We start from the raw sequence: 109,209 nt of genomic DNA, 5'->3' as shown, positions 1-109,209 counted from the left end.
ACCGCCCCGAATACAGCAACCCAAAACCGCTGGAGCGAACTCAAAACTCGATAAAACTTGGGGCAACGTCACTCCTCTTATCCAATTCATCAACGCGTTCAGCTTGCACCATTGCAAGTGATTATCAACGGTTGATAAAATGGCAGCAGTCAAAAGCCTCAGTCTCAAGACTTATCGACTTATACAAGGTCTCCTAAACTTTAAGGAGTGGGTCTGCGCAAAATTGAGCATACCCCTTTCGTGCAAGATCGAGTTCTTTCCACAGTTGAAAAAGCCGAGTAACCAAGCGTTCGAATTTCGTCCGGCTGACATGCCCCGCCATGGGGCGCTATCTACAAGGGTGTAATCTCAACTGACACCCGTTCTCGGATATTACCGGAAAAGGGGCAGTTTCGAGACCAATACGCGCACACACGCGAGGCCGTTTGATTTGATATCAAAGTTTATCAAACGGGATAGGATGCCATACCTCAGATCAATAGCAGGCGTTGAAACGTAGCTAAATTGTATTGGGAGAATAGAACAATCGACTGTGATAAAAAATGATTAAATTCAATTACTTAAGAGAATCGTCTGGCGGAGAGAGCGGGATTCGAACCCGCGATACGGTTCCCCGTATACACACTTTCCAGGCGTGCGCCTTCAACCACTCGGCCACCTCTCCGTCTGATTTGCTGTCTTGAAATCCGCCGTTGCGGTAAGAACTCTTGCAAACGCACCACCATTTTTTAAATCTGACATTGGTTAGTTGCCAAAACAGGTGGTGCGGCGCGCAATATAGCCAGAATACGCATATGTTCAACTGCTATTTGCCAGTTTTCGCTTTAATTTATTCTAGCCTGTGTGAAGCTTATGAGAACTTATCTAACTTACTGTTTTTGTTACATATAATGCGGAAGCTGTTTTGGAGGTTTCCGCGCCTTGGGCGTAATAGTCGGTCTGTGCTATAATTTAGTGGCTGATAACACATAGATTGAATGGCAAATGGCGCGCATTTTTGCATGATGCGCACGTGTAAATTCAAAGGCAGAGAATCGTGTTCCGTTTTGTTTTGCGCAGTTTCGCGGTTTTGTTTCTGGCATTAGGCGTCATCTTTGCCATTCTAGATGGTGCGCGCTCTGTTGGGGCGTCGGAGTTGGTGACCAAGCCGCTCCTTGAGATATGGGAACGCGGCGCGCCCGAGATGCTGGGGGATGCAGAAGCATTCGTGACGCACTATATAGGATCAGCAGCGTGGGACATGCTGATGCTTCCCGTGCTTGAACAGCCGGGCTGGCTCGTTTTCGGTGTCCTTGCGCTTCTGTTTTACATAGCTGGTCATCGTCGTGAGAAGCCATTGGGCATCTTCAGTACATGAGCTTGAAGCCGGTTGGCGGGCATGATGACTGGTCGTGGCTTTATCCAAGAGAATTGCGCACATACTCGGTGCGTCTCAGGAGGTGTTGAATGGGTTTCCTAGACAGCTATCGCAAGAAGATTGAAATGCCTTCGCAGGACGACGCGTTGCCGGGCCGTGGAGACGCTATCCCAACGGCTTCGAGGCATTTCGTGTCTGGTCAGCCGCTTAAAGGTCCATGGCCTGAGGGCATGAAGCAGGTCATGTTTGGTATGGGCTGTTTCTGGGGGGCTGAGCGGCTTTTCTGGCAGGTTCCAGGTGTTTACGCAACCGCCGTTGGTTATGCAGGCGGAATCACGCCGAACCCGACCTATGAAGAAACCTGTACCGGTCTGACCGGACATGCCGAGGTGGTTCTGGTGGTTTACGATCCAAAGGTTGTGAGCCTCGGAGAACTGCTGTCGCTGTTCTGGGAAGAGCATGATCCGACGCAAGGAATGCGACAGGGTAATGATATCGGCACGGCCTATCGCTCTGTGATTTATACCTTCGATCAGGCAGATCGTGAAACGGTGGAAAAGAGCAGGGATGCATATCAGGATGCACTCGCTGCGCGCGGTCTTGGACCCGTCACGACGGAAATTGCAGACGCTCCAACATTCTATTACGCCGAAGATTATCATCAGCAGTATCTGGCCAAGAACCCGAACGGCTATTGCGGCCTGCGCGGCACTGGCGTGAGCTGCCCGATACCGGCAGCATCGTAAGAGATGTAAAAGAATCGCGCGGTTAACCCCGCGCGATTTCCTTGTGCATAATCAACATGCCTGCGTCGTCACCCTTAAGTTCTTCAAAGTCGATCCAGGCAATCTTGCGATATAGGTCAGGCTTGTCCGTATAAAGATAGGCTTCGGTATAGCCTAGCTCTTGGGCAGCACTTTCAATTGCAGCCATGAGAGCCTTCGCAATCCCGCGTCCGCGATAATCCGGTGCAACGAGCAAGCCTGCCACCCAGGGCTTGAGGTGAGGGTGGCTATCCAGATCATTGTGGATCAGCAGGACAAATCCGGCGAGCTCGCCATTCCATAGTGCTGCACGGGCCACCTGTCTGTCAGTAGAGTGGATGATATCCTGTAGGCCGGAAGCAATATCGTCTTCGGTTGCGTCTGACAAATATCCCCATTCCTTGTGGTTCCATTTGGCGCAGATTGCGGCAAGGTCGGGCCGGTCAACGAGCGTTATAATCTCAATCATGATCTTACCAGTGCGGGGGCTTGGTGACGGGGATTTCAGGAGCCGTTTGTTCTTCCAGTGTCAGAAAGCGATCTGTCAACGCCGACAGCTTTTTGTTTAGTTGATCAATTGTCTTCCACTGCTCGGCCAGCACGGATGAAAGCTCTTCAATGGTTTTTTCCTGCTCGGCAACCCTTATCTCAAGTTCTGTCAGGCGCGTGTCCGTGGACATGATCAATCTTCCATCTCTTCTGTTCCTGAGAGGATAAAAAATCCGCGCCGACCACTCAATACCAATTATTGAGCAGTCAAAACGCGGATCAATGAGTCGCTTATTGTAAGGTTTGAAACTTACTTCGTGCCGTACATACGGTCACCGGCATCACCAAGACCGGGAACGATATAGCCCTTTTCATCGAGGCGTTCATCGATGGAAGCCGTAAACACTTCGACGTCCGGATGGGCTGCGGTGAAGCGTTCGATGCCTTCGGGTGCTGCGAGCAGGCAGAGGAAGCGGATATTGGTTGCGCCGCGCTCTTTCAGCTTGTCGATCGCTGCAATAGCCGAATGGCCGGTGGCGAGCATCGGATCAACCACGATAATGAGACGATTGACGATATCTTCCGGGGCCTTGAAGTAATATTCGATTGGCTGCAGCGTGTCATGGTCACGATAGAGACCGATATGAGCCACGCGGGCAGCAGGTACGAGATCCAGCATACCTTCGAGAAGACCATTGCCTGCGCGCAGGATGGAGGCGAAGACCAGTTTCTTGCCTTCGAGGATAGGCGCTTCCATTGGCATCATCGGTGTATCGATATGCATGGTGGTCAGTTCGAGATCGCGCGTCACTTCATAGCAAAGCAGCAGCGAAATTTCTTTCAGCAAACGCCGGAAACTGGCGGTCGAGGTTTCGCGCTTGCGCATAATGGTGAGCTTGTGCTGGACAAGCGGATGGCTGACGACATTAACGCCCATGTTGTTTCCACTTTTCTTGTTATCTTTATCGACTGTAACGGCTAATTAAGCCGGAGAAAACGCGTGGCAGGCGCGCACGCACAGTTTTCTATTTCTTTGAACATTTTGCACAGATGCGCAAGTGGAGATCACAAAAGGGGTATCGGCTGGCGGTCTGTGCTTGTATCGTCCGGTACAAGCTTTATATGCATCAAGCAAACGGAAAACGGAGATCGGCTTCGTTTCGCACATGAACCGGCAGGATGAGTTATGAGCCAGCACAACGGCAATGCAGACCGCGTGGGCGCGCAAGGTGGCATGGAGCATTCATTCGGCTTCAAAGCAGTCGATGAAGATGCCAAGCAGGGGCTGGTCAACGACGTTTTCCATAAGGTTGCGAAGCGTTACGATGTGATGAACGATCTCATGTCCGGTGGTCTGCATCGTGTCTGGAAAGATGCAATGATCGGCTGGCTGGCACCATCAAAGCGTCCGGGCTGGACATCACTTGATGTTGCAGGCGGAACGGGCGATATTGCTTTCCGTATTGTCGAAGCTTCCGGTCGGCAGGCACAAGTTACCATTCTGGATATCAATGGTTCAATGCTTGGCGTCGGTCGTGAACGCGCCATCAAGAAGGGGCTGGCCGACAATCTCGAATTTGTTGAAGCCAGTGCGGAAGAGCTGCCATTTGAAGATGCCAGCTTCGATGCTTACACGATTTCATTCGGCATCCGTAACGTGCCGCATATCGATAAGGCGCTTTCTGAAGCCTATCGCGTGTTGAAGCCCGGCGGCCGTTTTTTGTGCCTTGAGTTTTCCGAAGTCGAACTACCGCTTCTCGACAAGGTTTACGACCAGTGGTCGTTTAAGGCTATCCCGCAGATTGGCAAGATGATTACGGGTGACGCTGATTCCTATAGCTATCTTGTTGAATCGATCCGCAAGTTTCCTAAGCAGGAAGACTTTGCGCGCATGATCCGCGAGGCCGGTTTCGAGCGTGTGAGCTATCGCAATTTCACTGGCGGTATCGCAGCACTTCATTCCGGCTGGAAGCTCTGAGACCGATATGAGCAATATTTCTGCGGCCCTACGGTTGATGCGTGCTGGCTGGATCATGGCGCGTGAAGGCGTGTTAAGCTCATTGCCTGTCGATGATGCAGCCGGATTGCCTGCTTTGGGACATAAGGCTGCGAAACTTCTTGCGCGCAAACGCGCAAAAGATGCGCCTCGTTCCGAACGCATTTCGCGTGCGATGAACAAGCTTGGCCCTTCTTATGTGAAGCTTGGCCAGTTTCTGGCAACCCGTCCTGATATTGTCGGCAAGGATGTGGCTGCTGATCTTGAACTTTTGCAGGACCGGCTTGATTTCTTTCCGCAGGCGGAAGCCGTTTCGGCAGTCGAAGGATCGCTTGGCCGCAAGATTGATGATCTTTATGCGGGCTTTGATGCACCGATTGCAGCAGCATCGATGGCGCAGGTGCATCCGGCGCATGTCATGAAGAATGGTGTGCCGCATAAGGTTGCCGTCAAGGTTATCCGTCCCGGCGTGCGTCAGCGTTTTGCGCGCGATCTGGAGAGTTTCTTCATGGTTGCGCGCATGCAGGAGCGTCATGTGCCATTCACGCGGCGCCTGCGCCCGGTTGAGATGGTGAAAACACTGCATCAAACCACGCGCATCGAGATGGATCTGCGGCTTGAAGCGGCAGCTCTTTCCGAGATTGCAGAGAATATCAAGGACGATGCAGGCTTCCGCGTTCCAAATGTGGATTGGGAGCGGACGGGCCGTGATGTCCTGACGCTCGAATGGATCGACGGCATTAAGATGTCGGACATCGATGGATTGAGAGCGGCAGGCCTTGACCTGAAAAAGCTATCCGAAACACTGATCCAATCGTTCCTGCGCCATACGCTGCGTGATGGCTTCTTCCATGCCGACATGCATCCGGGCAATCTTTTTGTTGACCCGCAAGGCATGGTCGTTGCCGTTGATTTTGGCATCACCGGACGGCTCAACAAGCAGCAGCGGCGTTTCCTTGCTGAAATCCTTTATGGCTTCATCACCCGTGATTATATACGCGTGGCGGAGGTGCATTTTGAGGCAGGTTACGTACCGCATACACATGATGTGGCGAGCTTTGCGCAGGCAATCCGTGCCATTGGCGAGCCGATCCATGGTCAGCCTGCCGAAACCATTTCCATGGCGAAGCTTCTCACACTACTGTTTGAAGTGACCGAACTTTTCGACATGGAAACGCGGCCTGAGCTTCTGATGCTTCAGAAGACAATGGTGGTCGTGGAAGGCGTTTCGCGCACGCTCGATCCGCATTTCAACATGTGGAAGGCAGCGGAACCTGTCGTGGGTGACTGGATTCGCAAGAATCTGGGGCCGCAGGGCATGTTGCTCGATGCAAAAGACAGTGCCTATGCACTGCTGCATTTTACCCGCAAAACGCCCGAACTGGTGGCGCGTGTTGAACGTGCATCTGTTGCGCTTGATGATATGGCGGTTAATGGCCTCCGCTTTGATGAAGCGACAGCGGAAGCGATTGGCAAGGCCGAGGCGCGGCATTCACGCTGGGGCCGTATCGCGCAGGTCGTGATTGCAATTTCACTGGCTGCGATTGCGATTAAGCTTTATATTGAGCTTTAGAACACCTGTTTGTTGATTATTCAACAAAAGAGTGATTTCGTTGATTGCACCAGAAATAATCCGGTGCAATCAAATGGCCAGTATTACCATCCGCAATCTTGATGACGCAGCAAAAGAGCGGTTACGTGTTCGAGCAGCTCAAAACGGGCGTTCGATGGAAGAAGAAGCGCGGCTTCTGCTTGGCGGGCTGGACGAAGTGACGGCTGCAGCGCCAGCTTCCGTGCCTGTCACAGGCACATTGCGCGGTAAGCGTATTCTCCTCATTATTGGCGGCGGGATTGCCGCTTATAAGACGCCTGATCTTATCCGTCGCCTGCGGGAGCGTGGTGCCCATGTGCGCCCGCTGATGACGGCAGCCGCACAGCAATTCGTGACGCCGCTGACCATTGGCGCAGTCGCTGCTGATCATGTGTTTACTGATCTTTTCTCGCGCGAAGATGAGCAGGATGTGGGCCATATTCGGCTCGCACGGGATGCCGATTTGATCGTTGTCGCGCCTTTGACTGCTGATCGAATGGCCAAAATCGCAAATGGAATTGCCGATGATCTGGCAAGCGCCGTGTTGCTTGCTCGTAAAATTCCGGTGCTGGTGGCGCCTGCGATGAACCCCGCCATGTGGGATAATCCGGCAACGAAGCGTAACCGCCTGACACTGGAAAAAGATGGCGTGCATTTCATTGGCCCGGAAAAGGGTGAGATGGCGGAAAGCGGAGAGGCGGGCACAGGCCGCATGAGCGAGCCGCTGGCAATTGTCGCGGCAATAGAAAATCTGCTTGCACCACAGCCAAAGCTGCTTGCAGGTAAAGTGATCGTCATGACATCCGGCCCGACGCATGAGCCGATTGATCCGGTACGCTATATCGCCAATCGTTCCTCGGGCAAGCAGGGCCATGCCATTGCTGCGGCCTTAGCACGCCTGGGCGCCACTGTGCATCTGGTCTCGGGCCCAGTGACGATCCCTGATCCTCAGGGTGTCAATGTTATCCATGTTGAAACGGCGCGTGAGATGCAGGCGGCAGTAGAAAGCCATTTACCGGCTGATGCCGCCGTGATGGTGGCAGCGGTTGCCGATTGGCGAACCGCCAGTGCATCTGACCAGAAGATCAAGAAACAGCCCGGCGAAAGCGCACCGACGCTCAGTATGGTCGAGAACCCTGATATTCTCGCCGGTGTCGGGCATAGTGATAAGCGGCCTGGTCTCGTGGTGGGCTTTGCAGCTGAAACACAGGACGTACTCGCCAATGCAGGACGCAAGTTGGAAAAGAAAGGTGCTGACTGGATCGTTGCCAATGATGTTTCCGGTGATGTCATGGGCGGGGATCGTAATCGTGTCCGCATTTTGAGCCGATCTGGCATCGAGGAATGGCCGGAAATGAGCAAAGAACAAGTGGCTGAAAAGCTTGCAGAAAAGATTGCATCGGTACTTCTCGAAATAAAAAACTGAATTTTTTATACGGGGCATGTCACATTCACATACAGCTATCTCGTCCTGATGGTGAACGACCATACATTGGTCAACATCAAGGAGAAGAGATCATGGAACTAAGACTTGCCTCTTACACTTTCGCGCCGCAGATCATGCAGGCAATGGTTGAGCTGGAAAAGCGCGTTGCCGCTTCCGGGCTTGAGTATAGCCTTTATGAGTTGGTGAAAATCCGCGCTTCGCAGATCAATGGCTGTGCCTATTGCATCTATATGCATACGGCTGATGCGCGAAAGGCTGGCGAAACCGAAGAGCGCCTTTATCTGGTTGCTGCATGGCGTGAATCACCGCTTTATACAGCACGCGAACGGGCGGCACTTGGCTGGACCGACGCGTTGACACTCGTGGCCCAGACAGGCGCACCGGATAAGGATTTCGATGCTTTGAAAGCGCATTTCTCAGACGAAGAGATTGTCAATCTGACCATGCTGATTACCACCATCAATGCATGGAACCGCATTGCAGTGGGCCTGCGTCTCGTTCATCCGGTTAAAGCCGATGCAGCTGCCGCTTGAGCCAAATATCAATGATGCGGGTGTGTTCGAGACCTTGCGGCCTCGGCTCATCCGCATTGCCTATCGTATGGTGGGCACCCATGCCGAAGCCGAAGACATTGTGCAGGATGCATGGCTGCGCTGGAGTGCTGCGGATCGTGCAATCATCCGTGAGCCGCAGGGCTGGCTCACGCGTGTGGTCAGCCGTCTTGCGCTCGATCATCTGAAATCCGCACGCGTGCGGCGTGAAACCTATCCCGGCACATGGTTGCCTGAACCGCTTGTCGAGGACGAAGAAGATCGCAGCGATGACATCACATTGACGCTGATGATGGCGCTTGATCGTCTGTCGCCGCTGGAGCGGGCGGCATTTCTTTTGCATGACGTGTTCGATTTGGGCTTTGACGAGGTTGGGCGTGTGCTTGATCGCGATGCTGTGGTCTGTCGCCAGCTGGCAAGCCGTGCGCGCAGTCATGTCCGGCAGGAGAAGACGCGGTTCTCCATGACGGAGGATCGTGGCCGGACAATTGCTGAGGCTTTCTTTCAGGCATCCCGCAGCGGCGATATGACGGCGCTGAAAGGGCTGCTGGCGGAAGACGTCGTGATGTATTCTGACGGTGGTGGTATCCGCAATGCAGCGCTTAACCCGATTTACGGGCGTGAAAAGATCATGCGCTTTTATGAGGGCATCGCACGCAAGACCGAGGGGCTGGTGCCTGCCGTCAATCATTTTGCGCTGTTTGATGGCTTGCCCGGCCATATGAGTCTTGAAGCCGATGGGCTGCCGCAAGTGGCCGCTATAGAGATCGAAGACGGATTGATCCGCGCTGTCTATCTGATCCGCAATCCGCAGAAGCTGACGCATCTGCGGATCGGGTAACTCATTTTTATCAGGCCTTATCGCGGACCTGATAATCCTTGATAGTGGCAAAGCGGATTGCCTTCCAACGCTCGGCTTCATAGTTGAGTGAGAAGCCGTTCTGCGCGAGGAAGACCGGATCATTGTCGAGGTCATGCGCGATGTCGGCGCGGTGTGCGGCAATGAAGCGGTCGAGTTCTGCCGGTTCGTCCGCTGTGATCCAGCGACAAATAGAGAAGCGCGACATTTCAAAGCCGACCGGCAGTGAATACTCGATCTTGAGGCGTTCAGTCAGAACATCGATCTGGAGCGCGCCGACAACGCCGACGATCGCCGGAGAGCCATCGTCTGGAACAAAGAGCTGAACCACGCCTTCTTCCGCCATCTGCTGAAGCGCTTCACGCAGTTTCTTTGCCTTCATCGCATCATCAAGACGCACGCGACGCAAGATTTCCGGTGCGAAATTCGGTACGCCACGGAACAGGATGTCTTCACCCTCGGTCAGCGTGTCGCCAATGCGCAGGGTTCCGTGGTTCGGGATACCGACCACATCGCCCGCGAAGGCTTCGTCAGCAATCTGGCGCGACCGCGCAAAGAAGAATTGCGGTGCCGACAGACTCATAGGCTTTCCGGTACGGACCAGTTTGGCCTTCATACCGCGTGAAAGCGTGCCCGAGCAGACGCGCAGGAACGCAATGCGGTCGCGATGGTTCGGGTCCATATTGGCCTGAATCTTGAACACGAAACCGGTCATTTTTGCTTCGGTTGCTCCAACCATGCGGCTATCCGCCTGCTGGTCACGCGGTGATGGGCCGAAATCGCAGAACGCTTCGATCAGATCGCGTACACCATAATTCTTGAGCGCCGAGCCGAAATAAACTGGCGTCATATGGCCTTCGCGGAAGGATTCCAGATCGAATGGGCGGCAAACGCCCTGCGCCAGTTCCAGACTGTCGATCCACGCTTGACGTTCATTTTCTGGCAGAAGCTTGGCCGCTTCTTCCGGTCCACTGACTTTTGTGGGCTGCTCTTCGGCATCTTTCTGGCGCACGGTGTTGTTGTGCAAATCATAGGTGCCGGCAAAGCTTTTGCCCGAACCAATAGGCCAGGTGATAGGTGCGGTATCAAGCGCCAGCTTTTCTTCGATCTCATCGAGGATTTCGAGTGGATCGCGTGCTTCGCGGTCCATCTTGTTGACGAAAGTCACGATTGGAATATCGCGCATACGGCAGACTTCAAAGAGCTTCAGTGTGCGCGGCTCGATACCCTTTGCCGCATCAATGACCATCACGGCACTATCGACAGCGGTCAGCGTGCGGTAGGTGTCGTCTGCGAAGTCTTCGTGGCCCGGCGTATCAAGCAGGTTGAAGATGCAGTCTTTGTATTCAAAGGTCATCACCGAGGTAACGACCGAGATACCGCGGTCGCGTTCGATGTTCATCCAGTCCGACCGGGTCTGAATGCGGTCCTTCTTGGCCTTGACTTCACCGGCAAGCTGAATAGCTCCGCCGAACAGCAGGAGCTTTTCAGTCAGAGTGGTCTTACCAGCGTCCGGGTGCGCGATGATCGCGAAGGTACGGCGCTTTGAAACAGGATGATCAGCGGACATGAAGAAACTCGTAATGGCGAAGTGTGGGCGGCGCGAAACGCGCGCTGCGAAGATGTTGCGCAGCATCTAGCAGTCATTGGCCAAAATCTCAACAAGCCCTGCGTTTGAAATGAAAAAGCGGCGTGAGACACGCCGCTTTGTTTGTTCAAGTACTTTAGAGCACCGATCTTATAATCAGACTGGCGCTCTCATTGTTTATTTTAACGCGCATCCCGAAAACCGTTTCACACTTTTCGGGATGCGCTCTAATCTCAGCGCTTGATACCGAGGCCAAAGGCAATGAATGACCAGCCTTGGAAAATAAGATCGATCGCCAGGAACAGGCCGAGGATAAACAGGCTGTTGACCGGCCACTGCATGGCAATGACGAGACCAGCCAAAACCGTGATGACGCCTGCTGCAACAATCCAGCCCCAACCGGCTGCGGGTTTGGACTGAAAGCCAAGCCAGATGCGAAATGCGCCTGCACCCAGAAGTGCTGCCGCCAGAAGGAAGGTCAGAACGCCCGCGGCCAAGATCGGGTTAACGAATGCGACAATACCAGCGGCCGCATAAAGCAGGCCGCTTAGCAGCCAGAAGAAGAAGCCACCCCATGTCTTCACACCAAAGGCGTGGATGATTTCGATCACGCCTGCAACCAGCATCATGATGCCGACATAGTAGACTGAAACGACTGTCGCCAGCACGAGATTGCCGAAAGCTATGCCGCCAAGGATTAGAAGCGCGACGCCGAGTGCAACGAACCAACCCCACTTAGCTGAGACTTCGGCTGGAAGATTAGGGCGATTAAAGTCATTCTGTGCAGTTGCCATGAGATGTCCCTCAATTTTCATTCGCAAGCAACAATATAGGTCAAACTCAAAATTTGGCCAGAGATGGAAGTGAGGCTTGCGTTGGCCCAAAAATCTCCTGTTGGTGTAGGAGGCAGAACACGGTATGTCTTTGCAGTAAAAACTTTTTTTGGCTTAAAGTCAGTTTGATGTTTGATCTGGTTTCGCATTATTGGCCGCATATTCTGGCGGTCCTGTCGATCGTTCTGGGAACGATTGCGGCCATTCACGCGACCATGACCAAGGATGAAGTGCGCACGGCGCTCGGCTGGGTTGGCGTGATTGTTCTTTCGCCTATCGTGGGAGCGGTGGTTTATGCGCTGGCGGGGGTCAACCGCATCCGACGCAGTACACTTGGTCATCAGCGCGACAATATGGGGAATATTGCGCTTTACCACCTCTCGCATTTTGACACGACGAATGATCTGGTACGCGCTGCTTTTGGTCGCCAGTTCGGAGCGATGAAGATCCTTGGCGACACTGTCAGTCTTTATGATTTCACGAGCGGTAACAGCCTCAAGATGTTGGAGACTGGCGACGAAGCCTATGCTGACATGCTGGAGGCTATTGGTCAGGCTGAACGCAGCATCATGCTCGAAACCTATATTTTTGATCGGGATGCCATTGGCGAGCAATTTGCCAATGCCTTGGGTGAGGCGGTCAAACGTGGTGTGGAAGTGCGGGTCTTGGTGGATGCGGTTGGCGCGCGTTATTCCATTCCAAGCATCGTCAATCTGTTAAAAGAAAAAGGCATCTCTGTTGATGTGTTCAACGGCAACATCATCATGGGGCTACGTTTGCCTTATGCCAATTTGCGTACGCACCGTAAAATCCTGATTGTCGATGGCAAACTGGCATTCACGGGCGGCATGAATATTCGTGCAGGCTTTGCGAAAGCTATCGCGGGTGATGCGGTTGCGTTTGATACGCATTTCCGCGTCGAAGGCCCGGCGATAGCCGATCTTTTCCATATGGCGTCCGAGGATTGGCGATTTGCGACGGGTGAATTGCTGACGGGTGACGCATGGGGCATTGCTGCACCAAAAGACCCACCCGGTACAGGCAAGCTGATCCGCGTTGTCGGTTCAGGGCCGGACAAGAATATTGAAACCAATCACCGTATGATGATGGGCGCATTTTCAATTGCTCAGGAACATATCCTGATCATGTCACCTTATCTTTTGCCTGATCGTGAACTCATCAGTGCGCTGGTCACTGCGGCACGGCGCGGTGTATCTGTGGATGTGGTCGTTCCCGGTGTGAATAATCTGAAACTCGTGGATCGTGCCATGCGGGCGCAGTTCGATCAGCTGCTGAAAGGTGGCTGCCGTATATGGCGCGCGGGCGGGGCGTTCAATCATTCCAAACTGATGACGATAGACAGTGCGTGGTCCTATGTCGGTTCTTCGAATCTCGATGCGCGTTCCTTGCGACTGAACTTCGAGGTCGACATGGAAATCCTTGATCGTGATATCGCGCTTCAGGTGGAAGAACGCATCGGCAAGGTGATCGATGTGAGCCGCGAAGTGAACCTGACACGTCTCAAAAATCGCCCCTTCTACGAGCGTCTGATCGACCGTATCATTTGGCTCGGATCGCCTTATCTCTGACGCTAGAGCACATCCCGAAGTGGGAGCCGGTTTTTGGAACAAGATGTGTGTAAAAGTAAAAAGATAAAGCATTTCCAATGATTCAACCTAATCCGGAAATGCTCTAGAAAGATCAGCTTCCCGAACTCGTATTGCTCGTCAGCAGAGACGGGTTGAACTCTTCCAGAAGCTGTGCCGCCGTCTTGAGATCAAGATGCGCCTTGATTGGCAGATGATCGGAGGCCGTGCGTGCCAGCGGTGTGTTATGAACTTCGACAGCAGTTACGAGATTATGTGGCGTACCCAGGACCCGATCCAGTGCAAATACCGGAAAGCGCGATGGAAAACTTGGTACTGCCGTTGCCACGTGATTGAACATCGGCATGAGTGAGGCCAGCGACGAGCGCTTGCCGATGCGCCATTCATTGAGATCGCCGATCAATAATGTTGGCAATGTATCGGCTTCCTGTAAGGCGGAAAGAATGCTTTCTGCCTGCTGTTCACGCGAGCGTTTCAAAAGTCCCAGATGGGCGGCAATGACGCGTAATGGGCCGGATGCAAATTGCAGGTCAGCGACGAGTGCTCCACGCGGTTCTACGCCCGGAAGCGACAATTGACGGACATTGCGGACCACACCTTCGCGAAACAGCAGCACATTACCATGCCAGCCATGGCCTTTCGGCATGGTTGAGGTAATCGGTACAGGAACGAGGCCGTGGCGTTTTTCGAGCAGGCCAAGATCAAGTAGACCGGAGCGCTCGCCAAAGCGCTTGTCTGCCTCTTGTAGGGCAATCACGTCCGCATCGATTTCACTGATGACATCGGCAGTGCGCTGAGGGTCGAATACCTTGTCGACGCCAATGCACTTGTGGACATTATAGGACGCAATAACGATATCGCCTTCAGTGACATTGGTGTGAAGCGGCCTGAAACCCGGTCGATTACGGATAGCCGTCAATATCTTCTTGGAAATTCGACCTGGGTCTTTTTTCTTCTGCACCCGTTTGCTGCCCCATGTGGTTAGCTAGAATTTTTTGGATATCCATATAAATAGGGCATTTTGCGGTTTGAATAGTATTTGTGGATCACAGATTGCTGAGAAGTTTGTTTTTCAACATCGTCTATCGTGTGATGAAGCGGATAATCCGGTCGGCAAGCCCGGTATAGGGCGGCTTGATCATATCGGTTGATGCAGGCGTATATTTGGTCAGTATCGGCATGGCCTTGGAGAAGGTGAGGAAGCCGTCTTTGCCGTGGTAGTGTCCCATGCCGCTATACCCCACCCCACCAAAGGGCAGATCTCCACAGGCGAAATGGTAGAGTGTGTCATTGATACAGATGCCGCCCGCAACGACATGCGAAAGCACAGTGTCGATTTCAGCTGTATTATCGCTGAAGCAATAAAGTGCCAGCGGTCGCTCATGTCCCAGAATATAAGCAATTGCTTCATCAAGTGATCGATAGCTGATGATCGGCAACAAGGGACCAAAAATCTCTTCACCCATGATCGCGCTGGTCGGCGCTGGCTCAAGAATTACGGTTGGTGTCATCAATCGCGGATGGCTTGCAGTGGTAGAGGTCTCCAGAAGCGGAATGATGGCTTCGCTTTTACCTTCCGCGTCGTGCAACAGATTGGAAAGGCGCGCATATTGCATATCGTTGATGATCGTGGTGCGGTCGTTTTCCGCTGTTGCACCACTATAACGCCTTTGTGTTTCCTCGCGTAGCAGCGCAATGAATGCATCGCGTTTGCTTTGATGGATCAGCACATAATCGGGCGCAATGCAGGTTTGACCCGCATTGAAATACTTGCCTGTCGCGATAGAGCTGACTGCACGTTTAAGGTTGCAGTTCTCGCTGATGATCGCTGGCGATTTTCCACCCAGTTCCAGGGTTACGGGTGTGAGGTTTTCTGCAGCTGTTTTCATGATCTTGCGGCCCACAGCCGTCGACCCTGTGAAAAACAGATGATCGAAGGGCAGGGCGGAAAACTCTGCTGAAAGACTAGCATCACCAAGAATGACCGCTGCCCGGTCATCCGGAAAAACATCGGCAATCAGTTTGCGCAGAAACTCGGACGTATGTGGCGTGTGCTCTGAAGGTTTCAGGAACACATGATTTCCGGCGGCAATGGCTGCCACAAGCGGCGCAAGTGCAAGATTGACCGGATAGTTCCACGGCGAAATGATGCCAACTACACCCAAAGGCACAAAGCGCAGCTCTGCCTTTGCTGGCCAGAGTTTCCAACCTGCCTTGCGGCGCTGTGGCTTCATCCATCGCTTGAGGTGATGAATCGTGTGGTCAATCTCGGCGAACACGACGCTTGCTTCTCCCAACAGCGTTTCATGGACAGAACGGTTTCCAAAATCCGCATTGATGGCTTTTGCCATATCGTCAAGGCGTTCATGAAGCAGCTTACGCAGGCGGCGCAGGTCATCGATGCGCTGTTCATAGGAAGGGCGATGATCGATCCAGCTTCGCCGAAGGCATTGGAAAGTTGTTTGCAATGTTTGCTGTGATGAAATGGCTTGATCAGCGCTCATAGGCAAAGTTCTCCGTTGAGCGCGCAAAGAGGAATTGCGCTGCATAATAGGTGCTAAGCACCAAAAGCCCGGCAAGGGGAATTGACGTATGAAAGCGGTTAAAGGCGAGCAGTGTATCGCTTACCATAAAGAACAGACCACCAGCCGCCGCCAGCGTCGCGCTATAGCGCAAGGTGGGTTCGAGTTTGTCGGAACGCGCACGACTGACGGCCTGCGCGGCCATGACGCTGATTGCGGTTGCATAAATGACAACAGGAATTTTCATTGCGGATGGAACGGACGTCCACAGGCCCGCAATGATCGCAATTGCGAGGAATGCGAAGATCAGGAACACGAGTTTGCTTTCAGCAAAGCGCGTCTTGCGACACAATGCATAAATATAAATGCAGTGGGTTATGAGAAAGCAGACCAGTCCTGCCAGAAAATAATCGCCCGGAAGCATAAGGAATAAATCGCCAGCCGCGGCAAAGGCCAAGCCCAGAGCGATTGCAAATCCGTAGCCTTTCGAGATGAGACGCGGCGCACATAAGATCGCGCCGAGCAGAAGCAATGTTGCGGTGGGCTTGGTCAGGTAATGTAGCCAGCGCCAGAAGGGTATTTCTCCATTCTGGCTCAACACGCTGCTTAACACGGCGCAGATGGCGCTTACCAGAAACAGCCGGTAGAACAGGCCGTTCCTTCCGAAATCGAGCAAGCCTTTACGACGCATTTTCCTCCCCCTCATGCTGATATTGTTATGGTTCTTGAGCCTGTCTGATTCCGTTGGAGCCGCGTTTCACCCAAAACCGCTACGCACTCTTGGCTCGAATGCTTTATTCGTTCGTCTGTTCAGCCTCGCGACGGCGCTTACGACCGATCCTTTCCGCACGTGTTGAGAGTTCAGTATTACCTTCAAGATCCGATTGCAGAATGAGACCATGTTGCCTCAGCCAGCGGATTATCTCACCAAACTCAATATCATAAGCAGGTTGATCCATCTGATCTGTCCCTCAAATCGCATTGCGTAAACCAAGGATGCGCGGAGTTCTCGTATGTGGCAAGGCCCAAAGCATTGTGGGGCAAAGAAGCGATAGTCGGTTAACCATTTATTAACCAATCGTGCTCACTATAGGGTCAGAGCTGTTGTCGTGACTGCGGATGTACCAGCACTGACGATAGCGCAAAAGGCCGGGCAATTAGCCGGCCTTTTTCCTTTTCGGGTCCAGTTCCGATATCGTTTTGAACGCCCGATTTTCGGTTTCATTCTCATTCAAAAAAGCGACCTCTCTGGGCATGTTGTACCCTATGAGAAAGCTGCCATGGCCGTGGTGAACGGAGACGGACAGTAGAAGATTAGGCAACAAAAAAGCCCGCTTGCGCGGGCTTTTTTGGGGTGCTTCTGGACCTTGGTAGTGGTCTGAAGACTTGGAAATGGTGCCCAGAAGAGGACTCGAACCTCCACGCCCTTGCGAGCGCCAGCACCTGAAGCTGGTGCGTCTACCAATTCCGCCATCTGGGCGACGAGGACCCATCTAAGGGGTCGGCCTCTCTCTGTCAATCGCGTTTTCGATAATCAATCAGCTTTTTTTCACATTGGTGTTTTGAATGCTGCAAAAGCCTGGAAAACGCAATTAGGGCGCAGTGCATAAATGCGTCTGCGCCCGAAAAATCATTATGCAGAAAGCACTTCCTTGGAAGCGACGGTCGAATCGGCGTTGAGCTTGTAGATGATTGGGACGCCTGTGTTGAGTTCCTGCTTGAGGATCTCTTCAGGTGTCAGGCCATCAAGCGCCATGATGAGCGCCCGCAGCGAATTTCCGTGTGCTGCAACCAGAATGGTCTCGCCGCGCAGAACATGGGGCTGGATGGTGTGCAGATAATAAGGCCACACGCGCGCGCCGGTATCCTTCAGGCTTTCGCCGCCCGGAGGAGGAACGTCATAGGAGCGGCGCCAGATATGGACCTGCTCTTCGCCCCATTTTGCGCGTGCGTCGTCTTTGTTGAGCCCCGAGAGGTCGCCATAGTCGCGTTCGTTGAGGGCCTGATCGCGGATCGTTTCGAGATCGGACTGGCCGAGTTCATCGAGAATGTGCTGGCAGGTAACCTGAGCGCGCGACAGGGCCGATGTGTATGCGAGGTCGAATTTGAGGCCTGCGGCCTTCAGGCGCTGACCGGCGGCCTTGGCTTCCGCATGGCCCTGTTCGGTCAAGCCTGGATCACGCCAGCCAGTAAAAAGGTTCTTCAGGTTCCATTCGCTTTGGCCGTGGCGGACCAGGACGAGGGTACGAGACATCGCAGCACTCCGTTGGGATGAAAAAACAGATCAGTCGTTAAGCCCGAGAACATCGAGCATGGAATAAAGGCCGGGTTTCTTGCCATGAGCCCAAAGTGCTGCTTTCACAGCACCGCGAGCAAAGATTGTGCGGTCCTGAGCATGGTGGGAGAGGGTGATACGCTCTCCTTCGCCAGCCAGAATTACTTCGTGGTCTCCGATGACAGAGCCGCCGCGTAAAGTCGCAAAACCAATCGTGCCTTCCTCGCGTGGTCCAGTATGACCATCGCGCACACGCACGCTTTTTTCAGCAAGATTGATCGCTCGCCCTTGGGCAGCTGCTTCCCCCAGCAGAAGGGCCGTACCTGATGGTGCGTCGACCTTGTGCTTGTGATGCATTTCGAGAATTTCTATATCGAAATCTTCGGGCCCGAGCGCTTGCGCTGCCTTCTTGATAAGACCAGACAGAAGATTGACGCCCAAGCTCATATTGCCGGATTTGACGATTGTTGCATGGCGAGCGGCGGCACGGATCTTTTCTTCTTCGTCAGTGGAAATGCCTGTGGTGCCAATGATATGGACGATGCGGGCCTGCGCTGCGAGCCCTGCATAATTCACCGTAGCAGAGGGACTGGTGAAGTCGATAACGCCCTGGGCTTTTGCAAAGACTAGAAGAGGGTCGTGGGTGATCTCGACGCCCAGATGACCGACACCTGCAAGCTCACCGGCATCTCTACCGAGAAAAGGTGATCCCTCACGTTCAATAGCCCCGATCAGTCGTGCGCCATGAATTGCACGGATCGTGCGAATGAGAGTCTGCCCCATCCGACCGCTCGCCCCAACAACCACGAGGCCCATTTCAGCGTTTTCAGCCATTTGACGTTTCCTCCGAGCCTGTATTTCCGATGAGCATGTCATCCTTGCCGCTCTGAAGTTGATAGAAGCGGGCATAGACGCCATTTGGTATCTTGATCAGGTCGCTGTGACGGCCTTCTTCGACAACATATCCGGCTTCCATCACGACAATGCGGTCGGCATTGACGACGGTGGAAAGACGATGAGCGATGACGATGGTCGTGCGATCCTGCATGATGTGATCAAGCGCCTGCTGCACACGCTTCTCCGACTCATTATCAAGTGCGGAGGTGGCTTCATCCAGCAGAAGGACAGGAGCGTTACGCACGATTGCGCGTGCAATCGATATGCGCTGGCGCTGACCGCCGGAAAGCGTTACGCCATTTTCGCCAACGGGCGTGTCATAGCTCTGCGGTTGTTGAAGAATGAATTCATGCGCATTGGCAAGTTTTGCAGCCTCGATGATTTCATCCAGCGTCGCGTTGGGGCGTCCATAGCGGATATTATCGGCAATGGTGCCTTCAAAAAGATAAGGCTGCTGTGAAACATAAGCCACGCAATGACGCAGCGACTCTTTCGTGACTTTTGAGATGTCCTGTCCGTCGAACAGGATTTCTCCGTCGGTGACGTCGTAAAAGCGCTGCACAAGGCTGATGAGGGTCGATTTGCCCGCGCCAGACGCACCAACGATAGCGGTGGTTTCACCGGCCTTGGCTGTGAAGTTCACGCCATGCAGGACCTGCGCGATATCGCTATAAGCGAAGTGCACGTTCTGGAAGTCAATTTCACCGGGACCAGCTTTAAGCGGAACAGCATCAGGCGCATCGCCCTGATTGGGTTCGATATCCAGCACTTCGTAGATCATGCGTGCATTCACAAGTGCACGTTCCAGTCCGACCTGCAAACGCGCAAGACGGCGCGCAGGATCGTAAGCCAGAAGCAGCGCGGTGATGAAGGCGAACATTGCGCCAGGCGGCTGCTGGTTGAGGATCGCATTATAGCCGCTATAGGCCAACACGCCCGCAATGGCGAAACCTGCCAGAATTTCTGCAATTGGCGTGGTACGTTCGGAGACGCGTGCGATTTTGTTGCTTCTGTTTTCTGCCTGATCGATCAGCGTGCTGATTTTGCCGCGAAGCTGGTCTTCCATGGTGAAGGCCTTCACGATGGAAATGCCCTGCACGGTTTCCTGCATGGCTCCCAGAAGATGGGAGTTCAAGTGAACCAGATCGCGTGTGACAGACCTGATGCGGCGAGAAATATATGAAACCGCCAGAACGAGCGGCGGACCGACCAGAAAGACCACCGTCGACATGAACGGATCGGTATAAAACATCATGCCGATCAGACCGATAAGCGCCACGAAATCACGGGCAATCGATGTGATTGTCATGTTCAGCAAATCGCGTATGCCATTCACATTCTGATTGATTTGCGCTGCCAGATGGCCGGATCGCGTATCGTTATAAAAATCGAGGCCAAGCTTCAGCAGATGGTCGAAGATGCGCTTCTGATAGCGCGCTACCAGATTGTTGCCGATCTTCGCCAGCTCGACCGCCTGAATATAACTTGAAAGACCACGCAGAACGAAAATGCCGAGGATCGCGCCGCAGATTACCCAGATAAGACCAATTTTCTGCTCGTAGAAGATCTTGTCGATCATCGGCTTCATCAGATAGGCGAGCGCACCATTTGATACGCCGACGAGAAGAGAGGCGGCAATGGCGATAGCATAGCTTGCTTTATATTGATGCGCATTCTCCGACAGCATGCGGCGAATGACACGCGTAGCTTCGCTCGGATCAATCTTCTTCTTTTTCTTTTTGAATAGGCTCACAGGCAAAGTGCTTTTTTATCTAGCAGCCGCTGGCTGTCGTTGATCATGCATTTTCGCGCGTCCTTTTGGACTGGAAACGACAAAAGGCTGCAATAGAACGGGTCCAGTTGAGACAAAATCGATAGAACCGCTCTAGTTCTTCGTTTTTGCGCATTATCCAACGCAAAACCGCTTCGCACTTTTGGCTCAAATGCTCTAAGTGTTTCATTGCAGCGTTTCTATAGCGTTATCTTTGCCGCTTGACCATGCCTGAGAAAGCAAACCCGATCAGCTAACACGCCAGCGGCGGCCATCGGTTGAAACTTCAAACCGCGTTGGTATGCGAGCAAATGCGGACAACCCGCTGAGTGCTGCCAGCGGATGAATGACGACGCGGACCGGAATATCCCGCATAAAATGTGTATGAGGAGCCTTGTCCTCAAAGGCTGCCCTGAACGATCCGGCTTGCAAGGCAGGCAGAATACGCTGCGGAATGCCACCCGAGAGATAAACCCCGCCATGGGCTTTGTAGATAAGCGCAAGGTCGCCTGCCAGTCTGCCGAGATAGGTGACGAACAGGTCGAGTGTTTCAACAGCCTGCGCATTGCTACCATCAAGCCCTGCGGCCGTGATATCCGGTGGCGTGTCGAGAACGGGCGTTACCTTATCTGCGGCACAGATTGCGAGATAGAGATTGCGAAGGCCGCGCCCGCAAAGAATCTGCTCGGCCGCGACGCGACCTTCAATTGGTTCAATATGTGGGAAGACCTGATAATCGCGTTCGCTGCGCGGACCGATATCAATATGTCCTCCTTCGCCGGGAACTGGAACCCAGGCTTTGCTAGTGCGCACAAGGCCGGCAACGCCAAGGCCGGTGCCTGGGCCAAGCACCACGCGTGTAGCGACAAGCTCTTCGTCGTGTCCGCCGATCTGATGCAGATATTCTTTGCCGATCGAAACCACTGCAAGCGCCTGAGCTTCAAAGTCATTGAGAACAGTCACATCCTCGAAGCCGAGATTTGCGATCAATTGCTTGGGGCGAACCACCCAGTCACAATTGGTCAGATCGATTTCATCACCATCGACCGGGCCTGCAACAGCCAGAATGGTTGAGCGGGGGCGTATGGAGGTATGATTGAGGACGGTCTGCTCGATTGCATCATCAATCGTTGCATAATCAGCCGTTTGCACCACGGGAAACTCTTTCGGTTCCGCGTGGGCATCAACAAGAAGCGCAAAGCGCGCATTGGTTCCACCGATATCGCCGACGAGGACGGGAAACTTGAAACTCTGGTCAGCGTTAATCATGGTCTGCCTTGCTGCTTCGTCTGTTCTTATTATTTGCGGGCTGCCTAATACAAAAAAGAATGTCTGGTTTAATCCAGAACTTTTACCAGCTTTTCAGCCGTTGCCGGATTAAGCGCCATTGGGATGTCGTAGACGCTGCCGAGGCGGGTCAGCGCTTTCACGTCGACATCATGTGGAAGTGGCGATAGCGGATCGATGAAGAAGATCAAAGCCTGCACCGTTCCTTCGGCAATCATTGCGCCAATCTGCTGATCGCCGCCAAGCGGTCCGCTTTTGACACGATGAATGTTGAGCGAAGGGCAAGCCTCCTGGATGAGGCCTCCTGTCGTCCCGGTCGCAACGATATCGTAATGCGACAAGGCTTTCTCATGCGCACGCGCAAAGGCGACCATCTCGTCTTTCTTCAGGTCATGAGCGATCAAAGCAATGCGCAGACGTTCTGTCATGAGATTGATAACCTTGTCATTTGAAGTTTAAATCGTTTAAACCCTATAGCGAAGCCGTGGTTAAGTGAAAAGCATGTTTTCTATTACACGCTTAATTGGCACCATAAATAACATCTGCGATCGAATCCGGCGATGGGCCATTCAGCACCGCGGCACAGGCTTTTGGCAAATCCGACACCATGACCGGCCTTGGTTTTTTAGGCGGCTCCTTGGATGGCTTTGCAGGCTTCCATGGCTCGTCGGTAAACCACCATGCCAGCGACTTGTCGCAACCGTCACCTGCCGCCACCTTTGGCTGTGGCTTGCAGTCCGGCGATCCGGGCTGACAATGCAGTCTCACATGGAAATGATAGAAATGCCCCCAATAGGGACGCACTTTGCCAAGCCAGCTGCGGTCGCCTGTCACCGTATCGCAAAGTTGCTTTTTGATGCCCGGGTGAACGAAGATGCGCTCGACTTCCGGGTAGCTGGCGGCATGTTTGATGAGTGCCGTGCGGGCAGGGGTCCATTTCTGCGGATCGACGTACAGCGAATCCTTTTTCAGCATCGACACAGCAGATACGCTTTCGCGCTCGGCATCTGTGAAGCGCTTCTTTGGCATTGGTGTAAGCCATATATCCGCGTCCAGCCCAACTTGGTGCGAGGCGTGACCAGTGAGCATAGGGCCGCCGCGAGGCTGCGAAATGTCGCCAACCAGAAGGCCTGGCCAGCCGTCTTTTGCGGCGTCGCGGGATAGTTTCTCCAGAAGGCCAATGGTGCGCGGGTGCCCCCAGTTGCGATTGCGAGAAAGCCGCATGACCTGCCAGTTGGGGCCATCGATAGGGAGGGCAACGCCACCGGAAAGACAGCCCTTGGCATAAAAGCCGATGGATTGCGGTGATCGCGCCAGAACCGGCAGCTGTTTGCTGCCAAATGCCTGCTTGGCAGGGGCATCCTGAGCTAAGGCCTGTGTTACAAAATCCGGAGCGATCATTGCCGCAAGACAGGTTGCCAGAACAAGACGTGGCCAGAATTTCGAGCTGGATCTCTTTGCCATGGGCAATTTCCCATAAAAAATTTTCTCGAATCATTCGAGCTGATAGGCCGGATTATGCTTCGCGTTCGTCTAAACGGCAATCATCGCCAATTATGGTCTCGCCACATGGCGGAAAAAGCAGCTTTGTAGTCGGGATGGATGAAATCGTAGCCGAGATCTTTGATGCGCTGGTTGGAGACGCGCTTGTTTTCACCATAGAAAGAGCGCGCCATCGGCGTCATCTCCGCTTCTTCAAACGGAACCTCTGACGGTGGTGCAACACCCATCAACTCGGCCGCATAGGCCACGACATCCTGCGGCGGCGCAGGCTCATTATCGGTGATGTTGAAAGCGCCGCCCGTATTGGTGCCTGCCAGAAAACGCAGAGTTCCGGCAATATCGTCGACATGAATGCGGTTGAAAACCTGACCTTTCTTGATGATGCGCCGTGCCGTGCCACGTTCCAGATTAATGAAGGCATTGCGGCCCGGACCGTAAATGCCGGACAGGCGCAAAAGTGCGACCGGCGTACCGTGCCGTTCGCTTAAAGCATTCCATGCATTTTCTGCTTCAACGCGCTCAAGCGACCGGCGTGAGGTAGGTTCACATGGGGCGGTTTCATCGATCCAGTTGCCATCGTGATTGCCATAAACACCGACGGTGGAAAGATAGCCGATCCAGCGGATCGTGTTGTCGGGTCGACGAAGCGCCTCTTCGACGATTGCCACAGAAGGATCGCCGTTTTCGCGAGGCGAGATCGAGATAACGACATGGGTTGATTTCGCAAGCCGGGCGATGAGTTCTGGTGAAGCGGTTTCACCATCGAAAATGATTGGTGCGATGCCCGCTTTTTCCAGTGTCGGGAAGTTTTGCTCGTTGCGGGTGGTGCCATCGATGCGTTCTGCCTCTCCGGTCATCAGGCGGGAAAAGGCTCTCGCAGAATAACCGGCTCCAAACAGAAAAATGCGCATGTCAGACGTCCTCCAATATCCATTCTGCGCGCACCGTATCATCCTCTTCGCTCGAGGCCAGACGTTTCTTTGAAATTTTGAAACGTTCCATGGTGGCGAGCTGCTTGAATGCCCAGACCGCTGCACCGCGCACAACGGGGGCAGGGTCTTCAAGCAGATTTTCGATCTGAGGCAGCAAAGACGGATCTTGCGAATTGCCCGCTGCGATCAGCACATTTCGTAAGAAACGATCACGTCCGATCCGTTTGACGGGCGAGCCGGAAAACAGTGTGCGAAAAGCCGGATCGTCAAGAACCAGAAAATCGGCAAGCCGAGGTGCTTTAAGATCGTCGCGCGCTTTCAGCTTCATCTCGCTGGTCGCTTGTGCAAATTTATTCCATGGGCAGACCGACAGGCAATCGTCGCAACCATAGATGCGATTGCCCATCGCTTTGCGGAATTCATGCGGGATCGGGCCTTTGTTTTCTATCGTTAGATAGGAAATGCAGCGTCGCGCATCGATCCGGTAAGGCGAGGGGAAAGCTTTCGTCGGACAGGCATCGAGACAGACGCGGCAGGAGCCGCAATGATCGCGATCCGGTTCATCAGGCGGAATTTCAGCCGTGGTGAAAATCGAGCCGAGAAAAAGCCATGAGCCAAGCTCGCGGCTGACCAGATTGGTGTGTTTGCCCTGCCAGCCAACACCGGCAGCTTCCGCTAATGGCTTTTCCATAACGGGAGCCGTGTCCACGAAGACTTTGACATCCTGACCAGCGCGGGCCGCAAAGCGGCTCGCCACATGTTTGAGCTTACCTTTGATGATGTCGTGGTAATCGCGGTTCTGCGCATAGACCGAAATTGCCGCCCGGTTCTTGTGTTCAAGAATGCCGAGCGGATTGCTGTCCGGACCATAATTCATGGCGAGAATCATGATCGAACGGACTTCGGGCCACAGCACACTTGGATTGGCACGGCGGTCTTCCGTTTCCTCCATCCAGAGCATGTCGGCGTGATGGCCGTCGGCAATATATTGCCGAAGTCGCTGCGGTGCTTGTGGGATAGTATCAGGCGTTGTGAAAGCGACCGCGTCGAAACCTACAGCTTTCGCTTCCTCAATGAGAAAGCGCTTGAGCTTGAGATCCCTTTCCGAAACCTGTCCAGAAACTTGCTTTGTCTCAGAAGTCGAGGTCGCCATAATGGGCCACTGGTGCTAGTCCGCGCACACGATCGGAGAGCAGGGGGCGGAAGGCTGGGCGCGACTTCATACGTGCATACCAGTCGCGGGCGGCCTTGGTTTCGCTCCACTCGATTTCACCGAGATAGTCGAGCACGGAAATTGATGCAGCTGCTGCCATATCAGCATAGCTCGGATGACCACCTGCAAGCCAGTCCCGAGTTGCCGCAAGCCAGTCGATATATTTCATATGCTGGCGAATATTGGTGCGGGCTGCGCGAATAGCTGTCGAATCGGGCGCGCTGCCCCCCATTTCGTCAGCCATTTGAAGCTTGAACACGCGCTCGCGCGCTATGTGCCGCGTAACCTCGTTCTCGAATTTGAGCAAGAACCAGTCGACAAGGCGGCGCACTTCTGCGCGCTCCATCGGGCTTTCCGGTAGCAGGCGACGACTACGCTTCAATGCGCCACGTGTCTCATCGAGATATTCCGCAATGACGGTTGCGCCAACAACCGGCAGATCGCGTTCAGCCAACAATACAGGAAGTGTTGCAGCAGGGTTCAGCGCCAGAAATTCTTTACGCCGCGACCATGGTCGTTCCTCGATCAGCTCGGCTTCCACATCATATTCGCCGAGGATAAGCCGCACATAGCGCGAGCCTGAAGACATGGGATGATGAAAAAGCGTAAGCATAATCGACGCGGTACTCTCGACTGACAAGCTTTACAGCATCGGCCCAAAAATCGACAACGATTTTTGGAAAGCACGATGCTTCGATTTAGTAGTTTTAGAGCGTCCTTTACGCGTCCCATTTGGACGCGTGGCGCTCTAATTGATACCCGATGAGGCCCTGTGGCTGGCATTTGCGCAGACAGCAGGTTATTTCTGCTGTCAGGCGATTCGAGCCACCTCAACGGAATGTTTAGTCTATAAGGGCTATGCCTGCGGGAGACAAGCAATCGCTTAAGCGCCTATTATTGCATTTTCATGCTTAACAGCTCGTCAAGACACGCCATTTTCATCCCGCTCACCTCCCTAAGGTACTGACTTCATGGAAATTTATAATCTTCTGGAAGCCGCTTTTCTTGGTCTCATCGAAGGTTTGACGGAATTCATCCCCGTTTCCTCCACAGGCCATTTATTGCTGGTCGGTCATTTTCTGGGCTTTGAATCGACGGGCAAGACCTTTGAAGTGCTCATTCAGCTGGGCGCAATCCTTGCGATCCTGACGGTCTATTCGGCAAAGCTCATCAAAATTCTGACTGACTTTCCGCGTGATGCTCGGACTCGTCGTTTCGTGCTGGGGATTCTGATTGCATTTCTGCCTGCAGCCGTCATCGGTGCAATGGCACACGGCTTCATCAAGAGCGTGCTTTTTGAAACGCCGATGCTGGTTTGCGCCATGCTGATCATTGGTGGTTTTATTCTTCTGTGGGTCGATCAGCTGGAGCTGAAGCCGCGTTATCGTGATGTGATGGATTATCCGTTGCCGATCTGTCTGGCCATTGGCTTTGTCCAGTGTCTTGCCATGATCCCTGGCGTGTCGCGCTCCGGCTCCACCATTGTTGGCGCACTTTTGCTCGGCGCAGACAAGCGTTCGGCCGCTGAATTCTCCTTCTTTCTCGCCATGCCAACAATGGCCGGTGCGTTTGCCTACGACCTTTATAAGAGCCACAGCATGTTGTCGTTCAACGATGGTGCTTTGATCGTTGTCGGCTTCGTGATGGCGTTTATTTCAGGCGTATTCGTCGTGCGTCATCTGCTCGACTATGTTTCCCGCCATGGTTTCAAGTTGTTCGGCTGGTGGCGCCTGATCGTCGGCTCGCTCGGAATGGCTGCTCTGCTGATTTGGGGGTGAGAAGCGTTCCGCGTAGCGGACAAAAAGCCAACGATTTGGCTTTTTGAGCGACGAACGCGCTACAGCATCGGCCCAAAAATCAGAAGTTATTTTTGGAAGGCACGATGCGTAGATTCAATAAATAGAGCGTCCTTTGTGCGTCCATAGGGACGCACGGCGCTCTAAGCCATAGCGGAGGGCTGGAGCGTTCCGCGCAATAAAAAAGGGGCCTTACGGCCCCCTATTTTTTTGGTCTCACACTATACTCAGGCAAGTCCGGTTTTGGTGTATTGGCCAGCAATCCGGTAACGCCAGAGATAGGCGGGAATTATTGCATCCACGGCTTCAGGCGTGATGCCCATGCCCTGAAGTGTGCGGCCTTCTTTGGCAGCCTGTTCCGAGACGACATTATCATATTTGAGCAATGTCACCTGATCGTTGGTGAGCAGTGGGTTTGGCAAAAGGCCGAGAACCGAGGCCTGAATACGTGCAACCCACCATGGTATGGAAATGATAATGCGTTTACGGGCGATGACGTCGAGCATATCTTTCATCCAATGCTTGAAAGGCTGTACGTCCGGACCACCCAGTTCATAAACGCTACCGGCTTCAAGCTTGCCATCGACTGCGCGGGCAACAGCTTCTGCGACATCGCCGACATAAACCGGCTGCAGCCTGGTTTCACCGCCGCCGATAACCGGCAGGAATGGCGAGAAGCGCGCCAGATTGGCAAAGCGGTTGAAGAAGCGATCTTCATGGCCGAAAATGATTGACGGACGCAGGATAATCGTATCCGGCAGAACCGAGAGAACGGCGTTTTCACCTTCTGCCTTGGTGCGTGCATAATCCGACGGAGATTTTGCATCGGCTGCAAGCGAGGAGAGATGCGTCATCGGGACGCCAGCCGCTTTTGCGGCCTCAGCAATGTTCTTTGCACCCAGCACCTGAACGCTGTTGAAACGCTGCTTGCCGCTTTCCGAAAGGATACCGACGAGATTGATGACATGATCAGCGCCCATGATGGCGCGTTCAACGGACCAGCGATGGCGGACATTGGCCTGAACCATCTGGATCTGGCCAACATTGCCAAGCGGTGCCATGTAATAAGCAACCTCTGGCTTGCGCACGGCAACGCGCACACGATAGCCGCGCTTGGTGAGGCTTGCTACAACCGCGCGCCCGACAAAGCCAGAGCCGCCGAAAACGGTGACCAGTTTTGGCCTGTTGTGGACTTCGTTCGGTTCGGTCTTCATCCTGAACTCCTGCATGAAAGCCTGATTATAACGCCGGATATGATGCCCGAGTTGATCATTGCGGCATGTTTTCTGGCGGTGATTTATCGCCTTTTGGCAACAACGCAAAGGGGACTTGTTGTCACGATGTCGAAACTGACCGCTTTTCCCGTATTAAACATGCAATACCGCTTTGAGATTTCGCGGCTTACTGGTAAATCGCGCGCATGAGCACACCACTTGACCATATTCGCAATTTTTCGATCGTCGCCCATATCGACCACGGCAAATCGACGCTGGCCGACCGCCTCATTCAATTGACGGGCGGGCTGGACACGCGTGAGATGAAGGACCAGGTCCTCGACTCGATGGATATCGAGCGCGAGCGCGGCATTACCATCAAAGCCCAGACTGTTCGTCTTACCTATAAGGCGAAGAACGGCGAGGACTATGTGCTGAACCTCATCGACACCCCTGGACATGTCGACTTCGCCTATGAAGTCTCACGTTCGCTGGCTGCGTGCGAAGGTTCGCTTCTGGTAGTGGATGCCAGCCAAGGCGTGGAAGCGCAGACGCTGGCCAATGTCTATCAGGCCATCGACAACAACCACGAGATCGTGGTGGTGCTGAACAAGATTGACCTTCCTGCCGCCGAGCCTGAGCGCGTTAAAAACCAGATTGAGGAAGTGATAGGCATCGATGCCGCGCAGGCGGTGCACATTTCCGCCAAGACTGGCATCGGCATCGAAGATGTGCTGGAAGCCATCGTCACCCAGTTGCCTGCGCCAAAAGAAGGCGACCGCAATGCGCCATTGAAGGCGATGCTGGTCGACAGCTGGTATGACAGCTATCTCGGCGTTATTGTTCTGGTCCGTGTTATCGACGGTGTGCTGAAAAAGGGCCAGACCATCCGCATGATGGGTACGGGCGCGAAATATCCGGTTGAACGGACGGGCGTATTTACGCCGAAAATGGTTCAGATGGATGAACTCGGACCGGGTGAACTGGGCTTCATCACCGCTTCCATCAAGGAAGTGGCTGATACCCGCGTCGGTGATACCATCACCGAAGACCGCCGCCCGACGGAAAAGCCCCTGACGGGCTTTAAGCCGGCGCAGCCGGTTGTGTTCTGCGGACTTTTCCCGGTTGATGCGGCAGACTTTGAAGACTTGCGCGCAGCCATGGGCAAGCTGCGTCTTAACGATGCGTCGTTCTCGTTTGAAATGGAAACTTCTGCGGCGCTCGGTTTCGGTTTCCGCTGCGGGTTCCTGGGGCTTCTGCATCTTGAAATCATTCAGGAACGTCTTGAGCGCGAGTTCGATCTCGACCTCATCACAACGGCGCCTTCGGTTGTCTATCGCCTGAACATGCAGGACGGCTCGCAGAAAGAGCTGCACAATCCGGCTGATATGCCGGATGTTGTGAAGATCGAAGCGATCGAAGAGCCTTGGATTCGCGCCACCATCATGACGCCCGATGATTATCTCGGCGCGATCATGAAGCTCTGTCAGGAGCGTCGCGGCCTCCAGATCGATCTGACCTATGTTGGCCCGCGTGCGATGATCACCTATGATCTGCCGCTCAACGAAGTCGTGTTCGATTTCTACGATCGTCTGAAGTCGATCTCGAAGGGTTATGCTTCGTTCGACTATAATCTCTCGGATTACCGCGAAGGTGATCTGGTTAAGATGTCGATCCTCGTCAACGAAGAGCCAGTCGATGCGCTTTCGATGCTGGTTCACCGCTCGGCTGCTGAAAAGCGTGGCCGTGCGTTGTGTGAAAAGCTTAAAGAGCTGATCCCGCAGCATATGTTCAAGATCCCAATCCAGGCAGCCATTGGCGGCCGTATCGTGGCGCGCGAAACCATTTCGGCATTGCGCAAAGACGTGACAGCCAAGTGCTACGGCGGCGATATTTCGCGTAAGCGCAAACTTCTGGACAAGCAGAAGGAAGGCAAGAAGCGCATGCGCCAGTTCGGCAAGGTGGAAATCCCGCAAGAGGCCTTCATTCAGGCACTCAAGATGGGTGATGATTGAGCGCCGTGCAATCTGGTATTCCGCTGAACGCTCCGCCTTATGATGCGCGAGCTTTAGCGAATAGCATTTTACAGGATGCTTACCAGTTTAATATCGATCTCTATTCTACATCCATGCTCAAAATTTTGTACTTTGCGCATGGATGGTATCTTGCTCGATTCAATACTCCATTAATTGGTCAACCTTTTGAAGCTTGGAAGCACGGTCCGGTTATAAGAGTTATTTATGATCAATTGAAAGGTATGTCTGGTCGTAAAATTGAGCGTAGATTCGAAATCTTCGATGCTGTGACTAAACAGTATATAGCTCCTGAGGCGCATTTAACTGATGCCGATCGCAGCTTCATAAAGTTTATGTTGCGTGCCTACTCTCAATTCCATCCCTATGAATTATCTGAAATGACGCACGAGGTTAACTCCCCTTGGCACAAGGTGTGGGAAGCTGGATCAGGTCGAAGTGCGATTGGAATGCGCATCCCCAATAAATTTATACGCGAATATTTCCTTACACTCAACGAATCGGATATATTTCGGAGTTCTTGATTATTAGACATGCATTAAACAGCAAGCGGAGATGGAATGCCATACTATCGTGTGCCAATGCTTATAGATGTTTTTCGATTAACAGGTGAGACTGACGCAGAAACTGAGTCAAATGTAACTCGGCATTTGGCAAAGAAGCCAGGTGGTCATAGTCATCAGCGTAGTGTGACTTTTTTGAAAGCTGCGTATAGTAATGCGCATTTAAGGACACAAAAACTAATTGCGGATTGTCGCGGAAACGGTACTATCGTTGGTGCAAATGATAACGCCAAAATAGTTGAATCTGTATTACCTAAGATTATTGGGCGTAAGATACAGGCATTCGATTTCGGCAAAAGACAATACCAGATCTCTCCAGATCTTTTTAGTACAATTGGACCAAGTTTTTTTATCGTTGAAAATGATACTATCAAGATGGTTTATTTTCATTCTAGGAATGATAATAGAGCATCAATCTCTGATTTAGCTGGTTTGGCTTGGGCTATTGATGAAGAAATATTAAAGACAGATTTTTTTGGGCAACGGGCCGACGTTGAAATTCATTATGTAGATAAGATTGGTTCTCGCCGGAGCGATACTTTGTATAATCTGGAATCTTTACGACCTTATCTTAAAGAAGAGCCAATTGTTATTCTTGATAGATTTGCAAGAGCGTTCAGAAAGGTCGATGAAAACCGACTTGCCGGCGAGTTGAAAAAGCGCGAACAGAAGCGTGGCGATTTTGATGACGGGCAAATAGTGATGGACATTTAACTTTGCCTCACCAACCCCGCATCTCCATCACCTATTGCACGCAATGTAATTGGATGCTGCGGGCGGCATGGCTGGCGCAAGAGTTGCTGCAGACATTTGGGCAGGATTTGGCGGAAGTGGCGCTGCGGCCCGGTACAGGTGGCGTGTTTGAAATCCATCTGTCTATGCCGAGCGGTCAGGATGAACTCATCTGGGAACGCAAGCGTGACGGCGGTTTTCCGGAAGCCAAGGTATTGAAGCAACGCGTGCGTGATCTGGTCTGGCCTGATCGCGATCTTGGTCACTCTGACAGGACGTCAAAACCTGAATAAGACAAAGCCCGCAACTTGCGGGCTTATTTTGTTTTGGTAGGTTTTAATCCTCATCCACCACGCGCAGGCGCATTTGGGTGGGTGCGTTATCCGACTGTCGCGTCGGGCGCTGGGGCTCTTCAGCGGGTGCCGGGCCAAATTCCAGTGCTTCGATCTTCGCACCGCGCTTGGTGACCTTATTGGAAGACACCAGAATGTCGTCAATATCCTTGTTGGCCTGCACGAAATGGGTTTGCAGCTTGCGCACACGTTCATCAAGGCGGCCCACATCTTCCATCAGACGGATCACTTCACCCTGAATGACATGCGCCTGTTCGCGCATACGGGCATCTTTCAGGATCGCCTGAATAACCTGAATGGACAGCATCAGGAGCGATGGCGAGACAATGACGATCCGCGCCCGGTGCGCGCGCTGGATCAGCGCTTCAAAGTGCTCATGAATATCAGCAAAAATGGATTCCGACGGCACGAATAGAAAAGCCGTATCCTGTGTTTCACTGGGTATCAGATATTTGTCGGAAACATCTTTGATATGCACTTCCATATCACGGCGGAACTGCGCAACGGCTGTCTTGCGCGCTTCCGGATGTTCTGTTTCGCGCATGGAGTTCCATGCTTCAAGTGGGAATTTTGCGTCGATAACCAGTGAAGGCGCGTTGTTTGGCATCCTGACAAGGCAATCGGGGCGCGTGCCGTTGGATAGTGTCGCTTGAAACTCGTAAGCGCCCTGCGGCAGACCATCGGCAATGATTGCTTCCATGCGCGACTGGCCAAAGGCACCGCGCGTCTGCTTGTTGGCAAGGATCGCCTGCAACTGCACGACCTGACCGGCAAGCGACTGGATATTGTTCTGCGCCGTGTCGATGACTGCAAGACGCTCCTGCAGTTTGGCGAGGTTTTCATGTGTCGAACGGGTCTGCTCGGTCATGGTCTGACCGATGCGATGCGTCATGCCGTCGAGCCGTTCGCGGATCGACTGGTTGAGCTCTGCCTGCCGTGAACCGAAGACTTCGGCCATGGTTTGCATCCGGCCCTGCATTTCGGATTGTGCTTTCAGAATCTCTGCCATGCGATATTCCGCATCGCGCGCACGGTCTTCAGCCTGTGCTTCCGCAACCGCGCGAAGACGTGCAGAACGCGCTGCTGCAATGAGGAAAATGGCGAGGCAAAGGACCAGCACGACAATGCCCGCAAGGAGGATATCTCCCAGCGTGAAAGAGGTTGCACCAAGCTGCAGAAGTGGTTCGTTCAAGAGATTCTGGTTTTCCATTGCGCCAGCTTAACTGATTCGTGTCGCCTTGATGAGATCAAAACAAGAACATTTTGCAAGTTACAATTGACGATTCTCGCACAAGCGATTACGTGAAGCGCATGTCTATTAAACCGCTCATCATCCTTCCCGATCCCGTCCTGCGCCAGCTTTCCAAGCCTGTCGAGCGCTTTGACGATCAGTTGCGCAAATTTGCCGGCGACATGTTCGACACCATGTATGACGCGCCGGGCATTGGCCTTGCCGCCATTCAGGTGGGCGAACCTCTGCGGATGCTGGTGATTGATCTCGCCAAGGAAGACGAGCCGAAGGCGCCACATGTCTTCATCAATCCGGAGATCGTTGCCTCATCGGACGAACGCAGCGTCTATGAAGAGGGCTGTCTGTCGATCCCGGATTATTATGCCGAGGTCGAGCGGCCTGCGACCATCAAGGTCAATTATTTCGATGCGGACGGCAAGGAAAAGTCGATGGAAGCCGATGGGCTGATGGCGACCTGTCTGCAGCATGAAATCGACCATCTCAATGGTGTGCTGTTTATCGATCATATCTCCAAGCTCAAGCGCGATATGGTCATCAAGAAGTTCAAGAAGCTCGCCAGTCAGCGTGCGTCAAACAGGGCTTTGTAATGCGGATCGTCTTTATGGGGACGCCGGATTTCTCCGTGCCAATCCTCACAGCCATCATCGGACAGGGTTATGAAGTCGTTGCGGTTTATTCGCAGCCACCGCGTCCGGCTGGCCGTCGCGGACTGGAACTGACCAAGTCGCCTGTGCATGAAAAGGCCGAGGAATTCGGCATTCCGGTTTTCACGCCGAAGAGCCTCAAAGGTACGGAAGAGCAGGGCGTTTTTGCAAGCCTTGAAGCGGATGTCGCAATCGTTGTGGCCTATGGCCTGCTGCTGCCACAGGCCATTCTCGATGCGCCGCGCCTTGGATGTTACAATGGCCATGCCTCGCTTCTGCCGCGTTGGCGCGGTGCGGCTCCTATTCAGCGTGCGATCATGTCGGGCGATACCGAGACCGGCATGATGATCATGAAGATGGATGCGGGGCTTGATACGGGTCCTGTCGCCATGGCCGAAAAAGTTGCGATTACGCCGGACATGACAGCAGGCGAGCTGCATGATCGTTTAAGCCTTATCGGTGCTGACCTGATGGTGCGTGCGCTCGGTGCGCTTGAGCGTGAAAGTCTCACACTTCAGGCGCAGGACGAAGAAGGTGTCACTTACGCTGCCAAGATCGACAAGGCCGAAGCGCGTATCGACTGGTCGAAGCCCGCGAAGGACGTTCACAATACGATCCGCGGCATCTCGCCATTTCCGGGCGCCTGGTGCGAGATGGAAATCAACGGTGCGGTTGAACGTGTAAAACTTCAGCGCTCCACATTGGGCGAGGGAAGCGGCGCTCCGGGAACTGTGCCGGGAACTATACTTGATGATCGCCTGACAATTGCTTGCGGCGATGGTGCTGTGCGGCTTGTGACCCTACAACGTTCAGGCGGCAAGCCTTTGTCTACGCAGGAATTTCTGCGTGGTACACAAGTCACGAAGGTTCTCTGAGCGGTGCCTCGTTACAAGATTACTGTCGAATATGACGGCACGCCCTATGTCGGCTGGCAGCGGCAGGAAAACGGTCATGCCGTGCAGAACGCGATTGAGCAGGCGTTCAAGAAATTCTGCGGAGAGGATCTGACATTGAGTGCGGCAGGCCGCACCGATGCAGGCGTTCATGCGAGCGCGCAGGTCATTCACGTCGATCTGACAAAAGATTGGGGTGCTGCGAAAGTGCGCGATGCGCTCAATGCGCATCTGGTGATGGCGGATGAACGCATCAGCATTCTCAATGTCGAGAAGACGACGGATGCTTTTGACGCGCGGTTTTCGGCGCGTGCCCGGCATTATCTTTATCGCATTCACAATCGTCGTGCGCCGCTGGCGATCGATTATCAGCGTGTTTGGTGGGTGCAGAAGCGTCTTGACCACGAAGCGATGCACGAAGCTGCAAAGCGGTTACTTGGTGAGCACGACTTTACAACTTTCCGCGCAACGCAATGTCAGGCGAAAAGCCCGATCAAGACGCTCGACCGGCTCGATATTACGCGCGATGGCGATTATGTCGAACTGCGCGTTTCAGCGCGTTCCTTCCTGCATAATCAGGTGCGATCCTTTGCGGGAAGCCTGATGGAAGTGGGCGTTGGCCGCTGGACGGCAGATGATTTACAGGCTGCTTTGGAAGCCAGAGATCGCAAAGCTTGCGGTCAGGTCGCGCCGCCCTATGGCCTCTATTTGATTGGCGTTGATTACGCATTTCCGTTTTGAAGATACAATCGGGTAAAAGCTGTTAGGGGATTAACAGCAAGCTTCCTGAAGACTGGCCGTTTTCGAGCATTCGATGAGCTCGTACAGCCTCAGCGAGCGGGATTTTTTCGCTGATTGTTCCAACTATTCCTTCGCCCATAAATTTGAAAAGCTCTGTTGCGGAAGCTCGGTAGTTGTTGAGGTCGGTGACATAAGAGATCACACTTGGTCGCAGGAAGGAGAAGGCGGCCTGCTTCGTCAGTTCGTCGACTGTGCTTTGAGCAATGCGTCCACCTGCCTGCCCAATACTGACCAATGCCCCTGATGGTTGAATGCACTTTGCAGTTTTCATAAGAGTTTCGCCGCCAATTCCATCATAAGCCACGTTGACGCCTTGTCCGTCTGTCAGTTTTTTAACTGCTGCAATAAAATCAGTGTCTCGTCCCACGATGACATGGTCGGCTCCGTTCTTTGTAGCGATAGAAGCTTTGAGTTCCGTGCTAACGGTTCCTATCACTTTAGCGCCAAGATGTTTTGCCCACCGCGTCAGGATTGTTCCCAAGCCGCCCGCTGCTGCATGAATCAGCACTGTGGTGTTGCTATCAACGCAAAACGAATGGGTGAGAAGCATGTGTGCTGTGATCCCGCGTAACAAGTTCGCTGCTACTTCATCAGAGGATACATGTTCGGGTAATTTGAGGACTCGATCTGCAGGGAGTAGTCGCGTTGAAGCGTAAGCTCCTATGGGAAGGCCGGCATATGCTACCCGATCACCCGGTTTGAGATTAGATACACCGGGGCCTGCCGCTTCAATAAATCCAGCGCCTTCAACACCGAGAATGATCGGGAAATGAGGCACGGGGTATAGACCTGTTCTGTGATAGACATCGACAAAATTCACACCAATCGCCTTGTGGCGAATTCTTACCTCACCCGGTCCAGGTTGTTTGGGTGTGTGTGGAGCTTTCCTGAGCAATTCTGCTCCACCAATAGCGTCGAGTAGGATTTCGCAGTCCATTTTTAGCGTCTCCATTGAATTTCGACTTACAATAGAGCATGGATATTCGTTAGAAAATTATCGATTGTTTCGCATTGATGGGAAAAATTTAACAATGTTGAACTGGGAGAATGTGCGCTATTTTTTAGCTTTAGCGGAAGTCGGCACGCTCTCCGGCGCTGCTCGCCTACTCCAAGTCGAGCACGCAACCGTAGCAAGACGTGTTGAATCTCTGGAAGCTGAGGTCGGATTAAAGCTCATAGATCGTCGCGGACGACGTTTCTTGTTGACTGCCGATGGCCAGCAGGTGGTTACAATCGCACGTCAGATGAATGATCAGGTGCATGCTATTTCGCGGTTGAGCGCGTCCAGCCATGCGGATTTGAATGCGACCGTAACGATCAGCGCGCCGCCAGCTTTCGCTGCCGCGCGGCTTGCTGGGCCAATTGCGGCCCTCTGCTCTAAATATCCTGGCCTCAATATATGTCTGCTTGGTGAAACGCATTACAGTTCGCTGGAGCGGCGTGAAGCGGATATAGCTATTCGTCTCACGCGACCATCTGTTGGCAATCTGGCTATCCGCAAGTTGCGAGAGGAGGCCTTTCGACCCTATGCAAGCCGCAACTATCTGGCGACGACACCGCGTGAAGAATGGAGATTTGTCGCTTATGACGAAAGCCTTGAAGCCGCACCACAGCAAGCATACCTGCTCGCTTTAGCCGATAAGCGATCAATAGCGTTGAGGACCAACATACTGGAAATTCAGCGCGCGCTTGTTATGGCGGGTGGTGGAATTGCTATGTTGCCGGATTTTATGGTGGAAGGAGATGACGCCACCACATGGGTTTCTCCGAACCACGCTCCGCTTAAGCGGGAAGTCTGGATGGCTGTGCATACGGATATGAAATCCGCACCAGCAATACGTGCAGTCATAAATGAGATTACAGCTGCACTGGATCGATCTGGTGCAACTGCTGATTAATAAGCCTGTGCACTAAGCCCGATGCCGAAGAGCTGCTGCAGGAACACTGTGATGAACAGTGAGCCGAAGAACATGCAGGCAAAGAACGGTGCCACATAAGCGTGTGGGCGTTGCAGTACGACGAATGTGAGCCGATAGCTCAATATGATCGATACCGCGAACATGACCAAGGCAAAAAGCGTTGCAACATCGAGATAGCCCGGAAAGAACAGTTGTAGCAGTGTTATCGGCGCGAAAAGCCAGGATAGCAGAGCACTACCCCAGTTGGTTGCTATAACATAGGCTGCATAGCGCTTTGATATGCCTATCCGTCGGGCGAGTACCCCAACAATGGCAATTGGTATCACCCATGCGGCAAGATCGACGAATGCCGCGCGGATGACGATTGCAAGGCGCAAGCCCGCTTCATCGCGACCGGCAGTCAGATCGGCCGCATAGGCAACCCACGTTGCCAAAAGCGGAGGAAAGGCGATGGCAATCGCATAGAAAGATGCCCAGAAATCTTCTGCAGAGATGTCAAGGTATGCAAGGCCGTCTTTACGGCCAAGCATCATCTTCCAGACGCCCGTGAAATATCTGAAAATATCATCCAGACTGGGCATGAAATTCCTTTACCCCCTCAGCATCGGCTCGAAAATCGAGTTCGGTTTTCGAAAAGCACGGTGCTTAGTTTCGATTGATTAGAGCGTCCTTTGTGCGTCTGAATGGACACACGGCGCTCCAAAAAAATCAGCGATGAAACGTTCGTAAATCTGTGTGAGGCCTTCTAGATCGGCAACCGCGACGCGTTCGTCAACCATGTGCATGGTCTGTCCGACAAGGCCAAACTCGACCACTGGACAATAGTCCTTGATAAAGCGCGCATCAGATGTGCCGCCCGACGTCGAGAGGTTGGGGCGCTTGCCTGTGACTGCTTCAACAGATGACGTCAGTGTACCGATCAGCTTCTCGTCACGGGTTAAAAAGACATGGCTCGGGTGCTCGCGCCAGGCCAGTTCATAATTGATTGGCGTTTCGCGACCCGGGCGCAGGCGATCATTACGCGACGCTTTTTCGAGACGTGCGATGATTTCGGCCTGCAGGCTTTCTGCTGTCCATGTGTCGTTAAAGCGGATATTGAAGGAAGCGCTTGCCTTGTTGGCAATAACATTGGTGGCTTTGTTGCCGACATCAATGGTTGTCACCTCCAGGTTGCTCGCCTGAAAATCTGCTGTGCCTTCATCAAAGGCGGGGTAGAGCAAGCTGTCGACAAGTGTGGTGATGCCACGAACCGGGTTCTCCACCAGATGCGGATAGGCAGCATGACCCTGCACGCCGTGGACCGTAATGGTGCCGGAAATAGAGCCTCGACGCCCGATCTTGATCATGTCGCCAAGCGCGTTGGGGTTGGTTGGTTCGCCAACGATTGATGCATCCCAGCTTTCGCCACGTTCCTTGGCCCATTTCAGAAGCTTTTCGGTGCCATTGATCGCGGGACCTTCTTCATCACCGGTGATGAGGAAGGACACGCTGCCCTTTAGGCTTCCGTGTTGTTCGACATGACGGGCAACGGCTGCAACAAAACAAGCAATGCCACCTTTCATGTCGACCGCGCCGCGACCATACATAATGCCGTCTTCAATGGCTGCGGAGAAGGGGGGGTGCTTCCAGTCGGCTTCATCGCCGGGAGGCACAACATCGGTGTGGCCGGCAAACATCAAATGAGCGCCATTGCCAGACTTGCGCGCATAGAGATTTTCAATGTCCGGCGTGCCTTCTTCAGTGAAGACCGGGCGCTGGATGGAGAAGCCCATCGGTGTGAGCATGTTTTCAAGTGCCGTGAGCGCACCACCTTCATCGGGCGTTACCGACGGGCAGCGAATGAGAGCGGCGAGGTTTTCGGCAGGATTGGTAGGCAGGCTCATGGTGTCACAGCTTTATTCTGAGAATCGTATGGGCTTGAGATTAGATCGGGAAGCGCCCAGATGAAACAACAATCCCGTAACTGGGTAAACACTGGCGCATCGACCCTAAAATCGGAATCAATTTTAAGAAGGCTCGATGCCTAAGTTCTACAGTTTAGAGCGTCCTTGTGTAGCGCCCAGGAGGACGCAGGGCGCTCTAAGAACTGATGCTAATCGCGGCCTTTCTCAATTCGTTGCAATTCGGGAATGAAATTTCCTTGACCAAGGGGGCTTTGTCATCGTTAGTTAAAAAAAGATTGATAACGAGACCCGGAAAACGGGCCGGTCATCGGGGAATTGTCACTAGAGAAGTTTTTCTAGGTGACTTTTTAATAATGGGAATCCGTCATGCGTTCACTGATTTCTGCGGCAGCAGGTATACTAGCCCTATCCGGGGCGACGCTGGTCCCGGCCAAGGCAGCACAATGGAGTGAAGCGGGCGGGATAACGAGTATTCCCTACGGTCATCTTGATTATTGCAAACGAGCACCACGAGACTGTGGTGCCCATCGTGCACTTTCGCCAATGAAATTGACGCCGGAACGCATGCAGATGCTGCAAAAGATCAATGCATCCGTGAATGCTGCCATCAAGCCAGTTTCCGATCAGGATAATTATGGCAAGCGTGATTACTGGACCCTGCCAAAGAATGGTAAGGGTGATTGCGAAGATTATGTGCTTTTGAAGCGCGCCAAACTCATGTCTCGTGGCATTAGCCCATCACAGCTCCTTATTACAATGGTGCAGGGTAGTGAGCCGCATATCGTGCTGACTGTAAGGACAGATCGCGGTGATTACATTCTCGACAATATGCGCGGGGAAGTGCTGCCGGTAGAGAAGACGTCCTATCGTTACATCAAGATGCAATCGCCGGGTAATTCTGGCCAGTGGGTTTCGATCGCTGGACGTTCCGTGGCTGTAGCCAACAATTAAAGCGTTTCTGAAAAGTGTGAACCGGTTTTCGGGGTGCACTTAAAAACAAATGATTAGAGCGCCGATCTGATTGGGTCAGATCGGCGCTCTATTTTTTGCCTCGCGTGCAATCTGAGCCTTTTTTATTATCGCCCTACTTGCGATGGCGGTGCGAGCATTGAACGCCTGTTTTTGATTTGCAGATCATGGCGAGGATGAAGCTATCAGCCGCATAATTGTCGCCATTGAGCCTCATTGTTCGCTAATATTATACAGTGAATGCGAACAGTCTGTTCGAAGAAAACGAACAAAAATATCCATATAACAGTTCTGTGAATGTTGATATATGAGATAACCATTTGTTTATAATGTATATTTTTCTCTTTTTTTGACCGTTCTTGAAAAATTAAATGCACAAATGTGTGATTAAGAAAACACTTTCGTGACTGGAACTTTCTCTCATTGTCACCCATTTGAGCTGCATGAGGACGACGCATAGAACGCCGCCCATCAGACTAAGGAGATAGAAAATGAATAAGTTTGTTCTTGCTGCCGCTGCTCTCGCTCTTAGCGCCGGTGCTGCTTTCGCTGAAAACCCAAATGTTGGTGAACCAGCTGATCTTTATGCAAACGACCGTACCCCAGTTGCTACACAGCGCGTCGATCACACCGCGACTGCAGCAATTGGCCAGTCGACCTATATGGATGGTTCGGCAAACCGTTTCGGTGATGCTTCGCCTTCCAGCTTCTCGAACTAAGAGTTCGATTAAAAGCTTTACTATCCCGATCTGATCACAGATCGGAATAGCAGACGTGAAGGTAGTGAGTACGGCCTCCCAAGGTTCTCGCTACCGAATTTAAAATACTCAACGATTTTAACGAATCTCCCCGGAGGATGGCTTCCTGTCATCCCGGAGTCCCCGAAGGGAAGGGCGAGTTGCCATCCGATGGGGCGATAGAAGGATTATAAAAATGAAGAAGTTTGCTCTTGCTGCCGTAGCCGTTGCCCTTAGCGCCGGTGCTGCTTTCGCTGAAAATCCACATGTTGGTGAACCAGCTGATCTTTATGCAAACGATCGTACGCCTGTTGCAACCCAGGGCGTTGACTACACGGCTCCTGCTTCTATCCAGAACCAGACCTATAGCGACGGTTCTGCACACCGCTTCGGTGATGCATCGCCTTCGAGCTACCAGAACTAATCATTCTGGCAGTGAAATAAAAAAAGGCGAAGCTCTTGGGCTTCGCCTTTTTGTTTGATTATGCTGACAAATTAATCACGCAGCAATTCGTTGATCGAAGTCTTGGAGCGGGTCTTTTCATCGACGCGCTTGACGATGACGGCGCAATAAAGGCTCGGGCCCCAGTTTTCGCCCGGAACATTTTTACCCGGCATGGTGCCAGCGACAACAACCGAGTAAGGCGGTACTTCACCGTAGAACACTTCGCCGGTTGCCCGGTCAACGATCTTGGTGGACTTGCCGATGAAGACGCCCATGCCGAGCACGGCACCTTCGCGAACGATACAACCTTCGACGACTTCCGAACGAGCGCCGATGAAGCAGTTGTCTTCGATAATGGTTGGCCCAGCCTGCATTGGTTCCAGAACCCCGCCAATACCGACGCCACCCGAGAGATGCACGTTCTTGCCGATCTGCGCGCAGGAGCCGACGGTTGCCCATGTGTCGACCATCGTGCCTTCGTCGACATAAGCGCCGAGATTGACAAAAGAGGGCATCAGGATCGCGTTTGGTGCAATGTAAGCGGAATGACGGACGACGCAGTTTGGAACGGCGCGGAAGCCGGCTTTCTCAAATTCGTTGGCAGTCCAGCCATCAAACTTTGATGGAACTTTGTCCCACCAGGACGACTGGCCGGGCCCACCCTTGATGACTTCCATCGGGTTGAGGCGGAAAGAAAGCAGCACGGCTTTTTTGAGCCACTGATTGACCTGCCAGTTGCCGTCCGCCTGTTTTTCTGCCACACGCGCTTCACCGCGATCAAGCATAAGCAGCGACTGTTCGACAGCATCGCGAATTTCGCCGCGGGTTGCCGTGTTGATGCCATCGCGTTCGTCAAAAGCCTTTTCGATGACCTTCTCAAGGGAGGCGAAATCTGGCTTGGTCATATGGCGGTCTCCATAAAATGGCAGGATAAACGGCTGCCGTCTTTTCGGTCGGCAGTTGTCACAGAAGTGATTAAGCGAAGGCACCATATGGGTCAATCGCGTTATTGTGCGAAATAACTGATCGCAATTGTGCCAGATTAAGAATTTAACGCCAGAATGGGTGCTAAAATACCGATACGCATTGAAATTGAAGGAGCAGGCAAGCATGAACCCGATGGAGAAGACTGGCTGGACGCCTTTCCCCAATTCTGAGGAAGCCGTTAAACAGGCACGTACGGTGCCAAAGACGCCTCAGACTGAGGCTGAGGCCTATAGGCTCGCCTTCATGGATGATGACTTCATGACGCGACGTGATGTGCGTCCAATCCGGCTTCAGCTTGAGCTTCTTAAACCCGAACTGATCCTTGCGGATCGTGGCATTAAATCTACGGTCGTTTTGTTCGGTGGTGCACGTATTCCAGAGCCGGGCGGCGAAGCCTGGGCTGCGAAAAATGAAGTGCAGAAGAAAAATCTGGAGGCCAATTCGCGCTATTATGAAGAAGCACGCAAGTTTGCCCGTATCTGCTCTGAATATTCTGCGACCACCTACTATCGCGAGTTCATCGTGGTTACGGGTGGCGGCCCGGGTGTGATGGAAGCTGGTAATCGTGGGGCGGCGGATGTTGGTGCGCCGACCATCGGTCTCAACATCGTTCTGCCGCATGAGCAGGCACCGAACGCCTATGTAACGCCGGAACTTTGCTTCAACTTCCACTACTTTGCGCTGCGCAAGATGCACTTTCTGATGCGTGCAAAAGCTGTCTGCGTATTCCCCGGCGGTTTTGGCACGATGGACGAGCTGTTTGAAGCCATGACGCTGATCCAGACTGATCGCATGGAGCGTATGCCACTGATCCTGTTTGGCAAAGAGTTCTGGAGCAAGGCGATCAATATCGAGTTTCTGGCAGAGCAGGGCACGATTTCGCCTGCCGATATTGAACTGCTGACCTTTGTCGAAACAGCCGACGAAGCATGGGACGAGATCAAGAACTTCTATAAGCTTTGATCTCTTCTATTATAGCATTTCCAGCAAAAGTGCGAAGCGGTTTTGCGTTGGATAATGCGTAAAAACAAACAGTTACAGCGGTTCCAACGATTCCTTCTTAACTGGAACCGCTGTAAAGATTCCAGAGCGCCCGGTCTGTTATGACCGGGCGTTTTCGTTTTCTAAGTATTCGCGCGGGCGGTGAACGAGTGTTACCAGCACGACTGAAATAATCATCAGCAGATACCACGAGCCAAGCTTGCTCATTGAGACCAGCTCCCAGCCATTGCGCTGGTTGGGATAGAGCCAGGCTTTCGACCAGGTCCCGATGTTTTCCGCGATCCAGATGAACAGCGATGTGAGCAGGAACGCGACCAGCAGCGGCATTTTATGCCTGAAGCGAAACACGCGATAATGCATGCTTGTGCGCCAGTAGAGCGCGAAGGTTGCGGCAAACAACACCCAGCGCATATCCCAGATGAAGTGGTGGGCGAAGAAATTGATATAGATCGCAGCCGCCAGCACAATCGTCGTCCAGAGCGGCGGGTAGTGGTTGAGCCTGATATCGAAGATGCGGTTGATACGCGCCATATACGAGCCGACAGCTGCATACATGAAGCCTGAAAACAGTGGCACGCCACCGATCCGGAAGAAGTTTTCCTCCGGATAGATCCATGATCCCGCATGGGTTTTGAATACTTCCATCGCCGTTCCGACAATATGGAAAATGACGATGACCTTGGCTTCTTCCCAAGCCTCCAGCTTGAAGACAAGCATTCCAAGCTGGATCACAACAGCGGAGAGAAACAGGAAATCGTAGCGGGTGATAAATCCTGCAGCACCCCCAATTCCACCTTCTGGCCAGAACCAGCGTGTAAGGATGATGAGACCCAGCATTGCGCCGCCAAACAGGCAGGCCCATGCCTGTTTCAATCCGAAAACGAGAAACTCAATTAGCGCATCGCTGATGCGATGCCGGGGCAAGCTGTCGAGAAGGCGGTGAGCCGCCTTATCGATGCGCTTTTCAAGGCCGGTGAACTGCCTATCGGTCTGCAATTATGGTTTCCAGAAACTGGGTCAGATTATCGGTCACATAATCCACCTGATCGGTGAATTCCGGGTCACTTTCCCAAATCTCCGAGAATGTCGGCTCAAAATTGTTTGGAACCACCAGCACGGTTTTCATGCCCAATGTCTTCGGCACGACAAGATTGCGCGCCAGATCTTCAAACATGACTGCCTTTTGTGCGTCAATGCCGAATGCGCCGAGAAAACGATCATAAGTGACACGTTCTGGCTTGGGTGTCAGGCCTGCTGCAACGATGTCGAAAATATCGTCGAAATCATCAAGAATGCCGAGCTGCTGTGCTGCACGTTCCGCATGGCCGCGATCACCATTGGTGAAGATGAAACGGCGGCCGGGCAGGGCACGAATGGCAGCCCCGAGTGTGGGATCGGGTTTCAACCATGAATAGTCGATGTCGTGGACTTGTCTGAGAAAGTCGTCAGGATCGATCTCATGGCACTCCATCAGGCCCTTCAGCGTGGTGCCATATTCCAGATAAAACTGCTTCTGAATCTTGCGCGCTTCGTCACGCGGCAGTTTCAGGAGGTTCTCGACATAACTCGTCATGCGTACGTCGATCTGGGAAAACAGATCGGCTGCGTGCGGATAGAGCGTATTGTCGAGGTCGAATACCCAGTCGGTAACGTGGGCAAAGGCCGGAGCATCAGGTTGATTGGTCATAAGTCTTTATGTCACGAAGGCGGGCCAAGAAAAAGCCGCCCGAAGGCGGCTACTGGATTACGGTACAATCAATGTTCCAGCACCATGCTCCGTGAAAAGCTCAAGCAGTACGGAATGCGGTGTCTTGCCGTTAAGAATAACAACGCCCTCAACGCCGCGACGGATCGCATCGATGCAGGTTTCGACCTTCGGGATCATGCCGCCCGAAATCGTGCCGTCCTTGATCAGCGCCTGTGCATCCGCAACCGACAATTCCTTGATGAGCTTCTTGTCCTTGTCGAGAACGCCCGGGACGTCGGTGAGGAACAGAAGACGCGTTGCAGCCAGCGCACCAGCGATAGCGCCTGCAAAGGTGTCTGCGTTGATGTTGTAGGTATGACCGTCGCGACCGGGTGCGACGGGTGCTATAACCGGGATCATTTCCGAACGTGCCAGAAGATCGAGAAGTGTGCGGTCAACTTCTGCTGGTTCACCAACGAAGCCAAGATCAAGCACTTTTTCGATGTTGGAATCCGGATCGACAACTGTCTTGTGCGCCTTGCGCGCGAAAACCATGTTACCGTCTTTGCCGCAGAGACCGATGGCCCATTCGCCTTCGGCATTGATAAGGGCGACGATTTCCTTGTTGATGGAACCGGCGAGAACCATTTCCACCACTTCAACGGTCTTCTCGTCGGTGACACGAAGACCGCCTTCAAAGCGCGATTCAATGCCGAGCTTCGTCAGCATCGCCTGAATCTGTGGGCCACCGCCATGAACGACAATCGGATTGATGCCTGACTGCTTCAGAAGCGCAATGTCTCGGGCAAAAGCCTTGCCCAGTTCAGGGTTTCCCATGGCGTGACCGCCATATTTCACCACGACATTCTTGTTTTCGTAGCGCTGCATATAGGGCAGAGCTGCGGACAGGAGTTGCGCTTGCATTTCAGGATTTTCAAGAGTCGTCATCGCGGGCTCCATGGCTGGCGACAGGGCAAGAGAGGCAGGCTTTTCTAAGCAATATGCACTGTTCTGTAAAACGGTTTTCCATTGTTTGTTCGCGAATATTTGAACGCGTTGCCAAAGATCGCCCAATTAAAATCCTATGAGTGCGCGAGAAGATTGCGCATAACACATGCTCTCGAATGGAGTGGTTCAATGCGGCGGACAGTTTTCACGACTTTGATTTTTCTGGCAGGCATAGGTGTGTCGCAGGCAGCCTCGACGACCGAAACCATCATCATGTTACGACATGGCGAAAAGCCGGAACAGGGTTTGGGGCAACTCAATTGCCAGGGCCTGAACCGTGCGCTGAAACTGCCTGCGGTGATTGAGCAAAAATTCGGCAAACCGGATTTCATTTTTGCGCCCAACCCGGCGCAGCTGAAGGAAGATAAGGGCGCGATCTATTCCTATAATCGTCCGCTTGCCACGGTTGAGCCGACGGCTATTACGTTTGGAATGCCCGTTGATACGCGCTTCGGCTTCAAGGATATTGAGGAGCTGCAAGCCACCCTCGCACGGCCCGAGTATCGGAATGCCACCGTGCTTATCAGTTGGGAGCACAAGCAGCTCGTAAAGCTTGCCAGAAATATCGTGAAGGACAGTGGTGCCGATAAGGCTCTCGTGCCAAAGTGGCCGGGCGAAGACTTTGACAGCATGTATGTTCTGCGTATCACGCGCGATGGCGCAAAAACCACCACGCGATTTGAACAGCTCAAGCAGGGACTAAACAATCAGTCGGCAAGCTGTCCGAGCTAGTCTATTCCTTCGCGACAAGCGCGATAGCAGCGCGCAACTCATCAAGGCCGAGGCCTTTTTCCGATGAGGTCGTGATGATACCGGGGAAGCAGGCTGCACGCTTCTTGGTGAGCGTGTGAGTTTCTTCCATCAGACGAGGAATGCCTGCCGCCTTGATCTTATCAATTTTGGTCAGCACGATCTGATAGGAGACAGCCGCCTTGTCGAGCAAGTCGAGCACTTCCGCATCGTTCTTTTTGATGCCGTGGCGCGAGTCGATCAACACATAGACGCGTCTCAAAGTGGTGCGTCCACGCAGATAATCGAATACAAGTCGCGTCCACGCATCGACGTGCGCTTTCGGTGCTTCTGCAAAGCCATAGCCAGGCATATCGACGAGTGCGAGCGGCGGAAGGTCACCATTCTCACCGGAATAACCATCGGGAACGAAATAGTTGAGTTCCTGCGTACGGCCCGGCGTGTTCGATGTACGGGCCAGACCCTTCTTGCCGACAATCGCATTGATAAGCGAAGATTTGCCGACATTCGAGCGTCCGGCAAAAGCGACTTCAACCGGACCTTCCGGCGGCAGGAATTTCATCGAGGGCACGCCACGGATGAAGATCCACGATTTTTTGAAGAGCAAGCGTCCTTCTTCGACCAAAGCCGCATGGGCTGCACGGGTCGCATCTGCTGCTAACTGGGCTGCTGCCTGCTTTTTGTCCTGATCGCTCAATGTGGTCTTCCTGATCCGTATATTCCGTAAAAGACACGCATCACGGTTACGCGCCGCATTGTCAACCGCTCTGGATCAACGAGCACAAAAAAAGCCCCGCATCTGCGGGGCTTTTTGTCTTTTTACTTCTTCGCCTCTTTCGGCTTTCGCCTGAAGAGGTCTTTCAGATTGTCAAAAAGTTCGATCTTGACGCCCTGACGTTTCATAATCACAGCCTGCTGGGTGATGGAAAGCGTGTTGTTCCATGCCCAGTAGATGACGAGACCTGCTGGGAACGATGCCAGCATGAAGGTGAAGATGATTGGCATCCAGGTGAAGATCATCGCCTGTGTTGGATCTGGAGGCGTCGGGTTCATGCGCATCTGCAGGAACATGGTGATGCCCATAATCAGCGGCCATACGCCGATCATCAGGAATGCCGGAACTGCGAATGGCAGAAGGCCGAACAGATTGAAGATCGATGTTGGATCGGGTGCTGCAAGATCCTGAATCCAGCCAAAGAATGGCGCATGGCGCATTTCGATGGTGACGTACAGAACCTTATAGAGCGCGAAGAATACCGGAATCTGGACCAGCACTGGCCAGCAACCTGCAAGCGGATTGATCTTTTCCTGCTTGTAGAGCTGCATCATTTCCTGCTGCTGCTTCATCTTGTCATCCGCATATTTCTCGCGGATTTCCGTCATCTTCGGCTGCACCAGCTTCATACGAGCCATCGACTTGTATGACTTGTTGGCGAGCGGGAAGAACAGGCCCTTGAGCAGAACGGTGACGACCAGAATGGCGACGCCGAAATTGCCGGAGAACTTGTAGATCCAGTCGATGAGGTAGAACATCGGCTTGGTGATGAAGTAGAACCAGCCCCAGTCGATCAGCAGTTCAAACTGCTTGATGCCCAGCTTTTCTTCGTAGTTCTTAATATCCGAAACAACCTTGGCACCAGCGAAGACGTGGTTCTTGATGGTGCTGGCCTCACCAGCGGCAACTGTGATCGGCGCGCTGAGGAAATCCGACTGGTAGCGCGGACGGTCATTGGTGAAGTGCGAGAAACGCGCCGTGTATTTTTCGTTCTGTGGCGGAACGAGTGTGGCTGCCCAATATTTGTCGGTGATACCGACCCAGCCACCAGTCACGTCCTTGAACGAAATGTCCTTGTCGTCTTCAACCTTAGAATACTTGATTTCCTGAAGGCCGTCCTGACCCATGACGCCGATAAGGCCTTCATGGAGAACATAGGTAGCGCTTGCATGCTCAGGCTGGTTGAAACGCGTTACACGACCGTAGGAAGCAAGCGAGATCGGAGCGCCGGTGTTGTTGGTGACCGTATCGTCAACTGCGAACATGTAAGCATCGTCAACCGAGATGACGCGCTTGAATGTGATGTTTTTGTCGTTGGTGTAAGTGAGCGTAACAGGCGTCGAAGCGGTCAGCTTGTTGTTGCCTTCAACCGTCCAGACAGTGTTGGGGCCGGGAACTTCGCCAGTTGCTTCGTTGCCGGTAAAGCCGAGCTCAACGAAATAACCCTGCTTGAGAGCCGATGGGGCAAGCAGTTCGATTTCAGGCGACTTGTTGTCAACGGTCTCGTGATACTTCTTGAGATAGAGATCGTCGAGACGTGCGCCGGTCAGATTGATCGAACCGCGCAGCGAAACTGTGTCGATGTCCACGCGCTGCGACTGCGCTGCAGCAGCTTCGCGGGTCAATGTGCCGCCTGCGGCTGCGCCATCGCTCTGGCCGGGTATCGCGCCGGACGTACCGGGCATCTGTGGGGTATCACCCTGCGAGCCGCCCTGGGCTGCCTGCTGGGTCTGGCGCTGCTGCTCCTCAATGCGTGTCTGCTCCCGCTGGGCTTCCGTTTTCGGCCCCAGATAGAATACTTGCCACAGCGTTAATACGAGGATGGACAGGGCAATGGTGATGAAGAAATTACGATTATTTTCCATTGACGGGTCCTGATTCCGGTCTTTCCGTTCGGCGTTTCTTTTCGTCCCGCCGCCCATCCGTAGCTTTTAAGCGTTTGGAGAGTTCTGCGGTCAGTTGCGAAAAGGGCGCAGTGAGTGCCTGCTCGCGTGCTACGATCACATAGTCTGTCGAAGCCGCCATGTCACGCCCCACGTGACAACGAACCGCTTCTCGCAACCTGCGTCGGATACGATTCCGTATCACTGCATTGCCGTTTTTCTTGGTGACAGTGAAGCCTGCGCGGGGTTTTTCGCCGATTTTGGCAGCTTCAGATTCTTCTTCGGACCGTTTCCGGACTTCCAGAAGAAACAGTGGACCACGCCGTTTTTCACCATTCCTTACAGACAAAAACTCCGCTCTCTTGCGAAGGCGGAGTATTTGTTTCTGCTTTTTCATATCTTTATTCACCGCGCTGCTCGCGCGGGAAAAGATTAAGCGGAAAGCCGCTTGCGACCGCGCGAACGGCGAGCAGCAAGAACCTTGCGACCGCCGGCAGTTGCCATGCGTGCACGGAAACCGTGACGACGCTTACGGACGATGTTTGATGGCTGAAAAGTGCGCTTCATTTATTTAATACCGCGGTGTGCGGCCCTTCTTGGTTCTGTCTTTGAACAGGAGCTAGTTCATTCCCTCGCGGATCGGACAGCACAAACTATCCGTAGACCCGTGCGGGCGAACGTGGTGCGGCTTATAAGAGCAGGGGCATCAAGAGTCAATTCCCACACGGGCATTCCAAGCAAACATGTGATCAAGCCAAACATCACTAACGACGGGGTGGTTTCGCCTTGTTGAGCGCGATAGCTGCGCGGACGAGCACTTTCAACGCATCTTCATTGATGGCTTCGCCTTCGCGGATGTCGATTGCTCGTCGCATATTGCCTTCGAGGCTTGAGTTAAAGAGAGTGGATGGGTCCGCAAGGGATGCACCTTTGGCGAAGGTCAGCTTGACGACACTTTTATAAGTCTCGCCCGTACAGATAATACCTGTGTGTGACCAGACCGGCACACCGCGCCACTTCCACTCTTCAATGATCTCCGGATCGGCCTGTCTGATGATGGTTCTGACCTTTGCAAGCGTTTCGCCACGCCAGTCTGAAAGTTCCCTGATCCGTGCATCGATCAATTGCGAGGGGTTTTTGTCTTCATCCGCCTTCACTGTGTTGTCTTTGGTCATGGTGGCTCCATCCCATTCAGGGTGATCATAGCACTGCACTTTATTGTAGGCGAGTGTGAGGGATGTTGCGGGCATTTTCGATGGAATTGCGTGTTTGATACTGCGATCAGGCATTGCCAAAGCGGGCAGGGGCTTTAATAAGGATGCGCAACATTTTCAAAAAGCGGGACCATTTCCGCAGCAGTCATGAGAGGAGTTCACCATGAGCATCCGTCGTATCGAAGTCGGACCACGTATGAGCCAGGCCGTTGTTCACGGCAATACCGTTTATCTCGCTGGCCAGGTTGGTGCTCCGGGCGCAAGCGTAACCGATCAGACCAAGGCTGTTCTGGTTGAAGTTGATCGTCTTCTCGCGGCCGCTGGTTCTGACAAGTCGAAGATCCTGCAGGCCATCATCTGGCTCGCAGACATGAAAGACTTCGCTGAAATGAACGCAGTCTGGGACAGCTGGGTCGACAAGGCCAACACACCAGCGCGTGCGACCGGGGAAGCAGCACTCGCGACCCCTGACTACAAAGTCGAGATCATCATTACTGCTGCGATCTAATTCTTTGTAATTGCCGATTGAAAACCCCGCGCAAGCGGGGTTTTTTATTTGCGTATCCGTTCCGAATAGCCTTCGCGACCACCCGCTTGTGCTTTTTCGTCGATGGATGCACGCTTCTCTATCTCTTCAAGTGTGCCGTTATTTTCAAGCCAGCCATGGTCATAGAGATAGCCTGGCAGGTAGCCGGACAAGAGAATGCGGTAATCGAAGGGGAATGTTGGGTCGAGCACGCGCGCCATTGTGAAAATGATCGTCGTGCAATTGGCGCTCAGCGTATTATAGAATTTGGCCTCAGACGCCAGTTCGTTTCCCATTTCGACATAAGAGAGAAACAATTCGCGCGCACCTGCCGGAGGCAGGTTCACGCGGTAGCGATAGACATCTTCTTTCCGCACATTGGTGCGCAGGAAAACGATGTCACGTTCTTCAGCTGCAATCATAGCCAGCTCGAATTCACGGAAGAAGCCGCCGATCGCGGAATAGACTTCGTGATGTTCCTTGCGGATCTCACCGGAAAAGACGACATGCCGCCCATCTTCAAAACCGAAGGACAAAAGCGTGTGGGCAATTGCCGGTCCCGTCCAATAGGACAGATAGACATCGACTGAGTTTATCTTGCTGAGGTCGTAGGTTTCGTCTTTCCAGACTGGCGTGAAGTCCTCTGGCGTGCGCCAGTCGAAATCCCGGACGTTGAAAAGAGTGACCTGATCGCCATCCACCTTGCCCGTGACGGTGCGTGCGACTTCGGGAGCCCATATGCGATCAAGTGAAGGGCGGATGGTCGCCCACCAGCCAAGGAAGATAAGCGCAAGCAGACAGAAGAAGAGCCGCTTGCGCATACAAAAGAACTGGCGCTCTCCTGCTATTACCCAAATTGCGATGAAGAGCCAGGCTGCGATGATCGAGCCGCGCACGGCAGTGCCAAAGGGGAGCTGGAACCACATCGCGAAACTGGCCCAGGTTGCAAAGAAGATAACGAATAAAATGAAGACCAGTTTGCCTATGATGCGGACGGCTCTTGATTTCAATATAGAAGACATGGACATCCCGTATTCGCCTGGCGCTTCATTTGCCGAAGTTGTGGCGATACTGACATGATTTGCATGGGAATGTCATCGCCTATCCTGCAGGAGAGGCGATTTATCTAATAGATTAGACTTTATAAAAATAAGAAGAGCGTATATTATTTCTTGAGTATTACAGCAGTTTCACGCGGGCGTTTTACTTGTTTGTTTCTTTTTGCAAATGGGCGTGCAACGCGCCACAAAAGCAGCACCGCTACAATGGCTGCATAGATTACTGGTTCGGCGGGCCAGCTTTTAACAGACATTAGAAAATGTATCGCGCCACCAGCAATGGCAATATAGACAAGCTTGTGCAGCGTGACCCAGCGTCGACCGAGTTTGCGAATGGACCAGTTGTTGGAAGTCAGCGCCAACGGAACCAGAAGCGCCAGACTGATCATGCCTATGGTTATGAATGGTCTGCGGACGATATCTGCAACGACAGCCGGGATGCTGAGTGCCTGATCCAGCACCATATAAACAGTAAAATGCATCAATACATAATAGAATGCGAGAAGGCCAAAGGCGCGCCGATAACGGAGCAGGCTGATGCCAGTGACATCGCGGATCGGTGTTACGAGCAATGTCAGGATAAGGAAGCGTAGAGCCCAAAGGCCGAGCGTATGTTCAAAGCTTTTGACGGGGTCTGCGCCGAGCTGGTCGGTGGCACCGAGATAAAACGCCCATAAGGCGGGAACGAAGCCGATTGCATAAAGTGCCCACACCTTCCACCAGCCTGGTTTGAACTGGGTTTGACGGTTGGACTTTTTGGTTTGTATCGTGGCTGCAACGGTCATTTCAGTAATTCTTCTGCAGGTCCATGCCAGCATAGAGCGATGCCACTTCCTCAGCATAGCCGTTGAAGGGCAGGGTAGGGCGGCGGCTGGAACCGAAGAAGTTGCCTTCACCGATCCTGCGCTCAGTGGCCTGACTCCAGCGTGGATGATCGACTGCCGGGTTCACATTTGCATAGAAGCCATACTCATTGGCGGCTTGCCGCTGCCATGATGTTGGTGGCTGTTTCTCGACGAAGCTGATCTTGGTGATCGATTTGATACCCTTGAAGCCATACTTCCATGGAACAACAAGCCGGATGGGCGCGCCATTGGCGTTAGGGAGCGTTTCACCATAAAGACCAACCGAGAGAATCGTCAGCGGGTGCATCGCCTCGTCCAGACGCAGGCCTTCGACATAGGGCCAGTCGAGAACCTGGAACAGTCCCTTTTGTCCCGGCATTTCTTCGGGGCGGACAACGCCGGTAAAGGCGATATATTTTGCGGAGCCGAGCGGTTCGACTTGAGAAAGCAGGCTTGCCAGCGGAAAGCCGATCCACGGTATGACCATCGACCATGCCTCAACGCAACGCATCCTGTAGACGCGTTCTTCGAGCGGCATTTTGGCGATCAGATCCTGAATGTCGAATTCCTTCGGCTGTTTCACAAGACCGTCAACCGTCAAGCGCCATGGTAAAGGTTTGAAATCACCCGAATTGGCAGCTGGATCGCTCTTGTCGGTGCCGAACTCGTAAAAATTATTGTAGGTCGTAACAGCTTCCTTGGGCGTGAGCTTTTCATCGACCTTATAGGACGAGGCTTTGGCGGCAAGGGGGTCTGCAAATGCGCCAGAGGCCATTCCGGTTGCTGCCAGCGCGCCAAGCCCGACCATAAATTCGCGACGCTTGAGATAGAACGCACGCGGCGTTACCTGATCGTCCGTCAGTCGGGCAGGCGAGAAGCGGCTAAATTTAATATTGATCATCGTTCTGAAATCCGTTCGTCATAATCATAGCTTAATTCTCCGCCCAAAGGCGTCGAAATCATGAATAATTTGCTGTTCTTTTTCTAGCTCACGCTTTGTTGATGGGATTTGAGGTGCTGTAACGGAATTGTAACAGGGCGTAATTATTCGTGTGATCTGCCACATTTTCGCTAAAACTCTGCTGTTAAGAGCCTTACATTCATCGAGCCGGCAGGGGTCGTAGAGAACCCGCGTGGAGCTGCCTTAAAACCTTCGTTAACATATCAGTGGCAAGTTGAGCTTATGGTAAAGAAGACGTTTATAGCTGCCATTATGATGGCGCTCGCAGCAACAACAGGCACCGCATTTGCGGAAGGCCAGCCCACGCCTGTAAAGGTTATGAGCAAGGCTCAGGGCATGGCGTTGAACGGCATTTCTGCCTCAATGAAAGATGAAACAGGCACTCCCCAGCTTGGTGAGGGCGTAACCATGCGCGATAAGAAGATGGACGCAGAAACAACTCCCGAACAGAATTTTTCGCGCAGCAAGCGGTTCATTTATCGCTTCTACACGCCTGAAAACGCTTCCAACGAACTGATTGTCCTTCTGCATGGTTCGGGCGGCAATGAAGCAAGCCTCGTGCCGCTCGCGTCCAAAATATGGCCACGTGCAACGCTGTTGGGTATTCGTGGTCGTGTAATGCAGGATGGCGGTACGCGCTGGTACAAGCGCATTACCCCGGTCAAGTTTGACCAGAAGGACGTGAAGCTTGAGGCCAATGCGTTTGTGACATCGCTGACGCGCCTGGCTGAAGAGAAGGATCTCGACCTCTCACACGCAACCTTTGTCGGTTATTCCAACGGTGCCAATTTGCTGGCTGCAACCATGATGTTGCACCCCGATCTGGTGAAGCGCGCGGTTCTGATGCGTTCCATGCCGGTTCTGGACAATGTGCCGGTGGCCAATCTTGGCAAAGCCCGCGTGTTGACGATTACGGGTCAGGAAGACAAGCTTTATTCGCCTTTTGCGCCAGCTTTGTCGGCCCTGCTGCGTTCTGGCGGTGCGAAGGTCGATGCCCGCACAATTGAGGCTGATCATATGCTCGGTGAAAAAGACGCGGCAGCGATTAGCCAGTGGGTTGCATCGCTCGGGCCAGATGGTGGGCCAACTGTCACGATGAAAGCGAAATAGTTTAATTGAAAAAGGCCCCAACCGGGGCCTTTCGTTTTAGTTTGTTCAAACCTATCAGGCTGTTGTCATGTCGATGACGCCACAGTCACCTGTTTCAGAACCAAAGGCCAGACGGCTACCCTGATCGTCCCAGCCCATGCTGGAAATAGCACCTTTGCCCGGACGGCGCAGAAGAACTTCCTTCTGGTCCGAGAAGCGCACAAGAAGAACCATGCCGTCATTGTAGCCAATAGCAGTGATGTCTTCGACCGGATGGCAGGCAACGGCTGTTACCATACTGTCAGCACGAAGCCCCAATTCTAGCGGCGCTTTGCCCATCGGGCCATCCTTGCCAGCAAATGGCCAGACGATTGCGGCCGGTGCACCGGAGGTCGCCAGCCACTTGGCTTTAACGCTCCAGGACCAATCCTTGACCTTTGCCGGATAGCCCGTCATGCGCATGTGCTTGGTGTCTTCCAGACGCCAGCCGTGCAGCGCATTTTCCTGCATCGAGGTGATCAGGAAGCGGCCGTCAGGGGAGAAAATGACGCCGATATGGGCGCCTTTCCACTCAAGTTCTACAGGCTTTGCTTCGGTGCCGGTCCAGATCAGGGTCGCGCCGTTGTAGCGCGCGATTGCGAGACGTTGCCCTTTGGGTGCAAAGGCTATGCCTTCGACGCTGCGTTCCTGCGAAAATTCCTGCACTTTACCATTGGACGTGCGAACCCACGCCGTGCGCCCGGAGGCAAACCCAACGGTTCCGCCGGGGCCGCTTGCGACCGCAGTCATCCATTTGCGAGGGACTTTGGCCAGCTCGGTAACTGTTCCGTCAGAAGCAGTCTGGCAAACGCGGCCGTCTTCCCCGCCGGTTACCAATGCCTTGCCGTCAACAGTCAATGTTGCGCTGAGCAGCCCATCATGAGCAGTGCTGGTTTGGTGGCCATTGTCCAGCCGATGGATGGTTCCATCGGCCAGAGCAAAGAAGGGAACGCCGCCGATGAAGCGGGCATAGAGACAATGACCATCAAGGTCGAGCGGGGCAACTGTAGGCATCAGCGTCCAATTTTGCTTTGGCAAGTTTACTAGACCGCCGGGCGTCCTATTGGACGCCCAAAGGTCGCTCTAACCCTTTAAAATCAGAGCATAATTTTACCTTAAACTGATCCAAGTTTAAGGAATTATGCTCTAGGATTGGCAGTTTTCAAAACCGGCTTTAAGTTCGGCTGCATTGAGCTCGCGTCCGATGAAGACGAGACGGCTTTCATGCTTTTCTTCCGGCTTCCATGCGCGCTGGTGATCGCCTTCGATGATCATATGAACGCCCTGAACCACGTAGCGGTCAGGATCGTCCTTGAACGCGATGATACCCTTGAGACGCAGAATGTTCGGCCCCTGTGTCTGGGTGATGTTCTGAATCCAAGGGAAGAACTTGGCCGGATTGATTTCACCAGCACGAAGCGAAACGGATGTTACCGTCACATCATGGATCGGTGATGCATGGTCATGATGATGGTGGTCGTGCCCGTGCCCGTGCGCGTGATCATGCCCATGGTCATGGTTGCAATCTGGACCGCAGGTGTGGTCATGATCATGGTGGTGGTGATGATCGTGCCCGTGATCATGATCACAGTCAGGTCCGCACACATGATCGGGATGATCGTGATCGAGGAAGTGAGGATCATTCTCGAGCGCGCGCTTCAAGTCGAACGCACCGCGATCAAGGACGCGCTCAAGCGGAATCGAAGCGCGTTCAGTACGGTGAATGATGGCATGTGGATTAATGGCGCGCACAGTCGCTTCAACCACGGCCAGTTCTTCCGGTGTCACGAGATCGGTTTTGTTGATCAGAACCACGTCGGCAAACGCGATCTGATCTTCAGCTTCGCGGCTGTCTTTGAGGCGCAGTGGCAGGTGCTTGGCATCAACGAGTGCGACAACCGCATCAAGGCCGGTCTTGGCGCGCACATCGTCATCCATGAAGAATGTCTGCGCAACAGGAACAGGATCGGCAAGCCCAGTGGTTTCAACGATGATGGCGTCGAAGCGGCCTGGACGGCGCATCAGGCCTTGTACCACGCGGATCAAGTCTCCGCGCACGGTGCAGCAGATGCAGCCATTGTTCATTTCGTAGATTTCTTCGTCAGATTCGACGATCAGATCGTTGTCGATGCCGATCTCGCCGAACTCGTTGACGATGACAGCATAACGCTTGCCGTGATTTTCGGTGAGGATGCGGTTGAGAAGCGTCGTTTTACCCGAGCCTAAGTATCCGGTCAGAACGGTAACGGGAATGCGGGCCGCTTCTGTGCCAGCGTCGTTGATCGACTTGTCCTCAGTTTGGGCTTCAGCCTGGCTCATTGTTCATGCCTCTTGAAGTTGCTGCCTTTCGGTGCGCGCACAAACATGCGCCATCAAGGCTTCAGATCGGGTAATTCATATAAGGGAAGGAGCCCGTGAATGCTATATGCAATGCTATATTATTACATAGGCTCCAATCACGTTCTCGCCAATTGCTTGGGCGCAAAGCGTGCAAGGTCAAACTGATCCACGTCATGGAGAAGTTCAATAAAGCCTGCAACAGCGTGCGCGAGAATTTTTTCGCCAGCCTCAGCAGTTGCAGCACTCGCATTACCCGCAACGCCTTCCGAATTCAGATCATGCATCTTCCAGCCGAACGCGTGCGGGCCATAGGCGCGCAAATGCTTGAATTGTTTTGCGAAGTCGGATTGTTCATTGGAGAAGTGTGCAGCCTTCGTCATATCGACGAGATCGGGGCGCAGGGCCAGCATCACCGATGTTTCGATAAAGCCACCATGAATATCAAGCGCCTTATCATCGGGCGCAATCAGACCTTCCGGCAGGCCGAACCGGGTCCAGCTTGTGGCCACAGCCAGCATGTCGAGGCGTGTGCGCAGTTCGGTCGCGACAATGGTCATCAGCGGTGCGTTGCCGCCATGGGCATTGAGCATTACCAGTTTGCGGATGCCGCCTGCATGAAGGTTCTCACCCATGCCGATCCACTGATTGACAGCTTCCGAAAATGCGAGAGTCTGTGTGCCCTCTGTATCCATGTGCTCGATAGAATAACCGATAGGCTGGGCTGGCAGAAAATTGACATTGAGAGCAGCTGGCAGGGCTTCGTTGACTCGCGCCACAATGCCTTCTGCGATGATGGTATCTGTTTCAAATGGCAAGTGGGGGCCATGTTGTTCGTGAGCGCCAAGTGGCAGGACGACGATCATGTCACTGTTCTGGTCGCGCAGGTTTGTCATGTTTCCCTCATTCTATTTCATCTAAAATCGAAGCCTAACGCCAGTGAGCTGCAACCGCAAGCTAAGCCCTTACTTTGTTAGATCGAGAAGAGTTTCATCGATGTGGGCAGTCAAAATCGCAAGTTGCACAAGAGTGTGCAGCCATTCTGCCATCATACGATTTTTACCAAATTGATAACTACAGTCATATTTACTGGATGCATGTTTGTTATTTCATAAGTCAGACAATATTTTACTTTATAAATATGTGTGACAATGTCGATCCAGCGACAATCCAAAGTCGCAACAAGGGCGAGGTGGCGATGAGTAAGGACAATAAGGCGGTCATGCTGTACCGGCTGCAATCTGTAGCGCGTCTGACACGCACTGTGTTGGCAACACGTCTTCTGGAGCTTGGACTCTATGCTGGTCAGGATGCGGTTATGCTGCAACTTGCCTCGGAAGATGGTTTGCCTCCGGGCGTTTTGGCCCAGCGGCTGGGTGTTCGCCCTCCGACTATCACCAAAACCATCACGCGCCTGCAAAGCCAGGGCTTTGTCGTCAAGCGAGCCTCGGAAACGGATCAGCGTCAGTCACATGTCTATCTGACGCCGCAGGGGATCGAAGCAATCAAGGTTATCGAAAAGTCCATTCGCAAGACGGAAAAGGACATGTTGAAAGGCCTCGACAAGAAAGAACGTAAGGCTTTCCTGAAGATGCTCGGACGCATGGAAAGCAATCTTGCAGTGCGCGGTGCGGCACGTCTTGTCGACGAGTTGGACAAGGAAGTTGTTGATGACGATGATGTGGAATAGGTGCATGGTCGCTAAGACGCACTGAAAAAACTTTCAATTCAATGATTGCAATGGCATAACCATCTGCAAGATGGGATGGCCGCTCCTCTGATTGTCTGGCCGATGCCATCCTGTTTCGACTGTGGCAAGACCATTTCGGGGAGGCGACTTGGCTCAGAAAATCAAGCTTTCGACCATCGCAGACGCGCTTGGTGTTTCAACGGCCACCGTTTCGCTGGCATTGCGCGACAGTCCGCTTGTCGCTGATCAGACACGCGAAAAGATCAAGGAACATGCCCGCACCATCGGTTATATTTATAACCGAAGAGCGGCGAGCCTGCGTACATCCCGTTCCGGGATTGTAGGCGTTGTTGTGCATGACATTATGAATCCGTTTTTTGCCGAGATTTTGCGGTCGATTGAAACGGAGCTTGATCGTTCGCGTCAGACCTTCATTCTGTCCAACCATTACGATCAGCTGGAAAAGCAGCGCACCTTTATGGATACGCTGCTGCAGCTTGGTGCGGATGGCGTGATCATGTCACCAGCCATTGGCACGCCGGCGGAAGATATTCAGCTTGCTGAAGATAATGGTCTCCCGGTCGTGTTGATTGCACGCAGCGTCGAAGGCGTTCATGCGCCCGTTTTCCGTGGCGACGATGCCTATGGTATCGGACTTGCGACCAATCATCTTATTTCGCTGGGCCATACACGGATTGCCATGATTGGTGGTACGGACCAGACCTCGACAGGCCGCGATCGTTATCGCGGTTATGTGCAGGCTATGGATAAGGCCGGACTTCTGGTGAACCCGGAATGGCGCATTTCAGGTCCGCGTACCAAGCAGGGCGGCTTTGAAGTCGCGCCGCAATTTCTGGCATTAAAAGACAAGCCAACCGCCGCTGTTTGCTGGAACGATCTGACTGCCATCGGTCTGATGAACGGTATTTCACGGGCAGGCCTTGTGCCGGGTGAAGATATTTCTGTCACCGGTTATGACGATCTCGAAGAAGCAGCGATTGCAACGCCTGCGCTCACGACAGTCTGGAATGGTCAGCGCGAAGTTGGTCGTCGGGCTGCGCGCGCGCTTCTTGATCAGCTGAACGGGGTTGAGGTTTCGTCAAACCAGGAACTTATCAAACCGGAACTACACATCCGGCAATCGACTTCCAAGCCCAAACACGTTTGATTATCCTTGATAACCGGACCGGGTTCTCTGGTCCGATGAATTTTGCTTGAACATAAGGAAGCTGCCATGACCCAACGTGAAGCGACCATTCTGGTGCTCGGTAATTTCAACGATTATGCCGTGCAGAGGCTTTCGGGTGAGTTCAAGGTCAAACGCATTCCTAAGGGTGATGCCGCCTTGGTGGAGGCAAGCTGGGCAGGAGACGTCAAAGGCGTTGCAAGCATGTCGACGGTCAATGCCGCGTTGATCAATGCGCTGCCAAATCTCGAGATCATCGGCAATTTTGGCGTCGGTTATGACGCAGTCGATGCAAAACATGCTGCGACCAAGAGTGTTATGGTTACGAACACGCCGGACGTGCTGACCGAAGAAGTTGCCGACACGACGATTGGTTTGCTGATCGATACTGTCCGCGAATTGTCAAAATCGCAAGAGTTTCTCCGCGCAGGAAACTGGGTGAAAGAAGGCCGCTATCCGCTTTCCAAACTCTCGTTGCGGGGTCGCACGGTTGGTATTTTTGGGCTTGGACGCATTGGCAAGGCTGTCGCACATCGCATTGAAGCTTTTGGTCTGCCGATTGCCTATCACAATCGTCGCAAAGCCGATGATGTGACTTATGATTATTATCCAAGCCTGCTTGAACTCGCACAAGCGGTCGATACGCTCATTCTGGTAGCGCCGGGTGGTGCTGAGACTGCCAAGGCAATCAATGCGGAAGTGCTGAAAGCACTCGGTTCGGAAGGCGTTCTGATCAATATCGGTCGGGGTTCGGTTGTTGATGAAGATGCGCTTGCAACGGCTTTGATCAATGGCACGATTGCTGCCGCTGGACTTGATGTCTTTGCCGATGAGCCGAATGTGCCACAGGCGCTGCTTGATGCGCCCAATACGGTATTGCTTCCGCATATTGGTTCGGCATCCGAGAAAACCCGTCAGGGCATGGCCGATCTCGTCATCGACAATCTGATTTCATGGTTCGATAAGGGCGAAGCACTAACGCCTGTACCGGAAACCATTCACGTCAAGAAAAAGTAAGATAAAGCGTCAGCTTCATTCGTTGAAACTGGCGCTCTGATTTCAGGTCGTGCGCTGCGCCTTGTGCGCGCGCACGGCTTCGCCAAAGGCTTCGAATATTTTCTGCGATGGGCCGTCAGTCTTCACCCAGTATTCCGGGTGCCACTGCACACCTACAATAAAGCCTTTAGCATTTTTCACAGATACGGCTTCGATCGTACCGTCTTCGGCCGTTGCTTCAATCTCTAGTGCTGGAGCCAGTTGGTCAATCGCCTGACGATGGACAGAGTTGACTTCCACGCTGTCGGATTTCAGAATTTCTGCGAGGCAGGAGTTTGGCGCGATCTTTACCGGATGTTGGATAGCAAAACGTTCGGCCTGATTATCAGACACCGGTGCGCGATGATCCATCCGCCCTTCGAGTTCCTGGATTTCGGTGGCCAGCGTGCCACCCAAGGCGACGTTTAATTCCTGCAGGCCGCGGCAGATCGCCAAGACTGGGACGCCTTTTTCAATTGCTGCACGGAGCAGCGGCAAGGATGTTGCATCGCGTGCATTATCATATGGCTCGAAGGCAGCACTCGGCTCGACACCATAAAGTTCCGGATTGACGTTCGACTTTGAACCGGTGACGAGGAGACCATCCACGCCGTCCAAGATCGTATCGGTATCCATTTTCTCGCCAAAGCTTGGCACGAGAAGAGGCGTGACCTCAGCTACATCGATTGCGGCTGCGAGATATTGTGCTGGTGCTGCGTGCCATGTGTAATTTTCAAAAGGCTTTACATCAGTCGGTACGGCGATGAGGGGGCGTATAGATTTTGGCATGGTCGATTGAAATCCAACGAATGGCGTCCTTACGCTGTTTGTAGAGCGACGTGTAGTCATGCGCAATCACGAAGCTTATCGCAGCCTCAAAACATCGTTTTACCATGTCCACGCGATGCGATTTAAGTCTTTGTTTTTGCATGTGTATTTATCCAAAAGCCGGGTCCCTCTTTTGAGAGACACGCTCTAGGCGTCTTCTGCTTGCTCAATTGATCTGGTGATATTTCTGGAGGATGGCTTCACATAAAAGTGATGTTGCACTAGATATACAAAGGAAATTCGCAGTCGGGGGGCAAATGACTGACGATCAGATTTTCTCTGTCACAGGCAAGGTGATTGCCGTGACTGGAGGCTCTTCCGGTTTGGGCTTGCATATGGTGCGCGTGCTGGCACGCCATGGAGCGCGTGTTATCTCGATATCACGCAGCCACGAAGGCGCAATATTCTGCCCCTCGGGCGGAGAAGTGCTGGAACTCATGGCCGATGTGACCAATCCCGATGAAATCAAAACCGCTTTCGATAACGCGGAGGAGCGTCTGGGTCCGATCAACGTTTTGTTCAATAATGCGGGTGTCGCTCACGTGGCGCGGGCGCTTGATACGACCCGCGATATGCTTGAACATATCTTCGACGTGAATGTTGGTGGTTCTTTTTTTACCGCGCAGGAAATGGCACGCCGAATGATCGGCCGAAACCAGAGTGGAGTGATCGTCAACACGACCAGTATTCTTGCTGAAAGGCCTCAGAAGGGGGCTGCTGCCTATGCTATGTCCAAAGCCTGTGTGACACAAATGACTCGTGCTTTAGCACTCGAATGGGCAGCGCATGATATTCGGGTCAATGCCATTGCTCCGGGATGGTTTCCGACGCGAATCAATGAAAGCCAGCTTGCTGGTCCCGCTGGTCAATATTTCAAAGGACGCAATCCAATGCGGCGCCTTGGGGAAATGCAGGATCTTGACGGTATTGTCCTGATGCTGGCGTCGGATGCCAGCCGTTACATGACCGGATCTGTGATTACAGTTGATGGCGGCCATCATATTTGACGACTCATACCGTCATTCAGTGATAAGTGGCTATCTACAGGTAGTTTCCCCGCAGTTTAATCTTTGAACTGGGTTTTTCACTAAAAGAAGCGTCTAGAATGACATTGTACTCAGTTATGCTGTGTCGTTGCGGTGGACTTTGACTTTATGATAGTCGCTGAAATCTCGTCAGCGCATAGGTTTTGGCGCATTTTAAATAAACTGAAGGCTGCGCTCTGATATCTTAAAGTTGTATTATTGCTACCGAGTTGTGCCGATCGTTATTTGCTTAATAATAACCTGATTACATCTTATGGTGGTTGCAATAACAGCTTGTGGTTTAGTTTTACGAAAGGTATTTTTAAGTGATTGGTGGCATATTACCCCCCATGAAAGGGGTACAATCAACGAGATGTGGCGAAGCCTTCAACCTGAGATACCTGCCGATGTGCGGCTCTCGTTTCTGCGTGCGCTTTACGGCAATCGCACGACATTATGGTTTGGTTTGCTCGCCCATGTTGTGGCGTGTGTCGTCATCTATGTAAAAACGGCTGACTGGCGCTTTATAGGATTTGCCAGCATTTTTACAGTTGTGGCGCTTGGTCGCCTCTATGACATGCATAAATTTGATCAGGCGAAGCTTGGCAGTCTGTCCCATGCGGATTTAGATAAATGGGAAGCACGCTATCTAATCGGCGCATCCTTGGTCTGTACGACGCTTGGAATGCTCTGCTTTTTCTCAAGCTATGTTTTGCGTGATTCCTTCGCCGAACTCGCAAGCCTGACTATTTTGCTCGCATCGGTCGTGTCGATTGTTGGACGCAATTACGCCTCAGCGAAAGCCGTGGTCCTGATGTCCGCTTGTACGCTGATTCCGGTTCTAGCTGGCTTGATCCTCGCGGGGACGCCCTTTCATGTTGTCATTGGCCTGCTGCTAATTCCGTACTTTTTGTCCAATATTCAAATGGCCAACGGCCTTCGCGAATTTCTGTTTGCAGCGGTGATGGGCAAACGGCGATTGTCCATTGTGGCAGGACGTTTCGATGCCGCGCTCAACAACATGCCGCAAGGCTTGCTGATGTTCGATGCGCAGCAGCGTATTGCCGTTATAAATCACAAAACTAAGGCGTTGCTGAAGATCGCTGAGCACACCAAATTGCGTGGCCGCAGGTTGGAGGTCTTATTACGTTATTGTGCCAAGCAGGGCCTGTTTCCGCACGATGATCTGATCAACATCCGAACCCGCATGCAGGACTTGTTGTCGGGGCGCAAAGCGCGCGACATTCTGCAACTGGCAGATGATCGTTACATTGAGTGTATCGGTAACCAGACATCCAATGCAGGCGTTGTTTTGATGTTCGAAGATGTGACGCAAAGGGTCGAGTCCGAAGCGCGCATTCAGCATATGGCGCGTTTTGACGGTTTGACCGGACTGCCGAACCGAAACTACTTCGAAACGATGGTGCGCTCGCTGCGGACACACCAGAAGCCCGACACGCTTGCTGCCCTGATCGTCATAGACATCAACCATTTCAAGCATGTCAACGATACGCTTGGCCATCACGTTGGCGATGTATTCCTGCGGCTGTTTGCTGAGAGGCTCAACTCGCTTGACCCGCAACGCTATGTTGCCTCACGATTTGGCGGTGACGAGTTCGTTATTTTTGTCTTCAACCTTCGCGGCCATGATGAAATTGTCTCAATCATGGACCACGTTATTTCAGTGGCGAGTGGTGTCTACGATCTTAACGGTGATCAGATTCACATCGAGATCAGTGCAGGTGTTGCCATTGAGACCATAGAGAAAAGCGACGTTGGCAGCATGCATATGAGTGCCGATCTGGCGCTGTATGAAGCCAAGGGTGAAGAGGGTCAACAATGGGCGCTTTTTGTAAGTGCCATGGATACCAAATATCGCGGGCGGCAGAAATTGAAAGCCGATCTGCGTCTGGCAATCGAAAACCGAGAGATAAAGGTTGTTTATCAGCCGATTGTCAGCGCGCAGTCATTGCGCGTTGTGGCCTATGAAGCGCTGGCGCGATGGGAGCATTCGGAGCTTGGGCATGTGCCTCCGGCTGAATTCATTCCACTGGCAGAAGAAATCGGAATTATCTCGCAAATCACGCGGTTCATGCTTGAGCAAGCCTGCTTAGATTGTAGCACATGGGGTGATAGAATCGGTGTTTCGGTCAATCTGTCGGCAATTGATTTGAAGAACAGCGATATCACGCGTGATATTGCCAATGCCTTGCAGAAATCAGGCCTTCCCGCCCGGCAACTTGAGGTCGAGGTGACAGAAAGTGCGATCATCGCCGACCGTAATCAGACTTCACTGGTTCTGCAGCGTCTTAAGAATGCAGGGATTAATATTGCGCTTGACGATTTCGGTACGGGTTATTCAAGCCTCAGCTATCTCAACAGCTTGCCGCTGACTAAGGTCAAAGTCGACCGTTCTTTTGTGCATGACATCACCGCCGATCGCCGATCACTGATGTTGTTGCGTGGTGTGACGCAGCTCTCCCATGAGCTTGGGCTCGCTGTAACGGTTGAGGGCGTTGAAACAGAAGAACAGCTGGCACTAATACGCGTGGCGGCGGGTGCCGATCTGGTGCAGGGTTATCTCTTGGGTAAACCTGTTCCTGCCTCAGAAATTCGAACTTCCTCGGCCAAGGCCGTAGTGCCTCATGATAGTGGGCGCACATTCGCCGGATAGAGCGCCGTGCGCCCTCTTGGGCGCACAAAGGTCGCTCTACCTTATTTACTAAGCATCGCGCTCTCCCAAAATCTCAACCGATTTTGGGCCGATGCTGTGGTGTTTGAATGAACAGGCGTTCAATCATGTAAAGCGATTTATGTGCTTGCCATGCACCCTATTTTATCTTGGCAAATTTTAGCTATTTTCTTTACAGTAATAAAGTTGAAAATATTCAATTATCATTAAAGAGTGAAGTTAATTAGCTTGTTATTTATAAGTAAAATTGATAAAGGAGGGGGAATGAAGCGGATTTTTCGCTATTTATTATATTTAGTTATATGTCTTGTAATTATTTTTGGTGTTGGCGCGGCGGTATTTTGGAAGAAAATACATGAGTATTGGGCCGTTTATGAATATGCTCAGGTATTTAAACCTGATGTGATTGATGAGAATTTTCGCACTCTCTACAAGCGTTACGCTTCAATCCGCATCCCGCATACCAATGATGTTAGCTCTTTGCCAAAAGCTGAGCGGGCCTTGCCCGAGACTTATGTCTACAAAGGTGAAACGCACAAACTTTCTGATTTCCTAAAACGGACAGACACGACAGGATTTATCGTTCTCAAAGACGGTGTGATCATCCATGAAGAATATGCGCGGGGTAACACCGAGAAAACGCAATCCATTGCAATGTCTCTTTCGAAATCCTTCATTTCCTTCCTGATCGGCAATGCTGTTCAGAATGGGCAGATCAAGCTGGACGAGACGGTTGATCATTATGCGCCGGTGCTCAAAGAGGGGGGCTACAAGGGTGTGACCGTCAAAAACGTCTTGCAAATGTCCTCAGGTGTCGGTTTCAACGAGAATTACGGCGATCTGAATTCCGATATTGTGCGTTATATTGTGCAGATGCTGACAGGTTCGGTTGTTGATTTCACCGCTCATTTGAAAAATGCGGTGCCCCAGGGAACGGTCAATCAATATGTTTCTGCCGATACCCAGGTTCTCGCTCTGGTTCTTGAAGGGGCGACGGGCGTACCGATTCAACAATATTTCGGAGATCGGCTTTGGTCGAAGCTGGGAGCGGAAGCTGATGCATATTGGCTGGCTGATTCAAAAGGGGAGGTTGTTGCCGCAGGTGGCTTGAACGCTGTTCTGCGCGATTATGCCCGCTTCGGGCTGCTCTATATGAATGAAGGACGCAATTATCGCGGTGAGCAGATTGTGCCTGCTCAATGGGTGCATGATTCCGTAACGCCCGATGAGCCCTATTTGATGCCTGGACGGAAAATGCCGTCTGGAAAGACAGCTTATGGTTATGGCTATCAGTGGTGGATTCCCGTGGAACCTCAAGGCGATTTTTGTGGCGTCGGGATTTACGGGCAGTTCATCTATGTCAATCCTGCCAAGCGCGTGGTGATTGTCAAGACGTCGGCTTATGCAAATTACAATGTCGATGGTCAGGCAGTGAAAGAGGAAACAATCAATATGTTTCAATCTTTGGCGAATGCGATCTAGCTATTCATCGCGCTAACCAGAGTGACTGTTTAGCCAGAATGATTGTTTAGAACGTCGATCTGATGAATCAGGTCGACGTTCTAAACATTTTTTAACGCGTATCCTGGTCCGAAACCGTCTTGCATTTTTCGGGATGCGCTATAAGCGGCCATTCACCTTTGCTATGACCCGAATTATGCCTCCTGGGAACGCAACTTTGTGGGATAAGGAGTTTTTCTCTCGCCGACGTGTGAGAAAAACTCCAAGTTACACCTTTACACGCTCATAAAGCACCTTATTCTGCGCGCTGATTTGATGGGTGCGGATACAATTTGAATGACTAATGAAGCTGTCTCCGGCGGGCAACCGCCGCTATCCAATTTTGCGCGGCAGCTCTTGCAGTTTCTGGATCGAGTAGAATATCGCCGTGTGGTTCACGCGGAAGATCTCGAAGAGATCGGCCGTTTACGCTATCGGTCCTATCGCACGCGCAATGTGATGCATGAAGCGGAGGTGCCATCGATCATCGATGACATTGATCTCGACAGTCATGCCTTTGTCTATGGTATCCATATTGATGGGCAGTTGGTAAGCACGCTACGAATTCATCACATCACACCCGATCATCGCCGCGGAACAAGCTATGCACTCTTTCCGGATATCCTTGATCCGTTGCTGAACAGTGGCATGAGCTTTGTCGATCCCACGCGATTTGCGGCAGATCCTGAACTGCTGAGTGAATATCCGGCCATTCCCTATGTCACGCTGCGCATCGCCGCGATGGCGTCAGAATATTTCGAAGCTGATCAATGCCTTGCTTCGGTCAAGCCGGAGCATATGGCCTTTTACAAGCGCATTTTTGGCACGACGGTTATGGCTGAAGCCCGTGAGCACCAAGGTTATGGCATCAAGGTTGGCTTAGGCGCAGCGCCCATTCGCAATATTCGCGATGCAGTTGCTGTTCGTTTTCCATTCTTCAAGTCGCAGCCGCATGAACGCCGCGCCATGTTTGGCAATCTTGCGAATGGCATGGGCCCGCTGACCATCTTACCGACTGCCAAATATACCGGTCTGGGTGCGTAATTCCAGTTTGTACAGAATTCCCGGTAGGCCCTTAAGCATGTCGCATTTTATCTTATTCATGCGACATGCTTAAACGCACGATCATTGCCGGTAATCTTTTAAATCTTTTTGAAAGTTGCTTTAAATATTTAGATGTAGCACTTTTTGAAAATTATCGTTAGTTAGATGGAGGGGCCGCATGATGCGGCCACTTGCGTAATGGAGGGGCGCTGCGACAAACAGCCGGGTAAGAAAGCTAAAAGCTAACTCCGGTAAAGGTTGCATGTGCGTTGAAGATTGCGGATATTTGGCTAAGAATAGTCAAAATATCTCAATGGGTGGAACTAAGAATGGCAGAACATCACAATACAGCCCCAGCTGAACTTGGCGCTTCGATGGATTATCCTGAGCATGAGAAAACTTATGCGGGTTTCACGAGCGTATTTAAATGGGGCACAGTGGCGCTTGTTGCGCTTCTGGTTGCCATGGCGTTCGGCTTCTTTGCGGGTGGTTTCTTTTCCGCAACCGTTCTTTTCCTTCTCGTCTGCGTTGCTGCCTGGTTCCTTCTCTAAGGATTTAAACCAGCAATAATCCGCACGATTTGATCGAATGCCTTGGTATTGGTGCAGCCCGCACCGTGCCGGGGCTTTATGCATGTTGTCTACTTTGAGCGCGTCCCGAAAAATGTGGAACAGTTTTCGGACCAAGATACGCGTGAGAACAAAATGTTGAGACGCGCCGATCTGATTCAATCAGATCGAAACAGGCTCAAATGACTTTGATGGAGCCTCTTCCCGGAGGTTCTGAATTGTGCCCGTCCGCAAGGTCGGATCAAGCCACGAAAGGGAAACCAGTTGGCCCAGACTATATTCATTCCGAAAGAGAGTGATCCCAACGAGACCCGCGTTGCGGCATCTGCCGAGACGGTGAAGAAATTCATCGCGCTTGGTTTTGATGTCGTGGTGGAAAAAGGCGCAGGCGAAAAATCGCGTATCATCGATACCGAGTTTTCAGGCGCTGGAGCGCGCATAGGGACTACGGCTGACGCCAAAGCGGCAGACGTTATCCTGAAAGTGCGCCGTCCGAACGATGCGGAACTCAAAGGGTATAAACCGGGCGCAGCACTTTTCGCGATGCTTGATCCTTACGGTCAGGAAGCAGCGGTTGCAGCTCTTGCGAAGGCCGGTATTTCCGCTTTCACAATGGAATTCATGCCACGCATAACGCGCGCGCAGGTGATGGATGTTCTCTCATCGCAGGCCAACCTTGCCGGTTATCAGGCCGTCATTGACGCGGCCGACGTCTATGACCGCGCTATGCCGATGATGATGACGGCGGCAGGCACGGTGCCTGCAGCCCGCGTCTTTGTCATGGGGGCGGGCGTTGCCGGACTTCAGGCGATTGCGACTGCACGTCGTCTGGGTGCGGTTGTGACTGCAACCGACGTTCGCCCGGCTGCAAAGGAGCAGGTGGCCTCGCTTGGCGCAAAGTTTATCGCTGTCGAGGACGAGGAATTCAAGGCGGCGGAAACCTCTGGCGGTTATGCCAAGGAAATGTCGAAGGAATATCAGGCGAAGCAGGCGGCACTTGTTGCTGACCATATAGCCAAGCAGGATATTGTCATTACCACGGCGCTTATTCCGGGTCGTGCGGCCCCGCGTCTTGTTTCAAAGGAAATGGTCGCAGCCATGCGTCCGGGTTCTGTGCTGGTTGATCTTGCAGTTGAGCGCGGCGGCAATGTCGAAGGTGCTGTCGCCGGTCAGGTTGCAGATGTGAACGGCGTGAAGATCGTCGGGCATCTCAATGTGCCGGGCCGGATTGCTGCGACTGCCTCGCAGCTTTACGCGCGCAATCTTTACGCATTCCTCGAAACGCTGGTCGATAAGGAAGCAAAGCTTCTCAAGCTTGATCCGCAGGAAGAGCTGGTAAAGGCAACGCTTCTGACCCATGAGGGCAAAGTCGTGCATCCGGCTTTTGCCAAGGCCGAAGCCGAAGCAGCACTAGCTGTTGTTGCTGAGAAGGTCGCTAAGCCGAAAGCCGCACCGAAGGTAAAAGCGCCTGCTGTCAAGGCAGAGGCTGCAAAGGAAGCGGCGTCTGCCACGGCAAAGCCTGTAGCCAAGACAACCCGAAAAACACCGGCAAAAGCTGCAAAAACTTCCGCTGATGGAGGAGAGGCATAATGTCCGATACAGCACTCGAAAAAGCTCTTGAGAGCCTCAATCAGGCGGCAGATGCCGTCAGGCAGGCAGCGGAAAATGCAGGCGGTTTAGGTGATGCAGCAGCTGCTGCCGCTCATGCCGCATCCGGTGGCGTGGTTGATCCGTTTGTCTTCCGCCTTGCGATTTTCGTTCTGTCGATTTTCGTCGGCTATTACGTTGTCTGGTCGGTGACACCTGCACTGCACACGCCACTCATGGCTGTCACCAATGCTATCTCATCGGTGATCGTGGTTGGCGCACTTCTCGCAGTCGGTCTTTCGCTTTCGGGCTGGGCAACTGGCTTCGGCTTCATCGCGCTCATCCTTGCAAGCGTAAACATCTTTGGCGGCTTTCTGGTTACCCAGCGCATGCTCGCCATGTACAAGAAAAAAGAAAAGTGAGGGCTGAGCCATCATGAGCGTTAATCTCGCAGCCTTCCTTTATCTGGTCTCCGGTGTCCTGTTCATTCTGGCACTGCGCGGCCTTTCGCACCCAACCACCAGCCGTCAGGGTAATACCTATGGCATGATCGGTATGGGTATCTCCATCGTCACCACGCTGTTGCTGGCACGTCCAAGCTTCGGCGGTCTGGTGCTGATCCTTCTTGGTATCGCCATTGGTGGCGGTATTGGTGCCGTGATTGCACGCCGTATCGCCATGACCGCGATGCCGCAGCTTGTGGCAGCCTTTCACTCGCTGATCGGTCTTGCAGCTGTTCTCGTTGCTGCCGCAGCGCTTTACTCACCGCACTCCTTTGGCATTGGTGAAGTCGGCCAAATCCACGGTCAGGCGCTGATCGAAATGTCGCTGGGTGTTGCGATTGGTGCAATCACCTTCACAGGCTCGATCATCGCATTCCTGAAGCTTGATGGCCGCATGTCGGGCAAGCCGATCATGCTGCCGGGGCGCCATGTCATCAATGCGGCCCTTGCTGCTGCAATCGTGATCCTGATTGCCGTTCTGACCAACACCGAAAGCCACTTCGTGTTCTGGCTGATCGTCATTCTGGCGCTGGTATTCGGTGTGCTGATCATCATCCCGATTGGCGGCGCTGATATGCCGGTTGTCGTTTCCATGCTCAACTCCTATTCGGGCTGGGCTGCGGCAGGTATTGGCTTTACGCTCGGCAATCTGGCGCTAATTATTACCGGTGCGCTGGTCGGCTCATCCGGTGCGATCCTGTCCTACATCATGTGTAAAGGCATGAACCGTTCGTTCATCTCGGTTATTCTGGGTGGCTTCGGCAGCGACGTGGCAGCTGTGGGCAGCGGCGAAGTTGAGCAGCGTCCGGTCAAGCAGGGTTCGGCTGACGATGCGGCTTTCATTATGAAGAACGCATCCAAGGTCATCATCGTGCCGGGTTACGGTATGGCGGTGGCACAGGCACAGCACGCGCTGCGTGAAATGGCCGACAAGCTGAAAGCCGAAGGCGTGGAAGTGAAATACGCAATCCACCCTGTTGCCGGTCGTATGCCTGGCCATATGAATGTTCTGCTGGCCGAAGCCAACGTGCCTTATGATGAAGTGTTCGAGCTTGAAGACATCAATTCGGAATTTGCGACAGCTGATGTTGCCTTCGTGATTGGCGCGAATGACGTGACCAATCCGGCAGCGAAGACTGATCCACAATCGCCGATCTTCGGTATGCCGATTCTTGATGTCGACAAGGCCGGTACGGTTCTGTTCATCAAGCGCGGCATGGGTTCTGGCTATGCTGGTGTTGAGAACGAATTGTTCTTCCGCGACAACACCATGATGCTTTTTGCCGACGCTAAGAAAATGGTCGAAAGCATCGTCAAAGCATTGGACCACTAGGCCTTGAATATTCGGGTTCTGGCGGCCTGCAAATGGCGCGGTTCTGCGCTTCCGGTGCTCATGTACGTTTAGTACATTCCGCTCCGGTTCTCGAACCTCACCATTTTCGGCACGCCATTTCCCCGAATCTCATAAGGTCGGAGTGCCGGGGTGAAGAACAAAAAGGGCGGCCCTAAGCCGCCCTTTTCTTTGATGAGACGATTGTGTCTTAACCGTAGATCATCTTGTCCTGAAGCGCGCGCAGCTCGGCGATCTTGGAGCCCGGCTGCGGTGCTGCATTGGCATAGGTGATGAGTTCACCCTTTTTGATCGGTGCGGTTACAGTTCCGTTCTGGAGCAAGCCGCAAGGAATGGCTGCGGCAGCACGTGCTTCCGGTGTTGTCATGATCCATGAGCGGTAGCAATATTGGCCAATGGCATCGAGCTTATCGCCCGGCTGCATATCCTTTTTCGCAACGGCACAGACTTCCGCCACTGGCTTTGGCAGTGGCACCATGTCGGATTTGCCATGCAGAACGGCACGCGCGACCGTCAGCGGCACTTCAAGCGAAGTGAGGTGGTACGGACGGTGGAAGGTGAAATAGGGGCCTTTGCCGATTTTCAGGTCTTCAAGGCGCTCGTTGAGGCGAGGATGGTCCATCTTGGCTACAACGAAGACGCCGGGCGAAACGCCTTTGCCGATTGAATAATCGACGACGCCGCTTTTGCTGAGCACGCCGCCGTCGGCTTGCGGGATAAGCGTGCTGCTCAACTGGTCAATGCTGGCGCGGGGGCCATGCATCCCGGCAATATCAGGAACAAGGCCGGTTGCATTGGCAATGGCTGCCATCTCGACCATGGTTTTCGAGCCATCGATGAATTCGACCAGCAGGCGGACATTCATGTTCCGGCGGTCCGCTTCTTCCTGATAATTGTCAGGGATTGCATCGAAATTAAGCGGGTTGTTCTTGCCCTTGCCAGCAGAAACCACTTCATAGCCAAGCGCTGAAACGAACTCGATCAACTCCATGCAGGAGGAGGGCTCGTCGCCTGCACCCAGCGAATAAATAACACCGTGCTTGTCGGCCTGTGCCTTAAGGTAAGGTCCGATGGTGACATCGGCTTCGACATTCATCATCACAAGGTGCTTGCCATGCTCGATAGCCTTGATGCCGGTCTCGGCACCCACTTCCGGAATGCCGGTTGCATCAATGATGACGTCGATCAGCGGATTGGAGAGGATCAGTTCGTTGTCGCCGGTGACTGCAATCTTGCCGCTTTCGATGGCGCTTGTCATAGCGCTTTCGCTATTTGCTTCTCGCGCGTTCTCTTCATCGCCATAAGCGGTGCGGACAGCCTTGAATGTGTTTGGCAGACGGCGGGCGGAAAGGGCGCCGACCTCAATGCCGGGCATACGGGCGACCTGTGTGACGATATCCGTGCCCATTTCACCCGCACCGATAAGACCGATGCGGATTGGTTTTCCGGTTTCGGCGCGTAATTGTAAGTCTCGCGCCAATCCAACCAGTGCCACATTCGTCGTCATGAGAGTCTCCGCAAATTACTTAATTATCTATTCCGCGATAATTTTGTCACGCTTATATTGTTATAGATGCGCAATGGACGAACAGTCTCTATATCAACACTGACAGACGCGCACCCCCAAACTGCGCGACAAAATATGCATGCCACTGGAGCCTTTATGAGCAACGCATCCCCCTTCGATCTCGTTATCTTCGATTGCGACGGTGTTCTCGTCGATAGCGAGCCGCTTTCCTGCCGCGCGTTTGAGCAGGTTTATGCCAATCACGGCATGATGCTGCCGGAGGGTACGGTTGCCAAAGGCATCGGCATGAAGCAGGCAGATATTCTAGAGATGATTGCTGGGCTGACAGGGCATCGTCTGCCGGAGGAAGCTTTGAGCCAGTTCTGGCCGGAAACGAAGATCCTGTTTGCCGAACATTTACAACCAGCAGTCGGTATTGCCAATTTTCTGAAAGTGTTGCCGCACAAGCGTTGCGTTGCATCCTCTTCGCAGCCGGAGCGCATTGCATTCAGCCTGGAGAAGACTGGCATCAATCATTATTTCGGCGATGCAGTCTATTCATCGAGCATGGTCAAGCGCGGCAAACCTGCACCTGATCTTTTCCTCTTTGCGGCTGACAAGATGGGTGTTGATCCGGCACGCTGCGTGGTAATTGAAGATTCGCCTTTTGGCGTTGAAGGCGCGATTGCAGCCGGTATGACGGCCTTTGGCTATACCGGCGGTGGTCATACCTATGAAGGTCATGCAGAGCGCTTGTCTTCCAAGGGTGCGCAACGGGTTTTCGGCCATTGGGACGATATTGCCCGCGAAATACTGGTTGCAGCCTGACCAGTGGCCTTGCCGTCCTGTGATTAGAGCGGTTCCAGTTAGGATCGAATCGTTGGAGCCACTCTAATTATTTGTTTTTACGCATTATACCATGCAAAACCGCTTCGCACTTTTGGCTCAAATGCTTTAATGGATAACAAGAGAGTATCAGTTCAGCAGAAAGTTTCATGAATGAAAGACGCAATTACGCTCGACCAGTTGCGCGAAGCAATCGGTACGGAAATTGGATGCTCTGAGTGGCGTGAAGTCACACAGGCGATGATTGATCAATTTGCAGATGCGACGGACGATCATCAGTTCATTCATGTTGATCCAGAGCGCGCAGCCAAGGAAACACCTTTTGGCGGCACGATTGCGCATGGCTTTCTGACTTTGTCGCTGCTTTCAACACTGGCATTTGAGGCGTTGCCGATGCTGCAGGGTGCCACCATGGGCATCAATTACGGCTTCGATAAAGTGCGCTTCATGTCACCGGTAAAGACTGGCGCGCGCGTACGCGCCCGTTTCAAACTAGCCGATGCTGATATTCGTCCATCGGGCCGCGTGGTCAATCATTATGATGTGACGCTGGAAGTCGAGAATATGGTCAAACCAGCACTGACCGCGACGTGGCTTACCATTGCAGTGGTAGAGCTACCGCAATCATAACAGCATTCTGTTTTACGGGTTTTAGAGCGCGTTTCGATCTGATTGGATCAGATTGGCGCTCTAAATATTTGCTTTAACGCGCATCTTTGTCCGAAAACCGTTTCACACTTTTCGGGATGCGCTCTAAAGCCGTCCCTCTTCATCGAGCGGGGCGGCTTTGTCTTTGTGAGTTGTCATCAGCTCGCGAAAGAAGAACGGGCCATGCAGAAACATGCCAAAGTCGTAAAAGTTCTTCTTCTCGGCACCGCGCATATAAAGCAGGTGCATCAGGAAGAAGTTGCCCTTTGAGCGCTTATAGCGGTTTTCGCTGTGAACATTCTTGAAGCGAATACGGTGGATCAGCGGCGGATTCGTCGTCTTGATCTTGAGCGTTTTCGCGGGGTCGGAACCGTAGAAGTGGATGATATCCGTCAATACCTGGAATTCAGACCAGAGAACCGGGCTTTCTTCCATCACCACACGCACGTCCTTGCGCAAGCTGCGCGCCTTAGGGTGCAAAGCTATCATCAGGAGGCATGAGCCGATGCCAAGCAATGAAACAGGCTGTTTGCGCAACAGGTCTGGACGCTCGCGCTGAACGTCGGCAAGGGCTTCGGCAGCGGGAACCGTACCCAGACTATGCGCGACGATGATGACTTCATCAGCGTCGCTTTCTTCTATCTTCTTTTTCAGCGCTTCCGCAAAAGCTTTGCGGCGTCGCGCGAGCTTTTCATTGCGATTATGAATGCGGTCATAGGCTGCCGACCAGTCGTCGAGCAGATAGGACATGAAAAAGCGATCGCCTGGCCAGCGGACCAGCAGAGTTGTAATGATTGCTGCCACTGGCACGGACCAAATGAGGTTCCAGAGCGGAAAGCCTGCAAAAATGGGCGCGTATGCAATCAGGGCAGCTACCGCGATCAGAATAATCGACAGCACGAAAGGCCACATGAAGAACATGACAAAGCGCCAGCTTGTCGTGAGATACCGCCAGAGCGTTCCGGTGAAGACTATGTTCATGAAGGCATGAAAACCTGTCAGCATCCGCATCGGTGTCGAACGGGCAGCATAGTCATCGAAGATATCAGCGGTACCGAACTGGCAGAACTCTGTCTCAGTTTGCCAGCCGTTGCCCTGTGTTGTCGCAGTCAGCGTTCCACAATCATCCGGTTCGTCGGTCATGGGGGAGAGCTTCGTCTTGGCTTTCCATAACCGGTCAAAATCCTTCAGCGCTTGCGCATGGCGTATGCGCACGGCTTTGGGGTGCAGGCCCTCATAGCCTGTGAACTGAATAACGAGTCGTTTGCGTAGGGACATGAATCTTGAGCGATGGAATCAATCGAAAGGGGAAAATGGCTGTGAATTGCCTGACTGCTCCTATGCTGGAGCAATGAGGCTGAATTGTGCGGAACGCGCGTGGCAGATAGCGTATTCGAGACCCGTCAGTCATTATAAATCGATATAAGACCATTATTTATCTGCAACGGTGGGCAAAGTCTTATCTTGAGGTGGACAAAAGCCGGGCCATCTGGTAATGCCAGCCCCAATTTGCAGCGTTTATGTTGCGAAGCTTGGGAGCCTTTCGGCGTTTAGACAGTTGACTCTGTCGACTGAACATCGTTAAGAGACGCCCTTAAAGCCTCAGGCTCAACCGAAATTCTAACCGATACGGGATTACACGTGCAGGTACTCGTCCGCGATAACAATGTTGATCAGGCTCTCCGCGCTCTGAAGAAAAAGATGCAGCGCGAAGGTATCTTCCGCGAAATGAAGATGCGTGGCCATTATGAAAAGCCATCTGAAAAGCGCGCCCGCGAAAAGGCAGAAGCCGTTCGTCGCGCTCGCAAGCTGGCTCGCAAGCGCGCACAGCGTGAAGGTCTTATCGGCGGCGGTCGTACCGCAGCTCGCTAAGTGACCTGAGATTGGCGCCGCCTTTGTGGCGCCTTTTGCTTACCGGTGCAGCTTGTGGCTCGCGCCGGTTTTTGCATGTCTGAAGGTCAGGGCATAATCTCGGTTTGCTTCACGAGATAAGACATGCCGATTTGAAGTGTCAGCGGACCGCCATATACTGACCTTTATTGTGGCGTTGATCCATCTGGAGCAAAGATCCGATAGTATCAGATCCGGGCTCCTAAAAGTTGAGTTTACGCCTATCTTATCCGAAAGCCGGTTTCGTTTTTCGGGTGCATTTCAAGGCGCAGTTTTTTCTGCTGCCTTTTTCTGTGCTATAGAAGCAAATATAGTATTGTGGCTGTTGTATCAGCCGGGGACAAAGTTGACGGAAGTTCAGGGTTTCAGATCCCTCGCTCCGATCAAGCAGAAAGGAACGCTGTCGTTGCCAAAACGCTTTAAGGTGATGCATTCGTCCGGGAACTTTGTTGTGAGGGCCGGAAAATCAGTGAGCTCTCATTTTGCACGAAACAGCCTATTGGCGGCCACGGCGGTTCTGGTACTTGCTGTTGCCGGTTGCCAAAGCTCCAGCACCCATAGTGCGTTGAGTACGGTCGATCGTGCGCAGGGCTCGAGCGAAAACATCAGCTCGCTCACCAGCGTTATCCAGAGCAACCCACGCGATCCTGAAGCTTACAATGTGCGCGGATCGGCTTACGGCAAGGCTCGCCGTTATAAGGAAGCGCTGCGTGATTTCGATCAGGCAATTGCGCTTAACCCGAATTTCTATCAGGCCTATGCAAACCGGGCGCTGATTTATCGCTATATGGGCGACAGTGGCAAAGCAGCGCAGGATTACAGCCGCGCGATCCAGATCAATCCGCAATATGATGCGGCTTATGTCGGGCGCGGCAACGTTTATCGTCTGGCCGGACGTCTCGATCAGGCGCTTAGCGACTTCAATCAGGCAATTTCGCTGCAGACGACCGATGGGCGCGCTTATCACAATCGCGGCCTGATCTATCAGGCCAAGGGCCAGCATCAACAGGCGATTGAAGATTTCTCGAAAGCGATTTCGCTCAATTCGACGGCGCCTGAGCCTTATAATGGTCGTGGCATTTCCTATGTTGCTCTTGGCGACTATGACAATGCGTTTGACGATTTTAATACGGCTATCACCCTTGATGGGAACATTGCTGAAAGCTGGTCCAATCAGGCGCTGGTTTATGAACAGCGTGGTGACAAAGCGAAGGCTGCAAATTCTTATTCGCGCGCGCTTCAGCTTGATGCAAACTACCAGCCAGCCAAGACGGGTCTGGCACGCACACGCGGCTGATCTTGACGTTCTATAATAATAAAGGCGGCGCTCTCCAAAATTGGGAGTGCCGCTTTCCTTTATCTAAAGCCGACATATAATGGATTCTATGTCGCTCTTCGATCACATCGGCTTTCAAAGCAGAAATCTCCATCGCAGCCTTTCTTTCTATGAAAGCTGTATGCCCAAGCTTGGGTTGGCTGTTATTGCCCATTCGGACCGTGGCTTCTTTGTCAGCGGTGGGGAGCGCGCGCCTGTACCCTTTCTATGGATACATAGCGGCCCAAAACCCGGGACAGACGAGCCTGGCGGCAAGCCGGGCAATCATCTGCATCTGATGTTCAATGCGAGCAGCCGTGACGATGTGGAAGCGTTTCACCGTGCGGCTCTTCAGGGCGGCGGCAGTGAAAGCGGAGCGCCAGCTTATCAGGGGCCGGAAGAGATGGGCTATTATGCAGCCCTTGTCTTTGATCCAGACGGTAATACGCTGGAAGCGGGCTTTCGTCAGCGGGTAAGATAAGAGCGGCATTCGAGCCGCTCTGATTATTTGTTTTTACGTATTATCCCGCTTTTCGGGATGCGCTTTAGGCTCTCGAACGCAGATTACGCTTGTCGAGACGGTTGACCAAACGGTCGCCGATCCACTGAACACCACAGACCATAATGATCAGAATGATCACAACTGCGATCATGATGGTGGTTTCGAAGCGCTGATACCCGTAGCGGATTGCAAGATCGCCGAGGCCGCCTGCACCAATTGCACCAGCCATTGCGGAGGCGCCAACAAGTGTGATGATGGTGACGGTGAAGCCCGCAACGATTCCCGGCAGCGCTTCCGGCACCAGCACTTCGCGAACGATTGTCCAGCGGTTTGCGCCCATGGAACGTGCAGCTTCAATAAGACCGTTATCCACTTCGCGCAGCGAAACTTCCGCAATACGCGCATAATAGGGAATAGCAGCAATCGACAGCGGCACAATGGATGCCCATGTGCCGATGGACGTACCAACGATAAAGCGTGTGACCGGAATAAGCGCCACCAGCAGGATGATGAATGGCACCGAACGGAAACCGTTGATGATTGCGCCCAGAATGGTGTTGAGCGTCAGGTTCTGCGCCAATCCGCCACGTTCAGTCAGAATCATGATGAGTGCGAGGGGCAGACCAACCACCAGCGAGATCAGGCTCGAAAAGCCTGTCATGATGATGGTTTCCCAGAAGGAGCGCCAAAGAAGATCAAGCATCGCCTGAGACATAACCAAGTACCTCCGTGGCGTCTGCGTGGGTTTTGATGTAGCTGATGGCGGCGTCGAGTTTTGCCTCGTCCAATGCGGGCAGGGCAACGAAAAGTGTGCCAACCGGCTCACCCTGAATGGTATCCATACCACCGTGAATAAGGCGAGTCTCAAGACCCGTTGCGGCCGTGATCTCGTTGAAGAAGGCGCTTTTTGCCGCCGGGCCGGAAAGCCTGATTTTAATGACTGCCTGATCGCCTTTTTCACTGACCAGTTGTTCGCGCCAGGAGGCAGGCAGTTCCGGCGTCAGCACATGCAATAGACTCTGTGTGACCGGTGCCTGCGGCCTTGCAAAAACCTGCCAGACCGGACCTTCCTCAGCAATTGCACCGTGATCGAGCACGATCACGCGATCGGCGATACGGCGGATGACGTCCATTTCGTGGGTAATCAGCAGGATCGTGAGGCCGAGCTTTGTATTGATGTCTTTGAGCAAAGCCAGAATGGATTGTGTCGTTTCCGGATCAAGCGCAGAGGTTGCTTCATCGGAAAGGAGTACGGCCGGTTCTGCAGCCAATGCGCGCGCGATGCCGACGCGCTGCTTCTGACCGCCTGAAAGCTGGGCTGGATAATGGTTGGCCTTATCGGAAAGACCGACCAGCTCAAGTAGTTCCGCAACACGTTTCACGCGTTGGGCTTTCGGCTGGCCTGCGATTTTCAACGGCAAAGCAATGTTCTGCGAGACGGTTTTTGCCGACAGCAGATTGAAGTGCTGAAAAACCATGCCGATGCGGCGACGCACCGGCTGTAGGCTGTTTTCCGTGAGTGCAGTAATTTCGCGGCCTTCAATTTTGATTGAACCGGTATCGGGCTTTTCAAGACCATTAATGCAGCGGATCAGCGTGGATTTACCCGCGCCGCTGCGGCCGATGATGCCGAGGATCTCGCCGCGCGCAACCGAAAGAGAAACGCCGTTAATAGCTGGCGTTTCACCGAACATTCGGCGCACGTCTTTCATTTCGACGATGGGCGCTAAAGCGGCGGTTTGCGGTTGAGTGGTCACGGTCGTATCTTCTGCTTCTTGTGCGGCGGAAAACCGCGACTTTCTGATCGGTAAGGCTTCAATGAAAATGATGCCAGAGGGGCTCATATGGGCAATGCCGCATTGTATGTGAGCCATCGCCGATGCTTTTGGGCAATTTTTTCACACACGTCAATAAAAGCCGCGCCGGAAATGCTTCCCGGCGCGGTCTTTCAAACGTTAAAAGCGCGTTAGAGCATTTTAAGTTTCAACTGAATCATTAGAAATGCTCTTCTCTTTTTTACGCGCATCTTATTCTGAAAACCGTCTCACACTTTTCAGGATGCGCTTTAACGCCTTATTTCTACGCATGTATTAATTCCAGGCCGGAATGCCTGTGCCCTTGTAAACGCGGTCGAGTTCGGCCTTCACTGCGTCGTTCTGGAACGATGCCACGAGATTTTTGACCCACTCGGCGTTTTCATCTTCGGTGCGGACCGCGATGAAGTTGTTGTATGGATTGTTTTCCTTCGATTCCCAACCGATCGCTTCTTCCTTCTTCAAGCCAGCCTTGCCAGCCCAGTCGTTGTTCACGATGGCGACATCGAGATCATCAATCGAGCGGCCGACAACACCGGCGTCGAGTTCCTTGATTTCGATCTTCTTTGGATTTTCAATGATATCGATCGGCGTTGCGAGGATGCCTGCTTCAGGCTTCAGCTTGATGAGGCCACTTGCCTCGAGAACGCGGAGCGCACGGCCTTCGTTCGACGGATCGTTTGGCACGCCAACAACTGCGCCTTCTTTCAGTTCATCAAGGCTTTTGATCTTGCGCGAATAGATGCCGATTGGCCAGACTGCGGTGTAACCGGCAACGCTGATCTTGTAGCCGTGCTGCTTGATCTGTTCGTCAAGATAAGGCTTGTGCTGGAAAGCGTTCGCGTCGATTTCCTTGCGTTCCAGCGCTTCATTCGGCTGGTTATAATCATTGAAGGTCACGCGCTCGATATTAAGGCCATGCTTCTTGCCTTCTTCGGCAACAACCTTCCAGACGTCTTCGTCTTCACCGCCCATGATGCCGACCTTGATGGTCTTGTCTTCGGCGTGGCTTGGTGCGCTCGCAAAACCTACGGTGAGGGCTGCTGCGGTGAAGAGGGCAGCTTTCAGACCGGCACGGCGGGTCAATGAATAGCGGGAAAGGACTGACGACATTCTTATTTTCCTTGTCTAAAGTTTTTTGGAGAGCCGGTCCCGGAAAGCGATCATGTTAGATGATCTTTCTCCCCCTGCCCACCTTGATGCCGATAATTCCCGTTTGCACGGCAATAAACAAGGAAAATTATTTCGGTTTAATAAGATTCGACGATTGCGAAATTGCGTTCACAGAACGGTGAGCGGATTGCCATTTCCGCTCATGGGGTTGATCAGAATCTGGTTCTAACGATTCTCCGAAATTATCATCTGGGCGGCCTTCTCCGCGATCATTAAAGTCGGTGAGTTGGTGTTGCCGGAAGTGATGCCCGGCATGATAGACGCATCTGCCACCCGCAGCCCCTGAATGCCGTTTACCCGCAAACGTGGATCAACCACAGCATCCATATCCGATCCCATGCGACATGTGCCGACGGGGTGGAAAATTGTTGTGCCGATATCGCCAGCCGCCTTTTCCAGCTGCTCCTGTGTTTCATAGCTGGGGCCCGGTTTGAATTCCTCCGGGCGGAACTTCTGCAACGGTGCCTGAGCCACGATATTGCGGGTCAGACGAATGGCATCAGCAGCAACGCGACGGTCGCTCTCGGTGGCGAGATAATTCGGCCTGATTGCCGGTTGGGCGCGATGATCTGGTGATTTCAGATGTATCGATCCGCGACTGTCAGGGCGGAGATTGCAGACGCTGGCAGTGAATGCCGGGAAAGGATGAACCGCATCGCCGAATTTTTCCAGACTCAGTGGCTGCACATGATATTGCAGATTGGCGGTTTCATAGGACGGATCAGAACGCGTAAAAACCCCTAGCTGGCTCGGCGCCATCGACATAGGCCCTGACCGGCGCAGCAGATATTCCAGCCCGATCATCGCTTTGCCGGTAAGTTTGCTGGCTTTTTCATTGAGCGTCGGAATACCTGTAACCTTATAAGCGCAACGCAATTGCAGATGGTCCTGCAGGTTCTCGCCAACTTGCCTGCGTTCCAGAACAACCGGAATGTCTGCCTGTTGCAGAACATCACCGCGTCCGATGCCCGACAATTCGAGGATTTGCGGTGATCCGACTGCGCCTGCGGCAAGGATGACTTCGCGTTTCGCTTTCACTGTCCGGGTGGTGCCGTTCTGATCGAAGGTGACACCGGTGGCGCGCAGCTCTTCGATTTCGACACGGCGCACATGAGCACCGGTCTCGACGGTCAGGTTCTTGCGATCGAGTGCCGGGCGCAGAAAGGCCTTGGCCGTGTTCCAGCGGATGCCGCGCTTCTGGTTGACCTTGAAATAGGACACGCCTTCATTGTCGCCGCGATTGAAGTCGTCGGTGGAAGGGATGCCTGCGGCAACGGCAGCATCACGAAACGCATCGAGAATGTCCCAGTGCAGACGCGCGGTCTCCACGCGCCATTCGCCGCCCGCACCATGCAGATCATCTGCGCCTGCATAATTGTCCTCGGATTTTTTGAAGAGGGGCAGGACATCGTCCCAGCCCCAGCCGTAGCAACCCGCCTGCCGCCACAAATCGTAATCGCGGGCCTGTCCGCGCATGTAGATCATGCCGTTGATTGACGAGCAGCCGCCCAATACCTTGCCGCGCGGATAGCCGAGCGAACGACCGTTCAGCCCCGGTTCGGCCTCCGTGGTAAAGCACCAGTCGGTACGCGGATTGCCGATACAATAGAGATAGCCGACCGGGATATGGATCCAGGCGTAATTGTCTTTGCCGCCCGCTTCGAGCAGGAGCACGGAGTGGTCCGGATCAGCCGAAAGGCGGTTCGCAAGGGCGCAGCCAGCCGTGCCCGCGCCAACCACGATATAATCGTAGGTGTCGGTCATGATTTCATATCCAGTAAAAAGGTGGAGCCGCTATGGTATGAACATGCGGCTCCGTCAGTTATCCGAACAATTTCTTTCCAAGCCGCGATGCATAGAACTCTCCGACAATACCTCTTCGGAAGAGCAGAACGCACGCCATGAAGATGACGCCGGTGACAATTGTCACGGGGAAATCTGAGGTTGCAAGATAGTTCTGCAGAGCCACCACAAAGGCAGCACCGACGATGGGGCCGATCAGTGTCCCGATGCCACCGAGCAGAGTCATGAGGATCACTTCGCCTGACATTTGCCAGCCCACATCGGTCAGCGTTGCAAACTGGAAGACAAGTGCCTTCATGCCGCCCGCAAGACCTGCAAGCGTTGCCGACATGACGAAGGCGGCAAGCTTATAGTGATTGACGGAATAGCCCAGTGATATGGCACGGTTCTCGTTCTCACGCACGGATTTGAGGATCATGCCAAACGGCGAGTTGATAATACGCCAGATTGCGAAGACCCCGATTACAAACACTGCCAGCACAAAATAATACATGTTCATCGGCTGGTTGAGATCGATGATGCCAAAGAGATAGCCGCGCGGCACGCCCTGCAATCCGTCCTCGCCATGGGTGAAGGCTGCTTGCAGGCAGAAAAAGAAGAACATCTGTGCCAGCGCCAGCGTGATCATCGTCGAATAAATGCCCTGACGACGAATGGCGAGATAACCGATGACGAGGCCAAGCGCTGCAGCGGTTAACATGCCAAGCAGGATGCCAATCTCAGGAGTCACACCCCAAACCTTGACTGCATGGGCCGTCACATAGGCCGCACCGCCAAAGAAGGCTGCATGGCCAAACGACAGAATGCCGGTATAGCCGAGCAGCAGGTTGAAGGCTGAGGCAAACAGTGCAAAGCACAGCATCTTCATCAGGAAGATCGGGTAGACCATGAAGGGCGCCGCGATCAGGCCGGCGATCGCAATAGCCAGGACGACTGCCGAAAGACTGTTGAGGGATGGAGCCTTGGCCTCATGTGGAACAGCCGTTGCTTTAAGAGCGGTATCAGCCATATCAGGCCTCCTTCCCGAACAGTCCGGCGGGTCGCACCAGAAGGACGATAGCCATGATGACGAAGATAACGATGCTGGAAGCCTCCGGATAGAAGACCTTGGTCAGGCCTTCCGCCAGTCCGAGCACATAGCCGGTGATGATAGCGCCCAGAATCGACCCCATGCCGCCGACCACGACCACGGCAAAGACTACGATGATGATGTTGGACCCCATCAGTGGGCTGACCTGATAGATGGGCGCTGCAAGAATACCGGCAAAACCTGCAAGAGCTGCACCCAGAGCATAGGTGAAGGTGAGGAGCAACGGCACATTGATGCCGAAGGCTTTCACAAGGGTCGGATTTTCAGTAGCGGCACGCAAGTAAGCGCCAAGCTTGGTCTTCTCGATCAGCAACCATGTCCCGATGCAGACAATGAGGGAGGCGACGACGACCCAGGCGCGATAGTTGGGCAGGAACATGAAACCGAGATTGCTGCCACCTGCAAGCGATGGCGGGACGGCATATGGCTGACCGGCGGCGCCATAATAATAGCGGAATGTGCCCTCGATCACGAGTGCCAGACCGAATGTGAAGAGCAGGCCATAAAGCGGATCGAGATTATACAACCTCGAAAGCGCTACGCGTTCGATGATCGCGCCGCCGAGGCCTACGATCAGCGGAGCCAGAATAAGGGCTGGCCAATAGCCGATGCCGAGCGTGCTCAACAGCAGATAGCCGACAAAAGCACCGAGCATATATTGTGCACCATGGGCAAAATTGATGATGCGCAGAAGGCCGAAGATGATGGCAAGGCCAAGGCTCAACATGGCATAGAAAGAACCATTGATCAGGCCGACGAGCAACTGCCCGAGAAGCGCCTGCAAAGGGATGCCGAAAATCATTGTCATTGTTTCAGACCCCCAATGCTTCGTTCAGCTCCGCCATGCGGGCAGGTAGCTCAGTGGTTGGGAAGTTTTCCGTTACCACGCCATGATCCATCAGATAGAAGCGATCAGCGACTTTGGCTGCAAAGCGGAAGTTCTGTTCGACCAGAAGCACGGTCATGCCGCGCTTCTTCAGCTCTACCAACACATCGCCGATACGCTGGATAATGACGGGCGCAAGGCCCTCAGTCGGTTCGTCAAGCAGTAGCACCTTGACCCCGGTGCGCAGGATACGGGCAATGGCCAGCATCTGCTGTTCGCCACCCGAAAGTTTGGTGCCGGGGCTGTTGCGGCGCTCGTAGAGATTGGGGAAGAGTTCGTAAATCTCATCGAGCGACATTGCCCCACCACCTTTGGCAACAACCGGTGGAAGCAGCAGATTTTCATGCACGTTGAGCGTTGCAAAGATCCCGCGTTCTTCCGGCACGAAGCCAAGGCCCGACTGGGCAATGCGATGCAATGGCACACGCAGAAGATCTTTGCCGTCAAGTGTGATGGAACCGGTACGCTTGCGAATGATACCCATAATGGCGCGCAGGGTTGTGGTCTTGCCGACGCCATTGCGGCCAATCAGCGTGATTGTTTCGCCGGGCCAGATGTCGAGGTCGACGCCGTGCAGGGCATGGCTTTCGCCATACCAGGCATTAAGCCCGCGCACGGATAGTAAGGGTTGGCCTCTATTCATGTTCGGTTCCCATATAAGCGGTGCGTACGCGCTCGTCCTTTGAGACGTCGGCATAGCTGCCGGAGGCGAGGATTTCGCCGCGTTGCAGCACCGTGACGTGATGAGCGATATCGGCCACCACTTTGAGATTGTGTTCGACCATCAGCACAGCACGGTCTTTGGCCACATCGGTGATGAGGGCGGCGATGATGTGCACGTCCTCGTGCCCCATGCCAGCCAACGGCTCATCAAGGAGCAGCACTTTTGGATCGAGCGCCAGTGTGGTGGCAATTTCAAGCGCACGCTTGCGGCCATAAGACAGATCCGCAGCGAGCGCATGGCGGGCATCAGCCAGACCGACGCGCTCCAGAAGCTCAATCGCTTTTGTGTCAAGCTGATCGAGTGCGGACAACGAACGCCAAAACTGCGTCGCAAGACCGCTGGGGCGTTGCAGGGCGACCTTCACGTTTTCCAGCACTGTCAGATGGGGGAAGGTGGCCGAAATCTGAAATGAGCGCACCAACCCCATGCGTGCGACCTTGGCCGGATCAGTTTTGGTGATATTCTCGCCAAGCAGTGTGATCTCGCCGCTTGTCGACGGGAGAAATTTTGTAAGCAGGTTGAAAACCGTCGTCTTACCTGCGCCGTTAGGGCCGATCAGCGCATGAACCCGCGCATGATCCACATCAAGATCGACATTCTTTACCGCATGAAAGCCGCCAAATGATTTGCCGAGCCCACGCGCCGACAGAACCACTTGGCTTCGCTTTGCCCCGTCCATCGGTCCTGCTTGATGCAGGGCCGCCATATTGCCAGTTGCAGCGTTCATTCAATCAGCCTTTTATACCAAGACGTGACTGCATAATTTCTTAAACTTGAAGCAGTTAAACGTAAAATTATGCAGAAAATTTAAACACTTAGAGCGATCTCCGTGCGCCTGACAGGGCGCACGGTGCTCTAAGGGTTTTGGCGTCACTGCGTGACCAATGGGCAGCCGCTTTCTTCGGGCTTCATGTAGGCCTGATCGCCCGGGATGGTGGCCAGCACTTTGTAGTAATCCCAAGGCGCTTTGCTCTCGTCAGGCTTTTTTACTTCCATCAGATACATGTCATAGATCATGCGCCCGTTAGCGCCGACCTTGCCGTGACGGGCAAAGACATCCTCGACCGGCATTTCATGCAGCTTCTTGGCAACTGCTTCGGTTTCGTCGGTTCCGGCTTCCTTGATCGCCTTCAGATACTGTGTGACGGCGGAATATGTGCCTGCCTGAACCATGTTCGGCATGCGACCCGTACGTTCGAAGAAACGTTTGCCGAATTCGCGCGATTCATCGTCGCGATCCCAGTAGAAACCTTCCGTCAGCGTCAGGCCCTGTGCAGCTTCAAGGCCAAGGCCATGCACTTCGGAAAGCGTGAAGAGCAATGCTGCAAGACGCTGGCCACCTGCCACGATACCAAACTCAGCGGCCTGTTTGATGGCGTTGGATGTATCAAGACCGGCATTGGCAAGGCCGACAACTTTGGCACCTGAAGACTGCGCCTGCAGCAAGAAGGATGAATAATCGGTCGTGCTCAAAGGATGACGAACGGAGCCGAGAACTTTACCGCCTTTTGATTCGACGAATTTCGAAGTCTGTTCTTCCAACGAATAGCCGAAAGCATAGTCAGCGGTCAGGAAGTACCAGGTGTCACCGCCCTGTTCGACGAGCGAACCACCAGTGCCAACAGCAAGGGCATGGGTATCATAAGCCCAATGGAAGCCATAAGGCGAGCATTGCTTGCCGGTCAGCTCCGATGTAGCTGCACCAGTATTGATGGTGATTTTTTTCTTGTCTTTAGAGAGAGCCTGCACTGCCAGACCGACAGAAGAACTGGTCAGTTCCATGATGGAATCAACCTGCTCTGTGTCATACCATTGACGCGCAATGTTCGAAGCCACGTCAGGCTTGTTCTGATGGTCGGCAGTAATGATCTCAATCGGTGCATCGAGCACCTTGCCGCCGAAATCTTCTGCAGCCATTTTTGCAGCCTCAAACGACCACTTACCGCCGAAGTCGGCATAGACGCCGGATTGATCGTTCAGAATGCCGATCTTGACTTTACCGTCCGATATTCCTGCTGCAGATGAAATTGCAGTTGCTGCAAAAAGTGCTGCCGTTGCAAGTGCGAAACGTTTCATTCAGTACTCCTCCCAATAAGTCCATAAACCGCCACGAGAAATCGAGCGGTAACCTCCAGTAAATAGGCCTTTCGGATCGGGTCGATGGCTTTCCTCTAAGCCGTTTCTCCCTCTGCCTCTGCCCGATCTGTTCCTCCGCTCGGGCAATTAATTAGGACGGTAGCATTGACAAATGCGTACACGAACAACAATTTTTGAACACAGTCTGTACGAAAATGCACAGACAGAGTCAGAGAGGGACAGTTGCGCCAATTTACCTGGGATGACCTGCAATATTTTCTGGCCGTTGCGCGGACAGGTCAGCTTTCGACAGCGGCCAGACAATTGCGGACAAGCCATGTCACGGTTCTGCGCCGGATTGATCGACTGGAGCAGTCGCTGGCGACCAAACTCTTTGAGAGAAACCCGCGTGGCTATCTTTTGACGCCCGTCGGTGAGCGGCTTGTCGAGTCGGCGGAGGTCATGGAACGTGAGGCCATGAAATTCCGAACAGAGGCGACCGGCAATCTTTCTGCGCTCTCGGGCGTGGTGCGGCTTTCCACACTTGAGGGCTTCGGTAACTTCTTTTTGGCCGACCGTCTGCCGGTGCTGGCACAATCCTATCCCAGCCTTTCAGTCGAAGTGGTCACGATCCAGCAAATCATGTCACTCTCGCGTCGTGAGGCAGAATTATCCATTACACTGCATATGCCGCGTACCGGCCCCTATCATAGTGAACGACTTACACCATATCGATTGTTCATCTATGGACACCGTGATTATCTGAACGCTCATCCGCCGATCAAGTCACGTGAAGATCTGACGAGGCATCCTTTCATTGGCTATATCGATGATATGGTATTCACACCCGGTCTCGATTACATGCGCGAGATATTGCCCGGGCAGCGCTGCAGTTATCAAAGTTCCAGTATTCACGCGCAGCTGACAGCGACGCTGACGGGTTATGGGCTTTGTGTTCTGCCTTATTATATTGCCAGCCTGCACTCAGAACTGGTGCCAGTACTACCTAAAGAAATGCATCTTGAACGCGAATATTGGATGAGTTGCCATGTTGATGTCATGGCCGCGCCGCGTATCAGGGTGATCAGCGATTTTATGCTTGGCGCGGTGCGCGAGGCCTCAGCAAGCTTTCTGGGTGAGGAGCTTCTTGGATCCTGATTGTAAGTTTAGATCAGTCCGCCGCCAAAGGCGTAGATGCAGGTTATGACAAGTGCGCTGAAGCCAAAGCCAATAATGAATAGATTAAGTGTTCGCATTTTTATCCTCCCATTTACAACCCGGGCGGGTTATCTGCGACTTACACGGGAATGTCTACCCTAAATTGTATTTGGCTCAACTAAAGTTGTATTGTTCGGATCTGAGGCGATTTCACGCGTGACTTCGCGGTAAAATATCGCAATTTTAGGGGGATTCTCTAAAATTAAAATTGACTGAATTGACATCAAACAGGGAGTGCCGGGTTTTCACGAGAGCGAAAACCCGATTTGAAGCAGAAAGTAAACAGAACCGTTAAACCGGCTCCACTTTTGGGAGACATGCTCTCAACTATTGAATCTACGCATCGGCCCTAAAATCGATTACGATTTTAGGGCCGATGCGCTAGCGCTGTTTTGCCAGTCCCTGTTCACGCATTTGGCTCAGTGTCATTTTGGGTGAAAGTGCTTCCGGATCGATGCGGATTTCGATGAGAGCTGGTTTGCCAGATTGCTCGCAGCGCTGGAATGCGCCTGCAAAGTCAGCTGTCTTTTCTACCGTTTCGCCGTGCAGTCCATAGGCGCGGGCAAGCGCTGCAAAGTCGGGATTTGCGAGGCCTGTGCCTGAAACGCGACCCGGATAAGTGCGTTCCTGATGCATACGGATCGTGCCATACATGCCGTTATTCACGACAATGAAAATCGCATTGGCACCGTACTGCGCGGCGGTGGCAAGTTCCTGACCATTCATCAGAAAACAGCCGTCACCGGCGAATGCGACAACGGTTCTTTCGGGTGCAGTCAGCTTGGCCGCAACTGCTGCCGGCACGCCATAACCCATGGAGCCGTTGGTCGGAGCCAGCTGGCTGCGATAACTGCGATATTGAAAGAAGCGATGCGGCCATGCCGAATAATTGCCGGCACCATTGGTGATGATGGTGTCTTTTGGCAGGCGATCGCGCAACCATTCCATAATCTCACCCATCTGAACAGTGCCGGGAATTGTCGGCGTTTTCAGATTGTCGCGATAATCGGCATTCGCGCTTTCCGCCCATGACTTCCAGCCTGGGTTGCTGATTGGAGAAAGTTTTGCTGCCGCCTTTGTGAAAGCGGGCATGCTGGCATTGATCGGAATATCTGCATGATAGACGCGACCAAGCTCTTCAGCTCCCGAATGGACGTGGATGAGCTTTTGCTTTGGGACCGGAATGTTGACCAGCTCATAGCCTTGCGTGGTCATTTCACCAAGGCGCGCGCCCACGACCAGCAAAAGGTCCGAGTCTTTGACGCGGGCGGCGAGTTTCGGGCTGATCGATGTGCCCATTTCGCCCGCATAGAGCGGGTGGGTATTGTCGAACATATCCTGACAGCGGAAAGACGCAGCTACCGGCAAGGACATGTTTTCTGCAAATCTTTGCAGGTCGTGGACGGCTTGCGCATTCCAACCACCGCCACCAACGATCATTAATGGCCGCTCGGCTTTTTCGAGAAGCGATCTCATGTCCTGTAACTGATCGCTTCCCGGATGCATCTCGACATGCTTGTAAGCCGGTGCATCACTGACAGTTGCGTGCGATGTCAGCATATCTTCGGGAAGGGCGATGACGACAGGACCGGGGCGTCCATTGACTGCACGGTGGAAAGCTTGGCTGACTAGTTCCGGGATGCGGGCGGCATCATCGATCTGCACTACCCATTTGGCCATCTGACCGAACATGCGGCGATAATCAACTTCCTGAAATGCCTCGCGTTCCACCTGATCGCTTGCCACCTGTCCGATGAACAGAAGCATCGGCGTGGAATCCTGAAAGGCTGTATGAACGCCGACGGAGGCATTGGTTGCGCCGGGGCCGCGCGTGACAAAGCAGATGCCGGGTTTTCCGGTTAGCTTGCCGTATGCATCAGCCATATAGGCTGCCCCACCTTCCTGGCGGCAGACGATGAGGTCAATCTCGTCGCTGACATCGTGAAAGGCATCGAGGGCTGCAAGATAGCTTTCGCCGGGCACGCAGAAAACGCGGTCGACGCCGTGAATGCCGAGCGCATCCACCAATATCTGACCGCCGGTCCGCATGTTGCTGTTGGTTGTGGATTTGTGCATTTCCCTACTCTCAAAATGTCTGAAAGACTTTGGCGCATATGCGCTCTATTTCGGAGGCATACGCAGCGCACCATCGAGCCTTATGGTTTCGCCGTTGAGCATGCTGTTTTCGATAATATGCAGTGCGAGGGCCGCATATTCGTCTGGTCGACCCAGACGTGGGGGGAAAGGAACCAGCTTCCCAAGCGCATCCTGTGCGGGTTGCGGCAGGCCTTTGAGCATTGGGGTTTCAAAAATACCGGGTGCGATGGCGCAAACCCTAATGCCAAGCGGTGCCAGTTCACGCGCAGCCGGTAGTGTCAGGCCCACGACACCGCCTTTGGATGCAGCATAAGCTGTCTGACCAATCTGACCGTCAAAAGCCGCAACAGAGGCGGTGTTGATGACAACGCCGCGCTCGCCGGTTGGCAGGGCGTCATTCTTGGATGCGATATCTGCAAACAGCCGCAACAGATTGAACGAGCCGATGAGGTTGATTTCAACAGCACGGCGGAAATCATCGAGCGGCATCACGCTGCCGTCGCGAGCCAGCATTTTCTTTGCCGGGGCAACGCCTGCACAATTCACCAGAATATATGGTGTTCCAAGCTTTTCGCTGATGATCTGAAATGCCGCTTCCGCACTTGCTGCATCCGAGACGTCGCATTGAATGGCGATGCCGCCAATCTCAGAAGCGACCGTATTGGCACCATCGATGTTGAAGTCGAGGAGTGCAATTTTTGCGCCTTTGGCAGCCAATGCCCGCGCGGTTGCGGCGCCAAGACCCGATGCACCACCGCTGACGATGGCGATTTTTCCTTCAATATCCATAATGCCCCCTCAGATTGTCTCAACTGCAATGGCAGTTGCTTCGCCGCCACCGATACAGACTGAAGCCATGCCACGCTTAAGATCGTTCTGCTTCATGGCGTGAAGCAGCGTGACGATGATGCGTGCGCCAGAGCAGCCAATCGGATGGCCCATAGCGCAGGCACCGCCATGGATATTCACCTTGTCGGCGGGAAGGTCGAGTTCCTGCATTGCAGCCATAACAACAACAGCGAAAGCTTCATTGATTTCAAACAAATCAACCTCGCGCGCATTCCAGCCGGTTTTGTTGAAGAGTTTCTTCATCGCAAAAATTGGTGCGGTGGTGAACAAAGCGGGCTGCTGTGCGTGGCTTGCGTGACCACGAATAATGGCGAGCGGTTCAGCTCCGAGTTTTTCAGCTTTGGACAGGCGCATCAGGGTGAGGGATGCCGCACCATCTGAAATCGATGAGGAATTGGCAGCTGTAACCGTGCCGCCTTCGCGGAAGGCCGGCTTGAGGTTTGGTATTTTTTCAGGCTTGGCGCGGGTTGGCTGCTCATCGCGATCAAGCTCTGCAACACCGATCAGTTCATTTGCGAAATAGCCTGCCTCGGTGGCTTTGAGCGCGCGCGCGAGTGAGCGTAATGCGAATTCGTCCTGCTGCTGACGCGTGAACTGGTAATGGTCTGCGGTTTCTTCCGCGAATGTTCCCATGGCGCGGCCTTTGTCATAGGCGTCTTCAAGACCGTCGAGGAACATGTGATCGTAGATTTTGCCATGGCCCATGCGATAGCCGCCACGCGCCTTTTCAAGCAGATATGGCGCATTGGTCATGCTTTCCATCCCGCCTGCAACCACAACTTCCGCACTTCCTGCTGAAATGAGATCGGCACCCAGCATGACGGTCTTCATGCCTGAACCGCAGACCTTGTTGATGGTCGAACAGGGCACAGTCTGAGGGAGACCGGAATGAATTGCGGCCTGACGTCCGGGTGCCTGTCCCAGCCCTGCGGGCAATACGCAGCCCATAAGCACTTCGTCAATTTGATCCGGGTTGAGCTTGGCGCGGCTGACTGCTTCCTTGATCGTAACAGCGCCCAGGGCTGTTGCACTCTCTCCCTTAAGCGCTCCCTGAAAACTTCCGATCGGTGTTCGTACCGCACTGGCAATAACGATCGGATCTTTTGTTTCTGACATTTGTTTCCTCCTCACAAACGCATTAGAGATAACAGCATAGTGGACGGTATGAATACAGCTTAAACATGATGAGCAACGCTCATGAACTCATGTCGGGGAGGTATGGAGAAAATGAGTCAGAAAAATTCAGGCAAAATCCGTGTGGGTATTGGCGGTTGGGCTTTTGAGGAATGGGATCAGAGTTTTTATCCGGAAAAGCTCTCCAAAAAGCGCCAGCTCGAATACGCTTCAAGCAAGCTGACCTCCATCGAAATCAACAGCACCTATTACGGCCCCCAGAAGCCGACGACTTTCGCCAAGTGGCATGATGAGACGCCTGAAGGTTTTGTCTTCTCATTGAAAGCGCCGCGCTTTTCGACCAATCGACGGGTTCTGGCTGAAGCAGGCGAGGGCATCGAGAAATTCATAACTGGCGGTCTTCTTGAGCTGAAAGACAAGCTCGGCGTCATAAACTGGCAGTTCATGGGCACGAAGAAATTCGATTTAGCCGACTTTGAAGCTTTCCTCAAGCTTCTGCCAAAACGTGTCGATGGGCGCGATCTGCGCCATGCTGTCGAAGTGCGTCACGACAGTTTCAACTCGCCAGATTTCATTGCACTGCTGCGGGAATATGGCGTGGCGGTTGTAATTGCGGGTGACAGCAAATTTGTCGAAATTGCCGACATGACAGCGCCTTTCGCCTATCTGCGCGTCATGGGTACGCAGGAAGACAAGAAGCTCGGTTACAGTGAAGCCGCACTTGATCATTGGGCAGAGCGAGCCAGGGCAATTGCGGTAGGACATGTACCCGACAGTCTTAAAACAATTAAGCCGCCAACGCCCGATAATGTGGCCCGCGATGTCTATCTCTATGTCATCAGCGGCCATAAGGCGCATAATCCGCACGCGGCTATGGCCTTGATAGATCGGGTAAAATGATGGTTCTTGTCACGCATTGATTTTTTTGTGAGTCTTGAGTCGATCATGTCCAAGTTTGATACGTCCGCCCTTGAAGCCTTTGTTCGTCACATTCCCCAAAATTACAAAGGTCCGGGCGGCGTTGTTGCCGTCGTCAAGGATGGTGAGGTTGTTCTGCGACACGCTTGGGGCTTTGCCGATCTTGCTACGCGGCAGGTGATGACCGCAGAAACGCGGATGCCGATTTGCTCAATCAGCAAGCAATTCACTTGTGGCGTGTTGCTTGACGCTGTTGGTGAACCGGAATTGCTGGACGATGCTTTGGCAGCCTATCTCGACAAGTTCGAAGAAGAGCGCCCGAGCACTCGTGATCTTTGCAACAACCAGTCAGGTTTGCGCGATTATTGGGCACTGACGGTTTTGTGCGGTGCGGATCCTGAAGCCGTGTTTTTGCCTGAACATGCGCAGAGCCTGCTGCGACGATTGAAAACCACGCATTTTGAACCGGGCTCGCACTATTCCTACTGCAACGGCAATTTCCGTATTCTGGCGGACCTCATCGAAGCCCATACCGGACGCACGTTGATCGAACTTTTGTCCGAACGCATTTTCAAGCCTGCGGGCATGAAGACAGCCGAATTGATCCCGGATACAGCACTCTTCAATGAATGCACCGGATATGAGGGTGATACTGTGCGTGGCTTCCTGCCCGCGACTAATCGCCTTCACTGGATGGGGGACGCTGGTATCTGCGCGTCCCTTGATGACATGATCGCCTGGGAGCAATTTATCGATGCAACGCGGCGCGATGAGACCGGCTTGTATCGCCGTTTGAGTGGGCCGCAAACATTCATCGATGGTGCGAATGCGCCTTATGGCTTCGGTCTCAAATTTGAGGAAACAGGTGGTAAGAGGCTGACTGGCCATGGCGGCGCTCTTCGCGGTTGGCGTTGTCAGCGCTGGCATTGTGCTGATGAGCGGTTATCGACGATTGCCATGTTCAACTTTGAAGGCGGGGCTTCCGACGTTGCTTTCAAATTGATGAATATCGCTTTGGGTGTTTCACCTTCTGAATCGCAGCGCGTGGAAGCAGATGCAGTCTGGTTCGGTTTATGGTTGTGTGAGGACACAGGCCTCGTTCTGAGCCTTGAAGATGCTGGACGCGGTCGCTTGAAGGCACGTTTTGGCACAGGACCGGAAATGATGGATGTGGTGAGCGCGAACGAAGCGCGTTCGTCCATGACAACGATCCGGCGCGATGGCGATGTGATTGCGCTTGCTCGTGAAGACGAAAATCTCTGCCTGACGATGGATCGCATCGAGGGCGAGGCCAGGCAGGACATCATTGGCCGCTATCACAGTGACGAGCTCAATGCCGATCTTTTGCTCGTTTCTGAAGGTGGCGCGATCTATGGTGCTTTCGAAGGTTTCCTTGGCAAGAGCGATATGTATCCACTTTATAGTGCTGGCGCGGATGTCTGGCTGTTGCCGGTGCAACGCTCACTGGATGCGCCGTCGCCCGGTGAATGGAAACTTGTTTTCCGTCGCGACGACAGGGAGGCGATAACAGATGTGAGTGTCGGCTGCTGGCTTGCACGCGGTGTCGAATACAGGAGAGTTCAGCCATGAGTGAGTTGAAGGTTAGAACCCGTGAAACCGGTGCAGTTGCGGACATGCCGCATGGCAAGCTTCCAACGATTACAACGCCGACAGGCGGCACGGTGGAGCTTGTAACGAGCGTCAGTCAGGCGGGTTTTAATCCGCTTGACCTGATCTATGCATCCGTTGCTGCCTGCATGGCGCTGAGTGCGCGCATTGCTGCCACCAAACTCGAATTGCGTGAGAAACTCACGGATGTTCGGGTGGAAGTGAAGGGTGATAAGGCGCATGAAGGCCCATCGCGCATCGAGCGATTCGATATAACATTCCATTTTGATGGCGACCTGACCGAAGACGAAAAACATCGTCTTGCGGAGATGGCCGAGGAAATATGCACCGTCAGCAATACGTTACGCGGCGATCCGAAGTTTGATCTGAAGGTTTCGTAACAAGCCGATTATATCGCAACGCGGATGCGCTCGACGCCAAGAGTGATGACACTTTCCATTGCGGCACGAGCTTTCTGACGATCGCGTGATGCGATGGCATGGGCGATACGCAGATGATTAGCAGCGCATTCCGCGATGCCTTCAGGGGAGGTTGCTGGTGAGGATAGCTGGAATGAGATGGCGAGCGCTGCTTCGATCAAGCCGCTGACCGAGCGCATGAATGGGTTGCCAGACATACGCGCAATGGCCAGATGAAACTCGAGATCGACCTTGGCAATCGATTCCGGTGTATGCGCGGGATCATCGAATTTTGCAGCCAAGGCATAGAGTTCAATGAGTTCATCGCTCGTTGCCCGTTCGGCTGCTGCAGCGGCAGCTGCGGGCTCGAGCGCCATACGCATTTCTGCGAGGTGATCGACAAAGACTTCATCAAAACCCGCCTCAAAGCGCCATGTCAGCACATCGGGATCAAAGAAGTTCCAGCTTGCGCGACCTAGAACGCGGGTGCCGACCTTAGCTTTGGCTTCAATGAGACGTTTTGCGGCAAGGGTCTTCATCGCTTCACGCAGAACAGTGCGGGAAACGCCAAAACGCAACGAGAGTTCGTTATCGCCCGGCAGGATCGAGCCTTCGGGGATGGTACCTGCCACGATGCCACGACCAAGCTCGCCCACGACAACTGAGTGGCTGTTATGGCGTTTACGCCCCGTTATAGCCGTTTCCAGCAATCCCAATTCAGGCCTCCTTCATACGTTGGCGAGCTAGCCTCAAATCCGCAAACCAGACAAGTCCCCGCTGTAGCGCAATGAACAGGAACAGCAATATACCGATTGCGATTTTCGTCCACCAGGAAGACAGCGTGCCGTCGAAAACAATATAGGTCTGTATCAGACCTTGGATCAGAATGCCGACAAAAGTGCCCGCCACAAGTCCTGCGCCGCCGGTTAGAAGTGTTCCACCGATAACCACCGAAGCAATGGCATCAAGTTCTACGCCGACGGTTGCCAGCGAATAGCCAGAAGAAGTGTAGAGCGTATAGACAATGCCAGCGAGACCCGAAAGCACACCGGACATCGTATAGATGCCGATTGTTGTGCGACCGACGGGTACGCCCATCAGTTCTGCTGATTGCTGATTGCCGCCAAGTGCATAAATATTAGCACCAAAGCGAGTGCGATGCGCGATAATACCGCCGATGATAAAGACGGCCAGCATCACCATTGCGATAAACGTCAGTCTGCCGCCGCCTGGAAGTCGGAAATAAAGCCCCTGAAGCGTATCGAGGAATGGGTGTGAGATCGGCACGGATTGTGTCGAGATGAGGAAGGCCGCGCCGCGTGCCAAAAACATGCCTGCCAGCGTTGCCACGAATGGCGGGATTCCGAGGTAATGGATCATCATGCCCATCCACGCGCCAAAAAGAGCGGCAAGCACCAGAACAAGGCCGAAGGCCACAAGAGGATGTACGCCTAGCTGACCGACAAGGACCGCCACAAAAACGCTGGTGAAAGCGATAACCGATCCAACGGACAGGTCGATCCCACCGGAGATGATAACAAAAGTCATCCCAACCGCAGCAATGCCGAGAAAGGCGTTATCTGTCAGCAGATTTCCAATGACCCGCGTTGAAAGCATGTTTGGAAACTGGATGACACAGATCGCATAGGCGAGCAGAAAAATGCCGACTGTGGTCAGAAATGGAAGATTGCGAAGCACTCTCATTATTGTGCTCCCTGCTGGTTGTGATGTGTCGCTTTGGCGGTATTGTCTTTGCGTTCAGAACGCAGGAAAGCGATCAGGTTGACAATCGCCGGTGACTGGAATGTCAGCACGACAATGATGATGCCCGCCTTGATGATCAGGTTGAATTCCGGGGGGAAACCCGCCATCAGAATGCCGGTATTGATCGACTGGATGATGAGCGCGCCAAGCAGCGAGGCCATGATCGAGAAACGCCCGCCATTCAATGATGTGCCGCCAATAACGACAGCGAGAATGGCGTCGAGTTCAAGCCAGAGGCCTGCATTGTTGGCATCCGCACCGCGAATATCAGCAGTGGCGATCAAGCCTGCGAGTGCCGCACCGACACCTGAAACAGCATAGACGCTGAATAGAAGAAAACGCGCTTTTACTCCGGCGAGCATGGCTGCGCGGCGATTGATGCCGGTTGCCTCGATAAGAAATCCGAGTGCACTTGAACGCACTGCGATACCGACGACGATGCCAGCAAGTAGCCAGATCAGCACTGGAATGGGGATACCAAGCAGCGAGCCTGAACCAAGCGCCGCGAAAGAATCACTATTGAAGGTGAGGATCGCACCTTCGGTGATGAGCTGAGCAATGCCGCGTCCTGCAACCATCAGAATGAGTGTCGCGATGATCGGTTGAATGTCGAAGACCGCAACCAGAAAACCGTTCCACAACCCACATAGAAGGCCAACGCCGAGTGCTACGGGAATGACAATTGCGAGCGGATAGCCAGAGACAACGAGTGAAGCGGCGCAGGCGCCGCTTATCGCCATCACTGCGCCCACGGATAGATCAATGCCACGCGTGGCGATCACCAGTGTCATGCCGATTGCGAGAATGGCAACAGGCGCTGCGCGTACCAGAATATCGATCAGGCTTCCATAGAGGCGCCCATTTTGAAATGAAATATCCAGAAATCCCGGCGAAATGATTGTGTTTATGGCAAGAATCACCGTAAGGGCCGCAAGCTGGGGCGCTAGTCTTTTGAGTTTTTTGAGCAGGCGAGCGATCATGCTGCAGCTTCCTTTTCGCTCACATGACCGGTCTCGGCAATCGCGCGAACGATATTGTCGGCGGTGATTTCTTCGCCTTTAAGTTCTGCGACATGGCGCCGGTCGGAAAGCACGATGACACGATTGGCGACGGCAGCCAGTTCTTCAAACTCCGAAGAAATGATGACGAGCGACATGCCTTCAGTACAGAGTTCGCCAATCAGCTTCAGAATTTCCGCATGTGCGCCGATGTCGATGCCGCGCGTCGGCTCATCGAGGATCAACAGGCGTGGATCGGTTGCGAGCCAGCGCGCCAGAATGGCTTTCTGCTGGTTGCCGCCGGACAAAAATTTGATCGGCTTGTTGGGGTCAGGCGGTCGGATATCGAGTGCCTTGATATAGCGCTGGGCGAGGGCATCTTTTTCACGGGAGGAGATTGGCTTTGACCAGCCACGCTTTGCTTGTATGGCGAGCGCAATATTCTCCGCCACAGAAAAATCGCCGATGATGCCATCCGTTTTGCGCTCTTCAGGGCAAAATGCAAAGCGTTCAGCGATGGCTGCCACGGGTGTGGGCAGTTTTGTGTCTTGGCCGTCCACCGTCAGTCCGCCGCTGTCGGCTTGATCGACGCCGAACATCAGAAGCGCGGTTTCGGTGCGCCCAGAACCGAGCAATCCGGCAATTCCGACCGCTTCGCCCGGTTTGATTGCAAGATCGAAAGGCGCAATGCTACCCTTTTTGCCAAAATCCGAAAAACGAATGGGCGCAGTCGTGTCATCGTTCATTTCTTCGGTGAGTTGTCGGCGCACGGTCTCTTGCAGCTGATGACCGAGCATCATGGAAATGAGATCGGTGCGCGGCAATTCCGACAGGTTGCGGCTGCCAACAAGCTGTCCGTTGCGCAATACGGTGGCACAATCAGCGATAGCATAGACCTGATCCAGAAAATGGGTGATGACGATGATGCCGAGGCCTTCGGCTTTCAATTGCCGCAACACACCGAACAGCATCTCGACTTCACGTGCGTCGAGGCTGGCGGTGGGTTCATCGAGTACCAGAACCTTGCCGGAAAGATCGACTGCGCGGGCAATGGCGATGATCTGGCGTATGGCGACAGAATAGGCTGAAAGCGGCGCACTGACATCAATCGTCAGGCCGTAGCGTGCGAGAAGCGCACTTGAATCCCGTTCCATCTGGCGGCGATCGACAAAGCCGAACCGGCTTGGCTGGCGACCGAGGAAAAGGTTTTCGGCGACCGTCAGATTTTCGAGAAGATTGACTTCCTGATAGACCGTGCCAATGCCAAGTTTTTGCGCATCGGTAACTGAGGCTGGTGCAATCGGTTGCCCTTTGAGCAGGATCGCACCGTCAAAATTATGATAAGCGCCGGTCAATATCTTGATCAGGGTTGACTTGCCTGCGCCGTTTTCGCCAAGCAAAGCGTGGATTTCGCCTTTCGCGAGGGCAAAGTCGACATGATCGAGCGCTGTGACGCCGAAAAATGATTTCGTTATTCCACGAGCTTCAAGCAGCGGTGTCGCCAGTGCCGACGCTGCCTTGGTATCAGAGCGAGCCATGTTGTTTTCCGCCTGCTGACTTGCGAGTTCTATCCGGGCTACGCCTTTGTGTAGCCCGGATCAGATGATGCGATCAGTAGCCGAGGCCCTTTTTGGCCTCATACACAGCCTTCGGATCGTCAGCTTGTGTGTAAAGCTTGGATTCGGTCTGGATCCACTTTGGTGGAACGGTGCCATTGGCTTTCAGAGCTTCGATCACGTCGAAAGCCGGGCCTGCCATGTTTGGCGTCAGTTCAACTGTCGCATTGGCTTCGCCATTGGCCATGGCCTGGAAGATATCTGGAACTGCATCAATGGAAACAACCTTGATGTCGGTGCCTGGCTTGAGGCCAGCTTCCTTTATTGCCTGAATTGCGCCTACAGCCATGTCGTCATTATGGGCGTAGACGGCACAGATATCCTTGCCGCCGCCTTCGGCCTTGATAAAGCTTTCCATGACTTCCTTACCCTTGGTACGGGTGAAGTCACCAGTCTGCGAGCGGGAAATCTTGATATTGTTATGACCTGCAAGTGCTTCTTCGAAGCCCTTCTTGCGGTTGATTGCAGGGGACGAACCCGTGGTTCCCTGAAGCTCGACCACATTGCACGGTTTATCGCCCACGTCTTTCACCAGCCACTCGCCAGCGACCTTGCCTTCATGGACCTGATCGGAAGTGACGGCAGTGAGATAGAGATCTTCCGGTGCATCAATCTGGCGGTCGAGAAGGACGACAGGAATTTCAGCTTCCTTGGCTTCTTTCAGAACAGCATCCCAGCCCGTAGCAACAACTGGCGCGATCAGGATGGCATCGACGCCCTGCGCGATGAAACCGCGAACGGCCTTGATCTGATTTTCCTGTTTCTGCTGCGCGTCGGCAAACTTGAGGGTGTGGCCACGCTTTTCAGCTTCCTGCTTCGTTACGCTTGTTTCGGCGGCACGCCAGCCCGATTCCGAACCGATCTGCGAAAAGCCGACAGTCAATGAGGCTGCAGATACGCTTGAAATCAGGGCAAAAGAAAATGCGGCCGTCAGGGCCGTCAAACTGCATTTCATAATAGTTCCTCCCAATAAAAGGCCCTCCCGGCCTTACCGGTTATGAAGCATATAATATTACTTTATAGCAAGCGCATTTCGGTTGTTCGCTGAAAATTGGGGGTGCGACAAACGTGCATATCCATCAATTGCATATGTAAATCATAGGTTTAAATGCCCAGTGGGGGTAGCCTCTCTTGGAGGGCGATCTATGCTGTGTTTCGCTTGCTTGACAAGTGGGTGTTTGACAAAATAGTCATATTAATAAGAAGGAACCGTTGATTGACACGTTTGTGCTTTTGATCGGTCGGGAAGAATGTTCCGCAAGAGTTTTGCGGAAAATGGGAGGTTCAATGTTACGTCTGATACAGTTCCGCGATGCGCGCGGAGGAGCACGTGTGGCTGTATGCGATGATGAAGGTGCTGCACATGTCGTGAATGGCGTGACTACGACTTATGAATTGGCCTGGGCCGCGATTTCTGCAGGCATCAGCCTTGCGGAGCAGGTAAAAAGTAACGGCAAGGGCGAGACTGTCGATATCGACGCGGTTCTGGCCGTGGGTCGTGTCGGTCTGCCGATTACGCATGATGATCCAGCACATCTGATTGTTGCGGGCACGGGCCTCACACATCTTGGCTCTGCTGACGGTCGCGACAAGATGCACAAGGCAGCGCAGGCCGCCGAAAAGCCGACCGATTCCATGCGTATGTTCCTGATGGGTGTCGAAGGCGGCAAACCGAAGCCGGGCGAAACCGGCGTGCAGCCGGAATGGTTCTACAAGGGTGACGGTTCGGCGCTGGTGGCAACCGGCGGCGAACTGGTTTCGCCTTCCTTTGCCGAGGATGGTGGCGAAGAGCCGGAGCTGGCAGGCATCTACCTGATTGGCCCGGATGGTACGCCGTTCCGGCTTGGCTTCTGCCTTGCCAATGAATTTTCCGACCATGTGACCGAGAAGCAGAACTATCTCTGGCTTGCCCATTCCAAGCTGCGTCAGGCATCGCTTGGTCCTGAGCTTTATGTGGGTGACCTACCGGATCATGTTGAAGGCGTTTCGCGGATTCGTCGCGGCGATCAGGTGATCTTTGAAAAGCCGTTCCTTTCGGGCGAAGCGAACATGTCGCACACGATCGCCAATCTGGAACACCATCATTTTAAATATGAGCTGTTCCGCCGTCCGGGCGATATTCATGTTCATTTCTTTGGCACGGCAACCTTGTCGTTTTCGGAGGGCGTAAAGACGGAAGCTGGCGACCAGTTCGAGATTTCCGCCAAGCCGTTCCGTTATCCGCTGGTCAACAGGCTGGCTCAGGCGGCAGCCGAAAACCTTGTCGTGAAGGCGCTCTGAAATGGTGCGGGAATCGAACATCGCTCTCGCAATCGTCGGTCTGGGCAAGATTGCGCGTGACCAGCATCTGCCGTCTATTGAAGCCGTCGATGGCATTGAACTGAAAGCCATTGCCAGCCGCAATGCCGGGCTGGACGGCCTGCCGTCTTTTCACGACATCGATGAGCTGCTGGGCAGTGACATCGCCGTTGACGCGGTGTCGCTCTGCACGCCGCCGCAAGGGCGCTTTAGCCAAGCCTACGCAGCCTTGAAGGCGCGCAAGCATGTGATGCTGGAGAAGCCTCCGGGTGCGACGATTTCGGAAGTGCAGGCGCTGAAGCGTTTTGCTGAAAAGCAGGGCGTTACGCTTTATGCGACATGGCATTCGCGCGAAGCCGCGGCCGTTGAACCGGCACGCGAATTTCTGAAAGGCGCTGCAATCAAGTCTGTTGCCGTGTCGTGGAAAGAGGACGTGCGCCATTGGCATCCCGGCCAGCAATGGATCTGGGAGCCGGGTGGTCTCGGTGTGTTCGACCCAGGCATTAATGCGCTTTCCATCGTCACGCATATTTTGCCGGAGCGCTTCTTTCTCACGCAATCCGATCTTTATTTTCCCGAAAACCGTGCGGCACCCATCGCAGCCGATCTCAAGTTTCAGACGGAAAGCGGCATACCGGTTTCGTTCGAACTGGACTGGCGGCAGACTGGCCCGCAGACATGGGACATTCGCGTCGAGACCGATAAAGGAATGCTGCTTCTCAGCCATGGCGGTAGCCGCCTGACCATCGCAGGCACGGAGAAAATGGCCGAGCCGGATCGTGAATATCAGCGTCTTTACCAGAATTTTGTGAAGCTGGTTGGCGAAGGGCAGAACGATGTCGATCTTGCTCCACTGACCCATGTGGCCGATGCTTTCCTTCTGGGGCAGCGGCATCTGGTTGAAGCATTTGAAGATTAGAGCGCATCCCGAAAAGTGTGAAACGATTTTCGGACAAGATGCGAGATGAAGCAAAGAGTTAGAAGCGCCGATCTGGTTGGAATGGATTGGCGTCGAAGGAAATGAGGCCGCGGGGCGGTCTCTTACCCACGCAGGACAGTGAAATGAATAAGCCCGTTACTCCTCAGACGCCAAAGTTCCGTTCACGCGCATGGTTCGATAATCCGGACAATGTGGATATGACCGCGCTCTATCTTGAGCGCTACATGAATTACGGTCTCAGTCAGGAAGAGCTGCAATCGGGACGACCGATCATCGGCATTGCGCAGACGGGCTCCGACCTCTCACCTTGCAACCGTCATCATCTGGAGCTGGCCAATCGCGTGCGTGAAGGTGTGCGTGAAGCGGGCGGTATCGTGATCGAATTTCCGGTCCATCCGATCCAGGAAACCGGCAAGCGCCCGACCGCTGGTCTGGACCGCAACCTTGCCTATCTCGGCCTCGTGGAAGTGCTTTATGGCTATCCGCTTGATGGCGTCGTGCTGACAATCGGCTGCGACAAGACCACGCCTGCCTGCCTGATGGCTGCTGCGACCGTCAATATTCCGGCGATTGCGCTGTCGGTTGGTCCGATGCTCAATGGCTGGTTCCGGGGTGAGCGTACGGGTTCGGGCACCATCGTCTGGAAGGCGCGCGAGCTGCTGGCCAAGGGCGAGATCGATTATGCTGGCTTTATCAAGCTGGTTGCGTCTTCGGCACCATCGACCGGCTATTGCAACACGATGGGCACGGCAACGACGATGAATTCGCTTGCCGAAGCGCTTGGAATGCAGTTGCCGGGCTCCGCCGCCATTCCAGCGCCTTATCGTGACCGTCAGGAAGTTTCTTATCTGACCGGTCGTCGCATCGTCGAGATGGTCTATGAAGACCTCAAGCCTTCCGATGTCATGACCAAGGAAGCTTTCATCAATGCCATCCGCGTCAATTCCGCTATCGGCGGTTCGACCAATGCGCCGATCCATCTGAACGCGCTTGCGCGCCATGTCGGCGTGGAACTGACGGTCGATGACTGGCAGAAATATGGCGAGGAAATTCCGCTTCTGGTTAATCTTCAGCCAGCGGGCGAATATCTTGGTGAAGACTACTACCATGCGGGCGGTGTGCCAGCCGTCGTCAATCAGCTGATGGGGCAGGGCCTCATCAATGAAAATGCGCTGACCGTCAATGGCAAGACCATCGGCGAGAATTGCAAGAACGCGACCATCGAAGACGGCAATGTCATCAAGACCTACGATCAGCCGCTGAAGAAGCATGCCGGTTTCCGCGTGCTGCGGGGCAATCTGTTCTCGTCGGCGATCATGAAGCTCAGCGTCATTTCAGATGAGTTCCGCAATCGCTACCTGTCTGACGACAAGGACCCGAATGCCTTTGAAGGTAAGGCGGTCGTGTTCGACGGGCCGGAAGATTATCATCACCGCATTGACGATCCGGCACTGGAAATCGACGAGCATACGGTGCTGTTCATGCGCGGCGCTGGCCCCATCGGTTATCCCGGTGCGGCGGAAGTCGTTAACATGCGCGCCCCGGATTATCTTTTGAAGAAGGGCATCACTTCGCTGCCATGCATCGGCGACGGTCGCCAGTCGGGCACGTCGGGTTCGCCTTCGATCCTCAATGCCTCACCGGAAGCTGCCGCTGGCGGCGGTCTGGCGCTGCTCAGAATGGGTGATCGTGTGCGTATCGATCTTGGTCGCGGTACAGCGGATATTCTTATTTCCGATGAGGAACTCGCGGAGCGTCGCAAAGCTCTCGAGGCTGCCGGTGGCTACAAATATCCGGAAAGCCAGACGCCGTGGCAGGAAATCCAGCGCGCCGTTGTCGGCCAGATGGAAACCGGTGCAGTTCTCGAAAATGCGGTCAAGTATCAGGACATCGCGCATACGCGTGGCCTGCCACGAGACAACCACTAAGGTTTCCCGGATGGCTCTTGATAAAAAGCCATTTGCGGCAGTTGCGGACTGGGGCACCACCCGGTTCCGCCTCTGGACGCTGGATTTTGATGGCAATGTGCTGGGCGAAAGCCGTGGTGATGACGGCCTGCTGCAGGCAAAAGAAGCCGGTTTCGAGCCAACACTCGAACGGCACCTTGCTTCTGTCGGCGCGCCGGACGATCTGCCGGTGGTGATCTGTGGCATGGCCGGTTCGCGGACCGGCTGGATCGAAGCGCCCTATATGAGCCTGCCCGCGGGGCTGGACGGTATCGTGAAGGCTGCGGTGCGCGTGCCTGCGCGCCGTCACGTCATCATGTTGCCGGGCGTCGCGCGTCGGGATGAAACCGCCCCAGACGTGATGCGCGGCGAGGAGACAAAATTGCTCGGTCTTGTGCACGGCGGCACGCATGATGCGGTTGTCGTCATGCCTGGTACTCATGCCAAATGGGTGCGGATTGCCGACGGTGGCCTTGCCGATTACCGAACCTTCATGACCGGCGAAATGTTCGCTCTTTTGAAGGAAAAATCGGTGCTGGCCGGTGCATTGGAAGGTGCTGGTGCGGTCGATCCGAATGGTGAGGTTTTCGCTGCCGGTGTCAGGGCGTCGCTCGAAAACCCGGCACTGATTTCCAACGCGCTGTTTTCCATTCGCGCAGGCTGGCTCGTCCATGATCGCAAGCCGACCGATCAGCTGGCCCGTTTGTCGGGCTTGTTGATCGGGCTGGAAGTGGCAGGCGGGCGCATGCTTTATGGCAAACCCGAAGAAGTGCTGCTCCTTTCAGACGACACGATGGGGGCGCTCTATGCCAGTGCGCTTGAAATTGCCGGGCTGGCAGTCAGGCGCGTCGCTGCGGATGAGTTGGTGCGTGACGGCCTGTTCATGGCTGCAAAACACGCCTTCGGAGGAGCTGCGCAATGAGCGACCGCATTACATGGCCAAAGCTGCGCTATCCGCTGGTCGCTATCCTGCGCGGCATTCGCCCGGAAGAAACGGAAGCAATCGTCGGAGCACTGATCGAGACGGGTTTCGAGGCGATTGAAATCCCGCTCAATTCGCCGGAGCCTTTCGTTTCTATTGAGAAGGCGGCGAAGCTTGCGCCTGCGGGCGTGTTGATCGGGGCCGGGACCGTGTTGAGTGTCGAAGATGTGGACCGTCTCAACGATGTCGGCGGCAGGCTTCTGGTCAGCCCCAATGTCGAGCCGGATGTCATCCGTCGTGCCGGACAGCACGGCATGGTGACGATGCCCGGTGTTTTCACGCCGACGGAAGCCTTTTCGGCGATCCGTGCAGGCGCATCGGCGCTGAAATTCTTTCCGGCCAGCGTGCTCGGCGCGGACGGTATCAAGGCGATATCCGCCGTCTTGCCGAAGGATATTCCGGTCGGCGCTGTGGGCGGTGTTTCAGAGGCTGATTTTGCGACCTATCGGGCAGCGGGAGTGAGCTGCTTCGGACTCGGTTCCAGTCTTTACAAGGCCGGATTGACGGTTGCTGAGATTCGCGAACGCGCCGAGCGCGCGGTTGCGGCATGGGACAAGATCGCGGGCTGACGGCCCCTTGAGAACTTGTTCCGGAGGAATTCCGCATGGCCGGAAGGCGGGGGCGGAAATTTTGGGAGAACGACAGGCGGAAAAGCCTGTCCCAATTTGGGAGTGAGACAATGGCAGGCATGAAATCTCTAACACTGGCAGTCGCGATGGCCGCGCTTGCCTTTAGCGGTCTGGCGCATGCGGAAGACAAGGGTCTTGTCGCCGTCGCCATGCCGACGAAGTCTTCGGCGCGCTGGATTGCCGATGGCGACAACATGGTCAAGGTGCTGAAGGAACGCGGCTATCAGACCGATCTTCAGTATGCTGAAGACGATGTGCCCAATCAGCTGGCGCAGATCGAGAACATGGTGACCAAGGGCGCCAAGGTTCTCGTCGTTGCATCCATCGACGGCACGACGCTTTCCGATGTTCTGGCCAAGGCCCATGATGCGGGCATCAAGGTCATCGCCTATGATCGCCTGATCCGCGATACGCCGAATGTCGATTATTATGCGACCTTCGACAATTTCCAGGTCGGCGTGCTGCAGGCCCAGTCCATCGAAACCGCGCTGGACCTCAAGAACAAGCCGGGTCCGTTCAATGTCGAGCTTTTCGGCGGTTCGCCGGACGATAACAACGCCTACTTCTTCTACAACGGCGCGATGTCCGTTCTGCAGCCTTATATCGATAGC

The 109,209-nt window shown here is 53.5% G+C and carries 110 protein-coding genes and 2 tRNA genes (1 of these 112 only partly in view); 51 read left to right on the top strand and 61 right to left on the bottom strand.

Annotated elements, in window-relative coordinates; translation table 11 throughout:
• Positions 1-197 (top strand): hypothetical protein (locus CEV33_RS24235; protein WP_208620175.1); only part of this gene is annotated, 197 nt, incomplete at its 5' end.
• 377 nt (positions 198-574) lie between these two features.
• Here the strand turns inward: CEV33_RS24235 and CEV33_RS09620 are convergent.
• Positions 575-664: transfer RNA gene (locus CEV33_RS09620), tRNA-Ser, on the bottom strand.
• A gap of 372 nt (positions 665-1,036) precedes the next feature.
• Between CEV33_RS09620 and CEV33_RS09615 the strand changes: the two genes are divergently transcribed.
• Positions 1,037-1,357 carry a hypothetical protein gene (locus tag CEV33_RS09615; RefSeq protein WP_094540246.1) on the top strand — a complete coding sequence of 107 codons (321 nt, stop codon included), beginning with the start codon at positions 1,037-1,039 and terminating at the stop codon, positions 1,355-1,357.
• Between the two features lie 89 nt (positions 1,358-1,446).
• Complete coding sequence (msrA, locus tag CEV33_RS09610; RefSeq protein ID WP_094540245.1) at positions 1,447-2,103, top strand: peptide-methionine (S)-S-oxide reductase MsrA; 657 nt, start codon at positions 1,447-1,449, stop codon at positions 2,101-2,103.
• A 22-nt stretch (positions 2,104-2,125) separates the two neighbouring features.
• Here the strand turns inward: msrA and CEV33_RS09605 are convergent, their stop codons facing one another.
• From CEV33_RS09605 to upp, 3 genes are all read right to left on the bottom strand, one after another.
• Positions 2,126-2,590 carry a GNAT family N-acetyltransferase gene (locus CEV33_RS09605; RefSeq protein ID WP_094540244.1) on the bottom strand — a complete coding sequence of 155 codons (465 nt, stop codon included), beginning with the start codon at positions 2,588-2,590 and terminating at the stop codon, positions 2,126-2,128.
• A 4-nt stretch (positions 2,591-2,594) separates the two neighbouring features.
• On the bottom strand, positions 2,595-2,801 hold the full coding sequence (locus CEV33_RS09600) for a SlyX family protein (RefSeq protein WP_024899218.1): 207 nt from the start codon (positions 2,799-2,801) through the stop codon (positions 2,595-2,597).
• 119 nt (positions 2,802-2,920) lie between these two features.
• Complete coding sequence (upp, locus tag CEV33_RS09595; RefSeq protein WP_024899219.1) at positions 2,921-3,547, bottom strand: uracil phosphoribosyltransferase; 627 nt, start codon at positions 3,545-3,547, stop codon at positions 2,921-2,923.
• A 249-nt stretch (positions 3,548-3,796) separates the two neighbouring features.
• Here upp and ubiE point away from each other — a divergent pair, with 249 nt between their 5' ends.
• The 5 genes from ubiE (at position 3,797) to CEV33_RS09570 (ending at position 9,036) form a co-directional block, all read left to right on the top strand.
• A complete protein-coding gene (ubiE, locus tag CEV33_RS09590) occupies positions 3,797-4,588 on the top strand; it encodes a bifunctional demethylmenaquinone methyltransferase/2-methoxy-6-polyprenyl-1,4-benzoquinol methylase UbiE (RefSeq protein ID WP_094540243.1) in 792 nt (263 codons plus the stop codon).
• A gap of 7 nt (positions 4,589-4,595) precedes the next feature.
• Positions 4,596-6,179, top strand: a complete 1,584-nt coding sequence (gene ubiB, locus CEV33_RS09585) for a 2-polyprenylphenol 6-hydroxylase (protein ID WP_094540242.1) — start codon at positions 4,596-4,598, stop codon at positions 6,177-6,179.
• A gap of 73 nt (positions 6,180-6,252) precedes the next feature.
• Positions 6,253-7,623 carry a bifunctional phosphopantothenoylcysteine decarboxylase/phosphopantothenate--cysteine ligase CoaBC gene (coaBC, locus tag CEV33_RS09580; RefSeq protein ID WP_094540241.1) on the top strand — a complete coding sequence of 457 codons (1,371 nt, stop codon included), beginning with the start codon at positions 6,253-6,255 and terminating at the stop codon, positions 7,621-7,623.
• 92 nt (positions 7,624-7,715) lie between these two features.
• A complete protein-coding gene (locus tag CEV33_RS09575) occupies positions 7,716-8,177 on the top strand; it encodes a carboxymuconolactone decarboxylase family protein (RefSeq protein ID WP_094540240.1) in 462 nt (153 codons plus the stop codon).
• Positions 8,161-9,036, top strand: a complete 876-nt coding sequence (locus CEV33_RS09570) for a sigma-70 family RNA polymerase sigma factor (RefSeq protein WP_094540239.1) — start codon at positions 8,161-8,163, stop codon at positions 9,034-9,036. Before CEV33_RS09575 ends, CEV33_RS09570 begins: the two co-directional genes overlap by 17 nt.
• Before the next feature lie 10 nt (positions 9,037-9,046).
• Here the strand turns inward: CEV33_RS09570 and CEV33_RS09565 are convergent, their stop codons facing one another.
• Positions 9,047-10,624 (bottom strand): peptide chain release factor 3, encoded by a 1,578-nt coding sequence (locus tag CEV33_RS09565; RefSeq protein ID WP_094540293.1) that lies wholly within the window; start codon positions 10,622-10,624, stop codon positions 9,047-9,049.
• Positions 10,625-10,875: 251 nt separating this feature from the next.
• Positions 10,876-11,436, bottom strand: a complete 561-nt coding sequence (locus CEV33_RS09560; RefSeq protein ID WP_094540238.1) for an HdeD family acid-resistance protein — start codon at positions 11,434-11,436, stop codon at positions 10,876-10,878.
• A gap of 167 nt (positions 11,437-11,603) precedes the next feature.
• Here CEV33_RS09560 and cls point away from each other — a divergent pair, with 167 nt between their 5' ends.
• Entirely contained in the window at positions 11,604-13,064 is a 1,461-nt protein-coding gene (gene cls / locus CEV33_RS09555) for a cardiolipin synthase (RefSeq protein WP_094540237.1), read from the top strand.
• A 112-nt stretch (positions 13,065-13,176) separates the two neighbouring features.
• Here cls and CEV33_RS09550 read toward each other — a convergent pair whose 3' ends face one another.
• The 14 genes from CEV33_RS09550 to CEV33_RS09485 form a co-directional block, all read right to left on the bottom strand.
• A complete protein-coding gene (locus CEV33_RS09550; RefSeq protein WP_024899228.1) occupies positions 13,177-14,043 on the bottom strand; it encodes an endonuclease/exonuclease/phosphatase family protein in 867 nt (288 codons plus the stop codon).
• Between the two features lie 121 nt (positions 14,044-14,164).
• Entirely contained in the window at positions 14,165-15,586 is a 1,422-nt protein-coding gene (locus tag CEV33_RS09545; protein WP_094540236.1) for a coniferyl aldehyde dehydrogenase, read from the bottom strand.
• Entirely contained in the window at positions 15,576-16,295 is a 720-nt protein-coding gene (locus CEV33_RS09540) for a lysoplasmalogenase (RefSeq protein ID WP_094540235.1), read from the bottom strand. Before CEV33_RS09540 ends, CEV33_RS09545 begins: the two co-directional genes overlap by 11 nt.
• Before the next feature lie 103 nt (positions 16,296-16,398).
• Positions 16,399-16,563 (bottom strand): hypothetical protein, encoded by a 165-nt coding sequence (locus CEV33_RS23980; protein ID WP_167388140.1) that lies wholly within the window; start codon positions 16,561-16,563, stop codon positions 16,399-16,401.
• A 434-nt stretch (positions 16,564-16,997) separates the two neighbouring features.
• Positions 16,998-17,084, bottom strand: a tRNA-Leu gene (locus tag CEV33_RS09530).
• Between the two features lie 153 nt (positions 17,085-17,237).
• Complete coding sequence (locus CEV33_RS09525; protein ID WP_024899231.1) at positions 17,238-17,858, bottom strand: 2,3-bisphosphoglycerate-dependent phosphoglycerate mutase; 621 nt, start codon at positions 17,856-17,858, stop codon at positions 17,238-17,240.
• Between the two features lie 30 nt (positions 17,859-17,888).
• Positions 17,889-18,713 carry a 4-hydroxy-tetrahydrodipicolinate reductase gene (gene dapB, locus CEV33_RS09520; protein WP_235818385.1) on the bottom strand — a complete coding sequence of 275 codons (825 nt, stop codon included), beginning with the start codon at positions 18,711-18,713 and terminating at the stop codon, positions 17,889-17,891.
• A complete protein-coding gene (locus tag CEV33_RS09515; RefSeq protein ID WP_094540292.1) occupies positions 18,706-20,529 on the bottom strand; it encodes an ABC transporter ATP-binding protein in 1,824 nt (607 codons plus the stop codon). Before CEV33_RS09515 ends, dapB begins: the two co-directional genes overlap by 8 nt.
• A 267-nt stretch (positions 20,530-20,796) precedes the next feature.
• Positions 20,797-21,816: a glucokinase gene (locus CEV33_RS09510; protein ID WP_094540233.1), complete on the bottom strand. Its 1,020-nt coding sequence runs from the start codon at positions 21,814-21,816 to the stop codon at positions 20,797-20,799.
• Between the two features lie 68 nt (positions 21,817-21,884).
• The gene (locus tag CEV33_RS09505; protein WP_094540232.1) at positions 21,885-22,262 is read right to left on the bottom strand and encodes a methylglyoxal synthase; all 378 of its coding nucleotides are present in this window, start codon (positions 22,260-22,262) and stop codon (positions 21,885-21,887) included.
• 91 nt (positions 22,263-22,353) lie between these two features.
• A complete protein-coding gene (gene mepA / locus CEV33_RS09500; protein ID WP_094540231.1) occupies positions 22,354-23,298 on the bottom strand; it encodes a penicillin-insensitive murein endopeptidase in 945 nt (314 codons plus the stop codon).
• An 80-nt stretch (positions 23,299-23,378) separates the two neighbouring features.
• Entirely contained in the window at positions 23,379-24,248 is an 870-nt protein-coding gene (locus tag CEV33_RS09495; RefSeq protein ID WP_094540230.1) for an SDR family oxidoreductase, read from the bottom strand.
• Between the two features lies 1 nt (position 24,249).
• Complete coding sequence (gene queG, locus CEV33_RS09490) at positions 24,250-25,422, bottom strand: tRNA epoxyqueuosine(34) reductase QueG (RefSeq protein ID WP_094540229.1); 1,173 nt, start codon at positions 25,420-25,422, stop codon at positions 24,250-24,252.
• Entirely contained in the window at positions 25,403-26,095 is a 693-nt protein-coding gene (locus tag CEV33_RS09485) for a glutathione S-transferase family protein (RefSeq protein ID WP_024899239.1), read from the bottom strand. The genes queG and CEV33_RS09485 overlap by 20 nt, the downstream gene beginning before the upstream one ends.
• A 358-nt stretch (positions 26,096-26,453) precedes the next feature.
• On the opposite strand from CEV33_RS09485, the gene CEV33_RS09480 reads away from it, so the two are divergent.
• A complete protein-coding gene (locus CEV33_RS09480) occupies positions 26,454-27,260 on the top strand; it encodes an undecaprenyl-diphosphate phosphatase (protein ID WP_094540228.1) in 807 nt (268 codons plus the stop codon).
• Positions 27,261-27,505: 245 nt separating this feature from the next.
• On the opposite strand, the gene CEV33_RS09475 is transcribed toward CEV33_RS09480, so the two are convergent.
• Positions 27,506-28,492 carry a complex I NDUFA9 subunit family protein gene (locus tag CEV33_RS09475; protein ID WP_094540227.1) on the bottom strand — a complete coding sequence of 329 codons (987 nt, stop codon included), beginning with the start codon at positions 28,490-28,492 and terminating at the stop codon, positions 27,506-27,508.
• 206 nt (positions 28,493-28,698) lie between these two features.
• Here CEV33_RS09475 and lepA point away from each other — a divergent pair, with 206 nt between their 5' ends.
• The 4 genes from lepA to CEV33_RS09455 are packed head-to-tail and all read left to right on the top strand — an operon-like array spanning position 28,699 to position 32,113.
• The gene (gene lepA, locus CEV33_RS09470) at positions 28,699-30,507 is read left to right on the top strand and encodes a translation elongation factor 4 (protein ID WP_094540226.1); all 1,809 of its coding nucleotides are present in this window, start codon (positions 28,699-28,701) and stop codon (positions 30,505-30,507) included.
• Positions 30,508-30,512: 5 nt separating this feature from the next.
• The gene (locus tag CEV33_RS09465) at positions 30,513-31,049 is read left to right on the top strand and encodes a Panacea domain-containing protein (RefSeq protein ID WP_235818392.1); all 537 of its coding nucleotides are present in this window, start codon (positions 30,513-30,515) and stop codon (positions 31,047-31,049) included.
• A gap of 36 nt (positions 31,050-31,085) precedes the next feature.
• Positions 31,086-31,802, top strand: coding sequence for a hypothetical protein (locus tag CEV33_RS09460; RefSeq protein ID WP_141211574.1), 717 nt, complete (start codon positions 31,086-31,088; stop codon positions 31,800-31,802).
• Between the two features lie 2 nt (positions 31,803-31,804).
• Positions 31,805-32,113, top strand: a complete 309-nt coding sequence (locus tag CEV33_RS09455; RefSeq protein ID WP_094540223.1) for a SelT/SelW/SelH family protein — start codon at positions 31,805-31,807, stop codon at positions 32,111-32,113.
• A gap of 43 nt (positions 32,114-32,156) precedes the next feature.
• On the opposite strand, the gene CEV33_RS09450 is transcribed toward CEV33_RS09455, so the two are convergent.
• Entirely contained in the window at positions 32,157-33,383 is a 1,227-nt protein-coding gene (locus CEV33_RS09450) for a DNA recombination protein RmuC (protein ID WP_094540222.1), read from the bottom strand.
• A 101-nt stretch (positions 33,384-33,484) separates the two neighbouring features.
• Between CEV33_RS09450 and def the strand changes: the two genes are divergently transcribed.
• From def to truA, 3 genes are read left to right on the top strand one after another with little or no spacing between them, the layout of a single operon-like run.
• Complete coding sequence (gene def / locus CEV33_RS09445) at positions 33,485-34,012, top strand: peptide deformylase (protein WP_064322451.1); 528 nt, start codon at positions 33,485-33,487, stop codon at positions 34,010-34,012.
• Positions 34,012-34,944 (top strand): methionyl-tRNA formyltransferase, encoded by a 933-nt coding sequence (gene fmt / locus CEV33_RS09440; RefSeq protein WP_094540221.1) that lies wholly within the window; start codon positions 34,012-34,014, stop codon positions 34,942-34,944. The genes def and fmt overlap by 1 nt, the downstream gene beginning before the upstream one ends.
• A 3-nt stretch (positions 34,945-34,947) precedes the next feature.
• Positions 34,948-35,703 (top strand): tRNA pseudouridine(38-40) synthase TruA, encoded by a 756-nt coding sequence (truA, locus tag CEV33_RS09435; protein ID WP_094540220.1) that lies wholly within the window; start codon positions 34,948-34,950, stop codon positions 35,701-35,703.
• A gap of 22 nt (positions 35,704-35,725) precedes the next feature.
• On the opposite strand, the gene CEV33_RS09430 is transcribed toward truA, so the two are convergent.
• Complete coding sequence (locus tag CEV33_RS09430; protein ID WP_094540219.1) at positions 35,726-36,700, bottom strand: quinone oxidoreductase family protein; 975 nt, start codon at positions 36,698-36,700, stop codon at positions 35,726-35,728.
• Positions 36,701-36,794: 94 nt separating this feature from the next.
• Here CEV33_RS09430 and CEV33_RS09425 point away from each other — a divergent pair, with 94 nt between their 5' ends.
• Positions 36,795-37,661, top strand: a complete 867-nt coding sequence (locus CEV33_RS09425; protein ID WP_094540218.1) for a LysR family transcriptional regulator — start codon at positions 36,795-36,797, stop codon at positions 37,659-37,661.
• On the opposite strand, the gene CEV33_RS09420 is transcribed toward CEV33_RS09425, so the two are convergent.
• Positions 37,658-38,263 carry a hypothetical protein gene (locus CEV33_RS09420; protein WP_094540217.1) on the bottom strand — a complete coding sequence of 202 codons (606 nt, stop codon included), beginning with the start codon at positions 38,261-38,263 and terminating at the stop codon, positions 37,658-37,660. The genes CEV33_RS09425 and CEV33_RS09420 overlap by 4 nt on opposite strands.
• Positions 38,264-38,341: 78 nt before the next feature.
• The gene (gene dapE, locus CEV33_RS09415; RefSeq protein WP_094540216.1) at positions 38,342-39,565 is read right to left on the bottom strand and encodes a succinyl-diaminopimelate desuccinylase; all 1,224 of its coding nucleotides are present in this window, start codon (positions 39,563-39,565) and stop codon (positions 38,342-38,344) included.
• Positions 39,566-39,952: 387 nt separating this feature from the next.
• Here dapE and CEV33_RS09410 point away from each other — a divergent pair, with 387 nt between their 5' ends.
• The 3 genes from CEV33_RS09410 (at position 39,953) to CEV33_RS09400 (ending at position 41,716) form a co-directional block, all read left to right on the top strand.
• A complete protein-coding gene (locus CEV33_RS09410) occupies positions 39,953-40,537 on the top strand; it encodes a transglutaminase-like cysteine peptidase (RefSeq protein WP_094540215.1) in 585 nt (194 codons plus the stop codon).
• Positions 40,538-41,046: 509 nt separating this feature from the next.
• Entirely contained in the window at positions 41,047-41,274 is a 228-nt protein-coding gene (locus CEV33_RS09405; protein WP_094540214.1) for a hypothetical protein, read from the top strand.
• A gap of 214 nt (positions 41,275-41,488) precedes the next feature.
• A complete protein-coding gene (locus CEV33_RS09400) occupies positions 41,489-41,716 on the top strand; it encodes a hypothetical protein (RefSeq protein ID WP_007876402.1) in 228 nt (75 codons plus the stop codon).
• A gap of 71 nt (positions 41,717-41,787) precedes the next feature.
• Here the strand turns inward: CEV33_RS09400 and dapD are convergent, their stop codons facing one another.
• The gene (gene dapD / locus CEV33_RS09395; RefSeq protein WP_094540213.1) at positions 41,788-42,642 is read right to left on the bottom strand and encodes a 2,3,4,5-tetrahydropyridine-2,6-dicarboxylate N-succinyltransferase; all 855 of its coding nucleotides are present in this window, start codon (positions 42,640-42,642) and stop codon (positions 41,788-41,790) included.
• Positions 42,643-42,847: 205 nt separating this feature from the next.
• On the opposite strand from dapD, the gene CEV33_RS09390 reads away from it, so the two are divergent.
• Positions 42,848-43,687, top strand: coding sequence for an LOG family protein (locus CEV33_RS09390; RefSeq protein WP_024899255.1), 840 nt, complete (start codon positions 42,848-42,850; stop codon positions 43,685-43,687).
• 138 nt (positions 43,688-43,825) lie between these two features.
• On the opposite strand, the gene CEV33_RS09385 is transcribed toward CEV33_RS09390, so the two are convergent.
• Genes CEV33_RS09385 through argB form a run of 3 tightly spaced genes read right to left on the bottom strand, consistent with a single transcriptional unit; the run spans position 43,826 to position 46,361 of the window.
• Entirely contained in the window at positions 43,826-44,722 is an 897-nt protein-coding gene (locus CEV33_RS09385; RefSeq protein WP_094540212.1) for a DUF817 domain-containing protein, read from the bottom strand.
• The gene (locus CEV33_RS09380) at positions 44,709-45,413 is read right to left on the bottom strand and encodes a pyrimidine 5'-nucleotidase (RefSeq protein WP_094540211.1); all 705 of its coding nucleotides are present in this window, start codon (positions 45,411-45,413) and stop codon (positions 44,709-44,711) included. The genes CEV33_RS09385 and CEV33_RS09380 overlap by 14 nt, the downstream gene beginning before the upstream one ends.
• Positions 45,414-45,470: 57 nt before the next feature.
• Positions 45,471-46,361 carry an acetylglutamate kinase gene (gene argB, locus CEV33_RS09375; RefSeq protein ID WP_024899259.1) on the bottom strand — a complete coding sequence of 297 codons (891 nt, stop codon included), beginning with the start codon at positions 46,359-46,361 and terminating at the stop codon, positions 45,471-45,473.
• A 189-nt stretch (positions 46,362-46,550) separates the two neighbouring features.
• Here argB and CEV33_RS09370 point away from each other — a divergent pair, with 189 nt between their 5' ends.
• On the top strand, positions 46,551-47,153 hold the full coding sequence (locus tag CEV33_RS09370; RefSeq protein ID WP_094540210.1) for a hypothetical protein: 603 nt from the start codon (positions 46,551-46,553) through the stop codon (positions 47,151-47,153).
• A gap of 1 nt (position 47,154) precedes the next feature.
• Here CEV33_RS09370 and yihA read toward each other — a convergent pair whose 3' ends face one another.
• The 5 genes from yihA to CEV33_RS09345 all read right to left on the bottom strand — a co-directional run bounded on the left by yihA (position 47,155) and on the right by CEV33_RS09345 (position 51,004).
• The gene (gene yihA, locus CEV33_RS09365) at positions 47,155-47,796 is read right to left on the bottom strand and encodes a ribosome biogenesis GTP-binding protein YihA/YsxC (RefSeq protein ID WP_235818391.1); all 642 of its coding nucleotides are present in this window, start codon (positions 47,794-47,796) and stop codon (positions 47,155-47,157) included.
• 194 nt (positions 47,797-47,990) lie between these two features.
• Positions 47,991-49,811, bottom strand: a complete 1,821-nt coding sequence (yidC, locus tag CEV33_RS09360; RefSeq protein WP_094540208.1) for a membrane protein insertase YidC — start codon at positions 49,809-49,811, stop codon at positions 47,991-47,993.
• On the bottom strand, positions 49,801-50,226 hold the full coding sequence (rnpA, locus tag CEV33_RS09355; RefSeq protein ID WP_036567963.1) for a ribonuclease P protein component: 426 nt from the start codon (positions 50,224-50,226) through the stop codon (positions 49,801-49,803). Before rnpA ends, yidC begins: the two co-directional genes overlap by 11 nt.
• Before the next feature lie 35 nt (positions 50,227-50,261).
• Positions 50,262-50,396 (bottom strand): 50S ribosomal protein L34, encoded by a 135-nt coding sequence (gene rpmH / locus CEV33_RS09350; RefSeq protein ID WP_094540207.1) that lies wholly within the window; start codon positions 50,394-50,396, stop codon positions 50,262-50,264.
• Between the two features lie 197 nt (positions 50,397-50,593).
• A complete protein-coding gene (locus CEV33_RS09345) occupies positions 50,594-51,004 on the bottom strand; it encodes a DUF1801 domain-containing protein (RefSeq protein WP_094540290.1) in 411 nt (136 codons plus the stop codon).
• A gap of 202 nt (positions 51,005-51,206) precedes the next feature.
• Here CEV33_RS09345 and CEV33_RS09340 point away from each other — a divergent pair, with 202 nt between their 5' ends.
• Entirely contained in the window at positions 51,207-51,551 is a 345-nt protein-coding gene (locus CEV33_RS09340) for a RidA family protein (protein ID WP_094540206.1), read from the top strand.
• 44 nt (positions 51,552-51,595) lie between these two features.
• Here the strand turns inward: CEV33_RS09340 and CEV33_RS09335 are convergent, their stop codons facing one another.
• The 3 genes from CEV33_RS09335 to msrP form a co-directional block, all read right to left on the bottom strand.
• Positions 51,596-52,591 carry an Lnb N-terminal periplasmic domain-containing protein gene (locus tag CEV33_RS09335; protein WP_208620174.1) on the bottom strand — a complete coding sequence of 332 codons (996 nt, stop codon included), beginning with the start codon at positions 52,589-52,591 and terminating at the stop codon, positions 51,596-51,598.
• A gap of 143 nt (positions 52,592-52,734) precedes the next feature.
• The gene (gene msrQ, locus CEV33_RS09330) at positions 52,735-53,412 is read right to left on the bottom strand and encodes a protein-methionine-sulfoxide reductase heme-binding subunit MsrQ (protein WP_094540204.1); all 678 of its coding nucleotides are present in this window, start codon (positions 53,410-53,412) and stop codon (positions 52,735-52,737) included.
• Position 53,413: 1 nt separating this feature from the next.
• Positions 53,414-54,373: a protein-methionine-sulfoxide reductase catalytic subunit MsrP gene (gene msrP, locus CEV33_RS09325; protein ID WP_094540203.1), complete on the bottom strand. Its 960-nt coding sequence runs from the start codon at positions 54,371-54,373 to the stop codon at positions 53,414-53,416.
• A gap of 282 nt (positions 54,374-54,655) precedes the next feature.
• Here msrP and CEV33_RS09320 point away from each other — a divergent pair, with 282 nt between their 5' ends.
• Complete coding sequence (locus tag CEV33_RS09320; RefSeq protein ID WP_094540202.1) at positions 54,656-55,543, top strand: alpha/beta hydrolase; 888 nt, start codon at positions 54,656-54,658, stop codon at positions 55,541-55,543.
• A gap of 54 nt (positions 55,544-55,597) precedes the next feature.
• Here CEV33_RS09320 and CEV33_RS09315 read toward each other — a convergent pair whose 3' ends face one another.
• The 3 genes from CEV33_RS09315 to CEV33_RS09305 form a co-directional block, all read right to left on the bottom strand.
• Positions 55,598-56,575 (bottom strand): WD40 repeat domain-containing protein, encoded by a 978-nt coding sequence (locus CEV33_RS09315; protein WP_094540201.1) that lies wholly within the window; start codon positions 56,573-56,575, stop codon positions 55,598-55,600.
• Between the two features lie 132 nt (positions 56,576-56,707).
• Positions 56,708-57,880, bottom strand: coding sequence for a CobW family GTP-binding protein (locus tag CEV33_RS09310; RefSeq protein ID WP_094540200.1), 1,173 nt, complete (start codon positions 57,878-57,880; stop codon positions 56,708-56,710).
• 137 nt (positions 57,881-58,017) lie between these two features.
• Positions 58,018-58,794 (bottom strand): creatininase family protein, encoded by a 777-nt coding sequence (locus tag CEV33_RS09305; RefSeq protein ID WP_094540199.1) that lies wholly within the window; start codon positions 58,792-58,794, stop codon positions 58,018-58,020.
• Positions 58,795-59,096: 302 nt separating this feature from the next.
• Between CEV33_RS09305 and CEV33_RS09300 the strand changes: the two genes are divergently transcribed.
• From CEV33_RS09300 to CEV33_RS09290, 3 genes are all read left to right on the top strand, one after another.
• A complete protein-coding gene (locus CEV33_RS09300; protein WP_094540289.1) occupies positions 59,097-59,588 on the top strand; it encodes a MarR family winged helix-turn-helix transcriptional regulator in 492 nt (163 codons plus the stop codon).
• Between the two features lie 148 nt (positions 59,589-59,736).
• The gene (locus CEV33_RS09295; RefSeq protein ID WP_094540198.1) at positions 59,737-60,756 is read left to right on the top strand and encodes a LacI family DNA-binding transcriptional regulator; all 1,020 of its coding nucleotides are present in this window, start codon (positions 59,737-59,739) and stop codon (positions 60,754-60,756) included.
• Between the two features lie 66 nt (positions 60,757-60,822).
• The gene (locus CEV33_RS09290; RefSeq protein ID WP_094540197.1) at positions 60,823-61,791 is read left to right on the top strand and encodes a 2-hydroxyacid dehydrogenase; all 969 of its coding nucleotides are present in this window, start codon (positions 60,823-60,825) and stop codon (positions 61,789-61,791) included.
• Positions 61,792-61,833: 42 nt separating this feature from the next.
• Here the strand turns inward: CEV33_RS09290 and CEV33_RS09285 are convergent, their stop codons facing one another.
• Positions 61,834-62,598: a gamma-glutamyl-gamma-aminobutyrate hydrolase family protein gene (locus tag CEV33_RS09285; RefSeq protein WP_094540196.1), complete on the bottom strand. Its 765-nt coding sequence runs from the start codon at positions 62,596-62,598 to the stop codon at positions 61,834-61,836.
• Positions 62,558-62,740: a hypothetical protein gene (locus CEV33_RS23700; protein ID WP_141211573.1), complete on the bottom strand. Its 183-nt coding sequence runs from the start codon at positions 62,738-62,740 to the stop codon at positions 62,558-62,560. The genes CEV33_RS09285 and CEV33_RS23700 overlap by 41 nt, the downstream gene beginning before the upstream one ends.
• A 154-nt stretch (positions 62,741-62,894) precedes the next feature.
• On the opposite strand from CEV33_RS23700, the gene CEV33_RS09280 reads away from it, so the two are divergent.
• The 8 genes from CEV33_RS09280 to CEV33_RS09245 all read left to right on the top strand — a co-directional run bounded on the left by CEV33_RS09280 (position 62,895) and on the right by CEV33_RS09245 (position 72,890).
• The gene (locus tag CEV33_RS09280) at positions 62,895-63,644 is read left to right on the top strand and encodes an SDR family NAD(P)-dependent oxidoreductase (protein ID WP_094540195.1); all 750 of its coding nucleotides are present in this window, start codon (positions 62,895-62,897) and stop codon (positions 63,642-63,644) included.
• 391 nt (positions 63,645-64,035) lie between these two features.
• Positions 64,036-66,336 carry a putative bifunctional diguanylate cyclase/phosphodiesterase gene (locus CEV33_RS09275; RefSeq protein WP_094540194.1) on the top strand — a complete coding sequence of 767 codons (2,301 nt, stop codon included), beginning with the start codon at positions 64,036-64,038 and terminating at the stop codon, positions 66,334-66,336.
• A 282-nt stretch (positions 66,337-66,618) separates the two neighbouring features.
• A complete protein-coding gene (locus CEV33_RS09270; protein ID WP_094540193.1) occupies positions 66,619-67,836 on the top strand; it encodes a serine hydrolase domain-containing protein in 1,218 nt (405 codons plus the stop codon).
• A 315-nt stretch (positions 67,837-68,151) separates the two neighbouring features.
• Positions 68,152-68,898, top strand: coding sequence for an N-acyl amino acid synthase FeeM domain-containing protein (locus tag CEV33_RS09265; RefSeq protein ID WP_094540192.1), 747 nt, complete (start codon positions 68,152-68,154; stop codon positions 68,896-68,898).
• 329 nt (positions 68,899-69,227) lie between these two features.
• Positions 69,228-69,449 carry an aa3-type cytochrome c oxidase subunit IV gene (locus tag CEV33_RS09260; protein WP_094540191.1) on the top strand — a complete coding sequence of 74 codons (222 nt, stop codon included), beginning with the start codon at positions 69,228-69,230 and terminating at the stop codon, positions 69,447-69,449.
• 282 nt (positions 69,450-69,731) lie between these two features.
• Positions 69,732-71,057, top strand: a complete 1,326-nt coding sequence (locus CEV33_RS09255) for a Re/Si-specific NAD(P)(+) transhydrogenase subunit alpha (RefSeq protein ID WP_094540190.1) — start codon at positions 69,732-69,734, stop codon at positions 71,055-71,057.
• Positions 71,057-71,476 carry an NAD(P) transhydrogenase subunit alpha gene (locus CEV33_RS09250; RefSeq protein ID WP_094540189.1) on the top strand — a complete coding sequence of 140 codons (420 nt, stop codon included), beginning with the start codon at positions 71,057-71,059 and terminating at the stop codon, positions 71,474-71,476. The genes CEV33_RS09255 and CEV33_RS09250 overlap by 1 nt, the downstream gene beginning before the upstream one ends.
• Before the next feature lie 13 nt (positions 71,477-71,489).
• Entirely contained in the window at positions 71,490-72,890 is a 1,401-nt protein-coding gene (locus CEV33_RS09245) for an NAD(P)(+) transhydrogenase (Re/Si-specific) subunit beta (protein WP_094540188.1), read from the top strand.
• A gap of 208 nt (positions 72,891-73,098) precedes the next feature.
• Here CEV33_RS09245 and CEV33_RS09240 read toward each other — a convergent pair whose 3' ends face one another.
• Complete coding sequence (locus CEV33_RS09240; protein ID WP_094540187.1) at positions 73,099-74,415, bottom strand: 1-deoxy-D-ribulose 5-phosphate reductoisomerase; 1,317 nt, start codon at positions 74,413-74,415, stop codon at positions 73,099-73,101.
• A 156-nt stretch (positions 74,416-74,571) separates the two neighbouring features.
• On the opposite strand from CEV33_RS09240, the gene CEV33_RS09235 reads away from it, so the two are divergent.
• Positions 74,572-75,243, top strand: a complete 672-nt coding sequence (locus CEV33_RS09235) for an HAD family hydrolase (RefSeq protein ID WP_094540186.1) — start codon at positions 74,572-74,574, stop codon at positions 75,241-75,243.
• 171 nt (positions 75,244-75,414) lie between these two features.
• A complete protein-coding gene (locus CEV33_RS09230) occupies positions 75,415-75,891 on the top strand; it encodes a MaoC family dehydratase (RefSeq protein WP_094540185.1) in 477 nt (158 codons plus the stop codon).
• A gap of 123 nt (positions 75,892-76,014) precedes the next feature.
• Here CEV33_RS09230 and CEV33_RS09225 read toward each other — a convergent pair whose 3' ends face one another.
• Positions 76,015-77,187, bottom strand: coding sequence for an alpha/beta hydrolase (locus tag CEV33_RS09225; protein ID WP_094540184.1), 1,173 nt, complete (start codon positions 77,185-77,187; stop codon positions 76,015-76,017).
• 363 nt (positions 77,188-77,550) lie between these two features.
• Between CEV33_RS09225 and rpsU the strand changes: the two genes are divergently transcribed.
• From rpsU to CEV33_RS09210, 3 genes are all read left to right on the top strand, one after another.
• Positions 77,551-77,781 carry a 30S ribosomal protein S21 gene (gene rpsU, locus CEV33_RS09220; protein ID WP_007876315.1) on the top strand — a complete coding sequence of 77 codons (231 nt, stop codon included), beginning with the start codon at positions 77,551-77,553 and terminating at the stop codon, positions 77,779-77,781.
• 445 nt (positions 77,782-78,226) lie between these two features.
• Positions 78,227-79,096, top strand: coding sequence for a tetratricopeptide repeat protein (locus CEV33_RS09215; RefSeq protein ID WP_235818390.1), 870 nt, complete (start codon positions 78,227-78,229; stop codon positions 79,094-79,096).
• 88 nt (positions 79,097-79,184) lie between these two features.
• Positions 79,185-79,595: a VOC family protein gene (locus CEV33_RS09210; RefSeq protein WP_094540287.1), complete on the top strand. Its 411-nt coding sequence runs from the start codon at positions 79,185-79,187 to the stop codon at positions 79,593-79,595.
• A 64-nt stretch (positions 79,596-79,659) separates the two neighbouring features.
• On the opposite strand, the gene CEV33_RS09205 is transcribed toward CEV33_RS09210, so the two are convergent.
• From CEV33_RS09205 to CEV33_RS09165, 9 genes are all read right to left on the bottom strand, one after another.
• Complete coding sequence (locus CEV33_RS09205; protein ID WP_024899292.1) at positions 79,660-80,331, bottom strand: methionine ABC transporter permease; 672 nt, start codon at positions 80,329-80,331, stop codon at positions 79,660-79,662.
• Positions 80,312-81,328: a methionine ABC transporter ATP-binding protein gene (locus CEV33_RS09200; RefSeq protein WP_094540286.1), complete on the bottom strand. Its 1,017-nt coding sequence runs from the start codon at positions 81,326-81,328 to the stop codon at positions 80,312-80,314. The genes CEV33_RS09205 and CEV33_RS09200 overlap by 20 nt, the downstream gene beginning before the upstream one ends.
• Before the next feature lie 378 nt (positions 81,329-81,706).
• The gene (locus CEV33_RS09195) at positions 81,707-82,543 is read right to left on the bottom strand and encodes a MetQ/NlpA family ABC transporter substrate-binding protein (RefSeq protein WP_094540183.1); all 837 of its coding nucleotides are present in this window, start codon (positions 82,541-82,543) and stop codon (positions 81,707-81,709) included.
• A 225-nt stretch (positions 82,544-82,768) separates the two neighbouring features.
• On the bottom strand, positions 82,769-84,367 hold the full coding sequence (locus CEV33_RS09190; RefSeq protein ID WP_094540182.1) for a GMC family oxidoreductase: 1,599 nt from the start codon (positions 84,365-84,367) through the stop codon (positions 82,769-82,771).
• Between the two features lie 58 nt (positions 84,368-84,425).
• On the bottom strand, positions 84,426-85,415 hold the full coding sequence (locus CEV33_RS09185) for a branched-chain amino acid ABC transporter permease (protein WP_094540181.1): 990 nt from the start codon (positions 85,413-85,415) through the stop codon (positions 84,426-84,428).
• Between the two features lies 1 nt (position 85,416).
• Positions 85,417-86,304 (bottom strand): branched-chain amino acid ABC transporter permease, encoded by an 888-nt coding sequence (locus CEV33_RS09180; protein WP_024899297.1) that lies wholly within the window; start codon positions 86,302-86,304, stop codon positions 85,417-85,419.
• A 4-nt stretch (positions 86,305-86,308) separates the two neighbouring features.
• Positions 86,309-87,025 (bottom strand): ABC transporter ATP-binding protein, encoded by a 717-nt coding sequence (locus CEV33_RS09175; RefSeq protein WP_094540180.1) that lies wholly within the window; start codon positions 87,023-87,025, stop codon positions 86,309-86,311.
• Positions 87,018-87,833: an ABC transporter ATP-binding protein gene (locus CEV33_RS09170; protein ID WP_167388139.1), complete on the bottom strand. Its 816-nt coding sequence runs from the start codon at positions 87,831-87,833 to the stop codon at positions 87,018-87,020. Before CEV33_RS09170 ends, CEV33_RS09175 begins: the two co-directional genes overlap by 8 nt.
• A gap of 143 nt (positions 87,834-87,976) precedes the next feature.
• Complete coding sequence (locus CEV33_RS09165; RefSeq protein ID WP_094540179.1) at positions 87,977-89,182, bottom strand: ABC transporter substrate-binding protein; 1,206 nt, start codon at positions 89,180-89,182, stop codon at positions 87,977-87,979.
• A gap of 243 nt (positions 89,183-89,425) precedes the next feature.
• On the opposite strand from CEV33_RS09165, the gene CEV33_RS09160 reads away from it, so the two are divergent.
• On the top strand, positions 89,426-90,340 hold the full coding sequence (locus CEV33_RS09160; RefSeq protein WP_094540178.1) for a LysR family transcriptional regulator: 915 nt from the start codon (positions 89,426-89,428) through the stop codon (positions 90,338-90,340).
• A 441-nt stretch (positions 90,341-90,781) separates the two neighbouring features.
• Here CEV33_RS09160 and CEV33_RS09155 read toward each other — a convergent pair whose 3' ends face one another.
• Genes CEV33_RS09155 through CEV33_RS09145 form a run of 3 tightly spaced genes read right to left on the bottom strand, consistent with a single transcriptional unit; the run spans position 90,782 to position 94,462 of the window.
• A complete protein-coding gene (locus CEV33_RS09155) occupies positions 90,782-92,476 on the bottom strand; it encodes a thiamine pyrophosphate-binding protein (RefSeq protein WP_094540177.1) in 1,695 nt (564 codons plus the stop codon).
• Between the two features lie 45 nt (positions 92,477-92,521).
• Entirely contained in the window at positions 92,522-93,286 is a 765-nt protein-coding gene (locus CEV33_RS09150) for an SDR family NAD(P)-dependent oxidoreductase (RefSeq protein WP_094540176.1), read from the bottom strand.
• A gap of 9 nt (positions 93,287-93,295) precedes the next feature.
• Positions 93,296-94,462 carry an acetyl-CoA C-acyltransferase gene (locus CEV33_RS09145; protein WP_094540175.1) on the bottom strand — a complete coding sequence of 389 codons (1,167 nt, stop codon included), beginning with the start codon at positions 94,460-94,462 and terminating at the stop codon, positions 93,296-93,298.
• A gap of 111 nt (positions 94,463-94,573) precedes the next feature.
• Here CEV33_RS09145 and CEV33_RS09140 point away from each other — a divergent pair, with 111 nt between their 5' ends.
• Genes CEV33_RS09140 through CEV33_RS09130 form a run of 3 tightly spaced genes read left to right on the top strand, consistent with a single transcriptional unit; the run spans position 94,574 to position 97,407 of the window.
• On the top strand, positions 94,574-95,380 hold the full coding sequence (locus tag CEV33_RS09140; protein ID WP_094540174.1) for a DUF72 domain-containing protein: 807 nt from the start codon (positions 94,574-94,576) through the stop codon (positions 95,378-95,380).
• 45 nt (positions 95,381-95,425) lie between these two features.
• A complete protein-coding gene (locus tag CEV33_RS09135) occupies positions 95,426-96,988 on the top strand; it encodes a D-aminopeptidase (RefSeq protein WP_094540173.1) in 1,563 nt (520 codons plus the stop codon).
• A complete protein-coding gene (locus CEV33_RS09130; RefSeq protein ID WP_024899307.1) occupies positions 96,985-97,407 on the top strand; it encodes an OsmC family protein in 423 nt (140 codons plus the stop codon). The genes CEV33_RS09135 and CEV33_RS09130 overlap by 4 nt, the downstream gene beginning before the upstream one ends.
• Positions 97,408-97,415: 8 nt before the next feature.
• Here the strand turns inward: CEV33_RS09130 and CEV33_RS09125 are convergent, their stop codons facing one another.
• The 5 genes from CEV33_RS09125 to ytfQ all read right to left on the bottom strand — a co-directional run bounded on the left by CEV33_RS09125 (position 97,416) and on the right by ytfQ (position 102,758).
• Positions 97,416-98,141: a FadR/GntR family transcriptional regulator gene (locus CEV33_RS09125; RefSeq protein WP_094540172.1), complete on the bottom strand. Its 726-nt coding sequence runs from the start codon at positions 98,139-98,141 to the stop codon at positions 97,416-97,418.
• 1 nt (position 98,142) lies between these two features.
• Complete coding sequence (gene yjfF / locus CEV33_RS09120; protein WP_024899309.1) at positions 98,143-99,129, bottom strand: galactofuranose ABC transporter, permease protein YjfF; 987 nt, start codon at positions 99,127-99,129, stop codon at positions 98,143-98,145.
• Positions 99,129-100,169: an ABC transporter permease gene (locus tag CEV33_RS09115; RefSeq protein ID WP_094540171.1), complete on the bottom strand. Its 1,041-nt coding sequence runs from the start codon at positions 100,167-100,169 to the stop codon at positions 99,129-99,131. Before CEV33_RS09115 ends, yjfF begins: the two co-directional genes overlap by 1 nt.
• Complete coding sequence (locus CEV33_RS09110) at positions 100,166-101,725, bottom strand: sugar ABC transporter ATP-binding protein (protein ID WP_094540170.1); 1,560 nt, start codon at positions 101,723-101,725, stop codon at positions 100,166-100,168. The genes CEV33_RS09115 and CEV33_RS09110 overlap by 4 nt, the downstream gene beginning before the upstream one ends.
• Before the next feature lie 73 nt (positions 101,726-101,798).
• On the bottom strand, positions 101,799-102,758 hold the full coding sequence (gene ytfQ / locus CEV33_RS09105; protein WP_094540169.1) for a galactofuranose ABC transporter, galactofuranose-binding protein YtfQ: 960 nt from the start codon (positions 102,756-102,758) through the stop codon (positions 101,799-101,801).
• Positions 102,759-103,090: 332 nt separating this feature from the next.
• On the opposite strand from ytfQ, the gene araD1 reads away from it, so the two are divergent.
• From araD1 to chvE, 6 genes are all read left to right on the top strand, one after another.
• Positions 103,091-104,083, top strand: coding sequence for an AraD1 family protein (gene araD1 / locus CEV33_RS09100; protein ID WP_094540168.1), 993 nt, complete (start codon positions 103,091-103,093; stop codon positions 104,081-104,083).
• A gap of 1 nt (position 104,084) precedes the next feature.
• Positions 104,085-105,020 (top strand): Gfo/Idh/MocA family protein, encoded by a 936-nt coding sequence (locus tag CEV33_RS09095; RefSeq protein ID WP_094540167.1) that lies wholly within the window; start codon positions 104,085-104,087, stop codon positions 105,018-105,020.
• Between the two features lie 143 nt (positions 105,021-105,163).
• Positions 105,164-106,969 carry an IlvD/Edd family dehydratase gene (locus CEV33_RS09090; protein ID WP_094540166.1) on the top strand — a complete coding sequence of 602 codons (1,806 nt, stop codon included), beginning with the start codon at positions 105,164-105,166 and terminating at the stop codon, positions 106,967-106,969.
• 10 nt (positions 106,970-106,979) lie between these two features.
• Positions 106,980-107,909, top strand: a complete 930-nt coding sequence (locus tag CEV33_RS09085; RefSeq protein ID WP_094540165.1) for a 2-dehydro-3-deoxygalactonokinase — start codon at positions 106,980-106,982, stop codon at positions 107,907-107,909.
• Positions 107,906-108,538 carry a 2-dehydro-3-deoxy-6-phosphogalactonate aldolase gene (locus CEV33_RS09080; RefSeq protein ID WP_094540164.1) on the top strand — a complete coding sequence of 211 codons (633 nt, stop codon included), beginning with the start codon at positions 107,906-107,908 and terminating at the stop codon, positions 108,536-108,538. The genes CEV33_RS09085 and CEV33_RS09080 overlap by 4 nt, the downstream gene beginning before the upstream one ends.
• A gap of 110 nt (positions 108,539-108,648) precedes the next feature.
• On the top strand, positions 108,649-109,209 hold the 5' portion of the coding sequence (gene chvE / locus CEV33_RS09075; RefSeq protein ID WP_010659493.1) for a multiple monosaccharide ABC transporter substrate-binding protein. Its footprint extends 504 nt past the window's final position; only the first 561 of its 1,065 coding nucleotides appear in the window; it begins with the start codon at positions 108,649-108,651; the stop codon falls past the right edge of the window.

This window comes from Brucella grignonensis (genome assembly GCF_002252505.1).
Taxonomy (GTDB): domain Bacteria; phylum Pseudomonadota; class Alphaproteobacteria; order Rhizobiales; family Rhizobiaceae; genus Brucella; species Brucella grignonensis.
This window is presented reverse-complemented; position numbering and strand designations above follow the sequence as displayed.

What these genes read in the sequence shown, in the direction of transcription:
- CEV33_RS09290 (WP_094540197.1), top strand. Translation starts at nt 60,823, where the DNA reads ATGACCCAACGTGAAGCGACCATTCTGGTGCTCGGTAATTTCAACGAT.
- CEV33_RS09480 (WP_094540228.1), top strand. Translation starts at nt 26,454, where the DNA reads ATGGAAATTTATAATCTTCTGGAAGCCGCTTTTCTTGGTCTCATCGAA.
- coaBC (WP_094540241.1), top strand. Translation starts at nt 6,253, where the DNA reads ATGGCCAGTATTACCATCCGCAATCTTGATGACGCAGCAAAAGAGCGG.
- CEV33_RS09525 (WP_024899231.1), bottom strand. Translation starts at nt 17,858, where the DNA reads ATGTCTCGTACCCTCGTCCTGGTCCGCCACGGCCAAAGCGAATGGAAC.
- msrQ (WP_094540204.1), bottom strand. Translation starts at nt 53,412, where the DNA reads ATGACCGTTGCAGCCACGATACAAACCAAAAAGTCCAACCGTCAAACC.
- CEV33_RS09605 (WP_094540244.1), bottom strand. Translation starts at nt 2,590, where the DNA reads ATGATTGAGATTATAACGCTCGTTGACCGGCCCGACCTTGCCGCAATC.
- CEV33_RS09450 (WP_094540222.1), bottom strand. Translation starts at nt 33,383, where the DNA reads ATGGAAAACCAGAATCTCTTGAACGAACCACTTCTGCAGCTTGGTGCA.
- CEV33_RS09130 (WP_024899307.1), top strand. Translation starts at nt 96,985, where the DNA reads ATGAGTGAGTTGAAGGTTAGAACCCGTGAAACCGGTGCAGTTGCGGAC.
- CEV33_RS09505 (WP_094540232.1), bottom strand. Translation starts at nt 22,262, where the DNA reads ATGACAGAACGTCTGCGCATTGCTTTGATCGCTCATGACCTGAAGAAA.
- CEV33_RS09095 (WP_094540167.1), top strand. Translation starts at nt 104,085, where the DNA reads ATGGTGCGGGAATCGAACATCGCTCTCGCAATCGTCGGTCTGGGCAAG.
- fmt (WP_094540221.1), top strand. Translation starts at nt 34,012, where the DNA reads ATGCGGATCGTCTTTATGGGGACGCCGGATTTCTCCGTGCCAATCCTC.
- CEV33_RS09570 (WP_094540239.1), top strand. Translation starts at nt 8,161, where the DNA reads ATGCAGCTGCCGCTTGAGCCAAATATCAATGATGCGGGTGTGTTCGAG.
- CEV33_RS09575 (WP_094540240.1), top strand. Translation starts at nt 7,716, where the DNA reads ATGGAACTAAGACTTGCCTCTTACACTTTCGCGCCGCAGATCATGCAG.
- CEV33_RS09245 (WP_094540188.1), top strand. Translation starts at nt 71,490, where the DNA reads ATGAGCGTTAATCTCGCAGCCTTCCTTTATCTGGTCTCCGGTGTCCTG.
- ubiE (WP_094540243.1), top strand. Translation starts at nt 3,797, where the DNA reads ATGAGCCAGCACAACGGCAATGCAGACCGCGTGGGCGCGCAAGGTGGC.
- CEV33_RS09485 (WP_024899239.1), bottom strand. Translation starts at nt 26,095, where the DNA reads ATGCTTACGCTTTTTCATCATCCCATGTCTTCAGGCTCGCGCTATGTG.
- CEV33_RS09225 (WP_094540184.1), bottom strand. Translation starts at nt 77,187, where the DNA reads ATGTCCCTACGCAAACGACTCGTTATTCAGTTCACAGGCTATGAGGGC.
- CEV33_RS09275 (WP_094540194.1), top strand. Translation starts at nt 64,036, where the DNA reads ATGTGGCGAAGCCTTCAACCTGAGATACCTGCCGATGTGCGGCTCTCG.
- CEV33_RS09425 (WP_094540218.1), top strand. Translation starts at nt 36,795, where the DNA reads ATGTTGAACTGGGAGAATGTGCGCTATTTTTTAGCTTTAGCGGAAGTC.
- CEV33_RS09380 (WP_094540211.1), bottom strand. Translation starts at nt 45,413, where the DNA reads ATGACCAATCAACCTGATGCTCCGGCCTTTGCCCACGTTACCGACTGG.
- CEV33_RS09390 (WP_024899255.1), top strand. Translation starts at nt 42,848, where the DNA reads ATGAACCCGATGGAGAAGACTGGCTGGACGCCTTTCCCCAATTCTGAG.
- queG (WP_094540229.1), bottom strand. Translation starts at nt 25,422, where the DNA reads ATGGCGACCTCGACTTCTGAGACAAAGCAAGTTTCTGGACAGGTTTCG.
- CEV33_RS09110 (WP_094540170.1), bottom strand. Translation starts at nt 101,725, where the DNA reads ATGGCTCGCTCTGATACCAAGGCAGCGTCGGCACTGGCGACACCGCTG.
- argB (WP_024899259.1), bottom strand. Translation starts at nt 46,361, where the DNA reads ATGACGACTCTTGAAAATCCTGAAATGCAAGCGCAACTCCTGTCCGCA.
- dapB (WP_235818385.1), bottom strand. Translation starts at nt 18,713, where the DNA reads ATGGCTGAAAACGCTGAAATGGGCCTCGTGGTTGTTGGGGCGAGCGGT.
- CEV33_RS09170 (WP_167388139.1), bottom strand. Translation starts at nt 87,833, where the DNA reads ATGAACGCTGCAACTGGCAATATGGCGGCCCTGCATCAAGCAGGACCG.
- CEV33_RS09090 (WP_094540166.1), top strand. Translation starts at nt 105,164, where the DNA reads ATGAATAAGCCCGTTACTCCTCAGACGCCAAAGTTCCGTTCACGCGCA.
- upp (WP_024899219.1), bottom strand. Translation starts at nt 3,547, where the DNA reads ATGGGCGTTAATGTCGTCAGCCATCCGCTTGTCCAGCACAAGCTCACC.
- def (WP_064322451.1), top strand. Translation starts at nt 33,485, where the DNA reads ATGTCTATTAAACCGCTCATCATCCTTCCCGATCCCGTCCTGCGCCAG.
- CEV33_RS09235 (WP_094540186.1), top strand. Translation starts at nt 74,572, where the DNA reads ATGAGCAACGCATCCCCCTTCGATCTCGTTATCTTCGATTGCGACGGT.
- CEV33_RS09405 (WP_094540214.1), top strand. Translation starts at nt 41,047, where the DNA reads ATGAATAAGTTTGTTCTTGCTGCCGCTGCTCTCGCTCTTAGCGCCGGT.
- CEV33_RS09205 (WP_024899292.1), bottom strand. Translation starts at nt 80,331, where the DNA reads ATGTCTCAGGCGATGCTTGATCTTCTTTGGCGCTCCTTCTGGGAAACC.
- CEV33_RS09565 (WP_094540293.1), bottom strand. Translation starts at nt 10,624, where the DNA reads ATGTCCGCTGATCATCCTGTTTCAAAGCGCCGTACCTTCGCGATCATC.
- yidC (WP_094540208.1), bottom strand. Translation starts at nt 49,811, where the DNA reads ATGGAAAATAATCGTAATTTCTTCATCACCATTGCCCTGTCCATCCTC.
- CEV33_RS09370 (WP_094540210.1), top strand. Translation starts at nt 46,551, where the DNA reads ATGCGGCGGACAGTTTTCACGACTTTGATTTTTCTGGCAGGCATAGGT.
- CEV33_RS09265 (WP_094540192.1), top strand. Translation starts at nt 68,152, where the DNA reads ATGACTAATGAAGCTGTCTCCGGCGGGCAACCGCCGCTATCCAATTTT.
- CEV33_RS09240 (WP_094540187.1), bottom strand. Translation starts at nt 74,415, where the DNA reads ATGACGACGAATGTGGCACTGGTTGGATTGGCGCGAGACTTACAATTA.
- yjfF (WP_024899309.1), bottom strand. Translation starts at nt 99,129, where the DNA reads ATGAGAGTGCTTCGCAATCTTCCATTTCTGACCACAGTCGGCATTTTT.
- CEV33_RS09135 (WP_094540173.1), top strand. Translation starts at nt 95,426, where the DNA reads ATGTCCAAGTTTGATACGTCCGCCCTTGAAGCCTTTGTTCGTCACATT.
- CEV33_RS09285 (WP_094540196.1), bottom strand. Translation starts at nt 62,598, where the DNA reads ATGCCAAAATCTATACGCCCCCTCATCGCCGTACCGACTGATGTAAAG.
- lepA (WP_094540226.1), top strand. Translation starts at nt 28,699, where the DNA reads ATGAGCACACCACTTGACCATATTCGCAATTTTTCGATCGTCGCCCAT.
- CEV33_RS23700 (WP_141211573.1), bottom strand. Translation starts at nt 62,740, where the DNA reads ATGCAAAAACAAAGACTTAAATCGCATCGCGTGGACATGGTAAAACGA.
- CEV33_RS09080 (WP_094540164.1), top strand. Translation starts at nt 107,906, where the DNA reads ATGAGCGACCGCATTACATGGCCAAAGCTGCGCTATCCGCTGGTCGCT.
- CEV33_RS09230 (WP_094540185.1), top strand. Translation starts at nt 75,415, where the DNA reads ATGAAAGACGCAATTACGCTCGACCAGTTGCGCGAAGCAATCGGTACG.
- CEV33_RS09400 (WP_007876402.1), top strand. Translation starts at nt 41,489, where the DNA reads ATGAAGAAGTTTGCTCTTGCTGCCGTAGCCGTTGCCCTTAGCGCCGGT.
- rpmH (WP_094540207.1), bottom strand. Translation starts at nt 50,396, where the DNA reads ATGAAGCGCACTTTTCAGCCATCAAACATCGTCCGTAAGCGTCGTCAC.
- dapD (WP_094540213.1), bottom strand. Translation starts at nt 42,642, where the DNA reads ATGACCAAGCCAGATTTCGCCTCCCTTGAGAAGGTCATCGAAAAGGCT.
- msrP (WP_094540203.1), bottom strand. Translation starts at nt 54,373, where the DNA reads ATGATCAATATTAAATTTAGCCGCTTCTCGCCTGCCCGACTGACGGAC.
- CEV33_RS09315 (WP_094540201.1), bottom strand. Translation starts at nt 56,575, where the DNA reads ATGCCTACAGTTGCCCCGCTCGACCTTGATGGTCATTGTCTCTATGCC.
- ytfQ (WP_094540169.1), bottom strand. Translation starts at nt 102,758, where the DNA reads ATGAAATGCAGTTTGACGGCCCTGACGGCCGCATTTTCTTTTGCCCTG.
- CEV33_RS09155 (WP_094540177.1), bottom strand. Translation starts at nt 92,476, where the DNA reads ATGCACAAATCCACAACCAACAGCAACATGCGGACCGGCGGTCAGATA.
- CEV33_RS09165 (WP_094540179.1), bottom strand. Translation starts at nt 89,182, where the DNA reads ATGAAACGTTTCGCACTTGCAACGGCAGCACTTTTTGCAGCAACTGCA.
- CEV33_RS09185 (WP_094540181.1), bottom strand. Translation starts at nt 85,415, where the DNA reads ATGGCTGATACCGCTCTTAAAGCAACGGCTGTTCCACATGAGGCCAAG.
- CEV33_RS09270 (WP_094540193.1), top strand. Translation starts at nt 66,619, where the DNA reads ATGAAGCGGATTTTTCGCTATTTATTATATTTAGTTATATGTCTTGTA.
- CEV33_RS09085 (WP_094540165.1), top strand. Translation starts at nt 106,980, where the DNA reads ATGGCTCTTGATAAAAAGCCATTTGCGGCAGTTGCGGACTGGGGCACC.
- CEV33_RS09115 (WP_094540171.1), bottom strand. Translation starts at nt 100,169, where the DNA reads ATGATCGCTCGCCTGCTCAAAAAACTCAAAAGACTAGCGCCCCAGCTT.
- CEV33_RS09320 (WP_094540202.1), top strand. Translation starts at nt 54,656, where the DNA reads ATGGTAAAGAAGACGTTTATAGCTGCCATTATGATGGCGCTCGCAGCA.
- CEV33_RS09210 (WP_094540287.1), top strand. Translation starts at nt 79,185, where the DNA reads ATGTCGCTCTTCGATCACATCGGCTTTCAAAGCAGAAATCTCCATCGC.
- cls (WP_094540237.1), top strand. Translation starts at nt 11,604, where the DNA reads ATGTTTGATCTGGTTTCGCATTATTGGCCGCATATTCTGGCGGTCCTG.
- CEV33_RS09195 (WP_094540183.1), bottom strand. Translation starts at nt 82,543, where the DNA reads ATGTCGTCAGTCCTTTCCCGCTATTCATTGACCCGCCGTGCCGGTCTG.
- CEV33_RS09540 (WP_094540235.1), bottom strand. Translation starts at nt 16,295, where the DNA reads ATGCGTCGTAAAGGCTTGCTCGATTTCGGAAGGAACGGCCTGTTCTAC.
- CEV33_RS09510 (WP_094540233.1), bottom strand. Translation starts at nt 21,816, where the DNA reads ATGATTAACGCTGACCAGAGTTTCAAGTTTCCCGTCCTCGTCGGCGAT.
- CEV33_RS09145 (WP_094540175.1), bottom strand. Translation starts at nt 94,462, where the DNA reads ATGTCAGAAACAAAAGATCCGATCGTTATTGCCAGTGCGGTACGAACA.
- CEV33_RS09215 (WP_235818390.1), top strand. Translation starts at nt 78,227, where the DNA reads ATGCATTCGTCCGGGAACTTTGTTGTGAGGGCCGGAAAATCAGTGAGC.
- rnpA (WP_036567963.1), bottom strand. Translation starts at nt 50,226, where the DNA reads ATGAAAAAGCAGAAACAAATACTCCGCCTTCGCAAGAGAGCGGAGTTT.
- araD1 (WP_094540168.1), top strand. Translation starts at nt 103,091, where the DNA reads ATGTTACGTCTGATACAGTTCCGCGATGCGCGCGGAGGAGCACGTGTG.
- CEV33_RS09310 (WP_094540200.1), bottom strand. Translation starts at nt 57,880, where the DNA reads ATGAGCCAGGCTGAAGCCCAAACTGAGGACAAGTCGATCAACGACGCT.
- CEV33_RS09300 (WP_094540289.1), top strand. Translation starts at nt 59,097, where the DNA reads ATGAGTAAGGACAATAAGGCGGTCATGCTGTACCGGCTGCAATCTGTA.
- CEV33_RS09200 (WP_094540286.1), bottom strand. Translation starts at nt 81,328, where the DNA reads ATGAAAGACGTGCGCCGAATGTTCGGTGAAACGCCAGCTATTAACGGC.
- CEV33_RS09475 (WP_094540227.1), bottom strand. Translation starts at nt 28,492, where the DNA reads ATGAAGACCGAACCGAACGAAGTCCACAACAGGCCAAAACTGGTCACC.
- CEV33_RS23980 (WP_167388140.1), bottom strand. Translation starts at nt 16,563, where the DNA reads ATGGATCAACCTGCTTATGATATTGAGTTTGGTGAGATAATCCGCTGG.
- CEV33_RS09175 (WP_094540180.1), bottom strand. Translation starts at nt 87,025, where the DNA reads ATGAATAGAGGCCAACCCTTACTATCCGTGCGCGGGCTTAATGCCTGG.
- CEV33_RS09460 (WP_141211574.1), top strand. Translation starts at nt 31,086, where the DNA reads ATGCCATACTATCGTGTGCCAATGCTTATAGATGTTTTTCGATTAACA.
- CEV33_RS09410 (WP_094540215.1), top strand. Translation starts at nt 39,953, where the DNA reads ATGCGTTCACTGATTTCTGCGGCAGCAGGTATACTAGCCCTATCCGGG.
- CEV33_RS09560 (WP_094540238.1), bottom strand. Translation starts at nt 11,436, where the DNA reads ATGGCAACTGCACAGAATGACTTTAATCGCCCTAATCTTCCAGCCGAA.
- CEV33_RS09335 (WP_208620174.1), bottom strand. Translation starts at nt 52,591, where the DNA reads ATGTCTTCTATATTGAAATCAAGAGCCGTCCGCATCATAGGCAAACTG.
- CEV33_RS09150 (WP_094540176.1), bottom strand. Translation starts at nt 93,286, where the DNA reads ATGGATATTGAAGGAAAAATCGCCATCGTCAGCGGTGGTGCATCGGGT.
- CEV33_RS09345 (WP_094540290.1), bottom strand. Translation starts at nt 51,004, where the DNA reads ATGACCAAAGACAACACAGTGAAGGCGGATGAAGACAAAAACCCCTCG.
- CEV33_RS09545 (WP_094540236.1), bottom strand. Translation starts at nt 15,586, where the DNA reads ATGAGCGCTGATCAAGCCATTTCATCACAGCAAACATTGCAAACAACT.
- CEV33_RS09180 (WP_024899297.1), bottom strand. Translation starts at nt 86,304, where the DNA reads ATGACAATGATTTTCGGCATCCCTTTGCAGGCGCTTCTCGGGCAGTTG.
- CEV33_RS09280 (WP_094540195.1), top strand. Translation starts at nt 62,895, where the DNA reads ATGACTGACGATCAGATTTTCTCTGTCACAGGCAAGGTGATTGCCGTG.
- CEV33_RS09420 (WP_094540217.1), bottom strand. Translation starts at nt 38,263, where the DNA reads ATGCCCAGTCTGGATGATATTTTCAGATATTTCACGGGCGTCTGGAAG.
- mepA (WP_094540231.1), bottom strand. Translation starts at nt 23,298, where the DNA reads ATGGCAAAGAGATCCAGCTCGAAATTCTGGCCACGTCTTGTTCTGGCA.
- CEV33_RS09260 (WP_094540191.1), top strand. Translation starts at nt 69,228, where the DNA reads ATGGCAGAACATCACAATACAGCCCCAGCTGAACTTGGCGCTTCGATG.
- CEV33_RS09340 (WP_094540206.1), top strand. Translation starts at nt 51,207, where the DNA reads ATGAGCATCCGTCGTATCGAAGTCGGACCACGTATGAGCCAGGCCGTT.
- CEV33_RS09140 (WP_094540174.1), top strand. Translation starts at nt 94,574, where the DNA reads ATGAGTCAGAAAAATTCAGGCAAAATCCGTGTGGGTATTGGCGGTTGG.
- CEV33_RS09430 (WP_094540219.1), bottom strand. Translation starts at nt 36,700, where the DNA reads ATGGACTGCGAAATCCTACTCGACGCTATTGGTGGAGCAGAATTGCTC.
- CEV33_RS09305 (WP_094540199.1), bottom strand. Translation starts at nt 58,794, where the DNA reads ATGACAAACCTGCGCGACCAGAACAGTGACATGATCGTCGTCCTGCCA.
- msrA (WP_094540245.1), top strand. Translation starts at nt 1,447, where the DNA reads ATGGGTTTCCTAGACAGCTATCGCAAGAAGATTGAAATGCCTTCGCAG.
- ubiB (WP_094540242.1), top strand. Translation starts at nt 4,596, where the DNA reads ATGAGCAATATTTCTGCGGCCCTACGGTTGATGCGTGCTGGCTGGATC.
- CEV33_RS09250 (WP_094540189.1), top strand. Translation starts at nt 71,057, where the DNA reads ATGTCCGATACAGCACTCGAAAAAGCTCTTGAGAGCCTCAATCAGGCG.
- CEV33_RS09190 (WP_094540182.1), bottom strand. Translation starts at nt 84,367, where the DNA reads ATGACCGACACCTACGATTATATCGTGGTTGGCGCGGGCACGGCTGGC.
- dapE (WP_094540216.1), bottom strand. Translation starts at nt 39,565, where the DNA reads ATGAGCCTGCCTACCAATCCTGCCGAAAACCTCGCCGCTCTCATTCGC.
- CEV33_RS09495 (WP_094540230.1), bottom strand. Translation starts at nt 24,248, where the DNA reads ATGCGCATTTTTCTGTTTGGAGCCGGTTATTCTGCGAGAGCCTTTTCC.
- CEV33_RS09600 (WP_024899218.1), bottom strand. Translation starts at nt 2,801, where the DNA reads ATGTCCACGGACACGCGCCTGACAGAACTTGAGATAAGGGTTGCCGAG.